80 protein-coding genes, 1 tRNA gene and 2 pseudogenes are annotated in these 82977 nt (G+C 61.6%); 21 read left to right on the forward strand and 62 right to left on the reverse strand.

Annotated elements, in window-relative coordinates; genetic code table 11:
* The 3 genes from Q7S58_RS13640 to Q7S58_RS13650 all read right to left on the reverse strand — a co-directional run.
* A partial coding sequence (locus Q7S58_RS13640) for a hypothetical protein (protein ID WP_304826547.1) occupies positions 1-210 on the reverse strand: 210 nt, incomplete at its 3' end.
* A gap of 312 nt (positions 211-522) precedes the next feature.
* Positions 523-1752 (reverse strand): MCT family MFS transporter, encoded by a 1230-nt coding sequence (locus Q7S58_RS13645; protein ID WP_304826550.1) that lies wholly within the window; start codon positions 1750-1752, stop codon positions 523-525.
* Positions 1749-2630: a polyphosphate kinase 2 family protein gene (locus tag Q7S58_RS13650; protein WP_304826553.1), complete on the reverse strand. Its 882-nt coding sequence runs from the start codon at positions 2628-2630 to the stop codon at positions 1749-1751. Before Q7S58_RS13650 ends, Q7S58_RS13645 begins: the two co-directional genes overlap by 4 nt.
* A gap of 487 nt (positions 2631-3117) precedes the next feature.
* On the opposite strand from Q7S58_RS13650, the gene Q7S58_RS13655 reads away from it, so the two are divergent.
* Positions 3118-4167 (forward strand): pilus assembly protein TadG-related protein, encoded by a 1050-nt coding sequence (locus Q7S58_RS13655; protein ID WP_304826556.1) that lies wholly within the window; start codon positions 3118-3120, stop codon positions 4165-4167.
* A gap of 82 nt (positions 4168-4249) precedes the next feature.
* Here Q7S58_RS13655 and Q7S58_RS13660 read toward each other — a convergent pair whose 3' ends face one another.
* The 11 genes and pseudogenes from Q7S58_RS13660 to Q7S58_RS13710 all read right to left on the reverse strand — a co-directional run bounded on the left by Q7S58_RS13660 (position 4250) and on the right by Q7S58_RS13710 (position 14288).
* Complete coding sequence (locus Q7S58_RS13660; protein WP_304826559.1) at positions 4250-5767, reverse strand: sigma-54-dependent Fis family transcriptional regulator; 1518 nt, start codon at positions 5765-5767, stop codon at positions 4250-4252.
* A gap of 625 nt (positions 5768-6392) precedes the next feature.
* A pseudogene (locus Q7S58_RS22220) lies at positions 6393-6572 on the reverse strand (prepilin-type N-terminal cleavage/methylation domain-containing protein); the annotation flags it as partial.
* A gap of 93 nt (positions 6573-6665) precedes the next feature.
* A tRNA-Arg gene (locus Q7S58_RS13670) sits at positions 6666-6742 on the reverse strand.
* Positions 6743-6798: 56 nt separating this feature from the next.
* Positions 6799-8046 (reverse strand): cell wall metabolism sensor histidine kinase WalK, encoded by a 1248-nt coding sequence (locus Q7S58_RS13675; protein WP_304826566.1) that lies wholly within the window; start codon positions 8044-8046, stop codon positions 6799-6801.
* A 145-nt stretch (positions 8047-8191) separates the two neighbouring features.
* The gene (locus Q7S58_RS13680) at positions 8192-8950 is read right to left on the reverse strand and encodes a response regulator (protein ID WP_304826569.1); all 759 of its coding nucleotides are present in this window, start codon (positions 8948-8950) and stop codon (positions 8192-8194) included.
* Entirely contained in the window at positions 8947-9669 is a 723-nt protein-coding gene (gene phoU / locus Q7S58_RS13685) for a phosphate signaling complex protein PhoU (protein WP_304826572.1), read from the reverse strand. The genes Q7S58_RS13680 and phoU overlap by 4 nt, the downstream gene beginning before the upstream one ends.
* A gap of 17 nt (positions 9670-9686) precedes the next feature.
* Positions 9687-10448 (reverse strand): phosphate ABC transporter ATP-binding protein PstB, encoded by a 762-nt coding sequence (pstB, locus tag Q7S58_RS13690; RefSeq protein ID WP_304826575.1) that lies wholly within the window; start codon positions 10446-10448, stop codon positions 9687-9689.
* A 2-nt stretch (positions 10449-10450) separates the two neighbouring features.
* Positions 10451-11326, reverse strand: a complete 876-nt coding sequence (gene pstA, locus Q7S58_RS13695; RefSeq protein ID WP_304826578.1) for a phosphate ABC transporter permease PstA — start codon at positions 11324-11326, stop codon at positions 10451-10453.
* Positions 11326-12291, reverse strand: a complete 966-nt coding sequence (gene pstC / locus Q7S58_RS13700; protein WP_304826581.1) for a phosphate ABC transporter permease subunit PstC — start codon at positions 12289-12291, stop codon at positions 11326-11328. Before pstC ends, pstA begins: the two co-directional genes overlap by 1 nt.
* Positions 12292-12527: 236 nt before the next feature.
* Complete coding sequence (gene serS / locus Q7S58_RS13705) at positions 12528-13871, reverse strand: serine--tRNA ligase (protein WP_304826584.1); 1344 nt, start codon at positions 13869-13871, stop codon at positions 12528-12530.
* Complete coding sequence (locus Q7S58_RS13710; RefSeq protein ID WP_304826587.1) at positions 13872-14288, reverse strand: YraN family protein; 417 nt, start codon at positions 14286-14288, stop codon at positions 13872-13874.
* 166 nt (positions 14289-14454) lie between these two features.
* Between Q7S58_RS13710 and gatC the strand changes: the two genes are divergently transcribed.
* Genes gatC through gatB form a run of 3 tightly spaced genes read left to right on the forward strand, consistent with a single transcriptional unit; the run spans position 14455 to position 17697 of the window.
* Positions 14455-14754: an Asp-tRNA(Asn)/Glu-tRNA(Gln) amidotransferase subunit GatC gene (gene gatC, locus Q7S58_RS13715; protein WP_304826590.1), complete on the forward strand. Its 300-nt coding sequence runs from the start codon at positions 14455-14457 to the stop codon at positions 14752-14754.
* A gap of 34 nt (positions 14755-14788) precedes the next feature.
* Positions 14789-16249 carry an Asp-tRNA(Asn)/Glu-tRNA(Gln) amidotransferase subunit GatA gene (gatA, locus tag Q7S58_RS13720; protein WP_370655519.1) on the forward strand — a complete coding sequence of 487 codons (1461 nt, stop codon included), beginning with the start codon at positions 14789-14791 and terminating at the stop codon, positions 16247-16249.
* Positions 16250-16257: 8 nt separating this feature from the next.
* Positions 16258-17697, forward strand: a complete 1440-nt coding sequence (gene gatB, locus Q7S58_RS13725) for an Asp-tRNA(Asn)/Glu-tRNA(Gln) amidotransferase subunit GatB (protein WP_304826596.1) — start codon at positions 16258-16260, stop codon at positions 17695-17697.
* 5 nt (positions 17698-17702) lie between these two features.
* Here gatB and Q7S58_RS13730 read toward each other — a convergent pair whose 3' ends face one another.
* The 3 genes from Q7S58_RS13730 to Q7S58_RS13740 all read right to left on the reverse strand — a co-directional run bounded on the left by Q7S58_RS13730 (position 17703) and on the right by Q7S58_RS13740 (position 21310).
* Positions 17703-18821: an amidohydrolase family protein gene (locus Q7S58_RS13730; protein ID WP_304826599.1), complete on the reverse strand. Its 1119-nt coding sequence runs from the start codon at positions 18819-18821 to the stop codon at positions 17703-17705.
* Between the two features lie 45 nt (positions 18822-18866).
* On the reverse strand, positions 18867-19883 hold the full coding sequence (locus Q7S58_RS13735) for a zinc-binding dehydrogenase (RefSeq protein ID WP_304826602.1): 1017 nt from the start codon (positions 19881-19883) through the stop codon (positions 18867-18869).
* A gap of 74 nt (positions 19884-19957) precedes the next feature.
* On the reverse strand, positions 19958-21310 hold the full coding sequence (locus Q7S58_RS13740) for a citrate/2-methylcitrate synthase (RefSeq protein ID WP_304826605.1): 1353 nt from the start codon (positions 21308-21310) through the stop codon (positions 19958-19960).
* A 75-nt stretch (positions 21311-21385) separates the two neighbouring features.
* Between Q7S58_RS13740 and Q7S58_RS13745 the strand changes: the two genes are divergently transcribed.
* Entirely contained in the window at positions 21386-22180 is a 795-nt protein-coding gene (locus Q7S58_RS13745) for a class I SAM-dependent methyltransferase (RefSeq protein ID WP_304826608.1), read from the forward strand.
* A gap of 11 nt (positions 22181-22191) precedes the next feature.
* On the opposite strand, the gene Q7S58_RS13750 is transcribed toward Q7S58_RS13745, so the two are convergent.
* A complete protein-coding gene (locus tag Q7S58_RS13750) occupies positions 22192-23187 on the reverse strand; it encodes a fatty acid desaturase family protein (RefSeq protein ID WP_304826610.1) in 996 nt (331 codons plus the stop codon).
* Positions 23188-23325: 138 nt separating this feature from the next.
* Between Q7S58_RS13750 and Q7S58_RS13755 the strand changes: the two genes are divergently transcribed.
* Positions 23326-24396, forward strand: coding sequence for an LLM class flavin-dependent oxidoreductase (locus Q7S58_RS13755; RefSeq protein WP_304826613.1), 1071 nt, complete (start codon positions 23326-23328; stop codon positions 24394-24396).
* Positions 24397-24670: 274 nt separating this feature from the next.
* Here the strand turns inward: Q7S58_RS13755 and Q7S58_RS13760 are convergent, their stop codons facing one another.
* From Q7S58_RS13760 to Q7S58_RS13795, 8 genes are all read right to left on the reverse strand, one after another.
* Positions 24671-27214, reverse strand: coding sequence for a cation:proton antiporter (locus Q7S58_RS13760; protein ID WP_304826616.1), 2544 nt, complete (start codon positions 27212-27214; stop codon positions 24671-24673).
* Positions 27215-27304: 90 nt separating this feature from the next.
* Complete coding sequence (locus tag Q7S58_RS13765) at positions 27305-28315, reverse strand: LLM class flavin-dependent oxidoreductase (RefSeq protein WP_304826619.1); 1011 nt, start codon at positions 28313-28315, stop codon at positions 27305-27307.
* Between the two features lie 173 nt (positions 28316-28488).
* A complete protein-coding gene (locus tag Q7S58_RS13770) occupies positions 28489-29082 on the reverse strand; it encodes a membrane integrity-associated transporter subunit PqiC (protein WP_304826622.1) in 594 nt (197 codons plus the stop codon).
* Positions 29082-30623 (reverse strand): intermembrane transport protein PqiB, encoded by a 1542-nt coding sequence (locus Q7S58_RS13775; protein WP_304826625.1) that lies wholly within the window; start codon positions 30621-30623, stop codon positions 29082-29084. Before Q7S58_RS13775 ends, Q7S58_RS13770 begins: the two co-directional genes overlap by 1 nt.
* 40 nt (positions 30624-30663) lie before the next feature.
* Positions 30664-31380, reverse strand: a complete 717-nt coding sequence (locus Q7S58_RS13780; protein ID WP_304826628.1) for a paraquat-inducible protein A — start codon at positions 31378-31380, stop codon at positions 30664-30666.
* Positions 31377-32051 (reverse strand): paraquat-inducible protein A, encoded by a 675-nt coding sequence (locus Q7S58_RS13785; RefSeq protein WP_304826631.1) that lies wholly within the window; start codon positions 32049-32051, stop codon positions 31377-31379. The genes Q7S58_RS13780 and Q7S58_RS13785 overlap by 4 nt, the downstream gene beginning before the upstream one ends.
* Before the next feature lie 172 nt (positions 32052-32223).
* Positions 32224-32946, reverse strand: a complete 723-nt coding sequence (locus tag Q7S58_RS13790; protein WP_304826633.1) for a hypothetical protein — start codon at positions 32944-32946, stop codon at positions 32224-32226.
* 425 nt (positions 32947-33371) lie between these two features.
* On the reverse strand, positions 33372-34652 hold the full coding sequence (locus tag Q7S58_RS13795) for a BamA/TamA family outer membrane protein (RefSeq protein ID WP_304826635.1): 1281 nt from the start codon (positions 34650-34652) through the stop codon (positions 33372-33374).
* 380 nt (positions 34653-35032) lie between these two features.
* On the opposite strand from Q7S58_RS13795, the gene Q7S58_RS13800 reads away from it, so the two are divergent.
* On the forward strand, positions 35033-36727 hold the full coding sequence (locus Q7S58_RS13800; protein WP_304826637.1) for a thiamine pyrophosphate-binding protein: 1695 nt from the start codon (positions 35033-35035) through the stop codon (positions 36725-36727).
* A gap of 104 nt (positions 36728-36831) precedes the next feature.
* Here the strand turns inward: Q7S58_RS13800 and Q7S58_RS13805 are convergent, their stop codons facing one another.
* Positions 36832-37146 carry a hypothetical protein gene (locus tag Q7S58_RS13805; protein WP_304826639.1) on the reverse strand — a complete coding sequence of 105 codons (315 nt, stop codon included), beginning with the start codon at positions 37144-37146 and terminating at the stop codon, positions 36832-36834.
* A 341-nt stretch (positions 37147-37487) separates the two neighbouring features.
* Between Q7S58_RS13805 and Q7S58_RS13810 the strand changes: the two genes are divergently transcribed.
* Complete coding sequence (locus Q7S58_RS13810; protein ID WP_304826642.1) at positions 37488-37775, forward strand: hypothetical protein; 288 nt, start codon at positions 37488-37490, stop codon at positions 37773-37775.
* Between the two features lie 22 nt (positions 37776-37797).
* On the opposite strand, the gene Q7S58_RS13815 is transcribed toward Q7S58_RS13810, so the two are convergent.
* Positions 37798-38433 carry an alpha/beta hydrolase gene (locus Q7S58_RS13815; RefSeq protein ID WP_304826645.1) on the reverse strand — a complete coding sequence of 212 codons (636 nt, stop codon included), beginning with the start codon at positions 38431-38433 and terminating at the stop codon, positions 37798-37800.
* Between the two features lie 105 nt (positions 38434-38538).
* Between Q7S58_RS13815 and Q7S58_RS13820 the strand changes: the two genes are divergently transcribed.
* The 3 genes from Q7S58_RS13820 (at position 38539) to Q7S58_RS13830 (ending at position 41416) form a co-directional block, all read left to right on the forward strand.
* Positions 38539-39021: a Mut7-C RNAse domain-containing protein gene (locus Q7S58_RS13820; protein ID WP_304826648.1), complete on the forward strand. Its 483-nt coding sequence runs from the start codon at positions 38539-38541 to the stop codon at positions 39019-39021.
* 141 nt (positions 39022-39162) lie between these two features.
* Positions 39163-40446 (forward strand): hypothetical protein, encoded by a 1284-nt coding sequence (locus Q7S58_RS13825; protein WP_304826651.1) that lies wholly within the window; start codon positions 39163-39165, stop codon positions 40444-40446.
* A gap of 307 nt (positions 40447-40753) precedes the next feature.
* Positions 40754-41416, forward strand: coding sequence for an O-methyltransferase (locus tag Q7S58_RS13830; RefSeq protein WP_304826653.1), 663 nt, complete (start codon positions 40754-40756; stop codon positions 41414-41416).
* Between the two features lie 400 nt (positions 41417-41816).
* Here Q7S58_RS13830 and Q7S58_RS13835 read toward each other — a convergent pair whose 3' ends face one another.
* Genes Q7S58_RS13835 through Q7S58_RS13845 form a run of 3 tightly spaced genes read right to left on the reverse strand, consistent with a single transcriptional unit; the run spans position 41817 to position 44556 of the window.
* Complete coding sequence (locus Q7S58_RS13835; protein WP_304826656.1) at positions 41817-42524, reverse strand: acetoacetate decarboxylase family protein; 708 nt, start codon at positions 42522-42524, stop codon at positions 41817-41819.
* Positions 42525-42553: 29 nt separating this feature from the next.
* Complete coding sequence (locus Q7S58_RS13840; protein ID WP_304826659.1) at positions 42554-43681, reverse strand: LLM class flavin-dependent oxidoreductase; 1128 nt, start codon at positions 43679-43681, stop codon at positions 42554-42556.
* Between the two features lie 11 nt (positions 43682-43692).
* Complete coding sequence (locus Q7S58_RS13845) at positions 43693-44556, reverse strand: DegV family protein (RefSeq protein ID WP_304826662.1); 864 nt, start codon at positions 44554-44556, stop codon at positions 43693-43695.
* 128 nt (positions 44557-44684) lie between these two features.
* On the opposite strand from Q7S58_RS13845, the gene Q7S58_RS13850 reads away from it, so the two are divergent.
* The 3 genes from Q7S58_RS13850 (at position 44685) to Q7S58_RS13860 (ending at position 49097) form a co-directional block, all read left to right on the forward strand.
* Complete coding sequence (locus Q7S58_RS13850; protein ID WP_304826665.1) at positions 44685-45536, forward strand: DUF3553 domain-containing protein; 852 nt, start codon at positions 44685-44687, stop codon at positions 45534-45536.
* Positions 45537-45655: 119 nt separating this feature from the next.
* Positions 45656-48094 (forward strand): leucine--tRNA ligase, encoded by a 2439-nt coding sequence (gene leuS, locus Q7S58_RS13855; RefSeq protein WP_304826668.1) that lies wholly within the window; start codon positions 45656-45658, stop codon positions 48092-48094.
* A 232-nt stretch (positions 48095-48326) separates the two neighbouring features.
* Positions 48327-49097 (forward strand): enoyl-CoA hydratase/isomerase family protein, encoded by a 771-nt coding sequence (locus Q7S58_RS13860; protein ID WP_304826671.1) that lies wholly within the window; start codon positions 48327-48329, stop codon positions 49095-49097.
* An 8-nt stretch (positions 49098-49105) separates the two neighbouring features.
* Here Q7S58_RS13860 and Q7S58_RS13865 read toward each other — a convergent pair whose 3' ends face one another.
* A complete protein-coding gene (locus tag Q7S58_RS13865; protein ID WP_304826674.1) occupies positions 49106-50143 on the reverse strand; it encodes a hypothetical protein in 1038 nt (345 codons plus the stop codon).
* A 253-nt stretch (positions 50144-50396) separates the two neighbouring features.
* Between Q7S58_RS13865 and Q7S58_RS13870 the strand changes: the two genes are divergently transcribed.
* The 3 genes from Q7S58_RS13870 (at position 50397) to Q7S58_RS13880 (ending at position 54519) form a co-directional block, all read left to right on the forward strand.
* A complete protein-coding gene (locus Q7S58_RS13870) occupies positions 50397-51539 on the forward strand; it encodes an alanine--glyoxylate aminotransferase family protein (RefSeq protein WP_304826678.1) in 1143 nt (380 codons plus the stop codon).
* A gap of 6 nt (positions 51540-51545) precedes the next feature.
* The gene (serA, locus tag Q7S58_RS13875; RefSeq protein ID WP_304826681.1) at positions 51546-53141 is read left to right on the forward strand and encodes a phosphoglycerate dehydrogenase; all 1596 of its coding nucleotides are present in this window, start codon (positions 51546-51548) and stop codon (positions 53139-53141) included.
* A gap of 82 nt (positions 53142-53223) precedes the next feature.
* Entirely contained in the window at positions 53224-54519 is a 1296-nt protein-coding gene (locus Q7S58_RS13880) for an adenylosuccinate synthase (RefSeq protein ID WP_304826684.1), read from the forward strand.
* A 29-nt stretch (positions 54520-54548) separates the two neighbouring features.
* Here Q7S58_RS13880 and Q7S58_RS13885 read toward each other — a convergent pair whose 3' ends face one another.
* From Q7S58_RS13885 to Q7S58_RS13910, 6 genes are all read right to left on the reverse strand, one after another.
* A complete protein-coding gene (locus tag Q7S58_RS13885; protein WP_304826687.1) occupies positions 54549-54743 on the reverse strand; it encodes a type II toxin-antitoxin system HicB family antitoxin in 195 nt (64 codons plus the stop codon).
* A 45-nt stretch (positions 54744-54788) separates the two neighbouring features.
* The gene (locus Q7S58_RS13890; protein ID WP_304826690.1) at positions 54789-55979 is read right to left on the reverse strand and encodes a serine hydrolase; all 1191 of its coding nucleotides are present in this window, start codon (positions 55977-55979) and stop codon (positions 54789-54791) included.
* A gap of 149 nt (positions 55980-56128) precedes the next feature.
* Positions 56129-57040: a polysaccharide deacetylase family protein gene (locus tag Q7S58_RS13895; RefSeq protein ID WP_304826693.1), complete on the reverse strand. Its 912-nt coding sequence runs from the start codon at positions 57038-57040 to the stop codon at positions 56129-56131.
* A 37-nt stretch (positions 57041-57077) separates the two neighbouring features.
* The gene (locus Q7S58_RS13900) at positions 57078-58043 is read right to left on the reverse strand and encodes a GDP-mannose 4,6-dehydratase (RefSeq protein WP_304826696.1); all 966 of its coding nucleotides are present in this window, start codon (positions 58041-58043) and stop codon (positions 57078-57080) included.
* 13 nt (positions 58044-58056) lie between these two features.
* Positions 58057-59031 carry a formyltransferase gene (locus Q7S58_RS13905; protein WP_304826699.1) on the reverse strand — a complete coding sequence of 325 codons (975 nt, stop codon included), beginning with the start codon at positions 59029-59031 and terminating at the stop codon, positions 58057-58059.
* 38 nt (positions 59032-59069) lie between these two features.
* Positions 59070-60083 (reverse strand): glycosyltransferase, encoded by a 1014-nt coding sequence (locus tag Q7S58_RS13910; RefSeq protein ID WP_304826702.1) that lies wholly within the window; start codon positions 60081-60083, stop codon positions 59070-59072.
* Positions 60084-60208: 125 nt separating this feature from the next.
* On the opposite strand from Q7S58_RS13910, the gene Q7S58_RS13915 reads away from it, so the two are divergent.
* Both Q7S58_RS13915 and Q7S58_RS13920 read left to right on the forward strand, forming a co-directional pair.
* Positions 60209-61945 (forward strand): glycosyltransferase family 39 protein, encoded by a 1737-nt coding sequence (locus Q7S58_RS13915; protein ID WP_304826705.1) that lies wholly within the window; start codon positions 60209-60211, stop codon positions 61943-61945.
* A gap of 152 nt (positions 61946-62097) precedes the next feature.
* Entirely contained in the window at positions 62098-62745 is a 648-nt protein-coding gene (locus Q7S58_RS13920; protein ID WP_304826709.1) for a RodZ family helix-turn-helix domain-containing protein, read from the forward strand.
* 6 nt (positions 62746-62751) lie between these two features.
* On the opposite strand, the gene Q7S58_RS13925 is transcribed toward Q7S58_RS13920, so the two are convergent.
* Together Q7S58_RS13925 and purE are read right to left on the reverse strand one after the other, a co-directional pair.
* Positions 62752-63405 (reverse strand): hypothetical protein, encoded by a 654-nt coding sequence (locus tag Q7S58_RS13925; protein ID WP_304826712.1) that lies wholly within the window; start codon positions 63403-63405, stop codon positions 62752-62754.
* 26 nt (positions 63406-63431) lie between these two features.
* The gene (purE, locus tag Q7S58_RS13930; RefSeq protein ID WP_304826715.1) at positions 63432-63926 is read right to left on the reverse strand and encodes a 5-(carboxyamino)imidazole ribonucleotide mutase; all 495 of its coding nucleotides are present in this window, start codon (positions 63924-63926) and stop codon (positions 63432-63434) included.
* 123 nt (positions 63927-64049) lie between these two features.
* Between purE and murF the strand changes: the two genes are divergently transcribed.
* Entirely contained in the window at positions 64050-65492 is a 1443-nt protein-coding gene (murF, locus tag Q7S58_RS13935) for a UDP-N-acetylmuramoyl-tripeptide--D-alanyl-D-alanine ligase (protein WP_304826718.1), read from the forward strand.
* Between the two features lie 6 nt (positions 65493-65498).
* On the opposite strand, the gene Q7S58_RS13940 is transcribed toward murF, so the two are convergent.
* The 20 genes from Q7S58_RS13940 to Q7S58_RS14030 form a co-directional block, all read right to left on the reverse strand.
* Positions 65499-66575 (reverse strand): TrkA family potassium uptake protein, encoded by a 1077-nt coding sequence (locus tag Q7S58_RS13940; protein ID WP_304826722.1) that lies wholly within the window; start codon positions 66573-66575, stop codon positions 65499-65501.
* A 242-nt stretch (positions 66576-66817) separates the two neighbouring features.
* Positions 66818-67378, reverse strand: coding sequence for a hypothetical protein (locus tag Q7S58_RS13945; protein ID WP_304826725.1), 561 nt, complete (start codon positions 67376-67378; stop codon positions 66818-66820).
* Between the two features lie 8 nt (positions 67379-67386).
* Positions 67387-67851: a hypothetical protein gene (locus Q7S58_RS13950; protein ID WP_304826728.1), complete on the reverse strand. Its 465-nt coding sequence runs from the start codon at positions 67849-67851 to the stop codon at positions 67387-67389.
* A 1-nt stretch (position 67852) separates the two neighbouring features.
* Positions 67853-68716 (reverse strand): phage tail protein, encoded by an 864-nt coding sequence (locus Q7S58_RS13955; RefSeq protein WP_304826731.1) that lies wholly within the window; start codon positions 68714-68716, stop codon positions 67853-67855.
* Entirely contained in the window at positions 68716-69885 is a 1170-nt protein-coding gene (locus Q7S58_RS13960; protein WP_304826734.1) for a baseplate J/gp47 family protein, read from the reverse strand. Before Q7S58_RS13960 ends, Q7S58_RS13955 begins: the two co-directional genes overlap by 1 nt.
* A 39-nt stretch (positions 69886-69924) precedes the next feature.
* Positions 69925-70338, reverse strand: a complete 414-nt coding sequence (locus Q7S58_RS13965) for a GPW/gp25 family protein (protein ID WP_304826737.1) — start codon at positions 70336-70338, stop codon at positions 69925-69927.
* A 2-nt stretch (positions 70339-70340) separates the two neighbouring features.
* The gene (locus Q7S58_RS13970; protein WP_304826740.1) at positions 70341-70991 is read right to left on the reverse strand and encodes a phage baseplate assembly protein V; all 651 of its coding nucleotides are present in this window, start codon (positions 70989-70991) and stop codon (positions 70341-70343) included.
* Positions 70992-71031: 40 nt separating this feature from the next.
* The gene (locus Q7S58_RS13975) at positions 71032-71967 is read right to left on the reverse strand and encodes a phage late control D family protein (protein WP_304826743.1); all 936 of its coding nucleotides are present in this window, start codon (positions 71965-71967) and stop codon (positions 71032-71034) included.
* Between the two features lie 86 nt (positions 71968-72053).
* Entirely contained in the window at positions 72054-72293 is a 240-nt protein-coding gene (locus tag Q7S58_RS22225) for a tail protein X (RefSeq protein ID WP_370655520.1), read from the reverse strand.
* Positions 72290-72847, reverse strand: a complete 558-nt coding sequence (locus Q7S58_RS13980) for a phage tail protein (RefSeq protein WP_304826746.1) — start codon at positions 72845-72847, stop codon at positions 72290-72292. The genes Q7S58_RS22225 and Q7S58_RS13980 overlap by 4 nt, the downstream gene beginning before the upstream one ends.
* Positions 72848-72858: 11 nt before the next feature.
* Positions 72859-73662 (reverse strand): hypothetical protein, encoded by an 804-nt coding sequence (locus Q7S58_RS13985; RefSeq protein WP_304826749.1) that lies wholly within the window; start codon positions 73660-73662, stop codon positions 72859-72861.
* Positions 73663-73878: 216 nt separating this feature from the next.
* Positions 73879-74160 carry a hypothetical protein gene (locus tag Q7S58_RS13990; RefSeq protein ID WP_304826750.1) on the reverse strand — a complete coding sequence of 94 codons (282 nt, stop codon included), beginning with the start codon at positions 74158-74160 and terminating at the stop codon, positions 73879-73881.
* A 160-nt stretch (positions 74161-74320) separates the two neighbouring features.
* The gene (locus tag Q7S58_RS13995) at positions 74321-74680 is read right to left on the reverse strand and encodes a phage tail assembly protein (protein WP_304826753.1); all 360 of its coding nucleotides are present in this window, start codon (positions 74678-74680) and stop codon (positions 74321-74323) included.
* Positions 74681-74719: 39 nt separating this feature from the next.
* The gene (locus tag Q7S58_RS14000) at positions 74720-75238 is read right to left on the reverse strand and encodes a phage major tail tube protein (protein WP_304826756.1); all 519 of its coding nucleotides are present in this window, start codon (positions 75236-75238) and stop codon (positions 74720-74722) included.
* 13 nt (positions 75239-75251) lie between these two features.
* Positions 75252-76790 carry a phage tail sheath subtilisin-like domain-containing protein gene (locus Q7S58_RS14005; RefSeq protein ID WP_304826759.1) on the reverse strand — a complete coding sequence of 513 codons (1539 nt, stop codon included), beginning with the start codon at positions 76788-76790 and terminating at the stop codon, positions 75252-75254.
* A gap of 71 nt (positions 76791-76861) precedes the next feature.
* Positions 76862-77683: a Gp37 family protein gene (locus Q7S58_RS14010; RefSeq protein WP_304826762.1), complete on the reverse strand. Its 822-nt coding sequence runs from the start codon at positions 77681-77683 to the stop codon at positions 76862-76864.
* A gap of 2 nt (positions 77684-77685) precedes the next feature.
* The gene (locus Q7S58_RS14015; RefSeq protein ID WP_304826765.1) at positions 77686-78117 is read right to left on the reverse strand and encodes a gp436 family protein; all 432 of its coding nucleotides are present in this window, start codon (positions 78115-78117) and stop codon (positions 77686-77688) included.
* 201 nt (positions 78118-78318) lie between these two features.
* On the reverse strand, positions 78319-79263 hold the full coding sequence (locus tag Q7S58_RS14020; RefSeq protein WP_304826768.1) for a Mu-like prophage major head subunit gpT family protein: 945 nt from the start codon (positions 79261-79263) through the stop codon (positions 78319-78321).
* A 39-nt stretch (positions 79264-79302) separates the two neighbouring features.
* Positions 79303-79785: a hypothetical protein gene (locus tag Q7S58_RS14025; protein WP_304826772.1), complete on the reverse strand. Its 483-nt coding sequence runs from the start codon at positions 79783-79785 to the stop codon at positions 79303-79305.
* 57 nt (positions 79786-79842) lie between these two features.
* Entirely contained in the window at positions 79843-80946 is a 1104-nt protein-coding gene (locus Q7S58_RS14030; protein ID WP_304826775.1) for a phage protease, read from the reverse strand.
* Between the two features lie 246 nt (positions 80947-81192).
* On the opposite strand from Q7S58_RS14030, the gene Q7S58_RS14035 reads away from it, so the two are divergent.
* Positions 81193-81999 (forward strand): ABC transporter ATP-binding protein, encoded by an 807-nt coding sequence (locus Q7S58_RS14035; RefSeq protein WP_304826778.1) that lies wholly within the window; start codon positions 81193-81195, stop codon positions 81997-81999.
* Between the two features lie 149 nt (positions 82000-82148).
* Here the strand turns inward: Q7S58_RS14035 and Q7S58_RS14040 are convergent, their stop codons facing one another.
* On the reverse strand, positions 82149-82526 hold the full coding sequence (locus Q7S58_RS14040; RefSeq protein WP_304826781.1) for a hypothetical protein: 378 nt from the start codon (positions 82524-82526) through the stop codon (positions 82149-82151).
* Positions 82486-82977, reverse strand: a pseudogene (locus Q7S58_RS14045) (hypothetical protein); the annotation flags it as partial. The gene Q7S58_RS14040 and the pseudogene Q7S58_RS14045, both read right to left, overlap by 41 nt.

Raw genomic sequence — 82977 nt, forward strand, 5'->3', positions numbered from 1 at the left:
AGAGCAAGTCGCGCCGGCGTTCTCGGTTTTGAATTTACCACACCAATCGTTGCACAAGGTAAGATTGTCCTCGGTGTCGTAGAAGGCTTTGCATTGCTTCACGGTCGGTGTTTTCGCGTCAGTGAAGTCGGCATGACGATCGCGATCCGCGGCAAAAGCGATACCCGCGAGCGCGGCGGCGAACAGGCCTGATAAGATCAATTTGCGCATTCGATATGTCCCCTAAGCTACGGCCCCACGCCGCGCACTTGAATCGCATGACGCTATCAGCACCTAATGCTTTTAACAAACCAAACTAATGCGCTTCGGGGCTTCGTATCGCGCAGCCAACGAGATTCAAACGGGAATCGGCAAGCTGTGACTCGAAAAAACGCCCTCGGCAATCATGCTACCGATGCATCCGCTCGGCATCGGGCAATACAAGGCAGTGATGGTTGAAGACTCGAAACGGTACGAGTGGAACTTCGCGATCGATGCGCCAAAGTCCAGCGAAGTGACTCGCGGAAAGTAGTCGAGGCATCTTCAGGCGGATTCGGGCGCGGGGTCGCGCGGCGAGTGGCGGCCGAGCGGGATCAATAGGGTGAATGCAGCGATCGCGATCGCGAATGCCACCCCGATCGCCACGCGATAGCTGCCCGTGCGATCGATGATCATGCCGGCCAGCGGCGGACCGATCATCGCGCCGAATCCACCGCTCGTGTAGAGCGCACCCAGCATCATGCCGAGACGCTGCGGGCCAAACAGATGCGCGATCACGGCCGGAGACAGCGCCACGTAGCCGCCGTATCCCGCGCCCATCACGATCGCGAATAGCACCATCATCGGATATGAATTCGCTGCGAGCCAGATTCCATAGCTGAGCGTCAGCACCAGGATGCTCGCCTGGTAGAGCCGCACCACGCCAGCGCGATCGGCCAGCGTGCCGAGGCCCATGCGCCCCGCGACGCTCGCGCCGCCGATCACACTGACCAGCGCGGCGCTGGCGACTTCGGTGGCGCCGCGATCGTGCGCGAATGACGGCAGATAAACGAACGGCACAAAGAGTGCCATCGACATCATCACCGACGAGAGGTAAAGCAGCCGGAATGCGGGCGTGCGAATCGCGTCGCCGAGGCGCAGCGGCGATACCGTGACGTGCACCGGCGGACGTTCCGCGACATAGGCGCATCCGAGCAGCACGGCGGTCGTGGCGATCGCGAAGACCACGTATGTCGTGCGCCAACCGAGATGGCCGATGAGCGCCGCCGCGATCGGCGCGCCGCACACCGTACCGAATCCGATCCCCGCGACTGAGATTCCGAGTGCGGTGTTGCGCCGCCGGATGAACCATCCGCCGACCACGGCGACCAGCGGCACGTAGGCGCATGCGATTCCTACTCCGACGCCGAGTCCGTAGGTCAGGTAACTGACCCAGAGGCGATCGATCATCGCGGTCAGCGCGAGGCCCAGCCCCATCACCACGCCGCCGGTGGCGACTACGATTCGCGGGCCGTATCGATCCGACAAATGTCCGCAGACCGGCCCGAGCAAACCCCAGATCAGCACCGTCACTGAGAACACGGCCGAGGTTGCGCTGCGCGCCGCGCCGAACTCGGCGGCCATCGGTTTGAAGAACGCGCCGAAGCTGTATGCGACGCCATACACGGAGAACATCGCGACGAACGCCGCGGCGACCATCCGCCATCCGCGCGGTGAATCGAATTGATCGAGGCGCGGGATTGCTTCTACTACTTTGGGAGCGGCGGTCGTCACTTGATGCGCCGTCCCGTCTCGAGTGCAGCACGGGCCGCAGTCAGTTCCTTGAGTCTGGCGGGATCGACCTTGGGATAAGCTGGTTTCAGTTCTTCGATTGCACCGATAATTGCCTCCGCCACCACCAATCTGGTGAACCATTTGTTGTCGGCGGGAACGACATACCAGGGCGCGTGGGGAGTGGCGGTGTTTTCGATCATCTCCTGGTAGGCATGCATGTAATCGTTCCATCGTTCGCGCTCGGAGAGGTCGCCGATCGAGAATTTCCAGTACCGAGCGGGATCGTTGAGGCGTTTCAAAAATCGCTTTTTCTGCTCGGCTTTCGAGATGTTCAGAAAGAACTTCAGGATCGCGACGCCGTTGCGGTTCAGATGGCGCTCAAAAGTATTGATATCCTCGAACCGCTCTTTCCAGATCGATTTGCTGACCAGCGACGGCGGCAGGTGCTCACGCCTGAGAAGTTCCGAATGAACGCGGACGATTAGCACCTCTTCGTAGTAGGAACGATTGAAAATCCCGATGCGGCCCTGCTCTGGAACATACTTGGCGGTGCGCCACAAAAAATCATGATCGAGTTCCTCCACGGACGGCTGCTTGAACGAATAGACCTGGCATCCCTGCGGATTCACCCCGGACATCACGTGCTTGATCGCGCCGTCCTTGCCGGCTGCATCCATCGCCTGAAAAATCACCAGCACCGCCCATTGATTTTGCGCGTAGAGTTTTTCCTGCAACTCGACCAGGCGCTCGATGCCGCGCGTCAGCATCTCCTCGCCATGTTTCTCTGATTCGAAATGGGCAGTGTCTTTCGGGTCCCAGTCTTTCAGGCGAAACTTGCGCCCGTGATCTACCAGGTAGCGTTTTGCAAGATTCGGCAATTGGAAGCGCACTCCTTTAACTCGGCCCGCGATAAATCGAGCATGCGAATCGCATCACGCGCACATGCGTAGTCGATGGTTACACTACGGCGCGCACGCTAGTCGAGCGTGACGACTCTGAATTGACGCGCGTCCGGCGCGATACTGCTCACGCGAGACACATCCCGCCAAGAGCGCAAAGAGCCCGCCAGAGCGCCAGGCATCGCGTGCGGCCAGCAATTCCCGGCCACTCCGCTCGGCAAAGCAACCTGTTCATCTGAGCGATTCGCCTGAGCTGTACAGATTACGTACATTCTGTTGTTTTTCTGCACGTAATTTCAAGTCTAGACGCCGTACGATTCCATCCTTCGCGAAATTGCACCTTCTTGAAGCCTCATATTTGCATTTTTATTGTTTGGCATGTTGTGTGCGTTTCTTTTGATTTTCAAGATGCTAATTGAATCATCACCAACCACAGTTTTGCACCACAAGGAGGTTGCAAACCGAGATGAAAAGGCTGACGGGATTTTCTAAAGGTCAGATCTTCGTGTTGTATGCGGTCGCCATGACTGCTCTGCTCGGCGCCATCGCGCTCAGTACCGATGTCGGAGTCATGTACTACAACTGGGCGTCAATGCAGCGGGCGGTCGATGCGGCCGCGCTGGCGGGCGCAAACTATCTGCCGGAGGACACTTCAAACGCCACTGCTCAAGCTACCAACTATTCCACTATCAATGGTCTCGCGCCGGCTGAAATCGCTACCTCGTTCAACAGCCCGACCAACGACACCATAACCGTTACAGCGAGTCGCACCGTGCCGTACTACCTGGGCAAGGTTGTCGGTCTAACCGATCAGGTGGTTCAGGTATCAGCCAGCGCGCAGATTTCGGGCGGAATAAGTTGCCTCAATTGCGTCTCACTGGGGCCGACGTCGCAGCCGCCCCTTGGCAGCGGCACCGTGATTACCCCCTGCGTTACCTGTGGCTGGGACAGCACTGGAAGCGCACCCGCGAGCGCTCCATCGTCGCCAACCGAACACTGCCAGCTTATACCGATCGGTCTGGACAAGAGCGTGCTCTACCAAGGCCGCGGGACTTCGGTGGTGTTGCAGCAAGGTCGAATCTCACCGGGAAATTGGGATTTCCTTGAGTTGGGCGGCCCCGGCGGCAACGTCCTCAGAAACAATATCGCCTCCGGCTACCAGGGACCGATCGCTGCCGGGCAGTACATCTGGACCAAGACCGGGCAGAACGTCGGCCCTGCCAATCAAGGCTTCGATGATCGCATCGGCGCGACCTCGGGCGGCACGTGGCAGTCTCATGACGAGTCGGATCCCCGCGTGATCGTGATGCCGGTAGTCGATTGGACAACGGTGGGCAATGGCAGTTCGACCGTTGAGGTGCTGGGCTTTGCTCACATGTATCTCGAATCAAGCCTGGGCCACGGACAATTCCAGGCCTATTACATCGATGACCTGGTGCCGGACAGCCTGGTGTCGGCGACGCCACCGCCGGCCGGGTTCCGCGGCGCACGCGGCAATCCGGTACTGACCAGGTAGCGCACATCTGCCGGAGCAGGTTGCGTCCGTAATGCGGGCGCAACCTGCCTCTCGGAATCAGGAGCACGCTTCAAGCAATCGATCAAATACCCGATACTACAAATTTTCGCACCTGCGTCGGGGTATCTGCCACTTTTTTCTCGCCGGCGCGCTTCAGGTAAGCATACAGCGTCGTCCGCGATACCCCCAGGATTTTTGCAGCTTGCACCTTGTTGCCGTTCGCGGCTTCGACGGCCTCGCGGACGGCGTCTTCGCGCAGTTCCGCCAGGATGCCGTTGCTTGAACCGGTGGCTGATCCGAGCTTCTCAGGATGGCCGGGCCGGGTGGCGGAAGGAGCTTGGCCGGAGGATATCTCCCTGGGCAAGTCCCTGACCCGAATCTGGCGATGTTTGCCAAAAACGATCGCTCCTTCGATCACGTTCGCGAGCTCGCGCACGTTTCCGGGCCACGGATAGGCGGTCAAAACCGCTAGCGCTCTCGGCGAGACTCCTTCGACCCGCATCGAGCGCCGGACCTGCTGCCCAAACAGCGCGATGAAATGATCGACGAGGATCGGGATGTCTTCCGGCCGCGTCCGCAGCGGAGGTATCTCGAGCCGGCAGGCCTGCAGCCGGTAATACAGATCCTTCCGGAGCGCGCCCGCCGCGGCCGCTGCCTCCGGGTCAAGATTGGTCGAAGCAATCACGCTCGCATCGACTGGCATCTCACGGTTCCCACCCACCGGACGCGCGGCTTTTTCCTGCAGGACGCGAAGCAACTTGCTTTGTCCATCGACGCTCATTTCGGTTATTTCATCGAGGAACAAGGTGCCGCCGCTGGCTTCCTGGAAGAGGCCATGCTTGGCCGCGTTGGCGCCGCTGAACGCGCCTTTTACGTAGCCGAAGAGTTCGCTCTCGATGAGATCCTTCGGGATGGCGGCGCAATTCACTGCGATAAATGGACTGCCCGCGGGCCGCGACACTTCGTGGATCGCATGCGCCACCCACTCTTTGCCCGTGCCCGTCTCGCCCACGATCAACACGATCGCGCCCGACGCGGCGACCGATTCGATCCGGTCGTAGAGTTCGAACATGACCGCGCTTTTGCCGACCAAGCCGTGGAAGTTTCCGCCGGGCCTGCCCGGCGTGGCGGGCGCGTCGTCATCGAGCAAATGAATCCGTGGTTTCACCCGCACCGACCACCATTTGTGATACGACAGCTCGAGGCAGATTCCGGCGAAACGCACCAGTCGATCGAACACGGCAGCGATAGCGGTCGGCATTTTTTCAGGCCGCTCCTCCAACACCATCTGCCGCACGATTCCCCAGAACGAATCGGTGAAGGCCAGCAACGAGCCGAGTGGCACGGCTCTTCTCGCGGAAATCCTGCCGACCGATTCCACCTCGGCCTGGTACCCGGCGATGTTCTTTTGCAGCAGGTATCGGAGCGCGGCCGCGGGCGTGCGCGTCAACACGTCGTCGGCTTCTGTCTTTGGGATCGTCCGCAAGATGTCTGGGTGCTGCGCGACCCACTCGATCCAGCGATGGGTGAGTTCGTCGGCGCGCGACACCACGATTTCCAACACGGGCCGCAGATCGTCGAGGTCGCGGTCCGAAATCATGAAGCGTTCGCGCATGGTGAAAAATACTAGCAACTATGACTTTTTGTAGTCAAGAATGAACAAAGCGTAGTTCTCTGAGGAACTGAATTCGATCAAGGACCGGGTTCCGATCCGGCCAAAGCATCTGGCAGGAAGCTGCCCGCACCGATTGCGAGGCGGCGGGCAAGCAGCGAGGACGCCTTAGGCGCCAGGAAAAGTCACAAAATCTGTTGGCGCGCCCGGAGGGATTTGAACCCCCGTCCAGTCAAAGGATCACACCGCCGATCCGGCGGCTTGATCCTTTCTAATCTTCTCTACTTGGCGCGCAGGGGCCGACGGACCCGCCTTTACCGAGCAGTTTGCCGAGCTTCTGCACAGCCGGCAGTTCCTGGTTGAGCGCATCCTGTACGTCCATCAGCAGCCTTCTGCGGACCGCCGGAAGGTGCGGCATCGCGAGCAACGTATTGATCCGATCCTGGAAGCCCATAAGCTTGGTGTCGGCATCGCAGAAGCTTTTCAGCGGCGACATATCCAATGACGCGTTGTCCTCACTCCCCTGCTCCGCAGTGGTCGCGTCATCAGCGAGGCTGCCAAAAAAACTTCCGCCCGTCATGACCGATCCGTCGCCGAACGCGATGATTTCGTTAGCCAAGCCAGCCAGTTTCGGATCCTGCTTCATCCGCGCAGCCGCCTCTCGGACCTTTTGTACGGCGGGGAGGAGCATGCCGATCAGGATCGCGATGATCGCGATCACCACCAGGAGTTCGATTAATGTGAACCCTGGAGTGAAGCCCGTCCTACCTCGAACTGCTCGCAATGCTTTCATGACACGCCTCCTTTCTTTTGCAGAATGCCGCTGCTCGAATGGTTGGTAGCATTCGAGGCCAGCCCGCTGCAATCGAAAATGGCGCTGAGTTATTGGTGCGCCCTGAGGGATTTGAACCCCCGACCCTCAGATCCGTAGTCTGATGCTCTAATCCGCTGAGCTAAGGGCGCATCGGAGACTTAAGAAATTTTCACATCGCGCGCTCGCGAGCAAGCCGCCTCGCCGATCACTCCTGCGCGGTGGGAATCCACACCGTGACCGTGGTGCCCTCGCGCAGCTTGCTCTCGATCCGTAGCACGCCGTGATGCAACTGCACGATATGCTTCACGATCGCGAGGCCGAGGCCGGTGCCGCCAAGCTCGCGCGAGCGCGCATGATCGACGCGGTAGAATCGCTCGGTGAGGCGCGGGATGTCCGCGGCGGGGATGCCCTCGCCGGTGTCCGCCACCGAAAGCGCGATACCGTGCTTCTCGCCAGTTCCGTCGGTGAGCGGCGACGTGCGCGCCTCGAGTGTGACGCGGCCTTCGCGCGGTGTGTATTTGACCGCGTTGTCAATCAGGTTGAGCATCACCTGATGCATCCGGTCGCGATCGCCAGAAAATTTCGGCAGCGCCGGCGAGCTTTTGACGTCGAGCTTCACGCCGCGGCGCGCCGCCTGCTCCTGCATCAGCTCGGCCGCCTCGCTCAGCAACTGCGGCGCCTCGAGCGGCTCGAACTTGAGCGGCGTAAGTCCGCGCTCGAGGTCGGAGAGCGACACCAGATCGTCGATCAGCCGCGCGAGGCGGCGCGCCTGCCGCTCGATGATACCGAGGAAGCGGGTCGATGTTTCGGGGTCGTCCACCCCATGCACCAGCGTCTCGGCATAGCCGTAGAGAGCGCTTAGCGGCGTGCGCAGCTCGTGGGTTAGATTCGACATGAAATCGGCGCGCTGCGTTTCGTAAGACTTGAGCTGTGTGATGTCGTGGAAGACGAACACCCAGGCGGCGCCGCGCGAGATGCGGATCGGCGCGGCGCTGGCGCTGACGTAAAGCGGCGCCGGATTCTGGATCAGGATTTCGGCGTTGATGACGCGATTGTCCGCTAGCCGCATCGAGCGGCCGACGAATTCCTGCAAGCGCGGATCGCGGCATAGCTCGACGAACGGCCGATCGCGATAGTCGGTTTCCGCGCCGAGCGCGAAAATCCGCCGCGACGCGCCGTTCAGCAGGATCACCTGGCCGCGCGCGCCGGTCACGACCACCGCTTCGGTCATGCTGCGGAGAATCGCCTCGAATTCGTCGCGCTGCTCGGCGAGCGAATCGTTTTCGCCGACGATCGAATCGGCGGCGTCGAGCAATCGGCGCTCGGCGCGGCCGGTGACTTCGCGCTCATCGGCGGGAAAATGCGGCGGCGGACGCCGTTCGTTCAATGCGGTGGCGACGGCTTCCAATCGTTCCGCGCGCCGGGTGATCGCGCGCGAAAACGTGGTAGCCATAAATCCGCTAACTAGTATTCCAATGACTATTACTGTGACTACCCAGAACCGCGTAACTGCGCCAGTACTGGCTAGTACAGTTAGTAATATGGCCGCCGGCGCGAGCCCGGCCACGATCGCGGCGAAAAGACGAAGCGTGAATGATCTAGCCAAGCGCCTCGGGATTGAAGCGATAGCCAACGCTACGCACAGTGAGAATCAATTCGGGATTCGCGTCGTCGCGCTCGATATGCTGCCGCAGGCGGCGAACATGCACGTCAACCGTGCGCGGCTCGACGAAGGTGTCGCGGCCCCAGACCATGTCGAGCAATTGCTCGCGGGTGTAAACGCGCAGCGGATGCTGCACGAAGAAACGCAGCAATTCGAATTCGCGGAGCGCGAGTTCGCGCCGAACGCCATCGACGAACACCTGGTAAGTGTCAAAATCCATGCGCAGACGGCCGCGCTCGTAAGCGCCCGCCGATTCGGTGTTCGACGACGGATTCGCGCGGCGCAGCAAGGCTTTTACGCGCGCGATCAGTTCGCGCGGGCTGAACGGCTTGACGACGTAATCGTCGGCGCCCATCTCGAGCCCGATGACCTTGTCCACCTCGGCGCCCTTGGCGGTGACGATCAGAATCGGCAGGTTCGCGGTTTCCGATCCATTGCGCATCTGGCGGCAAATTTCCAGCCCCGGCATCCCGGGCAGCATCAGGTCGAGCACCATCAGATCGGGCGCACGGCGGCGGACACGCTCGAGCGCCTGCAGACCGTCGGCGGCTTCCTCGACGATGAAGCCCTCCTGCGCCAGGTTGTAGCGAATCAGTTCGCGGATGTCCGAATCGTCCTCGACGATCAGCACCCGGTAGCGGATTCCCCTTTGCGCATCGCTCACGGCATTAATCACTTGACTCGATTGATTCATGGCAACTCCTCTCCACCACCCGATTCATGCCCGCGCTTCTTCGATTCCATGTGGCGAATCATCTCGCCCTTGACCATGTAGGTAACCATCTCTGCGATGTTGGTAGCGTGATCGGCTATTCGCTCAAGGTACTTCGAAACGAACAGCAGGCGGGTCGCGGACGCGATCGTGTGCGGATCCTCGGCCATGTAGCTCAGCAGTTCGCGATAGACCTGATAGTTCAGCACATCTACTTCGTCATCGCGCGCGATCACCTGGTCGGCGAGGTCGGTGTCGCCACGCATAAAGGCGTCGATACAGTCCTTGACCATCGTCTGCGCGATTGCCGCCATCCGCGGCAAATCGATGTAGGGCTTGAGTTGCGGAACTTCGTTAAGTTCGAGAGCCCGTTCGCAAATGTTGACCGCATTGTCGCCGATACGTTCGAGATCGGTCGTGATTTTGAGGCCGGTAGTGATAAAGCGCAGGTCGCTGGCGGTGGGTTGATGCAGCGCGAGCAGCCGGATGCATTGCTCGTCGTTGTCGGTGTCCATCAGGTTCACTTCGTCGTCGCGCAGGATCACTTCATGGGCGTGATCGCTATCGCGGCCGACCAGCGCTTCCATCGCTTCCGCGATTTGCCGTTCCACCAAGCCGCCCATTTTGAGCAGGCCGGCGCGCAAGCCGCGCAGATCTTCTTCGTACTGCCGGTTGGTATGCTGCGGCTGTGTGCTTTCCATACTCGCCTCCGCGGAAATCAGCCGAATCGACCCGTGATGTAATCTTCCGTCTCGCGCTTGGTCGGATTGGTAAATATCTGCTTGGTCTCGCCGTATTCGACCAGACTTCCGGTGTACATAAATGCGGTTTTGTCGGACGTTCGTGCGGCTTGCTGCATGTTGTGCGTCACGATGATGATAGTGTACGCCGACTTTAATTCCAGCAATAGTTCTTCGATGCGCGCGGTCGAAATCGGATCGAGCGCGGAGCACGGTTCATCCATCAGGATCACTTCGGGTTTAACCGCCAGAGCGCGCGCTACGCAGAGCCGCTGCTGCTGTCCTCCGGATAGGCTCGAGCCGGGCCGCCGCAAACGATCCTTTACTTCTTCCCACAGCGCGGCCTGGCGGAGGCTCCGCTCGACGACCGCGTCGCGCTCCGCGGTGCTGATTCTCACGCCGTTGAGCGTCAAGCCGGCCGCGACGTTGTCTTCGATCGACATCGTTGGAAACGGCGTCGGCTTCTGAAAGACCATCCCGATGCGGCGGCGAATCTGCACCGGATCGACGTCCTCGTCGTAGATGTTATTGCCGTCGAGCAGGACTTCGCCGGTGGCGCGCGCGCCGGGCACGACTTCGTGCATCCGATTGAGGCATCGCACAAGCGTCGATTTGCCGCATCCTGACGGCCCGATAATCGCGGCGATCCGATTCTCCTCGAACGTCAGACTCACGTTGCGCACGGCATGATTCTGACCGAAGTAGGCGTTGAGATTCTTGACGACCAGCTTGTCGGCCATGACTACCTTGGCGTCTTCGTCCCGCCGCCGGTGACCCATCGCACGCCCAGTTCGAGCGTCAGGATTATCCCGGTCAGAACCACCGCGCCGGCCCACGCCTGCCGCTGCCAATCCTGAAACGGCGAGATAGCGTAGGTATAGACTTGCACCGTGAGCGTGTTGATCGGATGAAAGAGCGAAGTGGACCAGAAACGATTGCCGAAGGCGGTAAAGAGCAACGGCGCGGTCTCGCCGGCGACGCGCGCGATCGCGAGAATCACGCCGGTCGCGATGCCGGAGAGCGCGGTGCGCGCGACGACTGATAACGTCGTGCGCCAGTTCGGAACGCCCAGCGCGAGCGACGCCTCGCGCAGTTCCGGCGGCACCAGCAGGACCATTTCTTCGGTGGTGCGCGCGACCAATGGCACCATCATCGCTGCGAGCGCGACGCTGCCCGCCAGCGCGGAGAATCCGCCGAAGGGACGGACGACGATCGCATACGCGAAGATGCCAATCACGATCGACGGCACGCCCATCAGCACATCGGCCGAAAAGCGGACCCAGTTGGTGAACTGCCTCGCGCGATTAGCGGCCAGATAGAGCCCCGCACCGACTCCGATCGGCACGCCCATCAGCGACGCGATCCCGACCACCTCGAGCGTGCCGACGATCGCGTTGGCCATCCCGCCGCCCTTCTCGCCGACCGGTGCGGGCATATGCGTGAAGAACGCCCAGTTCAAGCTGCTGAAGCCCTTGAAGAGCAGGTAGCCGAGCACCAGGAAGAGCGGAATCAGCGTAAGGATCGTCGCGCCGACCGTGATCGCCATCATGCTATCGCTTTTGAATTTGCGATAGCGGTAGCTGGTTTCACCGTGAAGAATACTGACGCCGGCCGCCATTATTTACCCGTCTCGTGGTAGCGGCGTTGCTGCACGCCGAGCACCAATGCGCGCGCGACGACATTGAGCGCGATGCATAGAATCAGCAGCACCAGGCCCAGCTCGATCAGCGCCGCGACGTACATGTCGGAAGTCGCCTCGGCGAATTCGTTTGCAATCACGCTCGCGAGCGTGGCCGAAGGCTTGAACAGCGACGCGGAAATCTGCGCCGAGTTGCCGATCACCATCGCGACTGCGATCGTCTCGCCGAGCGCGCGCCCCAGGCCGACGATGATCGCGCCGATCACTCCGGTCATGCCGTAGGGAATCACCGCGGTCCGCACCATCTCCCACTTGGTGGCGCCCAATGCGAGCGCGGCTTCGCGCTGCGATTGCGGGACGACTCGAAACACGTCGGTGCAGACTGACGAGATGTACGGGATAATCATGATCGCGAGGATCATTCCGGCTGAGAGCATCCCGACCGCGACTTTCGGCCCCTGGAAGAACGGCAGAAACCCGAGCCACGCCGCGAGCGGCGGCTCGACGTGATCGCGCAGCCACGGACCCATCACGAACACCGCCCACAGACCGTAAACGACGCTCGGTATCGCGGCGAGCAAATCGACCAGGAAGCCAAGGCGATGACCAAGCCATTCGGGCGCCATCTCGCTGAGGCATAGCGCGACGCCGAGGCTCAGCGGCACCGCGACGATCAGCGCGATGAACGACGAAACGAAGGTGCCGTAGATGAATGGCAGTGCGCCGTATTGTTCGTTGACCGGATCCCAATCGGTGCTGACCAGGAAGTGCAAGCCGAACTGGCGAATCGCGGGGTAGCTGTCGTAGATCAGCGCGATCGTGAGGCCGGCCAGCAGCAGCAGGATCGACAGCGCGAGCGAAAACGTCGTCAGATTGAAAATTCGATCGCCAATGAGCCGCGGGCCTTCGTGAGGCTTGGCGCGCTCGCGCCTGACGACGGCCACCGGCGATGCAACCGAACTTTCCAGCTCTGACAAGTTCTGTCGGTCCTTCCGAATTTGCGGATTCTCCCCTTCGGGGTCACCACCGTATCGCAGCGGCTGGTTCATCCGTCGCAAAGAATTCTAACGATGAATTGTTGCGGGAATGTTACGGCGACTGTAATTCGTGGTGAAGCTGCGAATGTTCGGCGAAAACGCGCGACTGATTTAACGGTTTTCTCAGCTAATCAACGCTCGATTCACGCTTTCGTTATTCTTTCAACGCCGCCCATGTAAGGCCGCAATATCTCGGGAATCGTCACGCTGCCATCTTCGTTCTGATAGTTCTCGAGAATCGCGATGACCGTGCGCGGCAACGCCAATCCCGATCCGTTCAGCGTATGCACCAATTCCAGCTTGCCGCCCTTCGAGCTTCTATATCTGATGCGCGCGCGCCGCGCCTGAAAATCGGTGCAATTCGAGATCGAACTGACTTCGAGCCATTCGCCGCATCCCGGCGCCCACATCTCGAGGTCGTAAGTCACGGCGCTCGCAAAACTTAAGTCGGCGGTGCATAGCTCGACCACGCGGAACGGAATCTTGAGCCGCCGGCATATCTCGGCGGCGTTATCCACCATCTTGTTGAATTCGTCGTCAGAAGTTTCGGGCTTCACCAGTTTGACCATCTCGACCTTGTCGAACTGATGACCCCGCTTGATTCCGCGCACGTCGCGGCCCGCCGACATCTTCTCGCGCCGGAAGCACGGCGTGTACGCGGTCAGATAGATCGGCAAGCGGCTCTCGTCGAGGACTTCATTCCGATGAAGGCTGGTCAGCGGAACCTCGGCGGTCGGGATAAACCAGAAATCATCCTCGGCGTCGTGGTACATCGTGTCGGCATTCTTCGGCAGATGGCCAGTGCTGGTCGCCGTTTCGGTGTTGACCATCAACGGTGGAATCACTTCGAGGTAGCCCTGCTCGATAGTCTTGAGATCGAGCATCCATGCGATCAGCGCGCGCTGGAGACGAGCGCCGAGCCCCATCAACACGTAGAAACGCGTGCCGGACAATTTCACGCCGCGATCGAAATCGATGATCCCGAGCTTTTCGCCAAGCTCCCAGTGTGGCAGCGGCTTGAACGAGGTGAACTCGGAGGGTGTCCCCTCGGTGCGGAGCACGCGATTGTCCGCCTCGCTCGCGCCGACCACTACGTACGGCCGCGGGATATTCGGCAACACCATCGCGAGCCGTTCGACCTCGCGCTCGGCCAGCGCGAGTTGCGCCGCTGCGAGCGTGATCGGATTGTTGCTGTTAATCGCAGCCGCCGCTTCGACCGCGTTGGCCAGCACGCTCGCGCGATCCTCGTCGGCCTCCTCCTGGCGAATCTGCGCGATCGCTGCCGCCCGCTCCTCCGGTGGCAGCTTGCCAATCTCCCGCGACCGGCGTTTGCGATCCGCGCGCATCTCATCGACGTTTGCCTGCAGCTTGCGCCGCACCGCGTCGGCCTCGAGCACGCTATCGACTTCCGCCGGATCGATACATCGCTTGGCGAGTTCAGCCTTGATGAAATCGGGTTTATCGCGAATCAGCTTTATGTCGAGCATTCAGAAAGCGTTCCTCAAAATTTCGATTCCAAAGCGCGCACCGGACGCGTCCACCGCCACGATATCGAATCGCATCGCGCGTTCGCCGACGCGATATTGAATCGCGAACGCCTCGCCGGCGCGCCGCAACCGAGACTGCTTGCGCTCATCGACCGCCTCTTCCGGCGCGCCCGCGCCGAAACTGCGCCTGGTTTTCACTTCGACAAAAACCAGCGTGTCACCGTCCATCGCGACGAGATCGATTTCTGCGCCGGCAGCGCGGAAATTTCGCGCAACAATTCGGTAGCCGTGTCGCTTGAGATGATTTTCCGCGGCCCGCTCGCCACGCGCACCGAGCGGCATGGGCCTCGTCAGCGACTGCGTCCAATCGAGCAATCGCGTCCACAGCGTGCGACGCGCCGCACGGCTCCGCTTCATCTTATTCGCGTCCCCCCGGTCGCGCGAGATAGCGATCGATTCCCCACTCACGAAGGTAGAAGGCGGCGCATCGGCGCGCAAGCGATTCATCGGCGGCCGGCGACTGACTTGAACTTCGGAGAATGTTACGATTTCGGCGGATCAGGAAATCAAGGAATCCGCTCGAATGGCTGAAAGCACCCGCATCACGCTCGAACAGGTAAGACACGTGGCGCGCCTCGCGCGGCTCGAATTGTCGAGCATCGAGGAGGAACGATTGCGCGCCGACATGGATGAGATGCTCGCTTACGTCGCCAAGCTGAACGAACTGGATACCGCCGACGTGCCGCCGACCGCGCAGGTCGGCGAGGCCGGCACTCCGATGCGCGACGACGAAGTGACTAGCGCGCCGGCCGCCGAACAGATGCTCGCGAATGCGCCGTCGCGCGAGCGCGATTATTTCAAAGTGCCGAAAATAATTGAATAGGCGTTCGCGCGAGAGAGATGAGACTGTTTTGTCGATGCATTCAGAATTGAACAAACTAACGATCGCAGACGCGGCGGCGATGCTCCGCAAGGGCGAGGTCACCTCGCTCGAGTTGACGCGCGCTTGCCTCGATCGGATCAAGGCGATTGAGCCCAGGCTCAACGCGTTCATCACGGTTTGCGAAAATGAAGCGATCGAGCAGGCGCATGCGGCCGACCAGCGCCTCAAATCTGGCGACGCGCCCGCGCTCTGCGGAATCCCGCTCGGCATCAAGGACATCTACGCGACGAAAGGAGTGCTGACTACTTGCGCGTCGCGAATCCTGGGCAATTTCGTGCCGCCGTTCGACGCGACCGTGATCGCGAAGTTGCGCGCCGAGGGCGCCGTGTTCGTCGGAAAAACGAACATGGACGAATTCGCGATGGGCTCCTCGACCGAAAATTCGGCCTTTGGCCCGACGCTCAATCCGCATGATCTCGAGCGCGTGGCCGGCGGCTCGTCGGGCGGGTCGGCGGCGGCGGTCGCGGCGCACGAATGCCTCGGCTCGCTCGGCACCGACACCGGCGGATCGATTCGCGAGCCCGCTTCGTTTTGCGGCGTGGTCGGAATCAAGCCGACGTACAGCCGCGTCAGCCGCTACGGCGTGATCGCGTATGCGTCGTCGCTCGATCAGGTTGGTCCGTTCGCGAAATCGGTGCGCGACGCGGCGATAATCCTGCGCACGCTGGCCGGCAAGGATCCCAACGATTCGACTTGCTCGGCGCGCGCCGTTCCGGATTACGAACAGGCGCTCACTGGCGACGTGAAGGGACTCAGAATCGGGGTGCCGAAGGAATATTTCGTCGAAGGGATGCAGCCGGAAGTCGAGAAATCGGTGCGCGCGGCGATCAAGAATTTCGAATCGCTCGGCGCGACGACGGTCGAAGTATCGCTGCCGCATAGCAGCTACGCGATCGCGGCGTATTACCTGGTCGCGACGGCCGAAGCGAGCGCGAATCTCGCGCGTTATGACGGCATCCGCTACGGCCTTCGCGTCAAGGCCGAGGATCATATCGATTTGTACAATCAAACACGGGCGGAAGGATTTGGCGCGGAAGTGAAGCGTCGAATCATGCTCGGGACGTTCGCACTATCGGCGGGCTACTACGACGCATACTATTTGAAGGGCCAGAAAGTCCGCACGCTTATTCGGCGCGATTTCGACCGCGCATTCGAGAAATGCGATCTGATCGTGACTCCGGTCGCGCCGACGACCGCATTCAAGCTCGGCGAAAAAATGAACGACCCGCTCACGATGTACCTGCCCGACATCTTCACCATCTCGGTGAACCTGGCCGGCTTGCCCGGGATGTCGATGCCGTGCGGCTACGATGAAAACAATCTGCCGATTGGCGTGCAGCTAATCGGGCCGCCATTCAGCGAGGAAGCGATTTTGCGCGCGGGTGACGCGCTGGAACGAATGGGGACTTTTGCGCCGCGCGGAATCGCGGTTTGACGATTGCCATGAATATCGAAGCCTACGAAGCGATTATCGGACTCGAAGTCCATACCCATCTGCTGACTCTGTCGAAGCTTTTCTGCGGATGCTCGACGCGGTTCGGCGCGGGTCCGAATGCCAACGTGTGTCCGCGTTGCATGGGGATGCCCGGGGTGTTGCCGGTACTCAATCGCCGCGTGGTGGAATTAGCTATTCGCACCGGACTGGCTACTCACTGCACAATCGCGCCCTACTCTATTTTCGATCGAAAGAGCTATTTCTACCCCGACCTGCCGAAAGGCTATCAGATTACTCAGTATGAAACTCCGATCTGCAAAGGTGGCTATATTGACTTGCCGTCCGACGGCGACGGGCAGCCGCGGCGAATCAGGCTGACGCGAATCCATATCGAGGAAGACGCCGGCAAAAATATTCATGCGGCCGGCGCCAGCCTGATCGATTTCAATCGCTCTGGAGTGCCGCTGATCGAAATCGTGAGCGAGCCCGACCTGCGGTCGTCCGCCGACGCGGGCGCGTATCTGCGCCAACTGCGCGCGATCCTGCGCTATGTCGATGCGTCCGACGGCAAGATGGAGGAAGGTAGCTTTCGCTGCGATTGCAACGTCTCGGTGCGGAAGCGTGGTGCAACTGAATTCGGCACGCGGACTGAAATCAAGAATCTCAACTCGTTCCGCTTCGTCGAAAATGCAATCGATCACGAAGTCGCGCGCCAAATTGAGATTCTCGAAGCGGGCGGCAGAGTACCGCAGGAAACTCTCTTGTGGGATCCGGCCCGCAACGAGACCCGCCTGATGCGATCGAAAGAGTATGCGAATGACTATCGCTATTTTCCCGAGCCAGACTTGCCGCCGCTGATCGTCGAGGATGCGATGGTCGAGCAGATTCGCGCCACGATGCCCGAATTGCCGGCCGATCGCCGCGCTCGCTACGTCCGCGAGCTGTCGCTCACGGACTACGAGGCCGGCGTGCTCACCTCGGATCGCGACGTTGCTGATTATTTCGAGGCGACGTTGCCAGGACTTAAAAATCGCAAGGCCGCGGCGAACTGGGTAATGACCGAAGTACTCAGAGTGGTGCGCGAGTCGGGCAAATCGATCAATGACGCGGCGCCGCTCGCGGCCGAAATCGGCGCGCTGCTGCGCATGGTCGAAGATCAGAAAATCAGCTTCAACGCGGCCAAAACCGCGTTCGCCGCGATGGTGAAATCCGGCAAGAGCGCCGACACGACAGTCGCGGAACTCGGCCTTGCGCAGGTATCGGATGAAAGCGCGATCGCGGCGGCGTGCGAAAAAATAATCGCCGCGGAACCCGCCAAGCTCGCCGAGTATCGCGCCGGGCGCGACAAGTTATTCGGATTCTTTGTCGGCCAGGTGATGAAAGCGATGGGCGGCAAGGCCAATCCCAAAGTGATCAACGATATCCTGAAACAGAAGCTCGCCGGCTGATTTCCTCAGTTCAGTCCGAAGGCGCGCGCCGGATTGTCCCACAAAATCTTGCGCTTGCTCGCGTCAGGGATCGGTTGCTTCAGTACCGCGTCGATACCCCACGGAAAAGTTCCATCCGGATGCGGATAGTCAGTATCCCACAGGAAGTTGTCATCGCCGACTATGTCTATTGCAGCTTTCATAGTCGGTTCGTCGCCGCGGAACGCGACGAAGAAGTTGTTTTTGAAATACTCAGTTGGCCGTTTGGTCAAATACTCATGTTCGGCGTTGCCGCTAAAGTTCCAATGCTGTTCCATCCGCTGCAGCCAATATGGAACCCACCCTCCGTCGGCCTCAACCTGTACTACTTTCAGCTTGGGATATTTTTCGATGACGCCATACCAAATGAGGCCCACCATCGCGGCCATCGCTTCGAAGGGATGCGACAGGATGTGGCCGGAGACGTGGGTATCCATGCGGTCGCCGAAAGATTCGACCGAAGCCGATGCGGAGTCGTGAGTCGAAATCGGACGGCCGAGCTTTTCGACCTCGGCCCAGAGCGGCAGATAGTCGTCATGAAAAAGCGCGCGCCCTCGCACCGGATTGGGACGAACATAAAAGCTGACCGCGCCGTTTTTTGCAGTCCGATGCGCTTCCTTGATGGCTTCCTCGACGTCCTGCATCGGTAGAATCGAGGCAAATTTGACGCGCCCGTTGGTCTTCGAGCAGAAATCCGCGCTCCAATCGTTGTAGGCGGCGCAGCAAGCGGCGAGCAGTTTGGGATCGCGGAATTCGCGGCCCATCATCTGGCCGGCGGCGGTAGGATAGACGATCTGCACGTCCACACCCTGCTCGTCCATGTCCATCAAGCGGCTTTCAGGACTGAACCCGGTTTTGGCGGCGCGCTCGAAGCGTTTCATCGCGCGGCGGACCGACTCGAGGAAAGCCGGCGCCGCCATCGGGTACTTCCCCTTTTCGCGGGTGAACGGTTCGCCTTCGACCAGGAAAGTGCGGCGTCCCGATTCCGCGGCGATACCCAATCGCGGGGCCTGAGATTTGTATTTTTCATCGATATACTTCTCGAATACGTACTCAGGTTCCATCAAGTGAGTATCCGCATCGACGATCCTGTATCCGTCTTTCATGTATTTGCTCCGTACTAGTTTAGAATCCTACTGACTATCAAGTTGCTAATCGGGAATTATCAATGCCTTGACGCCGCGACGCTCGCGAAGCAGCGAAAAAGCTTCTAATCCGCGCGAGATGCCGTAGCGATGCGTGATCATCGGGCGAAGATCGATCGCGCCCGACGACACCATCGCAATCGCGCGGCGCCAGGTCTCGGGCGTGCGGATGCGCGAGTTGATGATCGTCACGCCGTGAAAGAACAGCGCGCGCAGTTCGGCCGAGCTGACGTCGCGCGCGGGCCATCCGACTTCGATCAACTGGCCGCCGCGGCGCAACAATTCGCGCGGCGAATCGATCATGCCGCATGCGTCGAAGACCACGTCGGCGCCGTCGGCAGGCATCATCGCGCGCACCTGCTCGATCCAGTCGGCCGCGCCGGTAGCGACCGTCTTGAAACCCATCTCGCGCGCCAGGTCCAGCCGCGTGCGATCTTCGGCGAGACCCGTGATCACGATCGACGTGACGCCGAGCGCGCGCGCGGAGAGCGCGATACTGAGTCCGATCGGCCCGGGACCTTCGATCACCGCGCTATCTCCGGGCATCAGGCAGGATTGCTCGACGGCGTGCAGCCCGGTGCCGAACATCTCGAGCAGCGCGGCCTGCTCCATGTCCATCGTTTTAGGAACGAGATGCGCGTTGCCGGTCGGCGCGATCGTGAATTCAGCGAATGCACCCGAAAGCGTGGTCGGCGACGCGCACAAGTGGAAGCGGCCGGCGCGGCACGGACCGCATCGCCCGCAATGCCCGAACGGATCGAGCGCGACGCGGTCGCCGACCTTGAAGCCGCTCACGCCGATGCCAAGTTCGACAACTTCGCCGGCGGGCTCGTGCCCCAGCACGAACGGAATGCGCGCGACCATCCGGTTCGCGCCGAGTTCCCAATCGACGATGTGCAGGTCGGAGCCGCAAACGCCGCACGCGCCGACGCGGACGAGGAGTTCGCCCTCGCCGACTTCAGGAATTGGAGTATCGATCACTTCGACGCCGGGCGCGGGACTGGTCTTCGCGATTGCTTTCATTTGATGGTTCTCTCGGTCTTCAATACGACTTGGAAGCGTTCGGCGTCAACGCGAGAGACCCGGACGCCGGCGAGCTACTGCCAATGCCGCGTCGACGCGCCGCGATAACGCATGCGCGGACGAATCAATCGGTTGTCGGAGTATTGTTCGAGCGCGTGCGCGATCCATCCCGACGCGCGGCCGATCGCGAAGATCGCGGCGGGCAGTGATTGCTGGAACCCGAGCATCCGCGCGCATACGGTCAGATAAAAATCGAGATTGGGCCGGAGCTGATCGCGCTTCCACACGGCGGCCTCGACCTTGAGTGCAGTTTCGAACAGGCGGCGTCCGCGCTGTCGAGCGATCGAGCGCGCGACTTCGCGCAACAGTACGGCGCGCGGATCGCCGTCGGGATAGATCGCGTGACCGAAGCCGGGCGCCAGGCGATGCTCGCGCGTGAACCCGGCGAGGCATTCGTCGACGCGCGCGCCCGACTCGAGTTCGGTGAACATCGCTTCGATCCGATCGCAGGCGCCGCCATGGATCGGCCCCGAGAGCGAGCACAAAGCGGCGAGCACGGAAGCAAACAAATCCGCGCCGGTGCTCGCGACCACGCGCGCGGCGAAGGTCGAAGCGTTGAGTTCGTGCTCGGCGCAGGCGATCAGCACGCGATCGAGCGCCGCGACTTCCCATTCCATGCCAGTAGATGAGGACACCAGCCCCAGCAGGCGTCCGGCCATCCCGGTTCCGCGCGGCGTGCTTCCCGTTGGCGGATTGCCGAGCGCGAGCGGCAACTGGCTGATGATCAATTTCGCGCGATCGATTCGAGTGCGCGGCGGCTGCCGGCGATCCCACGCCGCGAGACTCGGCATCACCGCGGCGATTCGCAAGAGCGGCGGCGCGTCCTCGCCGGTGGCGCTGAGTGCGGCGGCAACCGAGGGCGGCATCTGCGCTCCTTCGATTTCAGCGCGCAGCGCGGCGATCTCCTCGGCCACGGGACGCTCGCCGCTCCACAGCAGCAGGCATACTTCCTCGAACGACCCACGCTCGACGACCTCTTCGATCGGATAGCCGCGATAACTCAGCTTGTCGTCGATAATCGAACTGACGGCGGATTCGGCGACGATTACGCCGGGCGCGCCGTCCTCGACGTTGCGCGGCTGGGCGACGGTGACCCAGCTCGACGCGGCGGGCAGGCTGCGGCCGCGGCGGCCGCGCTCGGTCGAGACGACGCCGCGCAGCGCTTCGATATCGGCGCGGCGATAGAGCGCCTGGCGGCCGACTTTGCGGCGATAGCTTTTCAGCCAGCCGCGGCTGACGTAGGCGTAGAGCGTGCCGAGCTTGACGCCGAGGTGTTTCGCGGCTTCGGTGGCAGTCAGCATCGGGGCGCGGTCGGTTTTGCGAATCGCCACGTCGAAATCACGCCATGCGCGACGGGCAGTCGTCAAGGCATCGTCAACATATCAACTTGCGTCAAGATACGAGCAGTTATATACAGTCAAGTTCAAGGCAGGCGCATCCGGATGGGTTCGGCTGAAGTTCGATTCAAGGAGCTGCGCGCCGATTTCGGCAAAACGGCTGAGGACTACGGACGGCATCGCGCCGGATTTCCCGACGAATTCTTCGAGCGGCTCGCCTCGATGGGGATCGTGCGAGCCGGGATGCGCGCGCTGGATCTCGGCACCGGGACCGGCACTATCGCGCGCGGACTAGCGCTTCGCGGATGCGAAGTGACCGCGCTCGATCGATCGGAACCGCTGATGGAGCAGGCGCGCGAGCTCGATCGCGAGGCTGGCGTCGTCGTAAATTACGTCGTCGCGGCGGCCGAAGAAACTGGTCTCCCTGCCGCGAGCTTCGATGTGGTCACAGCGGGGCAATGCTGGCATTGGTTCGATCGTCCGCGCGCGGCCGCCGAAGCGCGGCGTCTGCTGAAACCGGGCGGAAGATTGGTGATCGGGCATTTCGACTGGATTCCAATTCCGGGCAACATGGTCGATGCGACCGAAAAACTGATCGAGAAGCACAATCCAAAGTGGAAGCTCGGCGGCGGAGTCGGGATTTATCCGCAATGGATGGCGGGCCTCGCGCAGGCGGGATTCAAAAATCTCGAGACATTCTCGTTCGATATCGATGCGATTTACACGCACGAGGCGTGGCGCGGCAGGATTCGCGCGAGCGCGGGCGTGGGCGCGAGCCTGACGCCGGAGGCGGTCGCGGCGTTCGACGACGAGTTGCGCGCGATGCTGAACGATCGATTTGCGGAAGACCCGATGCGCGTGCCGCATCGAGTGTTCGCGGCGATCGGCACCGCGCCCTGAAAATTAAGAGGTTAAACGCGCGCGGGCTTGATCACGTCGCGCATCGCCTCGGAATAACTGTGCTCGACCAGCGCGCGCTCGAAAAGCGGATCGCTTTTTAGCGCGTCGTGCAGGCGCGGCAAGTTGTAATGCGGCACCGCAGGATAAAGGTGATGCTCGAGATGATAACTGACGTGATGCGGATTCAACATGAAGCGCAGCACGGGATTGCGCGAGACGATCGTGCGCGCGTTGCGAAGACCGTCATGAGCGTCGGGCACTGCGGCATGCTCGAGCACTCCGCGGATGCGCAGAATCACCTGATAGACCACGAGTAACGGCACGATCCAAAGCGCGATGAAGGCGAACCCGTAGCCGAGGTAAAAGAGCGCGGCGACGAAGGCGGCGACTGCGATGCGCCGCGCGAGGACATCGATGGTGACACGGCGGTAGAGGTTTCTGAGCGTGAGGCGTTTGCGTCCGTCCTGCACGTCGAGGTAGCCGCGCATCACGAGCGACGACTCTCCGGTAGCGTCGCGAATCAATTTGCGGCGGAAACTTTCCCAGGTGACGGGATAGCCGCGCGAGAGCGAAAGATCGGGATCGCGATCAGTCAGCAGATAGCGATGATGGCGCAGGTGGACCTTGCGATACGCGTAGAGATTGCTGGCGATCGGAAAGGCGCATAGCCACTGGCCGACGAAATCGTTGAGCGCGCGATTTTCGAGCATCCTGAAGTGAGCGGCGTCGTGCATCAGGACGGCGAGCGCGTGCTGGGAGCGGCCGACGACGATCGCCGCGGCAATCCATACGATGAAGCTGTGACTCCAGAGCGCGGCGGCGATCGAGGCTGCGATCAAGGTCCAGGTAGCGGCAACAGACGCGAGCGCGCGTACCGCGTCGAGCGCGTAAAGCTCCTTGAGCGCGCCCGGCTTGATGCGCATCGCGTGGCTTTCGCGCTCGGAGCTTTCGTCGCGCTGCTCTTCTTCGTCGGTCCAGAGTTCGGGGTCGGCACCCTTGGAGATCATTTGAACTGATCCTGAATGAAACGATCCCGATGGTCAAATGTTGCGAACGCCGCGCGGCTTTTGACAGGACGCATACAGCTTTGGCTATAGTCGCGAACAGCGATCTGCTGATGCGATATCGATGAGAGAGGTATTTCGATGGATTTTGGCACCCTGATTTTCACCAAGCCGGAGCGCGCGATCACCGAGGTCAAGTTCGCCGAGGAACGCGGCTTCACGCACGCCTGGATACCCGATTCGCACATGATCTGGGGCGATACCTACGCGTGCATGGCGCTGGCGGCGGTCAATACGAAATCGATCAAGCTCGGAACCGGCGTCGCGATCGCATCGAATCGCATCGCACCGGTGACGGCGCATTCGATCGCGACGATCAATCAGCTCGCGCCGGGGCGCACGATCCTGGGTTTCGGCACGGGGCATACGGGGCGCCGCGTGATGGGACTGCCGCCGGTCAAGCAAAGCGATTTTCGCGAGCAGGTGCGCGTGATCCACGATCTCCTGCACGAGGGCGAGGCGACCTACAACACCGAGGGGCTGAGCCGCAAGATTCGTTTTTTGAATCGCGATCGCCGCTTCATCAACATTGACGATCGCATTCCATTCTACATCGCGGCGAATGGGCCGAAGACGCTCGCGCTCGCGGGTGAGTTTGGCGACGGCGTGATCACCACTGGCATCACCGACACGCAGCGAATCGCGAACGTGCGGCGGCACGTGGAAGCCGGCGCCTCGAAGGTCGGACGCAAGGCGGACAAGATGCCGATCGTATCGCTGACCCACGTATGCGTGCTGCGGCCGGGCGAGAAGCTCGATTCGCCGCGCGTGAAGGCGATGACCGGTCATTGGGTGATGGCGAGTTTTCATGCGATCGCCGCGGGCTACGCGGGACGCGACTATCTGCCGGCGACGGTGAAGGCGGTTTACGACGAGTACGAGAAATACGTCGCAAACATGAAGACGCCGGCATCCGAGCGATACCTGGAATTGCACGTGGGGCATTGCGCATTCGTGGCGCCGGAAGAGATGCGCTTCGTCACGCCGGAGACGATCGCGGCGAGCACGATAATCGGGCCACGCGAGGAGGTCGTCGAGCGGCTGCGAGAGTTGGAGCGCGCGGGACTGACGCAGGTGTTCGTCAATCCGCCGATGGACGGCTTCAACGACAGCATCGACGAGATCTCTCGCGACGTAATCGCAAGGATGTAGGAGGGAGCAGAAAAAAGGGTAGGAGTTCGAAACCCCTCACGGGTTTCGCGCTTCCTGGGGTGACGCGAAGCCGACTTCGGGGCCGCAGGGCCGAATCGCGATAAGATTAAGATGCGCGCTACGCGCTGTCAGTAACAGACAATAGAGAGGGAGCGCAGATTCGTGGGCGGAGAGCGATCGTGTCATTCCGAGCGAGCGAAGCGACGAGGGAACCCGGATCCGGGATTCTTCGCCTGCGCAGCCGTCGGCTCAGAATGACAAAAGTGTTGGGGTGTTACTTGGCGGCGGCGGCGCGGCGATTCATATCGAAGCGCGCATCGGAAGCTTGATCGATGAGCGCTTTGATCGCGGGATTATTTTTGCAAAGGCGTTTGAAATCGTCGTCTTCGAGCACGAGCAGTTGGCAGTAGCTGATAGCGGTGCAGTCGGCTTGGCGACGCTTGCCGCTGACCAGCGCCATCTCGCCGAAGAAATCGCCGCGGCCGAGCTTGATTATCCTGCCCGCGGCGAACACCTCGACTTCGCCGGATGAAATAAAGTACATCGCATCGGCGCGGTCGCCTTCCTTGATGAGGGTTTCCTTGGGCAGCGCGATACGGGGGCGGAGCAGGCGCGCGACTTTGTCGAGTTGCTCGGCGGTGAAGCTCGCGAACATCGGCACCTTGGCGATCAGGTCGCGAGTCTCGAGTCCGAGGTCGAGGCGCGGGCGCAAATCGACCAGTTCGCGCGCGGCTTCCAGTTCGCGGCGGAGCGAATTGTAGAGCTCGGGGCCGATAACGCCCTCTTCGAACAGCGAGCGATATTCGCGATCTTCGCGGCGCAGAACCACGCGATTCAGGAAGCGGCGCTCGAGCAGCAGCGCATACGACGGATACTGCTCGCGCAGCGCCTCGAGCGCGACGCCGGTCAGTTCCTGGCGCTGGCGGATTATTTCGTGCAGCAGCGGCGTCACGCGCTCGCCGAGCAGCGGCGCCAATTTTTCATCGACGTAGGGAGCGAGTTCGACCAGCACGATACCGTTGACCAGCAGCGATTCGAAACGATCGGCGAGAGAATCGACCAGCGGCCCGTCGATACCAAAGCGTCGGTGCAAAAAATGCGCGAAGCGGAATCGCTTCGAAAAATCAATCATGCGCTGAGCCGCGCGCATGTACTCCGCCTGCCCGCCAGCGCGCGTGCGATCAACTATACGGCCGACGTTCGCCAGCATCTGCTCGACGATGCTGCCCGAGATCGAGCGCTCGGCGAAATGCCGGCGCACGAGATCGCGTTCGTGATTCGCGAGCGCGACCAATCCGAGCAGTAGCTGGGCCTGCTCGCCGTACGCCTCGATCGCGGTCTCGGCAGCCTCGGAAGCGGAACGCGCAGACATGCTCGCGGCGTACGATTTGGTGACGTCGGTGACGAGATTGTCCGGGAAGTTGTAGCTGACGCCGATTTTCTGCGCCGCGTCGGCGACCTTGCCACGCGACAGCGCGAGCACCTGATCGCGCAGCGCACGATCGAGCGGCGACAAACGATCGAGCCGCAGCAAGCGGATAAGCAAACGGAGCGTCGTGCCATTGATCAACAACGTGAAGAGCACGAAGCCTGTCGCGAGCACCGCTACGAAGCGCTGTATCTCGGGTTTGATCGCGGGGTTCTCGGTCACTGACAGCGCGAGCGCGAGCGTGACCGCGCCACGCAACCCGCCCCACACGATCACGGTCTTGAAACGGTTATCGACGTTCTGACTGAGCCGCAGCCAGGTGAGCAAGGGCAACAATCCAAACAGCACCAGCGCGCGCGCCGCCAGCGCCGCCGTGACCAGTACGCCGAGCAGCAGCAAATCGTGCCATCCGACGTTCATCAGCATCCGCGGCGCCAGCAGCGAGGCGAGAATAAAGATCAGCGAACTCGCCCAGAACGCAAGTTGCTCCCAGACATCTTGCATGAAATGCCAATCGTCCGGCGCGAAGCGCGGCTGCCCGATCGCGGTCATCACGAGACCGGCGGTAACCGCCGCGACGACGCCCGACACGTGGAACATCCGCTCGCCGAGGATATAAACGAGGTAGGGCAGCGCGAGCGTCAGCGTGACCTGGGCGAGGCGCAAGTCCGCCAGCCACGGCAGCAGGCTGACGATCAGTCGCGCGCCGATATAGCCGGCGACGATGCCGCCAATAAAATTGCGCACGAAAGCGAGCGCCGCGGCGCCGGCGTGAATCTGATGCCCGCCGACCAGAAGATCGAGCAGCAGGACGAACAGCGTGATCGCGGCGGCGTCGTTCAGCAGGCTCTCGCCCTCGACGAGTCGGCTGAGTCGCGCTGGTGCGCCGACGTCGCGAAAAATGCCGATCACGGCGACCGGGTCGGTGGTGGCAACGATCGAACCGAGCATCAGGCAGGCGACGAGGGGCACGCCGGCTATCGGCGCCAGCGCAGCGCCAATCACAACGGTCGCAACCAGCACGGCGACGACGGCGAGGAGCAGAATCGGCGCCGCATCCTCGACGATCCGCTGCACTTCGATCGTCAGCGCGGTCTGAAACAGAAGCAGCGGGAGGAAGATGTAGAGGAACGCTTCGGAGTGAATCGGAAAATCGACGATCGCTTTCGCCAACTCGTCGAAGCGATTGGTCAAGGTTGTATTCAGCAGAAAGGTCGAGGACGCACCGATCGCGATACCGACCGCCGCTAGCAGCACCGACGACGACAAGCGTAGCCGCGTCGCAAGCGGCTGGATCAGGCTGACGACGATCAGCAATCCAGCGAGCAGCAGCAGAGTAGTGTGAAGGTCCACGTCAACGACGCCGGTCAAAAATGAGCGCTCGCGCAAGGCTATCGAAATATAGCCAAACTATCGAGCACGGGAAATAAAATCCCAAAATTCGGCGCGTGACCAGTTACGCAATCAGAGCGTGCGCGACTATCGGCGGCGTAATTTCGGCAACACGTCGGATGCGAACCGCTCGAGCGAGCGCATCGCCTTGGCAGGGTCGAGCCCGGGCAATTGCATGTTGAGGATCAGCTCGGTCATCGGTGTCGCGTCGATGATTTCGCTGAGCCGCTCTGCGACGAAATCCGGCGGGCCGAGCACCGCGGCGCGTTTGATTTTTTCGGGATCGGGAAGAATCCAATCCTGATTCGCCGCGAGATTCGCCGACAGCCATTTGCCATACAGCTCAGCTTGATACATCGCGGCATCGCGGATGTCATCCCACGCCTCGTCGGCGCTGTCTGCAATATAAAGCAGGCGGCTATTGACGATGCTGAAGCCGTCGGGATCCTTGCCGAGGTTGCGCAACGCTTCGCGATAGAGCTGGACCTCGCGCGCGCCGAGATTGCACGCGAACGAAAGTCCGAGTCCCGCGCCGCGCTGGATCGCCTTGTCGGTCATCCCGCCCCACAAAAGTTCAGGATGCGGCCGGCTCACCGGGCGCGGAAGCACGCGCGCGTCGCGGAACTTGAAATGCTTGCCCTCGAAGCTGAACGTTTCGCCGGTCCACGCGCGCTTCATGATTTCGATCGTTTCGAGCGTGCGGCTGAGGCGGGTTTTTTGCGATACCTGGAAGCCGTCGAATTCCTCGGCGCGATAGCCCATCCCGATTCCGAGGCGGAGGCGGCCATGCGAGATCACGTCGATAACTGCGGCGTCTTCGGCGAGGCGGAGCGGATGGTAGAACGGCGCAAGCAGGACGTAGGTGCCGAGCGTGACGCGCTTGGTGCGCGCGGCGATCGCGGCGAGGGTGGGCATCACGGCGGAGAGGTAGCCGTCGTCGGTAAAGTGATGCTCGGTGAGCCAGATCGAGTCGAGGCCGGCGCTTTCGGCGAAGTCGATTTGCCGGAACATCGCGTCGTAGAAATCCTGGAAGCTGATGCGCGATTCGTGCGGATTGCGGAAATCGAGCATGTAGCCGAACTTGATTGGCTTCGTCATTGGGACTGCCTCGCCGCGATTTTTTTCGGTCGCGAATTTGTTTAGACGTTACTGCGGCCCGCTCGCCGCTTTCAAGCGCGAGTCGCCTGATTGCTTTAATCAGGGCGCCGAATTGGTTTCCCGCAACGCATGAAAGATGCTCTCACCGCGCCTGGCGGGTATTCAGATTGATTTTAAGGTTTTTCCTCCGCCTCGGTGCGAATCACCGCGGCGATGTCGCCGCTCATCCGGGCCAGCGCGCGGCTGTGCGCGGCTGCGAGCACCTCGAATCCATCGCCTTGCACGGCCTCGCGCGCGACCGTGCGGCCAGAGTGCGAGTCGCCGCCGGCGGTCTTGCGCACGCTCCACACCGCCTCGAGGAGCGCTTCCTTGCCGCGAATCGAGTCGAAGCGCTGGACGTCGATCGTGACCCGGTAATCCGGATTGAAGTTCGCAAGCTGCGTCGTCGCGACGTCCGGCGTCCCGAGCAAGGTGGCCAGATCGCCGGCGACCGTCCGCGCGATACTGTCGTTCAACGGCGCCACCCATCGATTGAACTCTTCGACCTCGACCCGGTTAGGCGCGACCTGGACCACGATCTGCGGCTGATCGACCGAGGCCGGCACGGACACCGGACCGACCATGACCGCGGCACGCGACGCCGGGCGCCCGTCCGGGATCGCGGTCGAGTCGAGCGAGTAGTACTGCGACTTGGCTGAAGTGCCGCACCCAGCCAATTCAGCGGTGATTATCACGATCGAAATCAGATGCGCGACACGGCCTGCCATCACTTTGCCTCTCCCTTCTTGCCGCGAAGGAGCGCCTCGGGATGGCGCTCGAGAAAGTCTGCGAGCACGCGCAAGGATTGGGCGGCGCGGCTCACCTCATCCAGAGTCTGGTCCAGCTTTTCGAGTTGCAGGGAATTCGGCGCGACCAGCGTGTTGGCGTTGTCGAGAGTGCTGTGTGCGCTATCGAGCGCGCCCCGTGCGCTGGTGAGAGTAAGGTCAAGATCGGCGATCGCTTTGCGGAGTTCGTCGCCGATCTCTTTCAACGGCATCTTGTCGATCTTCGCGATGATGTTCTCGACGGTCTCCTCGGTCGCCTCGAGCGTGCCCCGAATAGTCGGCAGTTGGACTGGCTGCTGCGACCAATCAACCGTCGCCGGCGGCGCGCCGGGAAAAAAATCGAGCGATACGAATGCGGACCCCGTCAGCAGATTGCCCGTGCGGAGCTGCGCGCGGACTCCGTGCGATACCAGCGAGTCGATTAACTTCCGGCGCATCGACTCGAGGTTCAGCGTCGGACCCAGCTCGAAGATCTTGACGCCGAGCCTCTGCGGGTCCAGCCGGATCGTCACCGGCACCGAAAATTTGAAGGTCTTCAGATCGATTTGCGCGGTGATATCCGCGACTTCGCCGACTCGAATGCCGCGGAACTCGACCGGCGCTCCCGCCACGAGCCCGCGGACCGAGTCCGTGAAGATGAGCTGGTAGGTCTGCGGATTGCGCGGTGGCGGATTGAAGGCCTCAGCCCGGTTGCCGTACAGGGTGAAGGCCGTGTGCTCCTCGGCTGGCGGCTGGACCATCACACTCGGCGCGGTCTCGAACGCGATGCCGCCGATCAGGATCGACAACGCCGACTGGGTCTGCACGCTCAGGCCGCTGGCAGTGAGCGAGAGGTCGATGCCGCTCGCGTGCCAGAAGCGCGTGTCCCCGTTGACGTATTGGTCGTAGGGCGCCCGCACGAACGCCTTGACGGTCAGAGCTTTCCCGTTCTGATCCATGTTGTAAGAAGCGACCTGGCCGACCTGCAATCGGCGAAAGTAGATTGGCGTACCGGTGTCAATCGACCCAAGGTCGGGGGTCTTCAGGACGAAGAAACGGCCGGGAACTTCGCCTGTGATCACCGGTTGCGTTTCGAGCGCCACGAAGTCGCGCCTGTCCTCTTTCGAGGCGCCGATTTCCATCCCGATGTAAGCGCCCGAGATGAGGGTGCCCAAACCCGTCACGTTGGCGCCTGATATCCGCGGCTTCACCACCCAGAACTTCGTGTCGTTAACCAGAAATCCTTCCGTCTTGGGCGCCATCTGCGCGGTGGTTATCACGTGCTTATGATCGTCGGAGAGCTGGATCGCGGTCAGCGTACCGACGTCGACTCCGTTGTAGTGAATCTTGGTTTTGCCAGCCTCGAGTCCCTCGGCCGTGCGGAACACGATCGTAATCTTCGGACCCTCGCTGAGAATCCTCGTCACCGCGACCCAGGCGCCTACAATCGCCGCCAGGACCGGGATGACCCAGACCAGTGAGAATCGGGTTCGCTTCTTGGGCACGGCCCTCGAGTCGGAGACCGGAGGGAGCGGTGGATCGCGATCAGGCATAACTGACCTCGTTTGGATTTGCCTCGTTTGGATTTGCCTCGTTTGAATTTGCCTCGCCCGGATTTGCCTCGTCCGAACTTGGCTCTTTCGAGCTGATGGAATCCCAGATCAGCCGCGGATCGAAGGCCTCAACCGCAAGCATCGTAAACACTACTACCGCGGCGAAAAAGAAGAGGCCCGGTCCCGGCTCTACCGACATCAACGGTTGTAGCTGGATCAGGGCCGCGGTGAAGGTATCGACGAACACATCGACCATCGACCAGCGCCCGATAAACTCGACCATCCGGTACATGCGGATGCGCTGCGCATTGTTGTGGACCGAGCCCCGCTGCACCGTGATCAGCAAGTACATCAGCGCCAGGATTTTCGCGCTCGGTATCATGATGCTGGCGATGAGCACGATCAGCGACAGCGGCCATCCGGTCGGCGACCATAGCAGCACCACGCCTTGCATGATGGTGTCCGATTCGGCGCCGGCCGCGGTGGTAGTCGTCAACACCGGAAGGACGTTAGCCGGGATGTAACAGATCGCCGCGGCAATCAGGTAGGCCCAGGTGCGCTGGAGGCTGTCGTGCTTTCGGAACGATAGCTCCTCGGCGCAGCGTGGGCATCGTCCTTCCACCTCTCCAGCCGCTGGACGCGATAGCAGGCCGCAGGTTTCGCAGCTTTGCAGACCGTGCTGCATCGCAGTCGGGGCGGCCCCGCTCACGACGCTTCTCCGGCGATTCGATCAAGGGCGGCGTCGCGTCGAGCGTCCTCATCCGCCCACTGGATCCGGTCCCACACCTCTTTTGGATCGAAGCTGGCCTGGATTCCAGCCAGCAGAAAAACCAGCACGCCGAGCGTAAACAGCGCCACGCCCGGGATGACAGTCGCGTAGTCCGCGATTTTGATCAGGGCAACCAGCACGCCGAGCAGCATGACTTCGATCATACTCCAGGTGCGGGTAGTCGGATGATGACGGAGCAGAGTCCCGATCCACCGCGGCGGCCGTTCTCGACGTGCCTCGAGCACGATCGCCAGCATGAAGGCTATCTGCAGCGCAGGCGCGATGACCGCGGTGATGAGCACCAGCACCCCAACGATGCGCGGCCCTTCGCGCCAGAGATGCATCGCGCCTTCCAGCACCGTGGTCGATGCGCCGCGTCCGACGGCGCTGATGCCGAGCATCGGAACCGAGTTCGCGACCACGTACAGCATCGCGGCCGCAAGCGTTAGCGCAAACGTCCGGTTGAGCGAATCCTCACGACGACGCCATAGCTCCTTATGGCAGCGCGGGCATCGTGCCGATGCGCCCGGCTCAAGATCCGGCAAGCGCTGCAGAAGGTCGCAGTGCAGGCACGCTATTACCGCCGGGTCGTTAAGGGGCTGATTGTACATTGGCTATTCGATATCGATGTAAGGCTTATGGTTCGCGCTGATATCTCGCCGAACGTGTCGGTGCAGGTTGCCTGTCATCGGCGCGGATGTTCAGGCTTCTGCGGCTTATCGGTCCGCGTAAGTGGATCTTCCACATCTTAACCAAGCATCCGCGGTTCGTAGGACTGGCAAGTCATTTGGAAACCAGAACTTTGCCGGTGGTGCTGTCGATGTTGAACAACCAGAAGGCCGTCACGTCTTCCTGCAGCACCATCGCGACCATGCCGACCCCGGGTGAAAAAAAGTTGTAGCCGGTGTTCTGCGTATGAGCCGGACCGACTTTGCCCTCGCAATAAACTCGAAACAGGACCGCAGGAAAAGTACCGGCGGGCACTGTGACCTGGTAGGTGCCTATGTAAGTGTAAGTGCCATTTACCGACCCCGAGTACTTCTGGTCTGATGGATCGTCGAGATAGTTGACCGAGATTTGCTGCGAGTAGGTCCTGGTCTCTCCCGGTTGCATGCCCTTGGGCACGAACGGATTGGCTGGTGTGGTCACGACCACGACGCCCTCGCCCGCATCGGTCAGCGCAGGCATCACGATGTCGCCCCCCGCCGTCTGGCGCAGAAAGCCCGCGAGCGACGGCGACAGCTGAAACCGCCATGCCGATCTCCCACCCGGGCGGCGCGATTTCACTAGTCCCAGCGATTGCGTTTTGCCGGTGTTCGGACCGGCGGTCACCTGGTAAGTCGGCGCACTGTTCTGCAGCGGAAAATAAATCGAGGGATTATCGATCGGCACACTGGGCAACGCATTACCCACGACGCCTGGACCCAGTTGGGCCGTTATCTTCTGTTGATCATCGGGCGGTAGCGGCAGGACGACGCCCTGCGCACGCGCCATTCCCGCGGCCAACAAGACAACGCCTATCGTTAAGGCTGCAAGCGACTTTACCATCGATCTCCTCCATGCTCGGTCATGCCTGTTTCCGTTTTCGATTTCAACTAAGCCACAGGAAGAACGGTTTGCAATTCCTTCTGCTTGCCGATCTTGTCCAGCGCGGCAACTCAGGGCATTACCTGATCGAACTTAGGGCGCTAACGGCAAAGTAGGTCAGTATCCCTGGCGCGGTGAACTAGCAAGCAATCCATCACTCTCACCTATCTCGTCGCTAGCAGCAGATCGCGCGGCATACTCCGATACCTCTCCCGTTACTTTACGGAAGAGGATGCCCGCCGGCCCTGCGGCGGGTAGGTGAGGGTGCGGGATCGCTTGCTGACGCACCTTCGCTCGATTGCTTTCGATTTCAGCCGGCACCGAGATAAGAATGGACACGGACCTCAGAACGGATAATTGATGCCCGAGAAAACTGCGGCGCCCTCGCCGCCCCATCCGACGTCGACGTATCCCACCACGAATGGCTCCGCGATTCCGCGGATGCCGATACCGCCAACCGGATGCAAATCATTGAACGGGTTGTAGCTCATGTCGTGACCGACGCGGCCGGCTTCGGCGAACGGCGCCAGTTCGAGGATGCCGTGCGTGCCGAATACTTTTCGGTCCCAGACCCGGGTGCGCATCTCGAGATTCATCACGAACAGATTGTTGTCGATGAATCGTCCCGTGCCGTAGCCGCGCAGAGTTTCCTGATCGGTGAGCAAACTTTCGTCGCCGCCGAGACGCGCGGCCGACCAGAAGGGCATCTCGTTGCCGGCGGGTTGCCATTCGGTAAAGACGTGCCCGGCGAAAGTGATGCGATTGCCGACGGTTAGATAGCGCCGCATTTCGCCGCCGAAGCGATTGTAGGAAATCGAGCTCATGAAGCGCCGATCCGCGATTCCATAATAGACGCGCGCGAGTCCGCCCGAGCGCGGGATATCCACCGAATCGCGCGTGTCGTACTGAATCATCGCCTGGGTCAGTACTTCGGTGCCGCCGTTGATGCCTTTTTGATGCGGGAAGATTTGCGTGATGTCGGGGACGCTGTTGAAGCCGCCTTCCTGGATCCGCAAATATTTTGGCCGTTCCATCACCGAGATTTGCAACTGCTCGCTTAGGTTGAGGCCGACGGTAGCCATCCCGAAAACCTGCTCGGTGGTGTAGTTGGTCTGATTGCCTTCGGCTGAATGGTTGCCCAAGCCGTAAAAGCGCTCGGTCGGGTCGCGCTCGAAATAGAACCGCCCCTCGAACGACCACCAGTGCTTGTGCTCGCGACCGGTCTGATAATCAAGATCGACTTTGCGCGCGATCTTCACTTGCGCGCCGGCGACGACATACCACTGCGTATCCGCCGACGGATACGACAGATAACGAAAGCTGCCACCCGGTCCGAGCGTACTGTTGGCATTGATGTCGGGCGCAAAGATGCTGGTGATCTCGTCGTGATTGTCGGTGTTGAGCCACACCGGGAGGATGCCGTAGGTCACGCCGCCGTTAGGATCAGTGGTGACTTCGGGGACCGGAATGAAGGGCCACGAGCCGGGGTCTTTCGCCTTGAAGGAATGGTAATCGTACTGTGGCCAGCTCCACGTGCTGGGATCCATCAGTTGGAACGCATTCGCGCTCGCGCAAGCGAGTAACAGGAGAGCGATCAGCGAAATCGAACCGACAATCCGGCGCATCGTGAATTTTTTCCGCGAATCCTTCGCTACCGTTCAACCGTCGAAAATACCATCATCCCCACTCCAGGTAACGAGGGGAAGCGATCGAAGATAAGCAAAGCTGACAGGCTTAATCGACGCGATCAACCCCGTGCGCCTGGCGCAAGATCGAGCGGTTCTTTGGGCGCTGTTTGGAGTCGATCGGCGGACGGTTCAGTCGTTTCAATTTGACAAGTCTGCAATGGGTTCGTGCGGTCCGCTTTTCGGCAGCGCCGCAAATGTGCAAGGATTCGGCTGAACCTGCCCAACTGAGCGTTGCGCGGTGAGCCGAGATCGCGGGCTCGCATGATTTGGCGCGCAACGAAGCGGGCATATTTCATTTCCACGGAGGACTTAAGCCAATGGCAAAAGCTGACGGCGGCGAATTGATCGCGCGCGTGATGCGGGAGAATGGCGTTAAATATTGTTTCGCGATCAACGGCGGGCATCTATTCCCGATCCTCGGCCAGTTGCGCAATCACGACATCAAGCTGATCCACATGCGCCACGAGCAGGCGACCGCATACGCCGCCGACGCCTACGCGCGCACCTCGGGCAACGTGGGAGTATGCATGGTGACCGCCGGATGCGGGCTGACCAACGCGGTGACGGGACTCTGCGTCGCGGGTCTGACCGGCAGTGCCGTGGTGTGCATCTCGGGACAGCATCCGAACACCGAGGACCATCTTGGATCGTTCCAGGAGGCATACGGTTCGGAGGTGGTCGATAGCTTTTCGAAATTCACCAAGCGCGTGACGGACTGGTCCACGATCCAGTTCGACCTCCGCTCGGCGTTCCGCGAGGCGATCTCGCCGCCGCAGGGCGTTGCGCTGTTCGAGATTCCGCAAAACATCCTCTATCACGGCGACGAAGACGGCCGTCAGCGCAAGGGCGCGCGCGGCTTCACGGTCGATGACGTGCGATCGGCGGGCGACCCGGCGAAGATCGATCGCGCGATCGAGATGCTGGTCGCGGCGGAACGTCCGCTGATTGCGGGCGGCGACGGACTCTTCTGGTCGCAGGCGGGCGACGAGATGCGCGAGTTCGTCGAACTGACGAATATCCCGGTGTACGCGCGCCGCGCGGGACAAGGCGTCGTCTCGGAAGAGCATCGGCTGGCGATTCGCGGCGCATTCAAGAAGCCGTTCACCGGCAACGCCGACGTGATACTCGCGATCGGATTCCGCTACTGGAGCGGCGAGCATTTCGGACAGCCGCCGACCTGGACCGATAAAGCCAAGTATATCCAGGTCGATCCGACGCCTACGCGGATCGGATGGCAAGTCAACGCGGATTTGCCGATGGTCGGCGATCCGAAGATCGTGCTGCGCCAGATGATCAACCGCATCAAGGAGCTGAAGCTCGATTTCTCGAAGAACAAGACTTCGCCGTGGGTGAAGGAAGTTTGGGAAACACGCCAGCGCTTCGACAATCAGATCAAGGACCAGAATCAAAAGGTCGCGAAGAATACGCCGATTCATCCGGCGCGCCTCTGCGAGGATCTGATCACGGTGCTCGACAAGGACGCGACCACGATTATCGACAGCTTCACGCTGTCGGGATGGATGAGCCGCGCGTTCACCTGCCGCTTCATGGGACAGGTGGTCGATGCGGGCCCGCTCGCGCCGGTGGGACACGGCGTCGGGATGGGAATCGGCGCGCAACTCGCGCGGCCGGGAAAACAGGTCGTCGTGATCAGCGGCGACGGCGGCCTCGGCATCGGCGGCTTCGACATGGAAACGGCGGCGCGCTACAAGCTGCCGGTGCTTACCGTGCTGTGGAACAACAGTTCGTGGGGCCCGAACTTCGATCAGATGCCGGGGCTCAAGGGGCGGACCGATCCATTCAACATGATCCCGAATATCCGCTACGACAAAATGTTCGCCGAGATGGGATGCCATGGCGAGCATATCGAGACGCCGGAGCAGATCATTCCGGCGCTCGAGCGCGCGTTCAAATCTGGCAAGCCGGCGATGATCAACGTCGTCGGCGACGTGAGTATCGGCAACGCGACGCTCGGCGGCAATCTGCTGGGCTCGACGGGGGCCAAGGGCTAGGCGCGATTCAGTAATCCGTCCGATGAGGCGGGATGCGCGAGCGATCGCGCGTCCCGCCTTTGTTTTGAGGCGATGCAAAAGTGATCGCGAGAGTGCGCGCGCGATCACTCGTTCAGTTGGCGGAGTATCACGCGCGCTTTGAGCAGGTTCTGTTCGGCGGACTTGTAATCGCCGGCCTTGATCGAGTCCTCGGCCTGCTGATCGAGATTGCGCGCGTCGAAGAGCATCTTGCGCTTGGCGGGCTCGGTCGGTCCCGCATCGCGGACGTGAGCGAGTTCGAGGGAAACGAGTTTTTCGAGCTTGACGAGATCGGGCGGCATCGGCGACGCGACCAGGTAGTCCGTGGCGCCGCGCAGGAGCAATCCAAGCATCGCGAACGCGAGCATGAGCGCGAGTGGCGGCGGGTTCCGTGAGCGCATCGAGAAGGTATTTTATCGACGCGCGCATCGTGTTGCCTAGCGTCATTGGGGTCGATGTTTCACGTGAAACGTCGTCGAGTTCAGGAGAAGGAAGGGCGAACGGAGACCAAGCTGAAATAGTTATGCTGACTTAAACGATCCTCCGGCCCTAACGGCTCTCCCATAAAAATTGAGCAGGACGGCAGAGCCAGCGGCAGTGAACTGGCGGGCTAAGCACTGATGAGCGCGTCAGGCAGGATGGCGGGGAAAGGACGAAATGGTTCCTTAGAGATCGAGTCGTCGGGCGGTGATAGCTAACAGTTCGCTTGACATGACTTTCTGTTTATAAGTATGGAAAGTGAATGGAGGCGTACGGACAAAGCATCTTGATATTCGTCGCGCCCCTGGTCGTGGTCTATGTCGCGTTGCTCGGTATCGGCTATCTGATTGCCGATGAAAAGGAATGGCGGGAGCGCAATCGCGCGCCGCAGGTCCGATCGTTGCCGGTTTCAAAGGCAGCGCGGCTGGCGGAGACGGAGCGACCGCCGCTTCTACTGCCATCCGGGCCGATTTACAGGGACAAGCGGCTGACGCAGAGACTGATATCGAAACCATTGCCGCGCCGTCCCGGTCCGACGAGCCATCGATAGGCTCGCGAAACGTTGCTTTCGTTCAGCGCAAAGCTGTCATGATCTTTTCGGCCAGCTTCTTTTCATAGCCGCCGAAAAAGTGATCGGCGCCCGCGACGACTTCGAGCGTGGCCGCCGCTCCGATTTTGGCGGCGACCGCCTTCAACGAATCGAGCGGCGAGTGTGAATCGCGATCGCCGGAGATCAGCAGCATCGGCTTGATTGCATCGGCCGGCACGCGCGCGTCGGCCATCGCGGTCGGCAGCGCGACCGTGACGATCCTCGCGACGTCGCCGGATTCGTAGCCCGCGGTCATCGCGACCATCGCGCCGAACGAGTAGCCGGCAAGGGTCGCGCCTTCGCGGCTGACGCCGGGCTGAGCGAGCAGGAATTCCATCGCGGCTTTCGCGTCGTCCACTTCGCCCGGGCCGCCGTCGTACTCGCCCTCGCTGCCGCCGACGCCGCGAAAATTGAAGCGCAAGGTCGCGTACCCCAACTCTCGAAGCGCGGCGAGAATCGCGTCCACCACGTTGTTATGCATCGAGCCGCCGTACATCGGATGCGGATGGCATACGACGGCTGCGGGCGCGCCTCCGCCGGGATTTGCGAGTCCGCCTTCAAGCAGGAGGTCGCCGGATTTGAACGTGACGTGCTGCTCTTCGATTTGATGCTCTGCCATCTGATGCGATTCTCCGTCCGTCGGGAGAGTTTTTTACGACCTAAAGCGTTACTTTAAATAATTATCGCAGCGTGACGAGGCTGGCTTGCGCGTATAATACAGCTAATGGCGAGCGATGAAACGCCGCGCTTCGCCGCGGATCGGATGCTGATGCGGCTCGCCCGATGGCTGCGACTCGCGGGCGCCGACGTGATCGCGGACGACTCGATCGATGGCGCCGGACTGCTCCGGCGCGCGCGCATCGAGAATCGGATCCTGCTGACGCGGGACAAGCGGCTGCGCACCGCTTCGGACGTGTTCTTTGTCGAGAGCAACGATCTGCGCGAGCAACTGCGCGGCGTGCTGGGGCATTTCGCGATCGATCCGACGGCCCACGCATTCACCCGATGCTCGCGCTGCAACGCCGTGCTGGCGCCGGTCGAGCGCGAACTGGTGTCGCGGCGGGTGCCGCCGTACGTCTTCGCGAGCCACGATCGATTTGCGGAATGCTTAAGCTGCGGCCGAATCTACTGGCCCGAGACTCATCAGAATCGAATTGCCGTCATACTGGAATCAATGAAACCACTAAGTCACGGAGGCACGAAGTAGGATAGATATTTTAATGGACATTGGTGCCTTTGTGCCTTGGTGGTGAAACCCGCAAAAATCCCGCGTTGCGCTGTACGCGGCATCGCGCCTATAAGGATCGACGGAGACGTGGAATCATTTCCAATCGCGTCTGGGGGAAGCATGACCAAGTTCAAAGTTTTGGTTCCCGCAATCGCCCTGCTATTCGCCACCGCAATCGAAGCGCACGCGGTGTCATTGACATTGAGTGGAACCTCGGGCGCGTCGCTGGAGATGGACGGCGCGCAAGCGGTGTATGCCAGCGACAGTATCGGCGTATCGCAACTGATCACGGCGGTGTCGATGCCGTCACCGGACGGCGGCACGATCACGGAAGTGGGAGTGCCGTCGATGATGCCGGACGGGCGGGTGATATTCGGCGCGGAAGTGCAGCCGAAGGACACCAATATCAAGGCGCGCTGGACGATCTTTATCGGCAATGCGGACGCCAAGCCGGCGTATCGCCTGACCGCGCCGCTGAATCCCAAGGCGATCGTCGGCGACTGCGTGCCGGCGTTCAAGGGCGACCCGTATCCGGTGGCCGACGCCGATGGCACTATCGCGTTCATGTCGCTGGTGCCGCACGGGCGCGACGCACTGTTCGTCTATTCGCACGGCGCGCTCACGTGCCTCGCGAAGGCGGGGATCAAGACCAACGAGGGCCACGAGATCGGAGTGCTGGGCTTTGGCAGCCCGCAGATTGGCGACGACGGACAAATCGTCTTCAACGCGTTCCTGATCGACAAGAGCGAGAAAGCCGCCGGAGCTCATCGGCAAGCGCTGCTGATGGCGTCGAAGAAGATGGGAGTTACGGAACTCGCGGTCGAGGGCGAATACGGACCCAATCACACGGAATACATGCGGCCGTTCGGCTTGCCGTCGGCATTGTCGTCGCCGCTCGGGATGACGATCGCGTTCACGGCCAAGACGCCGGCGGGCGGCGCGCTGTTTCTCTACTCGGGCGGGACGATGTCGCGCGTGCTGACGACGGGGACGCTGACGGCGCTGGGGCCGGTGTCGTACCTGTCGCCGGGGCGTCCGGGGCTCGCGATTGACGGCACGGTCGCGGTGCTCGCGGGATGCGCGCGGACGCCGGCGATTTTCCGGCTGTCGCGGCAGCGGCTGGATCTCAGAATCCAGCGCGGGCAGCTCACGCCATTCGGCACCGAGCTCGATTCGCTGGGCGATCCGGTGCTGACGGCGTCGGGCGCGATGTTCGTCGGCGCGACGGATACCGATAATCGCGAGAAGCTGTACGTACTATCGCGCGACGATGCGTTCTTCGAAGTCGGCGAGACGGAACTGATCTATCGAATCGCGATGGCCGAAAGTAAGCGTCATTCGATATTTACCGGCACGCTGACGGTGAATCAGCACGGCGATTTCGGCTATCTCGGCGGCCGGTGAGGAGAGGAAGAAGAGTTCGAAACCCCCACCGGTTTCGAACTTCCGGGGGCGCCGCGAAGCCGACTTCGGGCCGCAGGGCCGAATCGCAATAAGATTAGGATGCGCGCTAAGCGCTGTTAGTAAAGACGGGAAAAGAGGGAGTACAGGTTCGGCGTCATCATCGCGCCCCTGTGTCATCCCGACAGAGCCTTGCGACGAGGGAACCCGGATCCGGGATTCCTCGCTCTGAAGACCCCGCTCGGAATGACACGGAGCCGCGCATAGGTCGCGGCTTTTCTGAGATCGAGCTAACTGCCATCTTGAGTGCATGGCGGAAAATCCGAAGTACCTGACCCTCACACCAAAACTTTACGAATACGCGGTCGCGCACGGCCACAACGGCGATCCGATCCGCGCCGAACTGGCGGCCGAAACGTCCAAGCTCGGCATGATCAGCGTGATGCAAATCGCGCCCGAGCAGGGAACCTTCATGGCGATCCTGGCGGCGGCGATCGGCGCGCGGAGCGCGGTCGAAGTCGGCACCTTCACCGGCTACAGCGCACTCTGCGTTGCGCGCGCGTTGCCGGGCGACGGGCGGCTGCTCTGCTGCGACGTGAACGAGGAGTGGACCTCGATCGGGCGGCGCTACTGGGAGCGCGCGGGAATCGCGAACAAGATCACGCTCAAACTGGGGCCCGCGGTCGAGACGCTGCGCGCGCTGCCGGAGCATCATACCTTCGACTTCGCGTTTATCGACGCCGACAAAACCAGCTACGCGGTTTATTACGAGGAAATTCTGAAACGCATGCGCCCGAGCGGTTTGATCCTGATCGACAACGTGCTGTGGAACGGTGCGATTATCGACGCGAGCGTCAAGGACGAGAACACGGTGGCGCTGCGCGCGCTCAACGACAAGATCGCGGAGGATACACGCGTCGAAGCAGTGATGCTCGGAATCGCGGACGGGCTTACGATCGCGCGGAAGAAGTAATCGGGGAAGGAGAAGAGAAGAGTGCGAAACCCCTCACGGGTTTCGCGCTTCCTGGGGCGACGCGAAGCCGACTTCGGGCCGCAGGGCCGAAGCGCATTAAGATTGAAGATGCGGCTACGCGCTGTCAGTAAAGGTCGAAAAGAGCGGAGTGCGAATTTGAACTTGCCGCGTGTTGGCCGGAGCTTTCCCGGGTCACCCCGAGTGAGCGAAGCGACGGGGGAACCCGGATCCGGGATTCCTCGCCGTGAAGACGCCGCTCGGAATAACACGCACGTGCGTAATCGCGATTAACCTGCGCGCGGTTGTAGGAATCAATTGCGGGATCGGAGAATCGGCGCGACGACGCTGGCGGCACGCTCTATGCGCTAGAGTCGCAGAGGTTCACGGCGAGATTGCGCGACTAGTTCGGCTTTGTTCCCGCGGCGAAAATTCTCGAGCCGCGGACGACTTGCGCGCTTACGAGATTGCGGCAGTTGAGTATCTGCCACGGACTATCGCGCTCGACGGGATACTCGATGCGCGCATCCTTGCAGATCGCGGCGGAAACGATCTTCATGTCCGGCTTGGTGATCAATAGCTCGATGGCGCCGTCGTCGCGCGTCACGATCGCGTCGACGTGATCGTAGGCGAGGCGGCTTGGCTCGATCGTTTGCAGCGTCGGCATCGTGAGTTCGAGCAGCGGTCCGTGCGCGTCGCTGATAAGTGCGTGGGCACTCGCGACGCCCGCTTCGAAATCAATCTTGCCGAGCATCGAAGGAAAGCCGCGCTCGAGCAGGCCTGCCGCGAGCGCGTCCTGATTGTCGGTGATCGAGGCGGCGACAAATGCGGCCGGCGCCATCGTGAGGCGGCATCCGAGCGCGAGAAACGCGTCGCGAAACGGGCCAATCGGCGACTCGCGATGGTCGGTAATCACGAGGCGGCAATAGGCAGGCGTTGAACGATTGTACTCGGGCGGGAGGCGATCGAGCAGGACGTCTTTGCGGACTTCGAAGTACACGTTGAGCATCGTGACAGTGTCGCAATTCCACGGGAGCGCGGCGAATTGCGGGCGTGGCGTCGGGAGCGTCACGCGATATTTTTCGTGCGGTGCTCGTCCTGGATCGGGCATTGGTGAACTCCTGAGCTACGGCCTCCGCGTTAGGCCATCGGCGGCGCTTCGGGACCACAGCGCGAAGTGTCGGAAGGAGCGCTGGGTTTGGCGTCGTCGGCAAACGCGGGCATCACGTATTTGGCGAAGCGCTCGAGGCTCGCGAGCACTTTCTTTTGCGGAATCACCTGATCGAAGTTGATCATGCAGCAGACACGCTCGACGCCAACCTCGTCCCAATAGCGGAGATTCTCGATAATCTGATCGGGAGTGCCGACCGGGAATCCTTCACGAATCGAGAAAATCTCGGCCTGGCTGAGCAGCGCGGTCGCGTTGGCCAGCGCGGTGTACGCATGCGACGGACAAATCCCGCCGAGACCCACCAGATGCGCCGCGGTGTTGAAGAAGTGATAGGCGGCCATCCCGCCGACTTCGCGCGCTTCGTTTTCATCCTCGCCGCAGTAGAGCCAGCTTGCGGCGTTGACCTGGTTGTTGACGAATAGGCCTACCGGATCGCAGTGCTTGATGATGCGCCGATAATCGGAAACCAAGCGCTTGTAGTCGGCGGGCGTGCCGAGCGTGACGCCGAGCATCCCGATGCCGCGTTCGGCGGCCTGCACCGCGGTCTCGGGCGATGACACGGCGACCCACATCGGGGGATGCGGGTCCTGGATCGGCTTGGGCAGGATGTTGCGCGGCGGCATCTTGAAATACTTGCCGTTCCACTCGAACTCCTCTTCGGTCCACATTTTGGGAATCGCGCGGATGACTTCGTCCCACATTTCCTTGGTGTAGTCGGGATCGATGCCGAAGCCGCCGACTTCAGCCCACGTCGCGGAGCGGCCGGTGCCGAATTCAAGGCGTCCATTCGAAATCAAATCGAGCGCCGCGGCCCGTTCGGCGATTCGCGCGGGATGATTCATCGGCGGGAGGCATACCGAGATGCCCTGGCCGATACGAATCCGCTTGGTGCGCGCCGCGGCGGCCGCCAGAAAAACTTCGGGCGCCGACGAATGCGAATACTCCTCGAGAAAATGATGCTCGACTTCCCACACCTGGTCGAAGCCAAGTTCGTCGGCCAGCTCGATTTGCTCGAGCGCCTGATGATAGGCGCGCAATTCGGACTGTCGGGTCCAGGGTTTCTGCACCGAGTGTTCGTAGAAGATTCCGAATTTCATGGCGCACCTCTTCAGTTCAGCTTGACCAGGCTTGGACAATAGCCGAGGCCGACGGTACCGGCGCCACAATACGCGCCAGCCGAAGGACCGAGTTCAGTGATGATCAGATTAGTGCATCGGAGACGTTTTTTCACCATCGCGGCGAGATCGTTCGCGCCGCCCGGATTGTCGGCGTGCGTCACAATGACGGTGGCGTCGCTGCCGTCGAGCTCGGCCTCGGCGCGGGAGAGCATCTTCGCGATGTTCTCGGCTTGTGTTTTGGCTTTATCGACAACGGCGACGCGACCCCATACGCGAATCAGCGGGAGCATCCCTTTGAGACTGCCGACCTGCATTTCGTAGATCGAGATGCGGCCGTCGCGCTCGAAATATTCGGTGGTAGGCGGCGCGTAGTAGGTGTCGATTTTCGGCGTCGCTTCCTCGATCGCGGCGACGACTTCGGCGAGCGTCGCGCCTTTGGCCGCCATCCCCGCGGCTTCGACGCATACGGCGCCGAGGCCGGTCAGTGCGCGGCCCGTGTTGAGGACATCGACGATGATCTGGTTGTCGCGCTTCGCGACCACCGCAGCGGAGTAGGCGGCGGTGTACGTCGAGCACGATTCGAACGGATTGATCAGGCAGAGCACGCTCGCACCGCGCTCGTGCGCTTTGCGGTATGCGCTGAGGAAATCCGCGGGCATCGCGGCGGCGATAATCGGGAGGCGCGGCTCGCCCTTCAATCGCGCGTAGAACTCGGGGCGCTTCAAGTTGTCGTCGCGAAAAAATTCCGTCGAGAAGGCGACCTGGAGCGGAGCGATTTCGATTCCAAGACGGCTGATTTCCGCCGCGGGTAGATCGACGCTGCTATCGCATACGATTGAGAGTGTCTGCGTCATTTGCCTACCAGTTGTTCGGGCGATGGCATTCGAGTGAAATAGCGTGAGCAGTCGCGCCGGTCAAGGAATCTCGATGCAGAGTGTGCCGCAGCTAAGCTTGATCGAGCTTTCGACAAGGGGGCAACCCGATGAAAAAGAACGATCGCGTCAGACACGAAGCCGTGCCCGAGTGGGGCCTTGGCAGAGTGCTTGAGGATCCGGTGGGCGGAAGAGTTCGAATTTTCTTCATCAATGTCGGGATCAAAAAGATCTCGTTGCCGACGAGTATCGTAGTTGTGACTGGCGCAGAAGCGGCAAATGCCATTCTGGACAACCTGAAAGACATCGATCCGGATCTAGAACGTTCGTACAGGACATTGGCTGTGTTGAAGAAGCAATTTCTCGAGCAGTTTCCCGGCGGTTTTCATGGTGAGAAATATCTGATGACCGAGAGAAACTACAAGGTTGGAGCGCACGAGTTAGCGGAAAAACTACTTAGTCGCAAAACCATTGAAAAGGCTCTTGAATCGAAGGACTTTGCCGGTGTTTGCGAGAATGCGAGAAAAGTAATTCAGGCGACCAACTTGGTGTTTCCCAACGAAAAGATGAATTTTTCGGACGGAGTGAGAACTCCGGCTTTTCAGGAAAGGTTCTCCTCAACTCTTTTCGAACTGCTCTTCGGCGACGGAGCCCTTCAACGGCGCTTCACGTCCTTCTGCGGAATGCTTGATGAAATTGGAGCGGCGAAATGGACCGTTGCCACATATTTCCAGTTTATTATGTACCCAGACGAATACATGTTCATGAAGCCAGTCGTTACTTCGAAGGCCGCGGCTATTTGTGCCTTTGAATTGAACTACAAACCACAGCTGAATTGGCTGACGTACGAGAAACTCCTGGTATTTTCACGACATCTGAAGAACGAGCTCATCGATCTGAAACCTCGCGACATGATCGATGTTCAATCGTTCATTTGGTGCACGGGCGAAGGCCAGGCGTGACCTATAGACGGACACCTGACGATGGGTCCAACCGCACCGGAATTGCTGAGTCGATTGGTTGGACGATTTAGGGCGGCAGGATAGACTCGGCGGACTGAGGGCATTGGCGTATCGCGATCATGGAAGAACGTTACGATCCAGAGAAAATCGAAGCCGAATGGCAGGCCGAATGGGAGCGCACCGATCTGTATCGCGCCGGTGCCGATCCGGCGCGGCCCAAGTACTACATCCTCGAGATGTTTCCGTATCCGTCGGGCGCGGGACTCAGCGTCGGTCATCTGCACAACTACGTTCCGTGCGACGTGATCGGCCGCTACAAGCGGATGAAGGGTTTCAACGTGCTGCATCCGATGGGATGGGACGCGTTCGGCTTGCCGGCCGAGAACGAAGCGATTCTCAAGGGATCGCATCCGACGGAAACGGTGCCGCGCTACGCCGCGAACTTCAAGCGGCAACTTACGATCTCGGGATGCGCGTACGATTGGTCGCGCGAAATCAATTCGTCGGCGCCGGAGTATTACAAGTGGACGCAGTGGTTCTTTCTGCTGCTGTACAAGCGTGGACTCGCGTATCGCGCGACGGGTGCGCAGTGGTGGTGCGATAAGTGCCGCACGATTCTCGCCAACGAGCAGGTAGTCAACGGCTGCTGCTGGCGGCATCCGGACAACCCGGTCAGCAAGAAAGATCTCGAGCAGTGGTACATCAAGATTACGGACTACGCGGATCGATTGCTGGCCGACCTCGACAAGATCGACTGGCCGGAACCGATCAAGCTGATGCAGCGCAACTGGATCGGGCGGAGCGAAGGCGCCGAGCTGGGCTTTCCGATCACAGGCAATCCCGGCAAGGAAGTTCGCTTCTTCACGACGCGGCCCGACACGGTGTTCGGCGTGTCGTTGATGGTGCTCGCGCCGGAGCATCCGCTGGTCGCGGAGATCACGACGCCCGCTCAGCGCGCGGCGGTCGAAGCGTATGCGTCGGACGCGCGGCGGCAGAGCGAAATCGAGCGGATGTCCACCGCGAAGGAAAAGACCGGCGTGTTCACCGGCGCATACGCGCACAACGTGTTTACCGATAAAGACATCCCGATCTGGATCGCGGATTACGTGCTGATGGGATACGGGACCGGCGCGATCATGGGCGCGCCCGGAGAGGACCAGCGCGACTTTGAGTTCGCGACGAAGTACGGAATCGAGATTCCGCGCGTGACCGCGCCCGTGGACGGCAGCGAGGCGCCCGGCGATCGAGCGTTCATCGAGCAGGGAGTCGCGATCAACTCCGGATTTCTCGACGGGATGCCGACGGCCGACGCGATCAAGACGGTCGCGCGGTATGCCGAGGATCACGAGATCGGGCGCGCGACGGTCACCTACCGGATGCGCGATTGGCTGATCTCGCGGCAGCGCTATTGGGGATGTCCGATCCCGATGATGTACTGCAAAAACGATTGCGGCGTCGTGCCTGTGCCGGAGGATCAATTGCCCGTGATGCTGCCGGCGATGACCGATTATCTGCCGTCGGGCACCGCGCGCTCGCCGCTCGCCAACGTCGCCGAGTTCGTCCACACCACGTGCCCCAGGTGCGGCGGTCCCGCCGAGCGCGAGACCGACACGCTGGACGGCTTCGCATGTTCCTCGTGGTACTTCATGCGGTTTGCCGATCCGCACGACGATCGCGAGCCGTTTGCGCGCGCGGCCGTCGATTACTGGCTGCCGGTCGATTTGTATGTCGGCGGCGCGGAGCACGCCGTGATGCATCTGCTGTATGCGCGGATGTGGACCAAGGTGATGTTCGACGCGGGGATGATCAATTTCGACGAACCGTTCCCGATGCTGCGCAACCAGGGGATGGTGTGGGCGACCGACGGCTCGAAGATGTCGAAGAGCAAGGGCAACGTCGTCACGCCTGATTCGATGATCGAAAAGTATGGCGCCGACGCGCTCCGGCTGTGGGAACTTTTCATGAGCCCGTACGACGAGGCGACCAACTGGAACGAGAGCGGAGTGTCGGGCACGCTCAGGTTTATCACGCGGGTGTGGTCGATGATGCGGCGCTACGTCGAAGCGGGGTGCCCGGACGGGCGGCCGAGCGAGGGGACGCTGAAGCAGACGCATAAGGCGATCGAGAAAGTCACCGATCATATCGAGCGATTGCGCTTCAACACGGCGCTCGCGACGTTGATGGATCATCTGAATTACGTCGCGAAGCTGACGCCCGAGGAGATGGGCCGCTTCGTCGCGGAGTCGTTCGTGGTGATGCTCGCGCCAATGGCGCCGCACGTCAGCGAGGAATTGTGGCGCGAGTTGGGGCATCGTACGTCGGTGCATCTGGAGCGCTGGCCGGAGTTCGACGCGAATCTTGTGCGCGATGAGATGGCGACGGTGGTCGTGCAAATCAACGGCAAGGTGCGCGATCGATTGCAGGTGGCGGTCGGCGCGGAGGAATCGCAGGTGCGCGATCTGGCGCTCCGAAGCGAGGCGGTGATTCGCAACCTCGCGGGCAAGACGCCGCGGAAGTTCATTTTCGTCAAAGACAAGATGCTCAGCATCGTCGCGTAGAGAGCGAAGAATAAGAGGTCGAAACCCCTTACGGGTTTCGACCTTCCCGTAGCAAGAAGATGCGCGCTACGCGCTGTTAGTAAAAATAGGGGGGCCAAAAGCAGCGGGGACCCCAACCGGCTCCGCAGCTAACGCGCGCATGCTTGAAGGAATCCGGCGCGGCGTGCGATGCTCGCGGCGGATTATAATCGAAGTAAGCGACATCTCTTACCATCCATTAGGAGCGACTCACATGGCCGACGAAGTGCTTAAAATCGCGCGTCATCAGAACTACGCGACGCTGACGCTGAACCGACCCGAGAAACGCAACGCGCTCAACCAACCGTTGATCGACGCGCTCAACAGCGCGCTTGCGCAATTCGAGAACGACAAAACGATCCGAGCGCTGCTGCTGCGCGGCGAGGGCGGCAGTTTCTGCGCGGGAATCGATCTCAAGGAAGTGGACGAAGCGGCCTCGGGGCACAATCCCAATTCGCTCGAATATGTGTTCGGGCGCCTCGAGCGCTTTCCGGTGCCGACGATCGCGGCGATACAAGGCGCGGCGCTGGCGGGCGGACTAGAACTGGCGTTGCATTGCGATCTTCGAATCGCGGCCGACAACGCACGACTGGGCATGACGCTCGGCAAGGTCGGCCTGATGGTGCCGTACGATTTCACGCGCAAGCTGATCGAGGTTTGCGGCTCGGCCAACACCGCATGGATTCTTTACACCGCCGATTTGATCGACGCGGAGCGTAGCCGCCACATGAACATGGTTCACGACGTGGTGCCGGCTGCGAAGCTCGACGAAGTCGCGAGCGCGCTAGCCGAGAAAGTCGCGGGCAACGCGCCGCTCTCGCTCCGCGCGATGAAGGCGACGGTGCGGCGGTGCATGAGTGAATCGTTCAACGCGTGGCACGACGACATGCTGAAGATGGCGACGTCGGTGCGTCAGAGCATAGACGCGAAAGAAGGCGTGCGCGCGTTTCTCGAGAAGCGCAAGCCGGCCTGGAAGGCCGAGTAGAGGACTCGCTATTCGCGGTGGCGCGCGAGCGCGCTCCGAATCGCGGCGGCGCTTTGCAGCAGCGTACTCGGCAGATTCAGCGTTCCGGCGACATTTGAATAGGGATAAAGGCGGGCGTTCAGATGCGCATGCAGCGGCAAGCCTTCGCCCTGATGGATTTCGTAGTCGAGCGGCAACGGCCCGAGCGTCGAGAGCACGCGATAGATCGCGTTGCCGAATTCGACCATCTGGTCCTTCGAGAGCTCGCACAGAAGCCCGCGAAAATTCGGCATCAGGACGTCGTAGCTGCGCGGGAACGCGCCGATCGGACTCGCGTAGCTGACGATATTGCTGGTGCGATCGATGACGAGGCCGAGGCGATCCATCAGCGCGATGATCTCCTGCCATAGATGCGGATGATCGCGTTCGGCGCGCGCTTCCGCGACCACGGCCGGGAAGGGCTCGGGCGAGCCCAAGATCTGCTGATGAAGATGGGGCTGCGAGGCGCCGGATTCGCGGCCCTGGTTTTTCCTTATCACGACGGAGCAGATGTTGGGATTTTCGAGCGCACGGCGCATCACGAATGCGTCGGTCTGCAACAGGTGAATGAAATGGCGGCTGCCGAGCGTGCCGGTGAACATCAAATCGGCGGCGGTGCGCGGCGAATCGATAAAATGGCGCGGGTCCTCGACCACGATATACGACTCGTTGCGATCGCCGGTGAGTTCGGACGGGATGCGCGGAAATAGATTGTTGAACACGCGCATCACCCATCGCGAATGCGGCGCGGCCTTCAAGCCGGACCATTCGGGCACGTCCTCGAGCGAGAGGCGGAAGAGTTCGGGCGGTGCGGAATCCTCATTGCCGGGACAGAATGGGCAAGCCTCGGTCGCGTGGCGAATCGCTTCGGGGCTCAAGTGCTGCGACGCGTCAACGTTGGGATCGCGGCCGCCGAGGGTGAAGGCGAAGCTTTTGCCGCTGACGTCAACGACGTATGAAATGACGCCGCTGACCGGATTTTTGATCCAGACCAGCGCGCCGTCACGGATTTCGCATTCAATCGGCATCGAGCAACTCGCAAACACTTAACAAGTGCCCCCGCATCATTACAATGCGAACTGTGGCCGCGTCGTCGCGGATCACCTTGACTCTCCCTGACCGCTCCGTTATCCCAAAGGTGGGGACGGGGACCCGGTGCAGCCGGGACGAATCGGGGTCTGGCGACCTGCATGCGCGGGCACCAGGCTTTTTTTTGGCTGCGCGCGAAGGTCGCCGGCCTCCTCATTGATCTAACTTGCAATTGGTTCAAACACGCCACCCATGAAGAAATATTTGTTCACGCCGGGGCCTGCGCCAGTGCCGCCGGAAGTTTTGCTCGAGATGTCGCGGCCGATCATTCATCATCGGACGCCGGAATTCAGCGCGGTGCTCGACCAGGCTCGCGCGCGGATGCGTCCGCTGTACGGCACCAAATCGGAAGTGATCCTGCTCTCCTCGACCGGCACTGGCGCGATGGAAGCGGCGGTGATCAATCTGTTGCGGCCGGGCGAGCACGCGATTTTCGTCAATGGCGGAAAATTCGGCGAGCGATGGGGCAAACTGCTCGCGGCATTCGGCATGATCGGGCATGAGGTGCGCGTCGAGTGGGGCCGCGCGGCGCATCCGGAGCAAATCGAGGAAGCATTCAAGGCGTATCCCGAATCGCGCGCGGTGCTGGTGCAAGCGAGCGAGACCTCGACCTGCGCGGTTCATCCGATAGCGCCGATCGGCGAAGTCACGCGCAGGCACGATCGGATGCTGATCGTCGATGGGATCACGTCGGTCGGAGTGTTCGAGCAGAAGATGGATGAATGGGGCGTCGATGCGTTCGTCACCGGCAGCCAGAAGGCGTTGATGCTGCCGCCGGGGCTCGGCATGGTCGCACTGTCGGCGCGCGCACTCGATGTCGCGAAATCGAACAAGACGCCGCGGTTTTATTTCGATCTGCTGAAGGAACTGAAAGCGCAGCGCGACGAGCATACGACGGCGTGGACGGCGGCGGTGTCGCTGATTTTCGGGCTGCACAAATCGCTCGAGATGATCCACGACGAAGGCCTGGCGAATGTTTACGCGCGGCACGCGTTGATGGCGGAAGCGACGCGCGACGCGGCGGCGGCGCTGGGACTCAAGCTGTTGTCGCCGGACAATCCAGCGCCGGGAGTCACTGGAATCCTGATTCCGGAAGGTCTCGACGGCGGCAAGCTGGTGAAATATCTGCGCGACAACCTCGGCGTGTCGATCCAGGGCGGGCAGGATCAGATGAAGGGCAAACTCGCGCGCATCGGGCACATGGGGCATCTCAGCCCATTCGATATGTTGATCGCGATCGCGGCGTTCGAGATGGGACTCAAGCAGATCGGCGCGAAGATCAATCTGGGCGCCGGCGTGGCCGCCGTTCAAGCACGAATCGCACGGAGCATTTAAGAATACATGGCCGAGACTTTCCGCGTACTGATGAGCGACTCGCTCGCGCCGCAAGGAATCGAGGTTCTGAAGCGGTTTCCGCAACTGCAAATCGACATCAAGACCGGGCTCAAGCCGGCGGAGCTGGCGGCAATCATCGCGCCGTACGAAGCGCTCCTGATTCGGAGCGGCACGCGCGTCACGCGCGAAGTGATCGACGCGGCGACGTCGCTCAAGGTGATCGGGCGCGCGGGCGTCGGCGTCGATAACGTCGATCTGGAAGCGGCGACGCGGCGCGGGATCGTCGTGATGAACAGCCCGACCGGCAACAGCATCACGACCGCCGAGCATGCAATCTCGATGATGATGGCGCTCGCGCGGCATATCCCGGCGGCGAACGCGGCGTTGCGCGCGGGCAAATGGGAGCGCGGGAAATTCACCGGCGCGGAGGTTTGCAACAAAACGCTCGGCGTGGTTGGCCTCGGCAATATCGGGCGAATCGTCGCGGATCGCGCGCTGGGGCTCAAGATGAAAGTGATCGGATACGATCCGATCCTGACGTCAGAAGCGGCGGCGCGCGCCGGCATCGAACTGGTCTCGCTCGACGAATTGTTTCAACGCGCGGATTTCATCACGGTGCACACGCCGCTCACGCACGATACGACCGGACTGGTCGGCGCGGCGGCGTTCGCGAAGATGAAGAAGGGCGTGCGCATCATCAATTGCGCACGCGGCGGGATCGTCGATGAGGCCGCGCTCGCAGACGCGCTCGCGTCGGGCAAGGTCGCGGGCGCCGCGCTCGACGTATTCGTCGAGGAGCCGCCGCCAGTCGATCATCCACTGCTGAAATTCGACAACGTGATCGCGACGCCGCATCTCGGCGCTGCCACCGACGAAGCGCAGGTGCAGGTGTCGGTGGATATCGCGCAGCAAGTGGCGGAGTTCCTGATCGATGGAACGATCCGCAGCGCGGTAAATATTCCGGCGCTCTCGCCGAAGGAACTCGAGGTGCTGGGCCCTCATCTCAGGCTCGGCGAAAAGCTCGGCCGGCTCGCCGCGCAATTGATCACGGATTCGCCGACGGAACTGACGCTCGCGTTCGGCGGCGAAGCGGCGAATCTCAAGCCCGACGCGATCACGGCCGCGGTGCTCAAAGGCCTGATGAGTGGATTTCTCGACGAAGATCTGAACTACGTCAACGCGCCGTTTATTGCGCGTGAACGCGGAATCAACGTGACGGAAACGCGCTCGCGCGAAATCACCGACTATTTGAACACGCTGACGCTGACGGTGCGCACGCGCGCGGGCGATCATGAAGTTGCGGGCGCAGTGCTCGGCAATCGCGCGCTCAGGCTCACGCGAATCGACGGCTATCACGTTGAGGCGGTGCCGGAAGGCTATTTCCTGATGCTGCACAATCGCGACGTGCCAGGTGTGGTGGGCGCCGTCGGCACGATGCTCGGGCAGGCGGGAATCAACATCGGCGGGCTCGAGCTGGGGCGCGATCGCGTCGGCGGCACCGCGCTCAGCATCTTCGAAGTGGACGAGCCGGTGCCGCAGACGGTCCTCGACAAGCTGAAAACCCTGCCTGCGATAACGGCGGCGACGCTGCTGAAGCTCTGAACATTTTTTGCGCGCGCTGATCGTCGATTCGGTCAGGTGCGCGCGCGGGGTGGCGCCACGGGCGCCAGCCGGGGGGAACGAGATGAAGACAGTTGCCGTGATCGGCACGCAGTGGGGCGACGAAGGCAAGGGCAAGATCGTCGATATGCTGGCGGCGGATGCCGACGTCGTCGTGCGCTACCAGGGCGGCAACAATGCCGCGCACACGCTGGTCGTGGACGGCAAGAAATTCGTGCTGCGGCTGGTCCCTGCGGGCGCGCTGCATCCGGGCAAGGCGTGCGTGATCGGCAACGGGCTGGTGGTAAATCCGATCGCGCTGCTCGAGGAAATTTCAGATCTGAAACGCAGCGGGCATCTCGCCGATGACGCGCTATTCAAGATCAGTTACGACGCGCACATGGTGATGCCGTATCACATCGCGATCGATCGCGCGCGCGAACAGCGCCTCGGCAAGCGCGCGATCGGGACGACCGGCTTCGGTATCGGTCCGACCTATGAAGACAAGATGGCGCGCGTCGGGCTTCGATTCGAAGACCTGCTCGATTTCAAATTTTTCAGCGAGAAGCTCAGGCGCAACGTCGCGGAGAAGAACGCATATCTTAAGGCGATCCTGAAAGCGAAACCGGTCAAGGCCGACGAGATTCTCGATGCGATGAAGAAAGCGCGGCGGCGTCTGATGCCGTATCTGTGCGACACGGGCGCATACGTCAGCGACGCGATCGACGCGGGCCGCAAGGTGCTGTTCGAAGGCGCGCACGGCACGATGCTCGATATCGATCACGGTACTTATCCGTACGTGACTTCGTCGAACTGCGTGGCCAGCGCGGTGTTCGGCGGTACCGGAATCGGGCCGGGCAATCTAGACGCGGTGCTCGGCATCAGCAAGGGCTACACGACGCGCGTCGGCGCGGGCCCGTTTCCGAGCGAGTTCACCGGCTATCTCGCGGATTCGCTGCGCGAAGAGGGCGACGAATTCGGCAGCGCAACCGGGCGTCCGCGGCGGATCGGATGGTTCGACGCTGTGCTCGCGCGCTACGTCGCGCGCGTCAACGGGATGTGGGCGCTGGCGCTGACCAAGCTCGACGTGCTGACGGGGATCGATCCGCTGAAGATCGTCGTCGGCTATCAGATCAAGGGCAAGCATTACGATCGGATTCCGCCGTCGCATCGGATGCTGATCAACGCGAAGCCGATCTTCGAAGAGATGCCTGGATGGCACGAGAGTCCGGCGTCGGCGCGGAGCCTCGCCGAATTGCCGGCGAAAGTGCGCAACTACGTGGACCGCATCGCGGAACTGGTCGGCGTGCCGATCGCGATGATCGGCGTCGGCAAGGAGCGCGAAGCAACGATCGTCGTGCGCAATCCGTTCGCGGACTAGTGCGACTACTGGATTGTTAGGGAACCCGCCTAAACTTCGACGATTTCAATTTGCGACGCCATCTCTTCGACGCCACGCGTCTCGAGGCTTAGTTCTATTGCCTCGCGAATGTTTGCCAACGCCTCTTCCTTGGTCCTGCCTTGCGAGACGCAGCCGGTAAGCGCTGGACATTCCGCAACGACCCATCCGTCTTTGCCATGCTTGAGCGTCACGAAAACTTTCATGCATCCAAGGTATCAAATGCAGCATGAGCGTCCGACGGCGCAGTGCTACGCTTCGCAGACGGCGGCGAGGCTCGAGAGCGCGACGCCGCGCCGTCCCTGCCGGACGTCGTTGCGATCGAAGCCGTTGGTGCAATAGCCGAGCGAAATTCCGGTCGCGGGATCGGCCCATCCGATTTGACCGCCGGCGCCGCCGTGCCCGAACGCATACGGGGAGTTGGTTTTGCCGAAGCCGCGATAGTTCGCGAGACCGTCACCGCCCGCGACGACCACGCCGAGCGCGCGATTCACCTTGACGCCGAAAATCGGATCCTTGTAATCGCCCGAACGCACGCGCAGCGCTTCCTGCAAAGTTTCCGGCTTGATCAGCGGCGCGCCATCGACGGTGCGATTGTGCAACAGCCCCTGGTAGAACAGCGCGAGGTCGCCCGCGGTCGTGATTCCGCCGCCGCCGGGAACCCCGGCCTCTTTCACGATTGCTTGATTGAAGCCGAGGATCGCTTCTTCGGTTACTTCCGTTTCAGGCAGTTCCGGGAAGCCCATTTTTTTGCGCTCTTCGTTGGTGAGCGGATCGCCGACGTAGCACAGTTCGGCTACCCGGCCATGATATTCCTTCGGTAGGCCGACGCGCAGTTCAGGCAATCCGAGCGGCGTCGAAATTCGATCGTAAACGAACTGGCGAAAATCCTTGCCGGTGCGCCGCTCGATTATTTCCGCGATCGCCCAGAATCCCGACGTCGCATGGTATTCGTACTTGCTCCCGACTGGCCATTCGAGCCGCCACTTCGAAAAACGCTCGAGCCGCTTCGACTTGTCGAGCCATTCGCTCTGCGGATACGGCGCGTTGGGAAATCCGCCGATGTGCAGCAACACTTGCTCGACGGTGATACCGTCTTTGCCGTTGGTGCCGAACTCGGGAACGATGTCGGCGACTTTTTCGCTCGCGCTTAGCTTGCCCTCGCCCATCAGGATCCACGAGGCGGCCGACATGATCGCCTTGGTGCACGAGAAAATCGTGTAGAGGGTCTCGTTGGTGGCAGGCTTTTCAGCGCCGCCCTGCACCGCGTTGCCGACGGTGCGCATCGCGCCGATTTTTCCGTTGCGCGCAATCGCGATCTGCGTGGAAGGCAGCAGTCCTTCTTTCACTTCGCGCTCGGCGCGATTGAAAAGCGCCTCGACCTTTTGCGGATCGAGACCGATTTCACGCGGATTTTCGGCAAAATGCTTCTGCTCGGGCATCGCAGGATTCTCCCTCGGACCGTTTGACGTTTTCGGGATATAACACAGAATCGGCAACCCGTCAGCGCTTACCGCCAAGGCGCCAAGACACCAAGTTTTTGTAAACGTCCCTTTTCCTCCGACTTGGCGCCTTAGTGGTTGAAATGGATTCAGGCGAGCGCGAGCGGCGGGCCCTGCGCCGAGATCCAGCCGGCGCGGCCGGGCAGCGTCGTGCGGATGATTTCGCATACTGGCAACTCTGCGCGATTCAAGCGCGATGCGATCTCGCGAAGTTGCACGAAAAGCGCGCCGCGATCCTTCAGTGCACGAATCAGCGCCGTGAAATTTCCAAGCTGGCTCATCCCCTCGGTTTCAGCATGGATCGTATGCACATTGAGCGCGTCGGCGCGGCATTGGCCGAGGTAGAAATCGCGAACCGCAGCGACGTCGCGCAGATCGCTGCGGCCCATCACTTCATCCAGCGTCGGTAAGGTAGTCGGAATTTCGGGCGTCGTGAGGACCTGGCCGTTGACGACGCATCGGTACGGCACGATGCCGCGCGTGTCGCTGCGGTAATCGAGATGCATCGTATCGAGCGCGACCGAGGCCGCGTCGTTGGTGCGCCAGCCCGGCGCCGCGAAACTCTTCGACGGCTCGCCCAGAATCGCGCGGTACACCTCGAACGCGTCGGCCAGTTCGTCGCGCACGCCGCGCTCGCCGATATCGTCGAGATGATCCTGCCATCGCACGTGATCGTAGCCGTGCACGCCGACTTCGAAGCCGCGCGCCTTCAGTTCGCGCAGCGTGGACGGAAATGACAGCGCGATCGGGCGCGAGGGGAGCAGCGTGCCCGAAAGAATCGTGCGCATCCCGTACATCGCGACCGCCTTGGTGCGAAACATCTTGCCGACGAAACCGCGATTGCGGAACACGCGCAAAATCGCGCGGCCGGAATTGTCGGGGCCCATCGCGATGTAGAAACTCGCCGCGACAGTCTCGCGCTCGAGCATTTCCGCGAGGCGCGGGACGCCTTGCTCGAGACCCTGATGGGTGTCGACGTCTATCTTAAGAGCTATTTCCACCGCTTGAGTGCGATTTCCACCGGTGATCGATTTGCGATCACTTCGCCATCTCGGCACGGAACCAGTCCATCGAGATTTTCACGCCCTCGCGCAGATTCACCTTGGGCGTGACGCCGAGCAGCGTGCGCATTTTCGTGTTGTCGGGCACGCGCCGCGGGATGTCCTCGTAGCTGCTGCCGTACACTTCTTCCTGCGTGACGAAAGTTATTTTCGATTTCGAGGGCCCGAACAACTCGAGCATCAGCTCGGCGAATTCGAGCACGCTGGTTTCGACATCGATGCCGATATTGATCGCTTCGCCATTGGCCGCGGGATTGATGCCCGCCTGCACGGTCGCGTCGATCGCGTCGGTAACATAGGTGAAGCATCGCGTCTGTTTGCCGTCGCCGACCACGGTAAGATCGGCGCCGCGCAACAATTGCCCCATAAAGATCGTGAACAGCCGCCCGACATCGACCTTATCGAGCCGCGGGCCGTACGCGTTGAAGTAGCGCACCACCGTCACCGGCATCCCGAGCTTGTGATAGGCAAAACAAAAATGCTCGCCGACCGCCTTCGACGTCGAGTAGCACCATCGATCGATACTGGTCGCGCCGAGCACGCGATCGTCATCCTCGCGCCACGGCACCTTGGGATTTCTGCCGTACACCTCGGAGGTCGAACTGAACACGACGCGCTTGTTGTACTTGTAGGCGGCCTTCAGCACATTCTGCGTGCCGTTCACGTTGACGTTGAGCGTTTGATACGGATCCGCGACGTAGTGCTCGACGCCGACGACCGCTGCGAGATGGTAGATCAGATCGGTCTTGGCGATCAGGCCGTCGAGCAATTCCAGATTGAACACCGAGTCGTGCACATACTGAAAGCGCGGATTGTTCAGCAGGTGGCGGACCTTGCCGATCGAGCCGGTATCGAGCACGGAGACCTCGTCGCCGCGCGCGATGAACGCGTCGGAAAGATGAGAACCGAGAAATCCCGCGCCGCCAGTAATAAAAATGCGCATGTGATCCTCCGCGCTATTCAAGCCTGAGATTGCGATCGCCAGTTGCGCCGCTTAGCGCCGCGCGCGCAGCTTCCTCGACGCCATCCTCGAACTGCACGACGCTGACGGCGACGCTGCCCTCGCCCGCCGCGACTTCGATCGAGCCGTCGGGATTATGTCGCACGATTTGTCCCGGCGCGCCGCAATTTCCGGCTTCGGCCGCAATCCTTGCGCTCCATACCAGCAGCTTTTTTCCGCCCGCGAAACAGAATGCGCCCGGATACGGATGCGTCACGGCGCGCACGAGGTTGAAAATTCGCCGCGCGGGCCATCGCCAATCGATTCGTCCATCCTCCGGCCGCCGGCGACCGAAGTAACTACCCTGCGAGATATCCTGTTTGCGGCGCGGCGCAGTGCCGGTGACTATTCGCGGATGCATCTCGGCGATCAATTCGACGCCGAGCGGGATCAGCTTGCGATAGAGCGAAAGCGCGTTGTCATCATCGTCGATTGCGACTGCGCGCTGTCCGACGATATCGCCCGCATCGGCGCGCGCAACCATATGATGCAGCGTGACGCCGGCTTCGCGCTCGCCGTTCACGAGCATCCAGTTCACCGGCGCGCGTCCGCGATACGCGGGCAGCAGCGACGGATGCAGATTGAACGCGCCGATGCTCGCGAGTCGCAGCACGCTGTCTTTAATCAAGTATCGATAGGAGAAGGAGTACAGCACCGACGGCTCGATCGCGGCGACAGCGGCCTCCACCGAAGCATCGACACGATCGGGCGCGTGGACGGGAATGCCATGCGACTCCGCAAGTTGCGCGCACGAGTTCCACCAGATTTCTTCGTGAGGATCGTCGCGATGCGTAAACAGCGCGGCAATCGGCGCGCCAATCTCGAGCAGCGCCTTGATGCATCGAAAACCCATCTCGTGATACGCGAACAGCACGCAGCGCGACGATCGAATCGATTCGGCGGTGTCGGCATTCGAGCGATCTGTTGCCACGATAGATGGTGGGCGAGCCGCGTGCGCAAGCCGAGCGGCTAGTGCTTGTCGATGGCGTCGTCAGCGGCGCCATGCACCGCGCGCACGATATAAGTCGGACGCCGCCGCACCTCGATGTAAATTCGCCCCACGTACTCGCCGATCAATCCAAGCGCCAGAAAAATCACGCCGACGAAAAAGAACAGCACCGCGAACAGCGTCCACAGCGCGCCTTCCTGCTGCGGCCCGTAGATCAATCGATGCGCCAGCAGGATCGTCGCGAACAACGCGTCGAGCACGAAGATGCCGACGCCGGTCAGGCTCAGCGCCTGGATCGGGATCAGCGAAAATCCGGTGATGAGATTCAGGCTGAGTTTCGCGAGCCCGAACAGATTGTACTTGGACTCGCCGCCGGCGCGGGCGTCGTGGCCGACGGGAATTTCCGCGACGCGCTTGGCGAACGTGTTGGCGAGCGCCGGCACGAATGACGCCTTCTCGTCGCAATCCACGACCGTGTCCACGATATGCCGGCGATACGCGCGCAGCATGCATCCGTAATCATGCATCGGCACGCCGACGATCATCGAGGTGAGGCGATTGTGCAGGCGCGACGCGTATCTGCGATACGCCCGATCGTGCCGCTCTTCGCGCCATCCGCCGACGACGTCGTTGCCATCGTCGATCGCGGCGAGCAAGCGCGGGATTTCCTCGGGCGGATTCTGCAGATCGGCGTCGAGCGTGACGACCACGTCGCCGCGCGATTGCCGAAAGCCGGCGAGAATCGCTGAATGCTGTCCGAAGTTGCGCGCCAACTCAACGACGCGCACGCGCTCGTGCTCCGCGGCGGAAATCTCGCGCAGCATTCTGAGCGAATCATCGTGCGAGCCGTCGTCGATAAATACGACTTCCCACGGACGGTCGAGAGTGTCGAGCACCGGCTTCAATCGCGACCACAGCCGCTCGAGATTCGCCGATTCGTTGTAGACCGGCACCACGATCGATACGAGTTGCGGATGCGTCGCCGACGCAAACGACGTCGTTCGAATTGGCGATATTTTGCCTGGGGAACTCAATCTCGTCGCGCGGCGCCTGCCGATTTCGGCTCGTTGCCGCGCCTTTACATTCTTGCAGACGCATTCATCAATTTAAAGACGACCCTGTTGACCGCCACGACCGGCCTCGCGAGACTGCATCGACCATGCTCGCGAACAGCCGCCGCAATCGTTTGATCCTGTGCGCTCTGGTGGCGGCTGCGCTCTACCTTCCGGGTCTCGGCGCACCCGCGCTGTGGGAGCCGGACGAGGGGCGCTACGCGGAAATCGCGCGCGAGATGGTCGCCTCGCGCGACTACGTCACCCCGCGCAACAATTTCGAGCTCTACTTCGAGAAGCCGCCGCTGGTGTATTGGTGCGACGCGGCGATGATCGATCTGTTCGGGCCGACAGAATTCGCCGTGCGATTGCCGTCGGCACTTTTCAGCATCGGGCAAGTCGTCGTCACCGCCGCGCTCGCCGACGCGATGCTCGGTGCGAGCGCTGGCTTGCTCTCCGCGCTCGCACTGATGCTCATGCCATTGTTTTTTGCCTTCGCGCGATTCGCGACGCTCGATCCGGCGCTGGCTTTTTTTCTCACTGCGGCGCTCGCTTCCTTCTATCGAGCCTCGCGCGGCGGCTCGTTCGGCAATCGCACCAGCCGCTTCTGGATGATCGTATCCGCCGCGATGCTCGCATTGGGCACGCTCGCCAAAGGTCCAGTTGCGCCAATCCTCGGCGTGGCGATCATTTTGCTTTGGCTTGCGGCGGCGCATCGCCTCCGCGAAATCGCGGCGATGCCGCTAATCTGGTGCGCTGCGCTCTACCTTGCGATCGCGATGCCGTGGTTCGTCATCGCGGAGGCGCGGAATCCCGGCTTCCTGCGCTTTTTTTTCATCCACGAGCATCTGCAGCGCTACGTCTCGTCGCGCGAGCATGGATGGGGACCGTGGTTTTTCATCCCGATCGTGCTTGCCGGATGCTGGCCGTGGATTTTCTTCGCGCCGCTCGGATGGTCCGCGATGCGCACTCCGCGCGCCGCTTCCGACCAAGGCTCCGCCACTCTGCTGCGTTCGGATGCTCGCTTCCTTTTGATTTGGTTCATCGTAATATTCGTTTTCTTTTCGATTCCGCGCTCCAAACTCGGCACTTACATTCTGCCTGCGCTACCGCCCCTCGCGATCTTCGCCGGATGTGGCCTCGCTCGATTGAGTTCGCTGGCGGATGAGCATCGCATCCGCGTGCTCAAGTACTGCGCGATCGCCAACGCCGCGATCGCAACGATCGCCGCCGTCGCGCTCGCCGTGGCGCTTCATCCGACGCATCCGGCACTCGCGCAAACCGGTATTCTCGTCGCAGTTGCGATCGCGCTCGGCGCCGCCTCGATGTATGCGCTTGGCCGCGCTGGCAACCGGATCAATTTCGGTATCGGCGCTCTCGCGATCGCGATGGCCCTCACGATCGCACTGGCGGAGAAGGCGCGTGACGATGCAGCATCGCTCTCGACGTATCGAAACCTCGCGCACGCGGTCGAACCGTATCTCGGCGCCGCGGGCAGCGAATGCGCGCTCGCGTCGTATCGGCATTACGTGCAGTCGCTGCCTTTCTACACTCATCGGCGCGAAACGCGCGTCGTGTATTGGGGCGAATTGTCCGAAGTGAATCTCGGCTCGCGCGTCAAATCCCCCTTCCTGATTGGCTCCGATGCTCGCCTTGGTCAAGTCTGGGGCTCCGGCAGTTGCATGGTGCTGATCGCGAACGCCCGCGATCTCCCCGCGCTGCGCGGAGTGCTCAAGCCCGCGCCCGTCGTGCTCGGATGCGAGGGCAAGAAGTATGCGCTGTACAATGGAAGCCTCGCGCCGCCTCCAGCCGCGTCCGCCTGCGTGGCGCAATCGGGTCGCTAAATGCGTCGCATCGCTTCGAGGGTACTTGGAATCGGTTCGGTCCGACTGTAGCTTTCTGGCATGCGAAGTTCTGAGTTGCGGCGAACGCGAGAATTCGGCGCATCGATGTCGTTTTTTCAACGCCAATTTAACTGGCAAGAGATTGCATAACGGTGGCTGATAAGAAATCCGATACCACGCCCGAAAATCCGGAGGCGATCGCCGCCGCGCCGGATCGCGATCAGCCGCTGAGCCAAATCCTCACCCAGGCGCGCGAGCGCCGCGGCCTAACACGCGATCAGGTCGTCGCCGACGCGCATGTGCCGTTGCTCTATCTCAAGATGATCGAGACCGACGACTACGGCCTGATTTCCGATCGCCTCTACCTGATTCCCTTCCTGCGCAAATATGCGGCCTTCCTCGGTCTCGAACCGGAGGAAATTGCCTCGCGCTTCGTCCGCGACATGCAACACGCCGAAAGCAACGTAGTGCGGATGTCGGAACCGATCACGATGGTGACGAAACGCCGCGGAGTTTTGCGGTCAATTACGTTTGTCGTTCTCGCGCTGCTGGTTTTGATTTTGATCGGCGATTTTGTCTGGCGCCGATTCACGGTCGTGCGCGAGACGATCGAGCCCGCCGCGAGCGCGCCGATCGCCGCGACGCCCGCCCCGCTCACGATCCTGCCGACGGTCATTCCCGCGGCGCCTGCGGCGATTCCGACGCTTGCGCCGCCGACGCCCCGTCCGACCGCGACGTTCTCCAGGCCTGCCGGACGCGCCATCGCGCCATCCCGCAAGGTCCCGGCATTCGACGACTAAAACCGCCTAATGCAACACCGCGTTCGCGATCTCTTCCGCGACCAGGATTTTCGCCTTGCGCGGATCGTCGCCCGAATGCACCACGGCCACCACTTTCAACTGATCGAGTGAGCCCTCGATCGATGCGCGCGCGACGATCACCGTGTCGTAGAGTTCATTCTTCGGGATGCTGTCGTACGGAGTCGGCGCGTTCGCGCCGCTCATCTGATTGCGCATCGCCTGGTAGTTCTTGTAATTCTCCGTCATCGGATCGAGCGGATTCAGCGCATGCGCGCGCGCCTGCGTTTCGAACGGATCGGCTGACGGAGCGTTGCCCGTGTCGCCCAACGGAGGCGGCTCGGCGCCGGCCGCCTTCAGCAATTCGACCATCGACGGATCGCCCGGAAACAATTGGTTCAACGAGACGCCGGGCGCCAGCAGTTGCTGATTGATGGTCACCGTCAGCGTCACCGATTCGGTTGGCTCCGCTGGCGGCGAGTGCCGCGCGACCCGCAACGCGTCGCCGAGCACGTTCTGCACGACCGGATCGGTGCAGATCGCTACCACGCTGGCATTCGCGGGAATCTCGAGCTTGCCGGCTTTCTGGATGTCGGCGGCGCGCACCCGTACCGACGTCCCCGCGATCGCGAGACACAGCGCGCCCACAGCGACTAATCTCATCACGCTGCTCTTCGGCCACATCGCGATCACGGAATCTTCTGCTGCAGCAGTTCCTGCGCTCTTGCGGCGCGCCATTCGATCAGCCGCGTCGCCAGCTCGCGATCTCCAAGCGCGATTATCTGCGCGGCAAACAGTCCCGCGTTGGCGGCGCCGGGCTTGCCGATCGCCATCGTCGCGACCGGCACGCCCTTCGGCATCTGCACGATCGACAGCAACGAATCGATTCCGTTGAGCCAAGTCGTCGGCATCGGCACTCCGATCACCGGCAGGATCGTTTTCGCCGCGACCACACCCGGCAGATGCGCCGCGCCGCCCGCGCCCGCGATTATCGTCATCAATCCTCGCGCCGCCGCGCTCGCCGAATACTCCAGCACAACCTCAGGCGTGCGATGCGCCGACATGATGCGCACTTCATGCGATACCTTCAGCTCCGTCATCACCTCGGACGCCGCCGACATGTATTCCCAGTCGCTCTCGCTGCCCATGATTACGCCCACGATCGGTGCGTTGGTATCGGCCATCGGCTCGCTCTCCGTTCACGCTTTGAAAAATTCGTCACTCCGAGCTTGAAGGCTGATTCGAGCTTGAGTCCAAGTCAAGCTGCGGATAGGAGCGCGCGGACGAATTCGGCAGAATAAACGGCGATGGCGACTCCGATTCCCGGCAATCAATGCGAATTCACGCTCGCAGAAATCGCGGCGGCGACCGGCGCTCAGGTGCGCGACGATCTCGCGACTAAGGTCCGCGGCGTCAGCATCGACACCCGCGCGATCGCGACCGGCGCGCTGTTCGTGGCGCTGCGCGGAGAATCGCGCGACGGCCACGATCACCTCGACCAAGCGATTCAGCGCGGCGCTGCCGCGGCGATCGTCGAGAGCGGCAGGCATCTCGCGGGCATCGTTTGTGTCGAAGTGCCGGACACGCTCGTCGCGCTCGGACAGCTTGCTCAATTCCATCTTGCGCGGATGCGCTCGGTGCGTTTGCTCCCGACCATCGCGATCGGCGGCGCGGCTGGCAAAACCACTACCAAGGAACTCACCGCGGCGGCGGCGCGCACCGTCTTCGGCGACACGCTCGCGACAGTCGGCAATCTCAATAATCGCATCGGCGTTCCGATGACAATTTTCACGCTCGCCAGCGCGCATCGCGCCGCAGTGCTCGAATGCGGCACCAACTTGCGCGGCGAGATCGACGCCCTCGCGCAGATCGTCCAGCCCGATTGCGCGCTCGTGCTCAACGTCGATCTCGAGCACACCGCAGGCATCGGCACGCTCGACGACGTCGCCGACGAAGAGGCGGCGCTGTTCTCGACCACGCGGCGATGCGCGATCACGTCGTCGGAAGAACCGCTGGTGCTCGCAAGAATTCCGGCTCGTTTGCAGCGGCTCACGTTCGGCAAGTCGCCGGACTCCGATGTCAGGCTCGAAAGTCGAACTGTCGGCGCGAATGGACGCGCGAGAATCCGCATCGCGCTCGGCCCCGCGCTCTGCCGCGACGACGATGCCCGCCGTCTCGACCTCCAGATCGATCTCCTCGGCGAAACCGCCGCGCTCAACTGCGCCGCCGCGATCGCCGGCGTCGCCGCGATGCGCGGTGAACCACTGACAGCGGGCGAACTTCGCGCGATCGCCGATGCGCTGGCAGTCGTGCAACCTGTAGCTGGACGCCTCGCGACCAGCTCGATTCGCGGCATCCGCGTGATCGACGATACCTATAACTCCAACCCCCGCTCGATTCGCGCAGCGCTCGCCGCCGCGCGCGAAGTCGCCGACGGACTTGGCGCGCGCTTGGTGATCGCGATGGGCGATATGCTCGAATTGGGTGCGATGTCGCGTGAGGCGCACGAAGCGAGCGTTCGCGACGTGATCGATTTGCGGCCTGCTGCGTTTGTGGCCGTAGGTCCCGAAATGTGCGCCGCGAAGGAGGTGATCGCCGCCAGCAGTACGACGATGCTAGTCACGGCGCCGGACAGCGCCGCCGCCGCAAAATTGATCGCATCGATCGTGCGCGCGGGCGACGTCTTGCTGATCAAGGGTTCGCGCGGGATGGCGATGGAGCGCATCCTCGATTCGCTCCGCACCCCTTAGGCATTTCTACTCTTCCAGAATATCCGCGAGATGCTTCAGACTCTCCGCGTCTCCAATCGCGACCAGATGATCTCCCTCTTTCACGATCGTGCCCGGGTCTGGAATTATCGAGATCGGATCATCGCCGCGCTTCAGCGCGACCACTCGGAGCTTCGCAGTTCCGCGCTCGACTGCCTCGATCGTCTTCCCCACCGCATGACTGCCCGGCTCGATCTCAATTTCCTCCAGATCGATCTCGTCGCCATGCCCCGGCGTCGCCAGTTCGAGAAAATCCACCACCGCCGGCCGCAGAATCATCGACGCGATCCGCATCCCGCCCCGCTGATAGGCCGAGATCACCTGGTTCGCGCCCGCCGACTTGAGCCGCCGGAGTCCCGTTTCCGATTCTCCGCGCGCGTGAATCGCGATACCAGGATTTTTCTCGCGCGCCGACAGCGTGATGTACACATTGTCGGCGTCGGAATCGGTCGCCACCACGATCGCGCGCGCCGACTGTATCCCCGCCTCCTCCAGAATTTCGTCCTCCAGCGCTGACCCGTTGACGTGCAACACCTCAAGGCGCGACAACTCTTTTTCGAGCGCCGGATTCGACTCGATCACCACCACCGGCACGTCGTGCCGCTTCAGTTCCTCGGTGACCACGCGGCCGAAGCGCCCGAACCCGCAAACGATCACGTGCTTTTCCAACTGATGGATTTTTCGTTGCATCGCGCTGATCCCCAGGAAATCTCTGAGCTGACCTTCGATCACAACCTCGGCCGCCACCGCCAGCAGGTACAATCCCGTTCCGACGCCGGTGACGATCAACACCATCGTGAAGATTTGGCCCTCCGCGCTGAGCGGCTTCACTTCGCGATAGCCGACCGTCGAAATCGTAATTACCGACATGTAGAGCGCGTCGAGGAACGTCATCTCCTCGATCAAGATGTAGCCCGCGGCTCCCGCGCCCAGCAGAACTACTATCCCGGTAATCGCAAATAGGAGTCGGCGCGCCGGACTGCCTAAAAATCCGGACTGCGGCGCAGAGTCCGATCCTGCCCGCGATCGATTTGCGTTCGCTCCGCGATTTTCCTTCTGCGCCATATCCGCTTCTCGGCTAAACTCTGCCCCCGCGGCGACTTGGCATCGCGCTCGTCTGCAACCGCCGCCTCGCTCGCCGTTATACTCGCGAGCCTCGCGACAAAACGAAAGCGGCCGCCTTTCGGCAGCCGCTATCACCATTCGCTCGATCGCTCAACGCGAATCTTAACGCCGCATCGACTCGCTCTCGATCGACCGGTTCAACTCCACACGGTCCAGATCACGCAAATCGCTGGTCGGCCGCATCAAAATCCAATCGCCATCCAGTAGAACCCGTCATTCGGCTTCTGCGTCACCAGCGCTCCGCCGATCCGATCCGATCGAAACACGCCGACGGTCCGCGTCAGACTCACCACGTCGATGATCACCTTGCCGGTGTTCACCGCCGTTGAGTTCGACAGCGCCGCCATCGTCCACAGGCACGAATTGGGAAACGCCAGCGGCCACGTCACTTGATACGTCGTATTCAGATCGAGTCCGCCGCCTGGAAATTGCGACCCCCATTCGACGATCGCCGACACCGCGCCGCGATTTATGTCCGCGACCGGGATCTTCAAGTACCCGTTGCCGTCGATCGATCCCACGAAACGGGTCATGAACGACTGCAACACCTCGATACTCGCGATATTGATGTCCTGGCGCTGCTTCAGAAATGACGTCCGGTTGGCCAGTTGCTGATGCGGCTGGTTCGCGATGCCGATTCCGTCGAAGCCCGCGTCGATCGCCGCGCCCTCGACCGGATCGGTCGCCTGAATCTCGTACACCTCATTCGCAATGTATATTGGGGTATCGACTAGTGTAGCCATTGACTACCTCAGAAAGTCAGCGTCCAGGTGCCACTGAGACTCATGCCTGTAGTAAATAGTATTGGCGCGATAGTCTTTCGCGCGATCATCGGGGTCGGCGCCGTCGCACCCGGCAATCCAACTGCCGCACGATTCGCAAACAGTGCCAGTTCCTGAATAGTCAGTCCCAGCGCGCCCGTATCTGTTCCACTGAGCGACCAGTCGAGTGCCACCGCGCCGTTCCCGTCCAGCGTGTGGCTATCAAGCGCCTTGTAATACGCCGGCGCCGTCAGCGTGGTGTCGTTTACCATCGGCGGATTCGATCCCGATGCAAACCCGATCGCCGACGCAAACTCGCCGGCCGTATCGCCACCCAGCAATGACGCCAGCGCCGGACGGCCGGCGTACACGAACAGGTTTCGGCCTTCGTATGCCCAAACCAGCCTGCCCGCTTCGACCAGGCGGATTCTAACAATTCCAACCGGCCTTCCCATCTTAACCTCCGTGTAAAACCGCCGCGCCATTCAACGTCAGCGCTGAATCCGCGAGTATCGGTTCGTTGGCGCCATATGTAATTCCGCTGTGCCGGTAATGGCCGTCATAAAGCGGCATGATCGGACCGATCTGATCGCCGAGCGACTGTGCTCCGATCGTAATGACTAGTGCGCCATCGCGCGGCGCCGGCGCCGCGTCGAGCTGGTCCCGCGCGTCCCCATCCAGCGTGAAGCTATCGTTGGGAAGCGGCGCTTCATCCACGATTGGTGGCGGCGAAAACCAAATCGAATCGAGCCGCGAGCGCGCCGGCCTGAAGAAATCGATCGCCGCCCGCGCCAACGCGATCGCCGCCCCCTCCACTTCCTGGCCGTCCTTCAGATTGATGACCACCCGGAACACCGACCAGCCCTGGCTCGCCGGATATGCATTCCCGCCCCACGTCGCCTGCCCCTCCAGCAGATCGACGGCGGTCCATCCGAGCGCGCCAAGCGCGCGCTTGATCGCGAACGGAGTCCCGCGAAGTCGATGCAGCGGGATCGCGACCTTCAGCAAATCGCGTTGCGCCAGGTCGACCAGGCCTCCGCCTACTACAACGCCCTCGGCCTCGATCAGGTTGTCGATATCGATCAGCAGATCGATATTCGTAAGCGCATCGACGCCAACCGTAAGCGGCGCGACCAACTGCCAGAGCGGTGACAGAACGTCGAACTGCCACGCGAGAAACGGCAGCGCGCTCTCGGGCACTGAATCGATTCGATAAACTAGCAACGGCGCCAGTTCGAGCGCGCCCAGCCGCTTGATCAGCACCAGCAAGGACTGCGTGCGCAGATCGTTTATCGAAGGCGGCGAAGACAGCTCAGCCATCAGCTATGCTCCGGGCTGAAGGCCTGCGTCAGTGTAATTGCGGTGCAGTTGGCCCATTGCCCGGCCGACAACTGCGTATAGTGCGGCGCGTCCACGGTCACCTCATAGACTCCGGGCACGGACAGCGCCGCCACGATCTGGCTGGGCACGATATCGCGCTGGATCTTCGACGCCAGATCGATTGCGAACTGCTGTGCCGCTGCGCTGGCAGCGGCAATCGTCTGGGTCGGATCCGCGTCGGCATACATCGTCACCGTCGCAACCATCTGATAATCCACTTCGACCACCGCGAGCGCGTTGACCGTGTCGGTCAGCGGCCTCACCGTCTCCGCGTTGACTGCGGCCTGCACTTTTGCGAGCAGCTCGCTGCTCGCTATACCCGCCAGATTCGGCGCGGGCGCGGGCTGAATAGTCACTGGCCCGGTGAGTACATATACATTCACCGTACCTGGTACCGGACTGACTATTTGCGCATCCACGATCGACGGGTCCGCGCCCATCGCGAAGAACCGGTAAGCCGCCACCGGACCCGCCGTGCTGAACTGATTCGGCGCCTGCTGGATTCGCATCCGCAAATGCTCGTCGGTCTCCGGCGCCGAGCCGTCCGCGGTCGGCGTCACGTTGCCCACGCTCGCGATCAGCGCACTCGGATTGATCTGTACCCGCACCTGTTCCGCAAGGTACCCGTTGGCAGCTTCGCCCGGCACTGTCGCCGCCGCGCCCACCAACCCCGTGATGGCTCCTGGAGCGATCGCGAGACTCGCAGTCGTCGCGAATGTGAAGTGCCCGTCGGCGGTGCCGATCAAGGTCCCCTTCGTGATAATAAACGGTACGGTTAGCGGCCCGGTCAGCGTGAATTGTAGCGTGGTCAGCGCCGGCTGCGCCGCCAACCGCGTGACGCCGAGCAACTGGCCAAGGTAATCAATCATCGGGAATATCGCGAACGCCAGTAGATTCTGCTCGCCCGCGAATTGAATCGCGTTTCTGACTAATGATTCCCGATACGCATATAGATTAATGAGTAATCGCTCGACCTGCGCCGGTTGCAGTATTCGTCCCGACGCCGCCTCAAATTCCGCGATCATATCGGCCAGGATCTTGTTCGGATCCAGTCCGTCGGCGTCGTTAACGAACACCGGCGGCGGCAGCGACGGGATACCTGCAGCCATCTTTGATTATCCTTTCCGCATCTCCGATGCGGCCTTGCGCTACGCCGCTCCGACTACCGTAATCGTCGTGCTTTGCAGCGGCGCCGACGCATTACCTAGTCGAAGCTGCCAGTTCAGCGTGACGTCGATATGCGCACCCGACTGACCTGCTCCGTCGTTGATCGGCTGCGCCGTCACTGATACCAGCGTCACTCGCGGCTCCCACCGCGCGATTGCCGTCGTCAGTTCGCTCACGATCGCCGGCAACGCCCGATCGATCGGATGATCGAGGTAACGCCAGATGTTTGAGCCGAATGTCGGCCTCAGCGGATCGGTGCCCTGCGGCGTCGTCGCGATTATCCCCAGGCACTGCTTCACGTCGTCGATTCCTTCAACCACCTCGCCAATCGCATCGAGCTTGAGCGACCAGTCCGCCGACCGGATATCTTCCAGCGAGATTGCGCCGACCGCCATCGTCAGCCCGCCACCACATCGCTGCTGGCCGTCACGATTCTTCCGACTAGCGTGCCGCCGTCGCTGTCCTGCACCTGGACCAAATCCCCCAGTCGCGCAACGCCGGCGACTTCGCCGCTGCCAAGCTGAACCTGCCCCGCGCCCCTGATAGTCACATTGCCGCCGGTATCGATTTCGATTTGTGCCCCGCTCGACGTCAGTTGAAAGTTCGCCCCCTCGGGCAGATTGATCGACATCGAATGATTGCCGCCGTCATACTTAATCTCGGCGCCGTCGTTGAACTGAAACTCGAGCAGATGCGCGCCGCGGTCATACTCGACGCTGGTGCCGTCTCGAAACCCGAAGCGCACGACGTCGGCACTGCTCGCCGGCGGCGGGTCCTCGCTCGAATAGATCGCGCCCAGCACCGCGCCGTCTTCGTCGCGAACATCCATCAGGCAGACCACCTGCTCGCCGACATCCGGCAGCCAGTAGCTCTTGTCATTTTTGGTCTTCGCGAACACGACCGGCAGCCACCACGAGATGACGTTGTCGTAATCCGGAAATACTACTCGCACCTTTGCCAGCGCAGGATCCTGCTCACGCACAATACCAACTCGAAACGCCGGAAGCCTCGAGTACGACGGACCGGCATAGGCCGCTAAATCTTTCATCGTGTGTATCTGAGTCCTGTTTCGAGACTAACTGGATTACTCATTTCGCATTTCCGATTCTGTTCGCGGCAATTGATGTCGTATAGCCACTCGCTCGATCGATTCGATGATGCGCAGTCTCAATTTGATAAATGCCGTCCAGCGCTTTCCAACCCTCGACTAGTACATTGCTCCCCGCTACCAGCTTTGTATTCCCTGGACCCTCGATTCGCATCTCGATCGATTCCGCGTTGTGCAATTCGAGCGCGGCGAGCGCCTTCGCCGACGCCTGAACCCCGTTTTCGCACCGCCTCACGATCTTAAGAATGTCTGCACCCGGCGCCGCGTGCGTCGCAGAGGCCGTCCCCGCGATCAATTGCTTCGTCGCGGGATCGAAGTATGAAACCTGCGCGCCGCCGTAAATTCGCCGAGTCCGGTTCTTGAACGAAAATCCGATCGCATCCGCACGCGACATCGTCACCGCGGCCGGGATCGCCTTCAACGCCGCGCAAGAGTAGAAAATGAGTTGCGAACCTCGAACCGTGAAATCGTAACCGTGCTCGATTGCCAGGCGCTTCAGAAATTCAAGATCGGTCTCGAGCCGCTGCGTAATTCGCTCAAACCCGATTCCACCTTCCTCGCTCTCTGCCGCCGCGATAAATTCGAGATCGTACTTCGCCGCGATGCCTCTCGCGATTTCCGTCACTGTCTGCTTCTCGTACCCGGCGCTGTTCCGCGTCCGCATCGCCGGCGTGATATACGACGCCAGGCCGCGCAGCCGCATCGTGTCCGGCGGTCCATCAAGCTCCAGTTCGTCCAGTTGAAAGTCCCCGCAATTGAATAGCTGCTCGCCGCGATAGCCAATCTGTACGTTCATCTGATCGCCCAGAACCGGATACCACGACCCTTGCCAGCGCTGCTGATGATCCTCGACCTGGATCTCGACCTCTCCGGAAGCTGCACTCAGCCTGTCGCTATAGCTAATCGCCAGTATCATCTGAGAAGTCTCAGTTGTTATCTCGACTCCATTGTAAGTGAGTACCCACTCTGGCGAGCGAACCTCAGATTCGATGTCTATAGCCATTACGCAGAAGCAGTCTTCGATCTCCACGGCGGCAGATCGGCGCTGACTACGGTACTCTCGGGTAATATAGGCACGTCGATCGTGATGCCCGCTTCAAATACTGGTTCGATTACTACTTTTGGATTCGCTCTTATTATTGGCGCGTATAGTGTGGCTATTCCGTAGTATCTATACGCGAGCAGGTCCCATCGTTCGCCTTGAGTAGTTACATGAACGACGAACCCCGCTTGATTAGTCATCGCGCGGCGCTCCGTACTATCGCGTTCACCGCTACATCACCGGCTTGCAGCGCCGGGCCTGTCGCGCCGCTCGCCGCTCGAAGTTGCAGCAATGCCGAAACTCCCTCCGCTCCCGCCGACTTTGAATTCTCCGCCGGCGCGATCAACGGCGCCGGCGCGGCAAGGATTTCTGGTCCGTCCGTCGTGACCCACTCCTTCAGCGACAGCGTCACGTTGATCGCTATCGGCGTCCCCAACGCGCTTGATTGATGCGTTCGAAATGCCATCGAGTGAATCACGAAGAAGCCCCGAAACCCTCCGTTGCCGAACACCAACGGTAACGCGCGATGCGCCGCGGCGGTCGATCTCAGCAATGACAATTGTGCGCTCGGATCGGTGAATGACGAATGCAGCATTATCTCCAGCTTCAGCCGCTCCAGCCCGTTTCCCAGCCATTGCAGCCGCGGCCGGCCTTCCAGCACGCGATGCTCCGCGAAATCGTACTCGCGCATCGACTCGAACGTCTCCGGCGATCCGATCACTTCAAACAAAATGTCTCCCAAAACTGCGAACACTCGATGCTCCTTCAGTACTCGGTGCGCTCGCGGCGTCCGGCTTCCTGCTGCAGTTCGTCGAATAGTTGCTCGCGATGCTTTCTGAGCGCGCTTGCCACCAGGTGTTCGATGTCGCCTCGATCGCCGCCGTTGTGAATGATCACTGTCGGCGCCGAGTGAATTGAAATACCTGGCGAGGGTTCTCCTGAAGTTCGCGACTGCCGCCCGCGGGCTGGCTCCGCGAATTCCGCCCGGTTGATTCGTGGCGCCGCGACGATCGCTTTCGCTGCAACTGCCGCCGCCGTATCGAACAGCGCCGTGGGTTCGCCAACCCGTCCGATTGCCACTCGCCCGCCCGATCGATCCTCCGCCGCTGCATACGCACGCCCTCCGCTGAGACCCGATTCACGATTCGCCCACCCGCTAACCATCGCCGCCTTCATCGAGGTGCTCCGCAGCAAATGAGCCACGTCGGCTATTCGATCACTTCCACGCGCTATCGATTCCGCCATTCCCGTTTGCTTTCCGATTCGCGCCGCGTTGCCCCCCGATTGTCCCGCCGCGGCGATTTCCGACTTCGGCATGGCTCTCGATGCGGCCGCGCTCTGCCCAAGTCCGTCTCCCACCGCGATGCCTTCTTCGATCCGCTCGACGTTGCGGATACTTTCCGCTGCCATCCAGGCACGTCTCCAGCTCAGCTCCTTCGGCATCACCGCTTGTCGCTGCCCGAACAGATCGATCGCACCGTTCATCGCGGCGATACTGGCCGCGAATCTCGCCGCGACATCTGCGCCGGGAAGATTCGACACGCCACCATCAGTTTGATCCGGGTCCATTCCAGCCGCTCCGCGCGGCGAATCAGATCCGTGCGCGCTCCCCACCTCCGCGATCTTCCTGCTCGCGCTAACCACTGAAATGCCTGCGCGCAAAAGTTCGCCGAGTCGTTGCACCTCACCGAGCGCGCGTATCGAGCCCGCCCTTCGCGGATTCTCATTCATGCTTGTTCGTCGCGGCATTTGTGATCTGCTGTTCAGCTCCCGAAATCCTGTTGCCTAGTGCCGCGCCTCGAATCCTGCTCGATCGAAAGGACGCCGTTGCGAAGTCGCGACCTCCACCCGCATCGGCCGGCCCGCCAGTTCCTTGCCGTTCAACAGGCTGAGAGCCGCGTTCGCAGCTTCCTCGGTCGCCATCTCGACAAACCCGAAACCTCGCGAGCGCCCGTCCAGCCGATCGCGCACGATTTCTGCCCGCACTACGGCGCCCGCCTCGGCAAAAGCCTCGTGCAGGTCGCTGTCGCCCAGGGCAAATCCGAGATTTCCTATGAATAGCCTCATTCCCATTTTACTCACCGTTCTCGACTAGCCATTTGCACTCAAATCTAATAGTCAGTTTGAAGAACTGACTATTGATGCCCTCCGCCGCGTTCGATGCCGGCGCGTTCGTACTCAGCCATCGCATCGAGCCAGTACGACAACTCCGCAAAATCCATCTCGCTCAGTTCCCGGACCGTGAATCCGGATCGAACGAGTCCTGCGAAGCTCGCTGCGGAGGGCGCTCGAAATTTTCGCCGACTACCTCCGCCTGCAGCGCCAGCACATCGGCGAGGTCCATCTCGAGCACGTCTTCGTACACCACTTTTCGCCCGTCCACCCGCGCCAATTCCGCGATCAGCGCGAACACCACTGCGCTCGCATCGCCTCCCGCAGCCACCCGCTGCGCCCGCATCAGATCGCGTCCCAGCCCCTTGCGCACTTCCGCCCGCGCGCCGGAAGGAAGTTCGATCGCCCGGCTGCTTTCCTGATCCTGCTCCGGATCTTTGACTCGCACGCCATTCACCTTAAGGTCTTCCGTCATCGTCGTCCGCTCCCGCTATTCAGCCCGGCCGATTTTGCCTCAGCCTCCGACATGCGATCGAAAATTCGACAACTGATCGACGCCGCCGACTACGTAGATGTTGGCGAACACGTCGTACAAGTATATTTGCACGCCGCCGACGAATAGTTCGCAGTGATAGATACTGACTACTGACGTCGTCTCGACCATGTGATGCTGCCGAAAGGTCGGACTGCCCGCATCTTTGAAGACTCCCGTCATCATGTACACCACCGCGAGTTCGGCGCTGCGCCCCTGGCTGGTGTACTGCTCCAGGTTCCCGCGCGCCTGGAACAGATGCGTCTTGAAGGGACTCGCCGACATCGCCAGCGTCTCCGCATCGAAGGACGACCACTTGATGCGCGATTCCAGCTTCTCGACGCCCGCCCACAGCTCGGCGGTTCCCGCCATGCCGAGCCCCTTGTAGTCGATCATCTTGTGCTTGGGATGCGCTATCTCGATCTCTTCGGCTCGTCCCAGCAGCCCGACTCCGTCGATATATATATTTGCATTAGTCAGTGAATTGATCTGGATATTCATTTGGCTATTCCTGTCAGAGCACTCCTGCGTCCACGGTGATTGGGCTCGTTTGACCGAGATGCTCGAGCAGCGTCACGTCGATAAAGGCTTTGAACGTGATTCGCTCCGCCGGCGGCGGCGGCATCACGTCGATATCGAAGGTCAGTTGGCCTGCCGCTATTTGCGCCGGCGGATTCTCGGCCGGATCGAAACTCGCCGCACCCGCCGCCAGTGCACCGCGCTGAATCAATGACCGGATGAACGCGTTCACGCTCGCCAGGATCGCATCGATCAACGCATTCGAGATCGGCTGATCGATAAACTCCAGCATCGCCAGTTCGACCGACTCCTCGATCACGTCCATCGTCCGCCGCACCGAAATGAAATTGTCCGCCGCCGCCGCCGACGGATACGCCGCGCTGCGATTTCCCCACACCCGCAGCCCCGTCGCGAACGCATTGAACACCGTCACGATCCCGGCCGCGTTCAGGCTATTCACGTCCGACGCCGGATCCAGGATCGACGCGTAGAGCTGGATGTCGGGACCGAGAATTCCCGCCACCGGCGTGTTCGACGGCGACCACCAATATCCTTTGGCCAGGTCCCGCGCCGCCATTCCGCCCGCCACCCATTGCGAATAGGGGCCGACCGCGTTCGCATTGAGTTTCGCGATCACCGGCGCCCCCGACGAGTCGAGCGTCACTCCCGTCGGAACGATCCCAGCGTCGAAGAACGTCTCCTGCGGGAAGCACAGCATCGCCCGCTTGCTCGACGATCCGAATGCGTTTTGACTGTCGTTCCGATTCGCGATCGCCGCCGCCACCGAGGTCGATGCCGGCGAATCGATCAGCGCCATCGCGCGGATCTTGTCCGCCAGCGTGCTCATCGGCGTCGCCACATCCGCGCTTTGCGAGAATCTCGGCGCGATCAGTATCTTCGCAAAAAATCCCAGCGTGCCGTACGTCGTCTGCAGCGCCTGCAAGCCGCTATAAACGCCGCCCGTCACCGAGCCGATCACGTCCGAGTCCGTCACCTTCGAAGGATCTGCGTACCGAAACGAGACCAGTACCGTCGCGCCCGGCGCGATACTTCCGCCCGACTCGCTTGCGACCATCTTGATAATGCCGTTGATGGCATCGACCGTATAGTCAGTTCCCTCCGAGTAAGTAGTACCCGCCGGTGAACTTGTGACTACTACATTCGACACGCCCATGTGGCCGAGATTAATCACGCCTTGCGTGTTGAATGTGAATGCAGTCGCTCCGATTGAGGTGAAATGCACCGCCGGATCGAATACGTTCACCACGATCACCTGCCCCGCGCCTTGCCCCTGGATCGCCGCCAGCGCGTAGGGAATCGTGTAGCCGCGCGTCAGCGGCCCGAACTTGGCCGCGTCGATCGCCGACGAAACCAGCGTCGGCTGGTTCGGCGCCGGAATCCCTGGCTGCGATGCCACTGCCCATTCGGGCGCGGTGCCGACCAGCCCGATCACGGCTGACTTGACCACCGTTACTGGCACCGGCCCATTAGGCACTTCGATTACTTCAATACCGTGCAAAAAACTCGCTGGCATGTATCACCTGTTACCTGGTTGAGCCGACTGGCTATTCGCGCGGCGCGACTGACTATTGCTTTCTAACGCTTCTAGTTGATTGGCTGGCTATCGCCCGATTCCACGATTCCCCGCTCTCCGTACGAATACGCGATTTCCACCGTATCCTCCGCAGCAGCCGCGCCGCCCGCAATGACCGTAACGATTCCGTCTGCTCGATCCGATTCGTAGTCCGTGCCCTCGATCAATTGCGCATTCGTTTCGTCGCTGATTCTCAAATCAAGGACATTCTGATGCGGAAGATGAATTTTTCCCTCGCCATCGAATGTGTACGGCGCCGCCGCCACCTCGATCGCGGTGATTCCGCCTTTCTCCAGCGCAATCCCTCTGATGAATGCCGGGAACTCCTCCGCTTCCGATCGCTCCAGCGCGAGCGTCGCCACCGCGAACGTCAGCGCGTAGATCCAGACTCCGCCCTGCTTTTCCCGCTCCACGAATTTCTCGCGGATCGGATGCATCTTGCGGCAGCCCGCGATTGCGTACCCCGTCAGCGCTCCTCGCACCGCTTCGATAATCGCGTAGGCGCCCGGACTCGGCCCCGACGCCTCGCTGCCCACGCTCCATCCGAGATCGCGCATCATCAGCGCCACCTCGAACTCGAGCGTCCGTTCCTGGATCACCGCCGCCGTGTCGAGTTGCTTCCCGTACGTCGCGCCCCGGTAAATCACCAGCGCACTGCCGACCCGATGCGTCATCCGCCAGGTCTCGGGCCGGTCGGGATAGTGCACGACCTCGATCGACTGAATCTGCGAGCGCAATCGCGCGACGATTGCTGCTTCGATCGTACCGACGTCGGTCGGAGTCGGCGGCGCAAACGCTTCGCCCGCCCATGGCCCGTCAATCATCGCGCCCATTCCTAGTAGCCCTTCAACGTTTTGCGATTGAATATTCGACCGGGCCCACGCCCGATTTCGTCTGAAGCCGCCGCGGGTTCACTGCCGTCCGCTCCGAGCCCCAACGTCAGCTCGCCGGCCGCAACCTTGCCGAGCAGCGCGATCGCGTCCTCATATCGTTTTCGCGCATCTGCCAGATCGTGCAGCGGCCTGAGCGACTGCAGGCGATACATCGCGATATCCGTGGCGAGGCGGCTCAACACGGCCGGTGAGTCCGCAATCGGAAGCGCGAACCGCCCTTCGATATATCCGTCGATCTCCGCCGACGCGTCGTTCAGCGCTTGCAGAATCGGCTCCTGCTGAATCGTGCTCGAGCTTGGATCTTCATTGGTCAGCTGCACCAAATCGCGATTCGGATACCGGCTGATCATGTCCTGGACTGTCGCGTAACTCATTTCTTCAATCCTTGGCCGCGTTCGCCGGTTCCGCTCACTTGCAGGCCCTTAAGGTCTCTCCGCGGGCGCCGATGAAGGGCTTCGCCCGCGGAGAGATGCACGCGCGCTCCGGCATCGCAGGCAGGAGGAAGCACCTGCGATCTTCCGGCCTGGGGAGTGTTGCATTCTCATTGGGTATTTCGCCGAATAGCGAATGACTAATCAGGAGAGATACTCACTGACTATCAGGTCGGCGCTGTCGCGCCACACGTTCGAGGTCGCTACGCTCGCGCTCGCTCCGACCCCGGCGGTGATTTCCGCGTGCAGCAACTGGCGCGCCACTTCCTCGAGTGCGGTCGGCACCAGGAGATATGCGCCCTTGCGGCTCGACAACGCGCCGAACGGCTGCCCCGCGTCGGTCTTGAATGACCTCATCGCCGAGCGCGCCGCCCCGTAGTTCGCAGGATTGCTGAGGTCCGTGTTGCTCGCGTACGCGAGCTGCCAGAGCCCGACGCCGGTGTTCGCGCGGCCGTCGACGCCGTACCGGAATTCGCGGCGGTTGAACACCGCCTCGTCCGTCACCGCGCTCATCCGCGTCACTGCGTATTCGCGCCGGAGCTGGAAGATGAACGGCCGGATCGCCCGCGCTGCGTCGATCACGAACCAGTACGGACCCGACCCCGAACTGTTGATGTTCGACGCGCTCGCGCCCGCCTGCCCCATCAGTCCCACCGGATGCGTCGCAGAGAAAAACGCCTGCCCGTCGAAGCCCACCACGTTCGACGGATTCGTCACCGCGTCCTTGATCATCGTGAACAGCAGCATGTCCGGATGCACCTTCGTGTCCCACCCGAGCTGCTCGATGATCGGCTCGTACACCCCGTACGAGTCGTCTTCGATATCGTTGCGATCGATCGAGACCGTGTCTTCGAAGTTCTTGTTCACGATCGTGTACGAGTGCGTCTCCAGCGCCTGCACGACGCGATCGCCCAGCCACTCGCGGAATTTCGTTGTCCGCCCAAGCCACGGATACGTCGTCTGGCGCGATCCCGATCGCACCACGCTCGAGATCTGCTCGTAGTACGACGGCGGCTTGTCGAACCCGCGCTGGAACACGACGTCGTAGCCGGTGAACAATGCGGTCAGGTTTGCTGCGCTGATTTCCATCTCTTTCTTCCTCGTCCTCGCGGATTGCTTCGCGATCGTTTACGCGGCGCTGGTCGCCTGATGCCAAAAATCGACCCACACCTGCCCGCTGCTGTCGATCGCCACCACCTGGCCCGCCGCCGCGTACTGCTGCACCGACGCGCCCGACGCCCGATCCGCCGCCCCGACCGTGTTGTCGTCCACCGCGAAGCACGCGAGCCCGACCTGCGCCGCTCCGATCGTTCCGTCATTGGCGAACATGAACACGCCCTTGCGCGCCACGATCGAAATCGCCCCTGCCGCGCCCGGATTGTTGATTGCATTCTGTCCCGGCGTGCCGTGATGCATCCGCTCGGCGCGCCCGATCACCTTCTGCGCGTTGGCCGTGGTCGTCGTCGCCGACGCCGGCGCCGCGTTGCCCGCGGCATTCAGCGCCACCATCGCGCCCAGGTAAATGTTGGTGTTCGCTTCCACCGGATACACCCGGATTCGGCCGCCATCGGCCATCTCGGGCGTGTTTCGCGAATTGGTTAAAGCCGCCATCTTGTTTCACCCTCGTCGATGCGTGCTCGCGGCCGCGCCGGCCGCGCCCTACGCGAGTTAGTCGTGCTCGGTCTGCAGGTCGCCGCGCTCGAGGCTCAGAAAATCCGCGCGCCCGCTCTTTCGCATCAGGTAGTCCGAATGCTTCAGCCCGAGTTGCGCGCAGATCGCGATCTCCGCCGCGCCCAGATTGCTCGCGCGCTTCTCCGCTCCCGCGACGCGACCCAGCGCCGGCTCCCGCCCCAGGATTTGCGGCTGCTTCGCCGCGAACGCCTCGAATCCCTTGCCATCGGCCGCGCAGTAGGCGATCGCCCATTCGCGCTGCGCCGGCGAGAGCTTGCCCGCCCGAATCGCCTCTTCCACCACCTGCGACGCCTGCTCCCGAGCGCGCTCAGCCTTGAGCACGTTCAGTTCCGTCAGCGCCCGCTCGAATTCCGCGACCGCCACGTATCGCGCCGGATCGGGAACGCCGGCGCTCATCGCCGCCTCGATTCGCGCTGCCGCCGCGCACTTCTCCTTCACCGCCGCGATAATCTGATCGGCCTGCGCTTCGCATCCGAGCCCCAGCGCCTCGCACAGCTCTTTCACAAATTCGTTTTGCATTGCTTCGTCCTTCGGATTCGCAGCCGCGATCTTTGCCGCCGCGATCGCTGTCAGATGCAGATTTGGATTGTTCGTCAGTCCGGCCCGCAGCAGCCTCGTCACGCGCCCGTCGCTCGGATCGAATTGAAAAACCGGCGAGATGTACCGATACTCGCGCGCCACGATCGCCGCCGCCGCCCGCGCCGTCCACTCGACCCGCCCCCAGATTGCTCCCGCGCGCGCGTGGAGCTCGCGTATCCAGCCCGCCGCCGGCGCCGGCCGTCCCTCGGGCGCCGCGAAGTCAGTCGCGTGATCGTAGTCGATCGGCAGTCCTGCCTTCATTCCGAGCGCCACGGTCGATTCGATTACCTCGCCCGGATCCGCCAGCCGAAACGGACCGCGTCCGTCGCGTCCGTGAAACTCCCCCGCCGGCAGCAACTCGATCCACTCGGGCGCCGCGCCTGCTCCGCCTTCCGGATTCCCGGAGGCGGGCGCACCGGCGGTATCGACTACGAACGAGGGAATCAGTTTGCCCGCCCGCGTTTCGTCTTCACCGCCGATGCGTGTCGTGAAGTGATCCATCGAGGCGCATTCTGCATCGCACCGCGAAATTGGATAAGGCTGAACCGTTCAGCCCTGAACTCTTGTGGCATTCTCTACAAATTGTAGAGTCGGATTCCGCCGTGATTTTTCCGGCGCCTCCGTGCGCCGTCCCGCGCGAGCGATCTCGCTCCGGCTCTCGCTTCCCTCTCCGCTCCCTGTTACAAATTCCGGCGCATCGCCTCGAACACCGATGCGCATCTTCCACTTCGTTCGCAAAGGACCTGCATGAAATCCGATCGGATCGTGATCGAACTAAGCGCGCTGCACGTCGAGCGCGACGCCGTCATCCTCGACCGCATCGATTGGCAAGTGCGGCGCGGCGAGAACTGGGCAATCCTCGGCGCCAACGGCAGCGGCAAGACCTCGATGCTCCGCGCGTTGACCGGCTACCTCCCGCCGACCTCCGGGCAAATCAGCGTTCTCGGCGAAACCTACGGCCGTTTCGATTGGCGTGTCTTGCGCGAGCGCATCGGCCTCGTCAGTTCGAGCGTGCACCAGATGATGGACGACAACGAGTCAGCCGTGCGCGCGGTGATCAGCGGACGCTATGCGCAAATCGGCTATTGGGGCGGCGTCAAACCGCGCGATCGCCGCGACGGCCTCGCGATCCTGCGCCGCGTCGAGGCCATCACCCTCCGCGATCGCCCGTGGCGCCATCTCTCGCAAGGCGAGCGCCAGCGCGTGCTGATCGGCCGCGCACTGATGGCCGCGCCCAAACTCCTCATCCTCGACGAACCCTGCGCCGGCCTCGATCCCGTCGCCCGCGAGCGCTTCCTCCAATTCCTCACCCGTCTCGCGCGCCGCCGCAGCGCGCCGACGATGGTACTCGTCACCCATCATGTCGAGGAAATCGTCGCCCTCTTCTCGCACGTGATCATCCTGAAGTCCGGCTCCGTCCTCGCCGCCGGTCCGCGCGCCCGCGTGCTGAATTCGCGCAACCTCTCGATTGCCTTCGATGCTCCAGTCCGCCTCGCGAACAAGCGCGGACGCTATTCCCTCACCGTCCGTCCCGCTTCCGAACTCGTGATGTAATCTCTTCTCGAAGATCGCTGCTCGTGCTGATGATCGTTCCCTACGTTCTCGCGCGCTCTCAAGCCTTTTCCGATTTGTCCGCTGCAAAATGAAAAGCGCCAAACCCGTTCGGATTTGGCGCCTTCATCGATTTTAATTTCCCCCGGATTTTACGGAGTCGATACGGTCCCCAAGGTAGTCGGCAGCACTCCTACCGGCACCGGGCTTCCACCCGCCGTCGCATTGACCTGCGTCACCGTCTGAGTCGACGACTTACTCAACCCCGGACTGATCGAGATAGTCGCGTTGAAATCGAATTGCCCAAACCCGCCAGCCGAAATCGGCAGCGGCGTCGTAAATGTCAGCGTAGCCGAGCCCGGCAGGTTCGGCTGAACCGTAAACCCGAGCGGAGCCATCGCACTGCTTCCGCCCGCAGGCGCCGTCGCGCCGGCGCTCAGTCCGATCGATGACAAAAGCCCCGTGTCGCTGATTCCTACGACCAGCGAGCTAACCTGCACCGGCTGACCGCTGTTGTTGGTAAGCTTCATGCTGCCATTTGGCAGCTTCGTTCCCGGCGCTCCCGAGTTCGACGACGGAGTGGTCTGCACCACTAGTCCCCCCGGCGTCGGTGTGGCAGTTGGCGTCCGCGTCGCCGTGCGAGTCGCAGTCCGAGTGGCGGTCCTGGTCGCCGTGCGAGTCGCAGTCCGCGTTGGCGTTCGGGTCGCGGTTCTCGACGCAGTCCTCGTCGCGGTTCGAGTCGTGGTTCTCGAGGCTGTCCTCGTCGCTGTTCGAGTCGCTGTCCTGGTGGCCGTTCGAGTCGCGGTGCGAGTCGCCGTCTTCACTGGAGTACCCGTAGCGCTCGGCGTCTTTGTCGCGGTTCGAGTTGCCGTGCGCGTCGCAGTCCTGGTGGCTGTTCGAGTCGCAGTGCGAGTCGCCGTCTTCACTGGAGTACCCGTAGCGCTCGGCGTCTTTGTCGCGGTTCTCGACGCACTCCTCGTC

The organism is Candidatus Binatus sp. (genome assembly GCF_030646925.1).
GTDB lineage: Bacteria > Desulfobacterota > Binatia > Binatales > Binataceae > Binatus.

Coding starts and splice junctions, on each gene's coding strand:
- Q7S58_RS13960 (WP_304826734.1), bottom strand. CDS start 69,885: ATGGCTGCAGGTATCCCGTCGCTGCCGCCGCCGGTGTTCGTTAACGAC.
- gatB (WP_304826596.1), top strand. CDS start 16,258: ATGAATATCGAAGCCTACGAAGCGATTATCGGACTCGAAGTCCATACC.
- Q7S58_RS13845 (WP_304826662.1), bottom strand. CDS start 44,556: ATGACGCAGACACTCTCAATCGTATGCGATAGCAGCGTCGATCTACCC.
- Q7S58_RS13730 (WP_304826599.1), bottom strand. CDS start 18,821: ATGAAAGACGGATACAGGATCGTCGATGCGGATACTCACTTGATGGAA.
- Q7S58_RS14035 (WP_304826778.1), top strand. CDS start 81,193: ATGAAATCCGATCGGATCGTGATCGAACTAAGCGCGCTGCACGTCGAG.
- Q7S58_RS13860 (WP_304826671.1), top strand. CDS start 48,327: ATGGCCGACGAAGTGCTTAAAATCGCGCGTCATCAGAACTACGCGACG.
- Q7S58_RS22225 (WP_370655520.1), bottom strand. CDS start 72,293: ATGACTAATCAAGCGGGGTTCGTCGTTCATGTAACTACTCAAGGCGAA.
- phoU (WP_304826572.1), bottom strand. CDS start 9,669: ATGGAAAGCACACAGCCGCAGCATACCAACCGGCAGTACGAAGAAGAT.
- Q7S58_RS14005 (WP_304826759.1), bottom strand. CDS start 76,790: ATGCCAGCGAGTTTTTTGCACGGTATTGAAGTAATCGAAGTGCCTAAT.
- Q7S58_RS13890 (WP_304826690.1), bottom strand. CDS start 55,979: ATGCCCGAGCAGAAGCATTTTGCCGAAAATCCGCGTGAAATCGGTCTC.
- Q7S58_RS13710 (WP_304826587.1), bottom strand. CDS start 14,288: ATGAAGCGGAGCCGTGCGGCGCGTCGCACGCTGTGGACGCGATTGCTC.
- Q7S58_RS13765 (WP_304826619.1), bottom strand. CDS start 28,315: ATGACGAAGCCAATCAAGTTCGGCTACATGCTCGATTTCCGCAATCCG.
- pstB (WP_304826575.1), bottom strand. CDS start 10,448: ATGGCCGACAAGCTGGTCGTCAAGAATCTCAACGCCTACTTCGGTCAG.
- Q7S58_RS14025 (WP_304826772.1), bottom strand. CDS start 79,785: ATGGCGGCTTTAACCAATTCGCGAAACACGCCCGAGATGGCCGATGGC.
- Q7S58_RS14020 (WP_304826768.1), bottom strand. CDS start 79,263: ATGGAAATCAGCGCAGCAAACCTGACCGCATTGTTCACCGGCTACGAC.
- Q7S58_RS13770 (WP_304826622.1), bottom strand. CDS start 29,082: ATGGCAGGCCGTGTCGCGCATCTGATTTCGATCGTGATAATCACCGCT.
- serS (WP_304826584.1), bottom strand. CDS start 13,871: ATGCTCGACATAAAGCTGATTCGCGATAAACCCGATTTCATCAAGGCT.
- Q7S58_RS13985 (WP_304826749.1), bottom strand. CDS start 73,662: ATGGACCCGGATCAAACTGATGGTGGCGTGTCGAATCTTCCCGGCGCA.
- gatA (WP_370655519.1), top strand. CDS start 14,789: ATGCATTCAGAATTGAACAAACTAACGATCGCAGACGCGGCGGCGATG.
- leuS (WP_304826668.1), top strand. CDS start 45,656: ATGGAAGAACGTTACGATCCAGAGAAAATCGAAGCCGAATGGCAGGCC.
- Q7S58_RS14010 (WP_304826762.1), bottom strand. CDS start 77,683: ATGGGCGCGATGATTGACGGGCCATGGGCGGGCGAAGCGTTTGCGCCG.
- Q7S58_RS13840 (WP_304826659.1), bottom strand. CDS start 43,681: ATGAAATTCGGAATCTTCTACGAACACTCGGTGCAGAAACCCTGGACC.
- Q7S58_RS13955 (WP_304826731.1), bottom strand. CDS start 68,716: ATGGCTGAGCTGTCTTCGCCGCCTTCGATAAACGATCTGCGCACGCAG.
- Q7S58_RS13835 (WP_304826656.1), bottom strand. CDS start 42,524: ATGCCCGATCCAGGACGAGCACCGCACGAAAAATATCGCGTGACGCTC.
- Q7S58_RS14015 (WP_304826765.1), bottom strand. CDS start 78,117: ATGAGTTACGCGACAGTCCAGGACATGATCAGCCGGTATCCGAATCGC.
- Q7S58_RS13880 (WP_304826684.1), top strand. CDS start 53,224: ATGAAGACAGTTGCCGTGATCGGCACGCAGTGGGGCGACGAAGGCAAG.
- Q7S58_RS13995 (WP_304826753.1), bottom strand. CDS start 74,680: ATGACGGAAGACCTTAAGGTGAATGGCGTGCGAGTCAAAGATCCGGAG.
- Q7S58_RS13990 (WP_304826750.1), bottom strand. CDS start 74,160: ATGAGGCTATTCATAGGAAATCTCGGATTTGCCCTGGGCGACAGCGAC.
- Q7S58_RS13815 (WP_304826645.1), bottom strand. CDS start 38,433: ATGGCAGAGCATCAAATCGAAGAGCAGCACGTCACGTTCAAATCCGGC.
- Q7S58_RS13735 (WP_304826602.1), bottom strand. CDS start 19,883: ATGAAAGCAATCGCGAAGACCAGTCCCGCGCCCGGCGTCGAAGTGATC.
- Q7S58_RS13925 (WP_304826712.1), bottom strand. CDS start 63,405: ATGAGATTAGTCGCTGTGGGCGCGCTGTGTCTCGCGATCGCGGGGACG.
- murF (WP_304826718.1), top strand. CDS start 64,050: ATGGCGACTCCGATTCCCGGCAATCAATGCGAATTCACGCTCGCAGAA.
- pstA (WP_304826578.1), bottom strand. CDS start 11,326: ATGGCGGCCGGCGTCAGTATTCTTCACGGTGAAACCAGCTACCGCTAT.
- Q7S58_RS13810 (WP_304826642.1), top strand. CDS start 37,488: ATGGAGGCGTACGGACAAAGCATCTTGATATTCGTCGCGCCCCTGGTC.
- Q7S58_RS13750 (WP_304826610.1), bottom strand. CDS start 23,187: ATGATCTCCAAGGGTGCCGACCCCGAACTCTGGACCGACGAAGAAGAG.
- Q7S58_RS13965 (WP_304826737.1), bottom strand. CDS start 70,338: ATGGCGGTCGGCGCAATCTCGCTGGAAGATATCCGGTCGGCGGACTGG.
- Q7S58_RS14040 (WP_304826781.1), bottom strand. CDS start 82,526: ATGAAGCTTACCAACAACAGCGGTCAGCCGGTGCAGGTTAGCTCGCTG.
- Q7S58_RS13655 (WP_304826556.1), top strand. CDS start 3,118: ATGAAAAGGCTGACGGGATTTTCTAAAGGTCAGATCTTCGTGTTGTAT.
- Q7S58_RS13785 (WP_304826631.1), bottom strand. CDS start 32,051: ATGTACAATCAGCCCCTTAACGACCCGGCGGTAATAGCGTGCCTGCAC.
- Q7S58_RS13805 (WP_304826639.1), bottom strand. CDS start 37,146: ATGCGCTCACGGAACCCGCCGCCACTCGCGCTCATGCTCGCGTTCGCG.
- Q7S58_RS13795 (WP_304826635.1), bottom strand. CDS start 34,652: ATGCGCCGGATTGTCGGTTCGATTTCGCTGATCGCTCTCCTGTTACTC.
- Q7S58_RS13900 (WP_304826696.1), bottom strand. CDS start 58,043: ATGCGCATTTTTATTACTGGCGGCGCGGGATTTCTCGGTTCTCATCTT.
- Q7S58_RS13680 (WP_304826569.1), bottom strand. CDS start 8,950: ATGAATCAATCGAGTCAAGTGATTAATGCCGTGAGCGATGCGCAAAGG.
- Q7S58_RS13970 (WP_304826740.1), bottom strand. CDS start 70,991: ATGAAAGATTTAGCGGCCTATGCCGGTCCGTCGTACTCGAGGCTTCCG.
- Q7S58_RS13975 (WP_304826743.1), bottom strand. CDS start 71,967: ATGATACTGGCGATTAGCTATAGCGACAGGCTGAGTGCAGCTTCCGGA.
- Q7S58_RS13870 (WP_304826678.1), top strand. CDS start 50,397: ATGAAGAAATATTTGTTCACGCCGGGGCCTGCGCCAGTGCCGCCGGAA.
- Q7S58_RS14000 (WP_304826756.1), bottom strand. CDS start 75,238: ATGAATATCCAGATCAATTCACTGACTAATGCAAATATATATATCGAC.
- Q7S58_RS13885 (WP_304826687.1), bottom strand. CDS start 54,743: ATGAAAGTTTTCGTGACGCTCAAGCATGGCAAAGACGGATGGGTCGTT.
- Q7S58_RS13940 (WP_304826722.1), bottom strand. CDS start 66,575: ATGGCGCAGAAGGAAAATCGCGGAGCGAACGCAAATCGATCGCGGGCA.
- Q7S58_RS13915 (WP_304826705.1), top strand. CDS start 60,209: ATGCTCGCGAACAGCCGCCGCAATCGTTTGATCCTGTGCGCTCTGGTG.
- Q7S58_RS13820 (WP_304826648.1), top strand. CDS start 38,539: ATGGCGAGCGATGAAACGCCGCGCTTCGCCGCGGATCGGATGCTGATG.
- Q7S58_RS13830 (WP_304826653.1), top strand. CDS start 40,754: ATGGCGGAAAATCCGAAGTACCTGACCCTCACACCAAAACTTTACGAA.
- Q7S58_RS13865 (WP_304826674.1), bottom strand. CDS start 50,143: ATGCCGATTGAATGCGAAATCCGTGACGGCGCGCTGGTCTGGATCAAA.
- Q7S58_RS13850 (WP_304826665.1), top strand. CDS start 44,685: ATGAAAAAGAACGATCGCGTCAGACACGAAGCCGTGCCCGAGTGGGGC.
- Q7S58_RS13825 (WP_304826651.1), top strand. CDS start 39,163: ATGACCAAGTTCAAAGTTTTGGTTCCCGCAATCGCCCTGCTATTCGCC.
- Q7S58_RS13675 (WP_304826566.1), bottom strand. CDS start 8,046: ATGGCTACCACGTTTTCGCGCGCGATCACCCGGCGCGCGGAACGATTG.
- Q7S58_RS13945 (WP_304826725.1), bottom strand. CDS start 67,378: ATGGCTACACTAGTCGATACCCCAATATACATTGCGAATGAGGTGTAC.
- purE (WP_304826715.1), bottom strand. CDS start 63,926: ATGGCCGATACCAACGCACCGATCGTGGGCGTAATCATGGGCAGCGAG.
- Q7S58_RS13800 (WP_304826637.1), top strand. CDS start 35,033: ATGGCAAAAGCTGACGGCGGCGAATTGATCGCGCGCGTGATGCGGGAG.
- Q7S58_RS14030 (WP_304826775.1), bottom strand. CDS start 80,946: ATGGATCACTTCACGACACGCATCGGCGGTGAAGACGAAACGCGGGCG.
- Q7S58_RS13660 (WP_304826559.1), bottom strand. CDS start 5,767: ATGATTTCGGACCGCGACCTCGACGATCTGCGGCCCGTGTTGGAAATC.
- gatC (WP_304826590.1), top strand. CDS start 14,455: ATGGCTGAAAGCACCCGCATCACGCTCGAACAGGTAAGACACGTGGCG.
- Q7S58_RS13950 (WP_304826728.1), bottom strand. CDS start 67,851: ATGGGAAGGCCGGTTGGAATTGTTAGAATCCGCCTGGTCGAAGCGGGC.
- Q7S58_RS13755 (WP_304826613.1), top strand. CDS start 23,326: ATGGATTTTGGCACCCTGATTTTCACCAAGCCGGAGCGCGCGATCACC.
- Q7S58_RS13745 (WP_304826608.1), top strand. CDS start 21,386: ATGGGTTCGGCTGAAGTTCGATTCAAGGAGCTGCGCGCCGATTTCGGC.
- serA (WP_304826681.1), top strand. CDS start 51,546: ATGGCCGAGACTTTCCGCGTACTGATGAGCGACTCGCTCGCGCCGCAA.